The sequence below is a fragment of the Nonomuraea composti genome (assembly GCF_012034275.1).
GTDB classification, from domain to species: domain Bacteria; phylum Actinomycetota; class Actinomycetes; order Streptosporangiales; family Streptosporangiaceae; genus Nonomuraea; species Nonomuraea composti.
The window spans coordinates 55511-168352 of record NZ_JAATEP010000017.1 but is presented as its reverse complement, the minus strand read 5'-3'; the positions used below and the strand labels follow the sequence as shown (position 1 = coordinate 168352).

Genomic DNA, 112842 nt, shown 5'->3' with positions numbered 1-112842 from the left:
TGCACTCCTCGGGGTCCTCGGCGCAGTCCCCCGCCTGGATGACCAGGGACTGGCCCGCCGCGACCGCGGCGAGCAGCGTGCGCAGGACGTGCACGTCGCTGGGCCGTACGAGTGGCGGGCGGGCGGCCAGCACCTCTCGTACGCGCTGCACCTGCGACAGGTCTTCCCAGGCCGGCTGCTGCAGCGCGGCGCTGAGCCGGATGTCGGGCATCGCGTGGTCCACGGCTCTCCCTCGGTTGTCTGCGGGATTCCTAGGTCGGAATCCCCTCGCGTTTGATCTCGGGGACGGGGATGCCGAGCGCGCGCAGCTGCTCGTTGGGGTTCATGAACTCCCGCTGCCGGCGGATCAGGCCGTCCTCCAGCTGGAAGGAGTGCAGGAAGTGGTTGCGGTAGTGGCCCTCGGGGTAGCCGGGGAAGCGGATGGCGCCCTCCCCGTCGCACTCGACCCAGAAGAAGCCGGGGTCGCCGGTCTCGAAGATCTGGACGTTGTACCAGACCCAGTCGGGGAAGCAGCGCAGCGACCAGACCGCGTGCTCGGCGAGGCGGTCGCGGCCCCGGATGACGATCGGCTGGCCGGTGTCGTTGGTCCACAGGCCGCCGGTGCCGTCCTCGGTGAACAGCAGATGGCGGCGCAGCCGTTCCTCGCCCCGAGTGTTCATGTACTTTTCGACGGTCGCCCGGTTCTTCTTCCTCAGGGCTATGTCGGCGCTGTTTCCCGGATAGTGGCCGTTTTCGGGCATGGCGAATTCTCCGCATTTCTGAAAGGCGAATGAATAAGGAAGTCCCGGCTAGGAGATGTGCTGCGGAACGCGGTCCGCGAGCCGCTTCCAGTCGTCACAGAATTTCAGCAGGACCGATCGCACGAGCGGCACGGAATGGGCCGGGACGGCCTCGGAGATGTGCTCCCAGCGCAGGGTGACGGCCTCGGCGGCGAGCAACATCCGCAGGAGCGTGCGGCCGGACTCGGTGGCCCGCAATGACGGGTCGCGGGTGAGCTTGCGCACCAGCGACAAGGTCTCGGACATGGCCTTGGCGACCTCTTTCCCCGAGGCTGCCCCTTTCCCCGAAGTGGCGCCTTTCCCCGGGGCCGCGCCGTCGGCGGACGGGCGGCGGTACTGGCCGCGCAGGCGGTCGGGCACGGGGTCCTGGCCGCGGTCGAGGCGGTCGCGCACGTCGCGCACGGTGCCCACCGACAGGCCGGTCTTGCGCGACAGCTCGCGCAGGGAGATCTGGGAGTCGCCCGCCAGCAGGACGGCCGCGCTGCGGCGCCCCTCGACGCTGCTGGCGGGCCGGAGTCTGCCGTCCCGGCCCAGCCGGGTGGCCAGGCAGGACGCGCCGGCCTCGCGGCGTACCTTGCCCACGGTTTTGGAGCTGAGCCCGACCCGCTCGGCGATCGCGCGGTCGGACCAGTCGGGGTGCGAGGCGATGATGCGCCGGGCGGCGGCCCTGCGCTCCTCGAGGGTCAGCGGCAGGCCGTGCCGCACGTTGAGCTGGACGGCCAGCACGAACGCGTCGGCCTCGCTGCCGTCGAAGAAGCGCACGGCGATGTGCGACCAGCCGCACATGGTGGCCGCGCGCAGCCGGTGCATGCCGTCGATGACGCGCATCGTGGGGCGGTGCACCAGGAGCGGCTCGGCGCCGCCGCCGGTCTCGGCCAGCCGGCGCACGTGCGCCGGGTCCTCGTGCCGCTCCCGGGGGGAGAAGGACGGCAGCAGGTCGCCGATGGGGACGACTTCCTCCGGTAATTGGCGCAGCAGATCCTCTCCCGGTGGCAGGGGAATCGCTTCATTTCGAACTGCTTCGGCTGTGGTGTGAAGGGTCACGGCTGGACCTTCCTAATGAAAGGAAACGGGACGGGAGCGCATTCTTCACGTCTGGCACGGCCATTCGTCAGCTTAAGGATCGACCCTCGGTATAGCCAGTGCTCCGATGTCTGCCCTGTTGACCGGGATTGGACAGTGCGGCGGAAAGCCGACGACTCCGTGAATGGATCGCGCCCGCACGAGCACGCGGGTTCCCGGATACGGGGGTCGCGTCGCGACGGGGGCACAGTGGCGGGAGGATGGAAGGATGAGAGGCATGTCGCACACTGCCCGCCGCCCTCCGGCAGCACGGTCCGCTGTCGTTCCACCGCCGCTGGTCAGATGACGCACCACCATCAGCACGACACCCCGTCCCCTGTCAAAACCACGCATATCGTGCGAGCGCTTTCCACCTGATACGACGCCCCGTCTCCAGGAAAGGTGACCGATGGACACTCAGGCCGAACTGGCCGCCCACTTCGATCACTCCCGCAAGCGGTTGCGCAACATCGCGTACCGGATGCTCGGCTCGGCCGACGAGGCCGACGACGCGACGCAGGAGGCGTGGCTGAGGGCCTCCTCGGCCTACACCTCCGCGGTCGGCAACGTGCAGGCCTGGCTCACGACGATCGTCGCCCGCATCTGCCTGGACATGCTGCGCTCGCGTCAGCGCCGCAGGGAGGACTACACCGACCTCGGCGAGCTCGACCAGCTCGCCCCGCCCAGCGACGTGGCCGACCCGGAGGACGAAGCGGTGCTCGCCGACTCGGTCGGGCTGGCGCTGCTCGTCGTCCTCGACACGCTCACGCCCGCCGAGCGGGTCGCGTTCGTGCTGCACGACCTGTTCGCCGTGCCGTTCGGCGAGATCGCCGGCATCGTCGAGCGCACCCCGTCGGCGGCCAAGAAGCTCGCCAGCCGGGCGCGGCAGCGCGTGCACGGCAACACCGGCGTGCCGCCGGCCGACTTCGCCCGCCGGCGCAAGGTGGTGGAGGCGTTCCTGGCCGCCTCCCGCGCCGGAGACCTGGAGGCCCTCATGGCCGTCCTGGCGCCCGACGTGGTGCGCAGGGGCGACCGGGTCGCGCTCCCGGCGCAGGAGGAGCTGGAGGTGCGCGGCGCGCGCCGCATCGCGGAGGAGACGCTCACCAACAGCGGCCGGGCCCACTTCGCCGAGCCCATCCTCGTCGGCGGGGAGCTCGGCATCGTGGTGGCGCCGCGCGGGCGGCTGCGCCTCGTGCTGCTGCTCGGCATCGACGACGACCGGATCACCTCGGTGGAGGTCATCGGCGAGCCGGACCGCCTGCGCGAGCTCGACCTCGCCCTGCCCGGCCACCCCGACTCCTGACCGGCCGGGCGCGTCCAGCGGGGTGTGCAACCATGCGCTTCCACAGTTGCACACCCCGCGGCTACCGCGGCGGCCGCACCTGGCCGCGGATCCTGAACCTGGCCTCGCCGTCGAGCCGGCGGACCTTCTCCTCCGGCTTGCGGGTCACCGCGGCGATGTCGGCGTAGGAGAACCCGAAGCCGTGGCGCAGCAGGAACACCAGCCGCTCGTCGGCGCGCAGCGCCCACATGGCGGTGCTGAGCGCCGCCGACACCGACTCGGCCAGGCTCAGCCCCGGCTCGTCCCGCAGCGGCTCGGGCAGCCACGGCCCGATGTGCTCCTCGCCGGCCTGCCGCGCGGCGCGCAGGCGGGCCAGCGCCAGCCTGGTGGCCAGGCGGGTCAGCTCGCTCTCCGGCCGCCCGGCGGGCTCGCCCACCGGGGCCAGCCAGCGGTCCCGGGTCTCGCTGACCACCTCCTCCGCCGCCTCGGCATCGCCGAGCATGCTGAGGACCACCGCCCGCAGCAGCGGCTCGTGCTGCTCGAACGCCCGCGCCGGCGCATCGCCTTCGTCGTCCGGCGGGCCTGGGGGATGCTCGGTCGCCATGGTCTGATGATCCGTTCTGTACGGGGCGGAGCGCCAGTACGACGGCGATGTCATGCTTGCCGGTGTTCCTCCTCCGGGGAAGGGTCCGGGCCGATAATGCCGGCATGCCGACGGCCGGCGGGGCGCGCTGCCGTCGCGCCCGCGCCGGACGTGAGAGCGGAACCACGGTGGAACCGCTGCGGGGCCGTTACGGGGCCGGACCGTTGCGGGACCGGACCCGTCCTCGCCCTCCGGCCCCGCAACGGCGTCAGTGGGGCGGGAGCACGCCCTGCTTCTTGGGCACGTGGCCGTTGCCCAGCGTCCCCGGCGCGTGGCCGTTGGCCAGCGGGACCTTCTCCCCGCCGTACGCCCTGGACATGCGGCCGCGCAGCCCGCCGAGCGGGCCCCGCAGGCGCTCGGGCAGCACGCCCGAGCCGTTCGCGCCCGCCGGGAGCATCGGCACCGGCTCCTTGCCGCGCAGGTGCGCCTCGCTCTCCTCGGACAGCGGCGCGTGCACCTCGACGAACTCGCCGTGCGGCAGCCGCTTGATCACGCCCGTCTCCACGCCGTGCGCGACGAGCGCCGCGTCGGACCGCTGCAGCCCCAGGCAGATGCGATAGGTGAGCACGTACGCCAGGACCGGCGCCGCGATGACGAGCACCCGGCCCGCGTAGGTGGTGGCGTTCAGGCTGATGTGGAACGTCGTGGACAGCTCGTCGTTCGCGCCGAACAACCACAGCACGCCGTAGAACGCGACGGCCGACATGCCGATCGCGGTGCGGTGCGGGTTGTTGCGCGGCCGGTCGGCGATGTGGTGCTCGCGGTGGTCGCCGGTGATCCAGCGCTCGGCGAACGGGTAGGCCGCCATCCCCACGACGATGATGCCCAGCGGCACCAGCGCCGGGATGATGACGCTCAGCGGCAGCGTGAAGCCCAGGACGTTGATCTCCCACGGCGGCATGATGCGCAGCGCGCCCTCGAGGAAGGCCAGGTAGAAGTCCGGCTGCGAGCCCGCCGACACGTCGGCCGGCGTGTAGGGGCCGTACAGCCAGATGGGGTTGATCTGCGCGAACGTCGCGAGCCCGGCCACCGTGCCCAGCGTGAACAGGAAGTACGCGCCCGACTTGGCCATGAACGCCGGGTAGAACGGCGCGCCCACCACGTTCCGGTTCGTGCGGCCCTTGCCCGGCATCTGCGTGTGCTTCTGCACCCACATCAGCACCAGGTGCGCCGTGACCAGCGCCAGGATGATGCCCGGGATGAGCAGGATGTGGATGGAGTAGAACCGCGAGATGACCTCATCGCCCGGATACTCCCCGCCGAACAGGAAGAACCGGATGTACGTCCCCACCAGCGGCAGCGAGATCACCACCCCCTCGGTCACCCGCAACCCCGCCCCGGACAGCAGGTCGTCGGGCAGCGAGTAGCCGGTCAGCCCCTCGAACAGGGCCAGCGTCAGCAGCGCCACGCCGATCAGCCAGTTGATCTCGCGCGGCTTGCGGTACGCGCCGGTGAAGAACACGCGCAGCGCGTGCACCATCATCCCGGCCACGAACAGCAGCGCCGCCCAATGGTGCATCTGCCGGATGAGCAGGCCGCCGCGCACGTCGAAGCTGATCTCCAGCGACGACGCGTACGCCTCGGACATCATGACGCCCTTGAGCGGCGCGTACGAGCCGTCGTAGACGACCTCCGTCATGCTGGGCTTGAACCAGAGCGTCAGGAACGTCCCGGTCAGCAGCAGGATGACGAACGAGTAGAGCGCGATCTCACCCAGCAGGAACGACCAGTGGTCGGGGAAGATCTTGCGCAGGTTCCGCTTGAGGAAGCCGGCTGCGCCCAGGCGATCGTCGAGAAAGCCCGACGGCCGGGCGACGGCCTTCGGAACGGTCCTCATCGCGCTGTCGCTCACGCCTTACCTCCCTTCTCGCGTACCAAGTGCCTCCTTCTAGGTAGACGACGGGGGCGCGGGAGAGGTGACGCGTCGAGCCGCGCCCGCTGCGACTTCGTCGCGTGCTGCCCGCCGAGGGTTCATCGCCGGTTCACCGTGCGCGCCTAACCTCACGGGCACGGCGGAACGGATGGGACATCCAGTCATGGAGCATGTGACGTTCCTGGTCGTCGTGGTGATCATCACGGCGCTGGCCTTCGACTTCACCAACGGATTCCACGACACGGCCAACGCGATGGCCACCTCCATCGCGACGGGCGCGCTGCGTCCCAGGACCGCGGTGGCGATCTCGGCCGTGCTGAACCTGGCCGGAGCCTTCCTGTCGGTGGAGGTGGCCAAGACGATCTCGGGCGGGATCGTGGACGACCGGCTGGTGACGCCGCCCATGGTGTTCGCCGGGCTGATCGGCGCGATCTTGTGGAACCTGCTCACCTGGCTGCTGGGGCTGCCGTCCAGCTCCTCGCACGCGCTGTTCGGCGGGCTGATCGGCGCGGTGTGGGTGGGCGCCGGCGTGCAGGGCGTGCACTTCGGCACGGTGCTGGAGAAGGTGCTCGTCCCGGCGCTGGCCTCACCGCTGATCGCCGGGTTCGTCGCGATGACCGCGACGTACCTGGCCTACACCATCACGGCCAGGGCCCGGCACGAGCCGGTGACGGCGACGTTCCGCTTCGGGCAGATCGTCTCGGCCTCGCTGGTGTCGCTGGCGCACGGCACCAACGACGCGCAGAAGACCATGGGCGTGATCACCTTGACGCTGATCTCGACGGGCACGCTGGCCTCCGGCTCCGCGCCGCCGTTCTGGGTGATCGGGGCCGCTGGGCTGGCCATCGCCCTGGGCACCTACCTGGGCGGCTGGCGGATCATCCGCACGATGGGCAAGGGCATCACCGAGATCGAGCCCCCTCAGGGCTTCGCCGCGGAGGCGAGCGCGACCACCGTCATCCTGGCCTCCTCGCACCTGGGCTTCGCGCTGTCGACCACGCAGGTCGTCTCCGGCGCGATCCTGGGCACCGGGCTGGGCCGGCGGCTGGCGCGGGTGCGCTGGGGAGTGGCGGGCCGGATGGCGCTGGCCTGGCTGCTGACCCTGCCCGCGGCCGCCGCCGTCGGAGGCGTCGCGGCGGCCGTGGCCACCACCGGCACGCTCGGCGTCACCGTCGCGGCCCTGGTCGCGGTCGCCGCCGCGGCCGGCCTGTACGCCGCCGGCCGCCGCGACCCGGTGCACGCCGGCAACGTCAACGAGCTGCCGGGCACCCCGCAGCCGGCCGCCGCCTGACCTGAGGAGGACGTCATGGATGTCAAGTGGGGCGCGCTGGGTCAGGTCTTCGTGGTCAGCCTGGCGGTCAGCGTCGCGGTGGTGGTCGTCTTCTCCCTCGGCGTGAGGGCTCTCTCCGCCCGCCGGTCCGTACGGGAACACCGCGGCGACGGCGGCTCCGGCGCCGTCGCCGCGGCCACGCTCTGCTTCACCGCCTGCGCGGCGGTGGTGCTCTACGGCCTGTACCTGATCGTGCCCCAGTTCCACTGACCACGCCCTCGTGGTCGCGCTCGATCTCGGGCAGGCCGCCCGCACCCTGACGGTCTGTGGCGTTCCCAGCGCGTGAGCCCGATCTGTCGAGCACTCTTATGCTCCCCGTCACGCCTTGTTACCCCGCTGTGCCGAATGGACGGCAATCCCTCCAGACGTGCGCATCGTCAGGATCGCCAACTTCGTCACTCCCGTCTCCGGTGGGCTGCGGACCGCGCTCGACGAGCTCGGTGCCGGCTACCTCGCCGCCGGTCACGAACCCGTTCTGATCGTGCCCGGGCCCGCTGCCCGCGACGAGCAGACCCGCACCGGACGCCGCATCACCCTGCCCGGCCCCGCAGTCCCCGGGATGGGCGGCTACCGCGTCCTCATCGCCAGGCGGCGGCTGCTCCACCTGCCCGGCCGCCGCCTGGCCGGCCCGCTCAACCGGGCCACCGCCGAGCGGTTCGACACGGTGATCTTCGCCCTGACCAACCTCGCCGTCTGCGGCGCCTGCTCCGCGGACCTGGCCCGCGAGCAGCTTCCCCGCGCGCTGACCCTGCGGCCCTCCGTGACCACGATCCTGATCGGCGTGAACGACACGCTGCGCGGCCGGTTCGCCCCCACGGCGATCGCCCGTGACCTGGAGCAGGCGATCGCCGGGCTCACCGGTGCCGGCAGCATCGTGGCGACCGCCACCCTGCCCGATCCCGGCCTGCTGCCGCGTGTTCCGGACGCGTTCCGCCGCCCGCCGGCCCGCCGCGTCCCCTGATCAACGGCATCGTGACCGGCCTGGCCGAACGGCACCGCACCGTGCACCTCGACCTCGCCCGGCACCCGGCGCTGTACGACCCGCGCATGTGGAGCATGGACCGCCTGCACCCCAGCGAGCGCGGCCACCGCCTGCTCGCCCGGCTCGCCGCCGAACGACTGCGCCTGCGCGGGCTCCCCGTACGGCTGCCCGGCCTCGAACCGGGCGCGCCCGAACCTCCCGCTTGGCGAAGCGCCCTGCGCGTGACCAGCGGATCTCCGATCAGGCCCGGCCTCGACGACCACCGCCACCCGGGCACCGTCGGCACAGCGCCGCACCCTGGTTGCAGTCGCGCGCCGAACGGCGCGGTGCGGGGTCACGTCCACGGTCGTCATCGCATGACACTCGACGCCTCATCTTCCCGTCCGCCACATCGGGCGGACAGCACCATGTCCGTGCGTGCTGCTGCTCTCCTCATGCTCGGTGCCAGCCTCCTCGCGGGCCGCAGCGGCGCCGGAACGGACCAGGCAAGCCATGTACAACAGCCCAGGGCACGGACATCGGCGGCCACAGGCGGGCGAGGCGTGACCTGTATTCCGCCGGCAACCTCACGCGGCGCGCACGCCCACGGATCTCACCGGGCGCTCCCTGAGCGATGTTGTAGCAACCGGCCCGCGCGGCTCAGGAGCGTCGCCTCAGGAGGGGTCGGTCGCACCTCGCGGGCCACGGAGGGCGCCGCCGTCGACGGCGCCGCTCGGTGTGGTCGCCGAGGCGGTGGCGATGGCGGCCAGGGCCAGTTGAGTGCTGGCGTGCAGGCGGAACCGTTCGTGCAGGCGGGTGAGCTGCAGCAGGCGGGCGGGCGCCCGCTGCACGGCGGCCAGATGCACCGCGCCGCCGTGCTGCTCGGCCGCGGTGTAGGCCTCCAGCAGCACGCGCAGCCCCATGCTGTCCATGAACGGGACCTCGGCCAGGTCGAGGACCAGGTGGGCGGCGGGCGTCTGGTGCGTCTCGGCGATGAACCGGTGCAGGGCGGGAGCGCTGGCCAGATCGATCTCCCCGGCCACCGTGATCACGGTCGCGTCGGCGTGGTGGCTGGTGTGCATGCGTAGTGCGGGCAAGCGGAACCCCTTTGAAGCGGAGCCTTGGCGGCATCGGCGGACACGTTCCCTCCCCTGCCAAGCCTAGAGACTGGAAAGCCCTCTTACCGGATACCGGCAATCCCGGTCTGGGGTCCCTGCTCATCGCGGCACCGGATGCGAGAGACCGTGCGGCGGGCTGAGGGAGTTCCCGTGCGCGGTTGCCCTACGCCTGGCCGGGCGGGTCCGGCTGGCGGAAGATGTCGATCAGCAGGCGGATGGGGACCCCGGCCTCGGTCGGGTAGCGGAAGTGCTCGTCCAGGTTGAGGCCGTAGTGGTTGCGCCGGCCGACCCGTTCGCGGGTCAGGTATCCGTCGCGGTGCAGGTCGGCGAGAATCTTCTGGACGCCGCGTTCGGTGATGCCGATACGCGCGGCCAGATCGCGCACCCGCACCTCGGGGTCGCGGGCGACCTCGATCAGCACCCGGGCATGGTGGGTGAGGAAGGTCCACGAGGGTGAAGATCTTCCCATGTGCTCACAACGGATCCGTCTTCTTCGCCGAAGTGTACGGAACGGATACACCTCGCTACCCCGAGACCATACGACGAACTGGCTTTCCTGCACCAGGGTTCGGCCATAAGCTCGACGGCGACGGCACGAGGCCGCCGCATCACTTCTGCCTACCTGACAAGACGGTGATGATCGCGATCGCTCCGCCTCCCATGCCTCCGCGCTCTGGCGACCCGGAGGCCGCCATCGGCCGGACGCGGCCGCCCGGCCGGCCCCCGGTGCTCGACCTGGGCGGGCTCACCGACATGGACGGCACCGGCCCGCACGTCCTGCTCCGCGTGCACGGCGACCTCCGCCGCCAAGGCGGCTCGCTGCATCTGGCCGCCGTCCGCGATCTGCCCGCCCGCCTGCCGCGGACCACCGAAGTGTGGGATGCCCTCGACACCCACCCCAGCGCGCAGGCCGCGATCACGGCCCTGCTGCGCCCCGCCGCACCGTCGCCGCACCCGCGGAGGCTGTCATGAAACTGACCCACCGTTACCAGTCCGGCGCATGCGTGCTCACGATCGACGGCGAGGTGGACGTCACCACCTCCCAGGAGCTGGAAACCTACCTCGACCTGGTACGCCGCAGCCTGGACGACCACCTCATCGTCGACGCCGGCCGCCTGTCCTTCCTGGACAGCTCCGGCCTGACCGTGCTGCTGGCCGCCGCGATCCTCGCCCAGGCGCGCGGCGCCGCCGTCCACCTCGTCGGGCTGCAACCCCGGGTGGCCCGGATCCTGGAGATCACCGGCGCCATGGTCGCCATCCGCACCCACGAGGACGTCGAGCAGGCGCTGACCGCGGTAGGCAGCATGAGCGGCACCGGAGTCGCCGAACCGGTCTGAAGCCTTGGTCAGGAGGAGAAGCGGTTCACCCGCTCCGGGTGGACGACGATGCGCACCACGCCCCCGGCCCGCCACTCGTCGAGGAACTTCTGGCTGTTCGGGTCGCTCATGTCCCAGTAGCGGGCGGCCAGACGGGCCGCGAGCTCGGCGCCGCCCTCCTCATGGAGGGTGACCGAACCCTCGACCGACACCCAGTGCTCGGGCTCGCCGGGCGGAGCCGCGACGACGACGGAAGCGCGGGGCTGCTCCCGGAGGCGGTCGAGCTTCGGCGCGCCCCGGACGGAGAACAGCTGCAGGTCGCCGTCGCCGGTCACCTCGAACCACACCGGGCGCGGCGCGGGCCAGCGATCGCCGCGCGGCGCGACGGTGAGGAAGGCGTAGAGCGGCCGGGCGAGCAGGTCGAGGTCCTCATCGCGGAACATGGGATCACCTTATGCCGACGGCCTCGGAGACGAGCGCGGAGCCCCGCCACCGGTGCGCGCGCGGGGTTCAGAGCTGCCATCCGCACACGACCAGGTATCCGTGGACGGCGGGACTGTGGGCCGTCACGCGCTCTGGCGGGCGGGGGCGCGGCCGGCCATGAGGACGCCCAGCGGGACGAGCGCGATCAGGGCCAGCACGGACAGCGCCGGGAAGCTGCCGGCGGCGAGCAGCGGGCCGGACGCGAACGCCGCCGCCGCGCCGCACAGGTTCGACAGCGCGTCGGCGCCGCCCTGGAACGAGGCGCGGGTCCCGGCCGGGACGACGGCGTTGAACAGCGCGGACCCGGCGACGTTGACGAAGGAGCAGCCGATGCCCGGCAGGATCAGCGAGATGGATCGCGGTCACCGCCACCCGGGCCCGCCGGTTGGTGCGCAGCTCGGCGAGCACCTGCCGGATGCGGCCCGGCCGCGTGCCGGGTGCCGGCGGCGCGGGCCGCCCGAGGGTCGTTCGGGCCGGGCACGGAGCCGAGCGTGCCCAGCGGCAGGCCGAGCAGCGCCGCGCCGAGCGTGCTCGCGGTGCGGGCCAGGCCCGCCCAGGCTTCGTTGTCGGTGATCGCGCCGGCCAGCAGGATCCCGATCGATGGGGCGCCCCCGACCCCCACGGTGCCGACGATCTGCGCGACGACCAGCACGGTCATCGTGCGCCGCTGGACGAGGTGGTCGGACTCGGGCACGGTGTTCCTTTCCCCGCGCGACGGGTGCTCGGCGAACGCGTCGCGCCGGCCCCGTGCCGCACCGGCGACCAGGTGCACTGCCGGCAACGCCGCGTCCTCGACCTGTCCTACCCGGAAGGCTGGGCCGACACGGTGACCGTTCCCGTGGGCGCGCTCGCCGAGTCCCCGACGAGCTGGACGACGCGGACGCGGCGCCGATGGGCTGCGCCGGCGTCACCACCTTCACCGCGATCCGCGCAGCCGGCCTGCGTCCGCACGGCCGGCTCACCCTGATCGGCGTGGACGGCGGCACCATCCGCCTGCCGGTCGCGCGCCTGGTGATGAACGCGCAGACGGTCACCGGCCACCTCACCGGCATCCCCGCCGACATCGGGGACACCATGCGCTTCGCCACCGCCCACGACGTGCGGCCCCGCCTCGAACGCCTGCCGCTCGATCAGGCCGGCCTCGCGGTACGCCGGCTGCGCGACGGGCAGGCCCGCTACCGGCTCGTGCTGGAGCCCCGATCCACGCTTAAGCAACCGGAGTTGACTACCTCCGAATTAGTCAACTACGGTTGCTCGCATGTCAGGAGAAGCCGCATCCGTAGCCTCAAGGTCCACAGGCGATCAGGACCTTCCGATCACCGGGAGGGGTGACGTCATGACGACAAGCAAGGGCCTCGTGCTCGACGTCGAGGGGCTGCGCATGCGGTACGGCGCGCACGACGTCCTGCACGACGTCACCTTCCAGGCCCGGCACGGCGAGGTGGTGGCGCTGCTGGGGCCGAACGGCGCGGGCAAGACCACCACGATCGAGATCCTGGAGGGCTTCCGCGTCCGCTCCCAGGGCCGGGTCTCGGTGCTCGGCACCGATCCCGCGCACGGCGACGAGCGGTGGCGGGCCAGGCTCGGGATCGTCCTGCAGTCGTGGCGCGACCACGGCAAGTGGCGGGTACGCGAGTTCCTCGCCCACCTCGGCACCTACTACGCCCCCTACGCCACCCCCGGGACCCCGCGCCCCTGGGACGCCGACGAGCTGATCGAGCGGGTCGGCCTGAGCGGGCACGCCGGCAAGAAGCTCAAGACACTGTCGGGCGGCCAGCGGCGCCGGCTGGACGTGGCGATCGGCCTGGTGGGCCGCCCCGAGCTGCTGTTCCTCGACGAGCCGACCACCGGCTTCGACCCGCAGGCCAGGTCCGGCTTCCACGAGCTCGTCCGCGACCTGGCCGCCGCCCGCCGGACCACCGTGCTGCTCACCACCCACGACCTGGACGAGGCCGAGAAGCTGGCCGACCGCATCCTGGTGCTGAACGGCGGCCGGATCGTCGCCGACGGCACCGCCGCCGAGCTGGCGCGGCGCATCGCCGGCGAGGACGAGGTGCGCTGGACGTACGACGGGCGCCGATACGTCAAAAGGACGCCCGACTCGACCGCGTTCGCCCGCGAGCTGTTCGCCCGCCACGGCGACGGTGTGCAGGAGCTGGAGGTGCACCGGGCTTCGCTGGAGCAGACGTACCTGGCGCTGGTGCGCGAGGCCGAGGGGGCGGCCCGGTGAAGGCGACGGTGCTGCGCGCGGGCTGGTCCCGGGGCGTGATCGAGCTGCGGCAGTCGTTCACCAACGGCGCCGAGCTGGTCTCCCACGTGCTGTGGCCCGCCCTGATGGTGGCCACGCTGTTCTTCGTCCGGGACCTGCCGGTCGGCGGCCTGCTGCTGGGCACCCTGGCCCTGCCGGGCATCCTCGGCATGAACGCCGCGACCGGCCTGATCAGCATGAGCCAGCAGCTCACCGCCGACCGCGAGGACGGCACCCTGCTGCGCGCGAAGGCGACGCCGCACGGGATGCCCGCCTACCTCATCGGCAAGGTGATCTCGGTGTCCGGCGGCCTGCTGGCCGACCTGATGATCTTCCTCGTGCCGGCCGCGCTCCTGGTCGAGGGCCTGCGGATCGGCCCGGGCTCCTGGCCCGGCCTGGCCTGGGTGCTGGCGCTCGGCCTGGTCGCGACCCTGCCGTTGGGCGCGGTGCTGGGGTCGGTGTTCACCACCGCCCGCGCCCAGGGGCTGGTCCAGCTGCCGTTCCTGGCGCTGGTCGGGATCTCCGGCATCTTCTACCCGATCACCTCGCTGCCGGAGTGGCTGCAGGGGATCGCCCAGCTCTTCCCCCTCTACTGGATGGGGCTCGGCATGCGCTCGGCCCTGCTGCCGGACGCGGCGGCCGCCGTCGAGATCGGCGCGTCGTGGCGGCACCTGGAGACCGCCGGGGTGCTGGCCGCCTGGGCGGTGCTCGGCCTGCTCCTGGCACCGGTCGTGCTGCGGCGGATGGCCCGCGGTGAGTCCGGCTCGACGGTGGCGGCCCGCCGCGAACGCGCCCTGCGGCGGGTCGGGTGAGGGGAGCTCACCGGTCGAGCTCACCAGTCGTGGACGGTGCCGTCCTGCAGCCGGTTGACCGGCAGGTACGCCGCCGCGTACGGATGCGCCGCCGCCAGCTCCTCGTCGAGCTCGACGCCCAGCCCTGGGGCCTCGCCCGGGTGCAGGTGGCCGTCGGTGAAGGTGAAGGCGTGCGGGAAGACCCGGTGGGTGAGGTCGGTGTACCCGGCGTACTCCTGGATGCCGAAGTTGTGCACGGCCAGGTCCAGGTGGATCGCGGAGGCCATGCCGACGGGCGAGATGTCCTCCGGCCCGTGGAGGGCGCTCTTGATCTGGTACTGCGCGGCGAAGTCGAACAGCCCGCGCAGCGGCGTCACGCCGCCGACGTGGGTGACGGCGGAGCGCACATAGTCGATGAGCTGCCGCGTCACCAGCGTCTAGCCGTAGACGGTGTTGAACACCTCGCCGATGGCCAGCGGGGTGGTCGTGTGCTCCCTGACGAACGACCCCCGCCCCGAGGGGCCACCTCGATGAGGCGCTGCGCCTCCCGCCGGCGCAGGACCTCGCGCACGACGTTCCTGCTGGCGCCGAACTGCACGGCCAGCTCACGCTAGGAGGGGAGCTTGACGCCGGGCTTGATGTCGCCGGAGCGGATGTCGTGCTCGAGCTGGCGGGCGATGTGCTCAGTCAGCAGGCCCCGGTAGGACCGCGACAGCTCCTGGCCCATCGGCGCTGGCGGTTCGGTGGGCATGCGTCGAGGAGACAGGAGCACCGGCTTTGTCCAGGCCCGCGCGTCGGCGGCCGGTCAGACTCTGCGTGAGATGACCATGATGTATTCGCAGGGCGCGTTGGTCCGGTTGGCGAAGCCGTGGTCCGCGTCGGCCTGGAAGAACAGGGAGTCGCCCGCGTCCAGGGTCTCGGTGATCCCGCCGAGCGCGACCGTGAGGGTGCCCTGGAGCACCACGAGTTGTTTCTCCGTGCCCGGCGGGTACGCGGGCAGCAGCCCGGTGGAGACCTGCGCGGGGAGGTAGTGGACGATCATCTCGGCCCCTCCCGCGCCCGGGGCCGCCGACACCATGTGCCGCTCGAAGCCGGTCTCCGGGTCGCGGAAGACGGGGCGGTCGTTCTTGCGCATGACGATGGCCACGCCGGACGCGGCGCCGGCCGGCGCGCCGATCAGGTCCGAGAGCGACGCGTCGAGCGCGTGGGCGATTCTCGACGCGACGCCGATCGTCGGGCTCTTCTCGCCGCGCTCGACCTTGGACAGCATCGCCCGGCTGACCGACGACCGGATGGACAGCTGCTCCAGCGTCAGGCCCGCCTCCTCGCGGCGCCGCCGCACGTTCACGCCGAACGCGCCGGCCAGGTCGTCACCCTCTTGTGTTCCGGTCGCGTTCGCGTCTTGCTCGACCACCATGCTCCTCGATCGACGGGTACCTCGCCGGCCATAGTGTACGGTTTCTCCTAAAGTAGAAATTGCTCTTCCATAGGAGATGCACTCATGCGTTTGATCTCGAGTGGCCGCCACCATGCCACGTTCGCGTTCGGCGAGCTGCGGGTGACCTCGTTGCGTGACGGGTACATCGACATGCCGCCGACCCGGCTGCGCGGCGAGGACGGGCGTCCGCTCGCCGAGCTGCCGGCCGCCGTCCCGCTGGCCGGCGACAACCTGCGGCTGTCGGTCAACGCCTTCTTCGTCACCGACGGCACCCGGTCGGTGCTCATCGACACCGGCGCGTCCGACGCCTGGCACGACCCCACCATGGGACTGATCTACGACGCGCTCGACGAGGCGGGGATCGACCGCGCGCAGGTCACCGACGTGGCCATCACCCACCGGCACGAGGACCACGTGAGCGGCCTCGTCATGCCCGGCGGCGCGGAGGCGTTCACCGAGCTGGAGCGGGTGTGGATCGGCGCGGGCGACGCCTCGGTGTTCACGGGGCGGCTCGCGCCGATCCGCGACCGGGTCGTACCCGTGACGGAGAACGTCGCGATCAACGACTGGACCACCGCGATCCCGACACCGGGCCACACCCCCGGCCACACCGTCTACGACGTCAGGAGCGGCACCGGCCACCTTCTCGTCTGGGGCGACACCGTTCACGTCCCCACCCTCCAGTTCGATCAGCCGAACGTGTCGTGGGAGCTCGACGGCGACCAGTCCCAGGCCCGCGCCGCCCGAGCGGCCCTCCTCGACCGGCTGACCCGGCCCCACCACTTCGTGGCCGGCGCCCACCTCGACTCCCCCGGCATCGCCCGCGTCACGCCCTCCGGGCAGGGGTATGCGCTGGAATACCTCGCACCACCGATCGGCTGATTCGAGCCTGCCGGCTCCCGGCCGCGCTCGCGAACGCGTTGCCGCCGGGAACGACCGAGGTGGACGCTCCGGCGGAACGGCTCCGTCAGGGAATCGGGACCCTGGCGGTGAAGATCTCCTCGTCGTTGGCGGGGTCGGCCTGCGGGGCCGGTGCGGTGCAGGTCCGCGGCGGGACGCCGGGCACACCTGTGCCGGGGCACCGGAACCGGGCCGCCGTGCGGGTGTCGGACCAGGCCGGATGGGCGTGCGTGGCGGTGGCGGTGACCTGGATGTAGTCGCCGTAGAACGTGCCGCCGAACCGGGTGGGCGGCGGCATCGCCGAGGAGGTCACCCGCCGCACCTGGAAGCCGGAGCCGGACCGGGTGGACAGCGAGATGTCGGAGAAGCCGCTGCGGCTGTCGTCGCCGTACTGCCGGTCGTAGTAGGCGACGACCAGCTTGCCGAGCGGCGAGTAGTCGGCGCCGTGCCAGAACTGGTCGGTGGTGCGCTGGCCGGGCCGGTCGGTGGCGGTGGCGAGGGTACGCACGTCGGCGGCGGTGCCGGTGAAGGACGCCCCCGCGTCGGTGGACTCCGACACGACGATGTCGTTGTTGCAGCCGCCGGTCTTGACGCCGTCGTAGAGCGCGTTGCCCAGCGGGCCGGTGAATCCGGCGGGGGTGCAGCCGCCGGCCTCGCGGGAGTTGCGGCTGATGTAGGAGCCGTAGGTGACGGTGACCTGGGCGGGGTCGCGCGGGTTGACGTTGACGTAGGGGTAGTTGGCGGCGCGGAAGATGGAGTTGAACGTGGGGCCCTTCTCCGGCACGCACGCCCGTCCCGGGTCGGCGCCGCCCTGGTAGGTGGCGCAGTCGGGCAGGTCGAAGAAGTCGCCCACCTTGACCGGCGCCGAGTAGGAGGCGCCGCCGTCGGTCGACTTGGCCAGCAGCATCTGCAGGTGGTTGTCGGCGGCGTTCGCGGGCGTGGTGTTGGAGTTGGCCCACACCACGTACAGGGCGCCGTCGGGGCCGACCGCCGGGTGGGAGAACTGGTTGACGTTGCACGAGCCGCGCGGCGTGGGGATGCCGAACGTGTTCGCGCACAGGGGCGAGTCCGAGCTGATCAGCACCGGGGCGCTGAAGCTCTCACCGTAGTCGGCCGAGTAGGCGCCGAAGATGTAGGCGGTGCCGTCGGCGTCGAACGTCGTCCACGTCACGTACACGCGGTCCCTGAACGGGCTGCCCGCGAAGCCGTCGACCGCCATGAGCTGCTTGTCCAGCAGGAAGTCGCCCGCCCCGGCCAGGTCGGCGTGCTCGGCGACCGGCCGCCCGGGGAAGGTGAACGAGGCGCCGCCCGTCCCGGTGGAGCGGAAGACGTAGAACGCGCTGGACTGGTCGGGATCGCCGGTGACCGTGGTGCCCCGCTTGAACACCTGGCACGACAGGTACACGTTGCCGCGGCTGTCCCAGTCCACCGAGGTGTCGCCGCCGGCCTGCCAGTACTCGCGCGGGACTCCGCCGAATGCGGTCCCTCGGGTGAAGCCGTTCGGGACGGTCGTGTCGGCCCAGCTCGCGCCGCCGTCGCGGGAGTAGGACACCCCGCAGGTGCCGTCGCCGCGCCGGTAGTCGTTGTAGGAGGCCACGAGCTGCCGGGGGTTGTCCGGGTCGGCGGCGATCCAGGTCTCGTTCTGCGCCTGCCCGCGTCCGGCCAGGTCGGGGTCGGTGAGGTTCAGGCAGTTCTGGTTCACCTTGACGTTGTCGCCGCGCCGCCCGTCGCAGTCGGGGGCCGCGGCGGGCCGGAACCCGGTCACGGCCTGGCGGGCCGCCGCGGGCCGCTCCCCGAGCGCGTCGCTGAGCGCGCCCGAGGCCAGGCGTCGCTGCCAGGGTTTGAGATCGTCGTACGAGAAGCCCTGCGCGCCGGTGGCCGGGATCATCACCAGGACGAGGGCGGCCGAGGCGACCAGGCCGAGGGCATGCCGGAATCGCATCCTGCCTCCATGGGACGACGGGGACTGAGCCGGGGGCTCCCGACCGGCCCCGCCCATGACGGGAGGACCCGAGAACGTGACGGTATGCCCGCCCTCACCGCTCGCCAAGACCCAAGGGATGGCCGCATCCGGACAACAGCCGATCACCCGCACCGGCGGCCCGGCCGGCGATGTCGGCCCCGGCCGTCGGGTACGGCGAGCGGCGGAGCTCGCCGTACCCGCACCGTGTCCTCGCTCAGCGTCCGCTGGAGGCCGCGCGGTAGTGCAGGCCCTGCACGTACGGCGTCGCGGTGACCGGGTACGGCGAGACGACCTTCGCGACCGTGGCCGCGTTCCTGGTCACGGTGGCCGACGCGGTGCCGGGTTCGAGCGGGAACGTCCTGGCGGACACTCCCGCGGGCGCGTCGTAGGTCTGTGTCGTGCCGCCGATCGTGACCGACACCTTGCCGGCCGCGGTGAGCATGCTCAGCACCTCGACCGTGTCGCGGGCGGCGGTGCCGCCGCCGCGCAGCTTCATGAGCTTGGTCTGCGCGTACGACGGGGCGGCGGCGACCGGCTGCACCCGGTGGGTCAGGTAGGCGACGTCATGGGTGATCTTCGGGCAGCCCAGCTTGTAGCAGGTGAGGCAGTAGGCGTTGATGTCCAGGTAGGTCCATCCGGCGTTCCTGGAGGGGGCGAACGGGGTGTTCTCGGAGTAGTCGTTCCAGGTGGTGAGCTGCACCCCGTCCGCCTTTCCGTCGATGGCGCCCTTCCATGTGGCCCGCAGGTTCTCGGTGTTGCCGGCTTCGTCGAAGATGCCCTGGTTGGGGCGCTCGTCCTGGACGGAGACCGGCTGCGTCCAGAGCTTGCCCATATTGTGCGCCGTGGTGATGGCGGTGGTGAGGGTCGCGTTGGCGGCGGGGTTGCGGCCGCCCCAGTTGGAGAAGCCGTGGCTGATGGGGGCGAAGGCGTCGCGGTTGAGGCCATTCCGAGCTAGGACGAAGCATGATCAACAGGGTGGCGCCGTTCTGCACGGCGCGGGTCATCGCGGCGGAGCTGCACGAGCCCATCGGGCGGCCGTTCGGGCTCGCGTCCGCCGAACGGCTGTCGTTCGGCGTGAAGACGCTCGTCGCCGTCAGGCGGCCTCGCGGGCAGGTGTGGGAGCTGTCCGGACGCGCCCCGCGCCGCGTGATGGACCTGCGTGACGACGACCTGGAGTCGGTCGAGGTCTCCGGCGACGGCCGCCTGGCCGTCCAGGTCTTCGGCGCGGCCCCGTACCGGCTGCTGACGAGCCGGGGAGCGGGCACGCCACCGGGCGGCGGCGCCCCCGCGCGGGGCCAGGCCGCCGCCTTCTCCCCGGACGGGAAGGTCCTCGCCGTCCGGGCCGGTGACGACGTCAGGCTGTGGGACGTCCCCGGCGTTCGGTGGGCGGGCACCCTGCCCGGCGAGCACGCCGGCGGCATCTCCTTCAGCGACGACGCCCGGTACCCGACGACCTACGACGGCCGGGCCGTCTCCCTGTGGCGCCGGGACGGCGTCCGGATCCTGCGGCACCCGGCGCGCGACGTCGTGGACGGTCCCCGTTTCGACTCCGCGGCCGGCACGCTCGCCTACCGGGTGGCCACCGGAGAGGTCACCCTCCTGGACGTCGCCGCGCTCACCCGCCCGGGCGCGGTGGTCTCGCCCGCTGCAGCTCCCTCCGGGCTGAGCGGGGAGCCGGCTTCGCCTCGTCGCTGGGCAAGGCCGGGGAGGGGATCCGCCCCAACCTGGACGGCTGGTACGTCATCTACACCCAGCACCATTCGGGGACAGATGGCGGGCACACCTCGTCAACACGCCCTCAGACTGGAGCGGCTGGACGGACGTCATTCCCTAGCCGGGCGCCTGCCGCTGGTTCGGGGCCGGTGCGCGGATCAGCAGCCGGTCGAAGCCCACGTGCCTGCCGTTCTCGTAGCGCCGTACGGCCGGCTCACGCAACGTCAGGGGAGGGTGGCGCAGCAGCTCCATCAGGACCGATTCCAGCTCCGCCCGCGCCAGGTGGGCGCCGATGCAGAAATGGATGCCGAAGCCGAAGGACAGATGGCGCTGGGGCCGGTCCCGGTCCAGCCGGAAGGCGCAGGGATCGTCGAACACCCGGGGGTCGTGGTTGGCGGCACCGGTGAGCAGGAGAACGCGTGAGCCGGCGGGGATCACCTCGCCTCCCATGACCGTGTCGCCCTGCGTCAGGCGCGAGCCGTGGTCGACGGGTGGCCACATCCGCAGGGTCTCCTCCACGGCATGCGGGACGAGGCGGGGCCGCGCGCGCAGCCGGTCGTACAGGTCCGGTTGCCGGGCCAGGTTCCACATGAGGTGCGACAGGGCGTTCATGGTCGTCTCGTGCCCCGCGATCGCGAAGGCGACGAGCATGACGTGCAGCTCCTCGTCCGTGACGGGTCGTCCCTGGAAGTCGGCGCGGACGAGCGCAGACAGGTAGTCGTCTCCGGGGTGCCGCCTGGCGCGGCGGATCTCCTGGTCGAAGAGCTCGGCGAACGCCGGCCAGAACCCGTCCGGGTGGGAGTCCTTGGGCATGCGCTCCCAGGTGTTGCGGGTCAGCGCGCGAATGCGGCTCTGAGCCTCTTCCGAGAACCCGACGGCCAGCGACAGAGCCGCCAGGGGCAGCGGGACCGCGATGTCCTTGACGAGATCTCCTTCGCCCGCTTCGGCGACCGGGCTGACCAGCTCGGCGACCAGGCGGTCCACCTTCGGGCGCAGGGCGCGTACGGCGGCCGCGGTGAACGGGGGCCGCATCAGGTCGCGGTACGCCGTGTGCAGGGGCGGGTCGTACTCGAGGGGCGCGAAGTAGGGGGTTCCGGGGGCTCGCGGGCAGAAGACGCCGGAACCGGAAGTGAACCGCCGGTGGTCCTTCAGCGCCTGCCGGACGTCGGCGTACCGGGACAGCAGCACGAGCCCGCCGTGGGCGTCGGTGCGGGCGATGGGCCGTTCGTCCTGGAGCCGGTGGTGGACGGCGTGCGCCAGGTCCGGGGTGAACTCCGGTGCGTGATGGTCGAAGGCGCCGGCCTGCCGCGCGACGGCGGCAGGGTCGGGCTCGGTGAGGAAGTCGCTGATGAGACGCTCCCAGGCGCCGAAGTGGGCGGGGCCGATGAGGTGCCCGCAGGGCAGCCGGGCCAGGCGGGCGCGGGGGATGGCGGCGGCCAGGTGCTCGGAGTGCCGGGGCTTGACGAGGTGGTCATGGGCCGTGGCGATCACCAGCGTGGGCACGTCGAGGTGCGGCAGGTCGCGGGACACGTCAGCGCGCAGCGCGAGCTCGGCCTGCGCCAGGATCCCGGGATTGACGGCCGCGGCCGTCCGGGCGACCTCCTCGTCCAGCTGAGCGTGGGTGTGGCGGGCGAGGTCGGCGGGGTCCGTGCCGAGCAGCAGGAACAGCCGGGCGAGAGCCGAGTGCTCGCCCTGCGCCGCCAGGTGCCGCCAGAGATCCAGGGTGAGTCGCAGGTGCGGGTCGGGCGCGGCGAAGCCCGCCGTCAGGACGAGGGAACGCACCCGGCCTGGATGGCGGATCGCGGTCCGCACGGCGACGGGCACGCCCAGCGAGTATCCGACGACGGAGAAGCGGTGGTGGCCGGCGGCGGTCGCGGCGGCCGCGAGCCGGTCGGCGAGGGCGTCCAGTTCGAGGGGGCCGTCGTCGAGAGGCGTCGTGCCCGATCCGGGATAGTCGGGCGTCAGCACGGTCCATGATGCGGCCAGCGCGGTGATGATCGGGCCGAAGTTGGCGGCGCAGCTGCCCGCGGCCCCATGAGCCAGCACGACGGCCGGCCGGGACCTTCCCGCCGAACCGGGATGAGACCGGCCCGTTCTCCCCGCTGCCTGGTCACGCATCCCCGCCCCCTTGAATACAGAGAGTGACTGATTCTTTACTCTAAGTTACCATGGGCTTGTCGCGGGGGCTTCGGATGGGCGATCGCCTCGGTCCAGACCCTCGCGCCTGCGTCACGAACGGGAGCCTCATGGGAGCAAGCGAGATGAGCCGCACCCCCACGTCCGCCGATCACCCCGTCGAAGCGATCGCGATCATCGGGATGGCTTTTCGCGCGGGCGGCGACATTCGTTCGCCGGCGGCGCTGTGGGAGTTCACCGAACAGGGCGGTGATGCCTGCGGCGACCTCCCGCCCGGCCGTTGGGACCCCTATCGGCGGGCGGGGCCACGGCAGGCGGCCGTGTTGCGCCGGACGACCAGCCGGGCGTCGTTCATGCGCGACGTCGCGGGGTTCGACGCGGCCTTCTTCGGCATCTCCGCCTCCGAGGCCCGGCAGCTGGATCCCCAGCAGCGCATCATGCTGGAGGTCGCGTGGGAGGCGCTGGAGCATGCCGGCATCCCGCCGCGTTCGCTGGAGGGAACGCGCGCCGGCGTCTACGCCGGGGTCGGGTCGGACGACTACGGGCGCCGGCTGCTGGAAGACCTCCCCGGGATCGACGCGTGGACGGGCATCGGGGCGTCCCCTTGTGCGGCGGCCAATCGCATCTCCTACACGCTCGACCTGCGCGGGCCCAGCCTGAGCGTCGACACCGCCTGCTCCTCCTCCCTGGTCGCGCTCCATCAGGCGTGCCAGGCGCTGCGGCTGGGCGAGATCCCGCTGGCGCTGGCCGGTGGGGTGCTGGTGATGTCCGGGCCCGGGCTCACCGTCGTGCTCGACGCGGCGGGCGCGATCTCCCCCGACGGGAGATCCAAGCCGTTCGACGCGGCGGCCGACGGTTACGGCCGGGGCGAGGGCTGCGGCGTGGTGGTGCTGAAGCGGCTGCGCGACGCCCGCCGTGACGGGGATCGGGTCCTGGCGGTCGTCCGCGGCAGCGCGGTGGGCCAGGACGGCCGTACCGAGGGCATCATGGCGCCGAGTTCCGCGGCCCAGGCCGACGTGATGCGCCGGGCCTACGCGCAGGCCGGGATCGCCCCTCAGGACGTGCACTACGTGGAGGCGCACGGCACCGGCACCCGGCTCGGAGATCCGGTGGAGATCGCGGCGCTGGCCGAGGTCGTCGGCGCCGGGCGGACGGACCGGCCGCCCTGCCTGATCGGCTCGGTGAAGGCGAACATCGGGCACCTGGAGGCGGCGGCCGGGATCGCGGGGCTGATCAGGACCGTCGAATCGATGCGGCGCAAGACGCTTCCCGCGCTGCCGATGACCACCGGCCCGGCCGCCTTCCTCCAGGGGCGGTCCTCGGGTCTGCGGCTGGTCACCGAGACCACCCCCTGGCCGGAAGGGCCGCGCCGCGCGGGCGTGTCGAGCTACGGGTACGGCGGCACCGTCGCGCACGTGGTGCTGGAGGAAGCGCCCGGCTCCGAACCCCCGGCGCCACCGGACGCCGGCGACCGCGGGGCTCCGCGGCTCTTCCCGGTGTCCGGTGCGTCCGCCGCCGCGGTACGGGAGCTGGCCGGGCGGCTGGCGGACGCGGCCCCGCGAAGCGCGCTGCGCGACGTGGGGCACACCCTCGCGCTGCGCCGCCAGCATCTCCCGTACCGGATCGCGGTCGTCGCGGCCGACCACGCGGAGCTGACGACCGCGCTACGCGCCGCCGCACGTCCGGACAGCCGGCCGACGCGCGCGCCGGACACCGCACGGGATGCCGTGTGGGTCTATTCGGGACACGGCTCCCAATGGGCCGGCATGTGCCAGGAACTGCTGGCCGCCGAGCCCGCGTTCGCCGCCGCGCTCGACGCGTTCGCCGACGTCTACGAGCAGGAGATGCGATTCTCCCCGATCGAGGCGCTCCGCGAGGGCAGGCTCGGCGGGACGGACCGGGTCCAGGCCCTGATCTTCGCCGTCCAGGTGGGGCTGACGGCCGTGTGGCGTGCCCACGGCCTGCGGCCGGCCGCCGTCATCGGCCACTCGGTGGGAGAGATCGCCGCGGCGGTCACCGCCGGAGCGATCACGGTGCGGGAGGGCGCCCGGCTGGTGTGCCGCCGCTCCGCACTGGTGGCACGGGTCGCCGGCCGCGGCGCCATGGCGCAGGTGGACCTGCCGTTCGACGAGGCCGCCCGGCGCATCGCGACGCTCGGCGGCGCCGTGAGCGCCGCCATCGACTCCTCGCCGCACACGTGCGTGGTGGCCGGCGACGCGCACGCGGTCGACGAGCTGTGCCGCGCCTGGAGCGCTGAGGGCGTCGCGGTCCGCCGGGTCGATTCCGACGTCGCCTTCCACAGCGAGCGGATGGAGCCGCTGAGTCCCCGGCTCGTCGAGGCGGCCGGCTTCCTTCGCCCCTCCCCCGCGCGGATCCCGCTCTACTCCACGGCGCTCGCGGACCCCCGGTCCGGCACCTCGCGCGACGGCGCCTACTGGGCGGCCAACCTCCGCGAGCCGGTGCGCCTGAGAGCCGCGGTCCAGGCGGCCGCGCACGACGGGCACACGCTGTTCCTGGAGATCTCGCCCCACCCGGTGGTGGCGCACTCCATCGAGGAGACCCTGACCGGGACGCAGGCGGGCTCGGCGGCGTGCGTGGCGCACACCTTGCGCCGCGCGAAACCGGAGCGCGTGACCCTGCTGGACAATCTCGGCCGGCTCTACGCCCACGGCGCGGCGGTGGACTGGCCGGCCCTGCATCCCGGCGGCCGGCTCACCGACCTGCCCACGACCTGCTGGCAGCACGTCCCGTACTGGGTCGACGGATCTCCCGCCGGCGCCGCGGCGGGCGGCCACGACCCCGACCGGCACACCCTGCTGGGGGCGGGGCAGGAGGTCGGCACCTCGCCCCCCATGCGGCTGTGGGCGACGCACCTGGACTTCGACAGCCGGCCCTATCCGCTGTCGCACCCGGTGCTCGGCGTCGAGATCGTCCCGGCGGCCGTGCTGCTCAACACCTTCTTCACCGCCGCACTCCCGGACACCGGCGAACCGTCCTCCCCCGTCGGGCTGCGGGACGTGCGGCTGCGCATCCCGGTGAGCGCCGACACCGCCAGGGACGTCCAGGTCGTACGGCAGGACGGCGTCATCCGGCTCGCGTCGCGGGCGCACGGCACCTCCGGCTGGCTCACGCACGCGACCGCGCAGGTCGCGCCCGGTCGCCCGCTGGAAGCGGACGGCGGCGGCGATCCGGCCACGGAGCCGGCCGAGCCGCTCGACCCCGGCCACGTGCGGGAGCGGCTGGCGGAGCTGGGGGTCGCGGCGATGGGGTTCCCCTGGAGTTTCGCCTGGATCCGGCGGCGTCCCGCCAGCCTGGAAGGGCTGGTGGCGGCGGCGCCGGAGCGGTCGCCCGCTCCGGCGAGCTGGGCGAGCGTGCTCGACGCGGCCACCTCGATGGCCTCGACGATCTTTCCCGGCCCGGCCGCCCTGCGCATGCCCGCGGCGATCGACGAGGCCGTGCTGCGCGGCCCGGCACCCGGCCGGGCGCGGATCCTGGTGCGGCTCACCGGGCCCGACACCGTCGACGTGTCCATCCGCGGCGATGACGGCGCCGGCTCGGCCCGGCTGTCGGGGCTCAGGTTCGGCCTGCTGGATCCGGCCACGGTCGAGGCCGAGCCCGCCGGCGCGCTGCTCCACCAGCCCGTCTGGCGGGCCGTGGCGCCCGCCGCCCCGGTCCCGCCTGTCGTGGGACAGGTCGTCCTGGTCGGCGGCGGGCAGACGCTTCGCGCGCTGCTCGCCGAGGAGCTCGGCACCCGGCTGCACCTGGTCGACGATCCCGGCCGGCTGCCGTCAGACGCGCCCCCGACCGTGCTGTTCGCGGCACCTGAGGGAGCCGGCGTGGAAGGAGCCGAGGCGGCTGCTCTGGGGATGCTGCAGGTGCTTCGCCGCATGACCGCCGGCCGGTTGTGGTGCCTCACCACCGGTGTGCGCGAGGCCGGCGACGGCTCCAGCCTCGCCCAGGCCCCGTTGTGGGGGCTGGCGCGCATCGCGGCAGAGGAGCGTCCAGGCATCTGGGGAGGCCTGGTGGACCTGCCCGCCCGGCCGGCCGCCGCCGACGTCGCCGCGTTGCTCGGCCTCCTGGGCACGTCGCACGACCGGGACGTCCAGTCCGTGCGGCAGGGAGTCGTCGAGACGCTGCGGTTGACCACCGCGGGCGCCGGCGACGCCCGGAGCGGGGAACGGCTGCGGTGCCACGCCGACGGCGCCTACCTCATCACCGGGGGCCTGGGCGCGCTCGGCCTGGAGATCGCCGCCCACCTGGCCGCCCGCGGCGCCCGCCGGCTGGTCCTGCTGGGGCGTACCGGGCTGCCGCCGCGGACGGCCTGGCCCGCCGTCGCCGAGCCGGTGGTGCGCCGGCGCGTCGATGCGGTGCGGTCGCTGGAGGCGCAGGGTGTCACCGTCCGCGTCGTGGCAGCCGACGTCGCCGACCACGCGACGCTGGAGCGGCTGCTCGATCCCGAGGTGCTGGGCATGCCGCCCGTGCGGGGAGTCGTGCACGCGGCCGGGACCGTCGTGAACCGCAGGCTGACCGAGCTCACCGACGACGACGTGCGCGCCACCCTCCGCGCGAAGGTCGCCGGCGCGCTCGCCCTGCACGCCCTGTATCCGCCCGGCGGCCTCGACTTCTTCGTCCTGTTCTCCTCCGCCGGGCACCTGTTCCGGCTGCCCGGCCAGGGCGCCTACGCCGCGGCCAACGCCTTCCTCGACGCCCTGGCCGTGCACCGGCGGGCCGTCGCGCCGGACGACACCTCGGTGTCGCTGGCCTGGACCAGCTGGCGGGGCCTCGGCATGTCCATGTCCTCCGACGTGATCGACGCCGAGCTCGCCGCCCGTGGCGTCGGCGACATCACCGCGCACCAGGCGCTGCGGGCCTGGGACGGCGCGGTGCAGGCGGCCGCCCCGCACCTGGCGGTCTTCCGCCTGACGGGGCGGGGCGGCGACGGGAGCCGGCCGCCGCTGCTGCGCGGCCTGAAAGCTCCCGCGCGGCCCGGCCGCACCGCGGCCGGCGCCCCCGACGCGGCCGCGGCGCGCCTGCTGGCCCTCCCCGGCGATCAGCTGCGCGCGGCCGTGTACGACGAGGTCCGCGCCGCGGTGGCCGGCGTGCTCGGCACCCAGGCCGACGCGATCGACGGTGAACGCGCCCTGCCGGACCTGGGGATCGACTCCCTGCTGGCGGTCCGGCTGCGGGTCGCCCTTGAGGAGCGCACGGACGTCGCCCTGCCGGCCAACGTCCTGTGGAACCGGCCCACCTCCGCCCAGATCGCCACCCACCTGACCGATCTGCTGTCCGGACGCCGGTGCAGGCAACCGACCACGACTGGAGCCACCGCATGACCAGCGAAGCCCCCTTCCCCGCCGACCCGATCGGCTTCTTCGGCACCCGGCAGGCCATGCACGAGCTGCCGTCGGAGGACCTCGCCCGGCTGCAGACCGACGCGTTGCGCGAGCGGTACGCGGCGCTGCGCGGCCGCCTGCCCGTGCTCGACACGCTGGCCGACGACGCGGGGATCCACGAGGTCCGTACGCTCGACGACATCGCCCCGCTGCTGCTGCCGCACACCGTGTACAAGTCCTACCCCGCCTCCCTGCTGACCTCCAACCGTTACGACCGGCTCACCGCCTGGCTCCAGCGGCTCACCACGGTGGACCTGTCCAGGGTCGGCACCGCCGGCTGCGACAGCATCGACTCCTGGCTGGAGCGGATCGACACCGAGACCGAGCTCCGCCTGGCTCATTCCTCGGGCACGTCGGGAACGATGTCCTTCCTGCCGCACACCCACCGGCAGTTCGACGAGCTGTTCCGGATCGTGGGCCACGACGCGCTCGCGGCAGGAGAGCCGCCCGTGGACGTCGTGTGGCCGTCCTACCGGTACGGGCGCAGCGGGATCGCCCGGTGCGGGCGGGCGATGGCCGAACGGTTCGCCCAGCGCGAGGACCGCTTCCACTGCCTGCATCCGGGCCTGATGAGCGCGGACGTGATGTTCCTGGCCGGCCGGCTGCACGCGGCGGACACGGCCCCGGCCGGACCCGGGCTGTCGGCCCGGTTGACGGAGTTCCAGGAGGCCCAGCGTCCCGGGGCGGCGATGGCGGCGTTCGCCCGGGAGCTCGCCGACACGTTGCGCGGGCGGCGGATCATCGCGATGAACACCTGGAACCTGCTGTACTCCGTCGCCCGCGCCGGCCTGGACCAAGGGCTGGAGGCGGTGTTCGACCCGGGCTCCGTCGTCATGCCCGGAGGCGGAGCCAAGAACCAGGCCGTGCCGGACGACTGGGAACGGACGGTCCGGGCGTTCTTCGGCGTGCCCGCGCTGCACCACATCTACGCGCTGTCCGAAGTCATGGCGCTCAACAACCTCTGCTCGCAGGGCCGCTTCCACATCGAGCCCTGGGTCGTGCTCTACGTCCTCGACCCCGACACCGGGCGGCCGCTTCCCCGCAGCGGCGTACAGACCGGACGGGCGGCCTTCTTCGACCTGATGGCGGAGGTCCACTGGGGAGGGTTCGCCTCGGGCGACCGCGTGACGGCCGGCTTCTCCGCGTGCCCGTGCGGACGCTCCACCCCCCACATCGACCGGCGCATCGAGCGTTACGACGCCGGCCAGGGCGGCGAGGACAAGATCACCTGCGCGGCGGCTCCCGACGCCCACGCCGACGCCCTTCGCTACCTGGAGGACACTCGTGCCTGAATCCGGCGACGTCCCCCACGCCGCGTCCGTGCTGCGGGGCAGGACCGTCACCGGCCCGCCCGTACGGTTCGCCGCCCGCGACGGCGTCGGCGGCTTCCAGGCTCCCGACCCGCACACGCTGCTGCGCGACCTGCCCCTGCGCGATCCGGCCGCGATGGCGGACGTCGGCGCGCTGCGCTACCAGGAGATCGAGGACTACCTCGTGGCACTCGGCCCCCGGCTGCGTCCGGAGGCCAATCCGCTCATCGCCGAGGCCGTCCAGCGCTCCTCCGCCTGGTCCGACCTCACCCCGCCGCTCCTGCTCAGCACCTACGCCCATCTGCCGAGCCTGTTCACGCCGGAGGCGATCCGTGCCGTCGCCCGGCAGGCCGGCGGCGCGGCGGCGCTCGACGGCTGGCAGCAGGTACGCCAGCCCGACGGCCGCACCGCGTCGGTGCGGGCCATGGGCGCGCGTGCGGTGCACGTCATCGCCGGCAACAGCCCGATGATCGCCGCGCTCACCGTCATCCGCAACGCCCTGACACGCGGCGACGCCATCATCAAGACCCCGTCGAACGATCCGCTGACGGCACCCGCCATCGCCCGCACCGCCGCCGCCATGGCTCCCGGCCACCCGCTCACCAAGCACCTGAGCGTGCTCCACTGGAAGGGCGGCGACGCCGCGCTGGAGCGGCAGCTCTACCATCCGGCGCACCTGGAGAAGGTCGTCGCGTGGGGTGGCCACGCCGCGATCCGGCACATCACCGGGTATCTGCGGCCGGGGCTGGAGCTGCTCACCTTCGACCCGAAGCTGAGCGCGTCCCTCGTCGGCCCCGAGGCTTTCGCCTCCGGCGAGGAGATGGCCGAGACCGCCCGGCGCGCCGCCGTGGACGTCGGCGCGCTCAACCAGCTCGGCTGCATGAACAGCAAGGTCATCTATGTCGCCACCGGTACCGGGGCGGAGGGCGTCGCCCGGGCCTGCGCGTGGGCCCGCCTGGTGTACGCGCAGATCCGGGCACTGCCCGAACAGGTCAGCACTCCCGCCCGGCGGTTCGACCCGGAGCTGCGCGCCCGGCTGCAGGCCCTGCGCGCGGTGCCCGACTGGTACAAGGTGCTCGGCGGCCACGACGGTGAGGGCGCCGTCGTGGTCTCGCTCACCGGCGAAGCGCTCGACTTCCCCGAGCAGCTGAGCGGCCGGGTGGTGAACGTCGTGCCGGTGGCGGACGCGCGCGACGCGGTGCCGGCCCTCACCTCCGCGACGCAGACGCTGGGCGTGTACCCGCCGTCCCTGCGCCGCGAGGTGCGCGACACGGCGCCCCTGTACGGGGTGCAGCGGATCGTGGACCTCGGCTACGCGGCCCACTACCGGCACGAGCTCCCTCAGGACTGCGTGGAGCCCGTCCGCCGGATGATCCGCTGGATCACCGATCAGGGAGCGGACCCGGCCCGGGTGGCGCCGGAAGAGTGCCTGGGACGGCTCCAGGACGGCCCCGGTGAACCCGCCCCGACCAGGGCCGCGCCATGAGGCTCCGCGCGCCGCTGGCGATCCGCGCCGCCGCCGTCCACCTGCCGCGCCGCTCGCTGCAGGTGTCGGAGGCGCTGGCCGGCGGGCTGCTGCGACCGCAGGACCATGCGGCCAGCGGCTACGAGGCACTGCCCGCCGCCGAGCCGGGAGACACCCCCGAGGCGTTCGCCGTGGAGGCGGCCCGGCTCGCCCTGGACCAGGCCGCCACGCGGCCCTCGGCGATCCGCCTCCTGATCCACACCTGGCTGCACCGGCCGGCGCATCCGTTCTGGTCGCCGGCCCACCACATCGCCGACCGGCTCGGCGCCGGCCGCGCCCTGCCGCTGTCGGTGCAGCAGATGAGCAACGGCTCCGCCGCCGCGCTGCACACCGCCGCGGCCTGGCTCACCGCCGACCCCGAGACGGGGCCCGTGCTGATCACGGCGGCGGACACGTTCGTCCCGCCCGGATTCGACCGCTGGCGCGGCGACATCATGCTGTACGGCGATGCCGGCTGCGCCGCCGTCATCGACCTGCCCGCGCCCGGCCGCGACGACCTGCAGCTCATGGCGCTCGCGTCCACCGCCGCCCCGCACCTCGAGGCCGTGCACCGCGCGGGCCGGCGTCCGGGCGACACCGGCGCCCCCCATCCGCGCGAGACCCGCCGGCGCTTCCTCACCGAGCACGATGCCGAGACCTTCCGGAGCGCGGCCCGGGCGGGCGCCGCCGAGGCGATCCGCACCGCCCTACGGCACGCCGGTCTCGATCACGGCGGCCCGGCACCGCGCATGGTCCTGCTGCCGCGGGTCGGTGCGCGGACGCTGGCCGCCCTCTACCGCCCGGTCCTGGAACGGTTGCTCCCCGGCGTGCCCTGCCTCGATCTCGGGCAGCACACCGGACACCTTGGAGCGGGAGACCTGCTGGCGAACCTCGCCGCCTTCCCCACCGCGGCCTGCCCGCTGCCGCCGGGAGAGCACGCGCTGATCCTCAACGGAGGCGGCGGATTCACCTGGACGTGCGCCGTCTTCCGCCGTCCCGCCCCGACCTGCCCGAGCCATCGGCCCACCGACACGAAAGCGCAGACATGACCACGACATCACCATCCCCCTCCTCCCTGGCCGGCCGATCCGTGGGCCGCGTCGGATTCGGGACGATGCAGCTGCCCGGGCCGGGGGTGTGGGGGCCGCCCGCCGACCGCGACCGCGCGATCGGCGTGCTACGCACCGCGGTGGACCACGGCGTCACCCACCTCGACACGGCCGACTTCTACGGGCCTGAGGTCGCCAACCACCTCGTCCGCGACGCCCTGTTCCCGTATCCGGACACGCTGCTCATCGCCACCAAGGTCGGTGTCCGGCGGGACGACACCCGCGCGTGGCTGCCCGCGGCCGCACCGGCCGAGCTCACCCACCAGGTGCACGACAACCTGCGTAACCTCCGTCGTGACCGCTTGGACCTCGTGTATCTGAGAGTCGGCGGTGACGGGCTGCTCGACCACGATCCCACCCCGTTCGAGGAATCCTGGGGCACGCTCGCCGAGCTGGTCACCAAGGGCGACATCGGCTGCCTGGGCCTCAGTGGCATCGTTCCCGGCCACCTGCCTCGCGCGGCCGCGATCGCGCCGGTCGCCGCGGTGCAGAACCGCTACAACCTCTTCGACCGCGGCAGCGAGGACGTGCTCCACGCCTGCACGAAGGCGGCCATCCCGTTCGTGCCCTACTTCCCGCTGGGCACCGCGGCGCAACGCCGCGCGTCCGTGCTGACGGAGGTGGCGGGCGGCCTCGCCGCATCACCCGCGCAGGTCGCGCTCGCGTGGCTGCTCAACCGGCACCCGGGGATCCTCCTCATCCCGGGAACCGGCGATCCGGGCCACCTCCTGGAGAACCTCGGGGCGGCCGAGGTCGCCGGCCGGATGAGCGAGGCCGACATGGCGCGGCTGACCGCCTTGAGCTCTTGACCACCGACGCCCCCGACAGGAGCGGCATGACGCACACCATCGACGCCGGGACCCAGGACCCGGCCGTTCTCCCCGAGACGATGACCGCCGCGCGGCTGGAGACCTCGACGGGCTCCTTCGGCCTGCACGAGGTGCCCGTTCCGCGGCCCGGCCCCGGCCAGGTGCTGATCCGGGTGGAGGCCGCAGGCGTCTGCCTGACGGACGTCCACGTCCTCGACGGCTCCTTGCGTGCCTTCACCCCCGACGGCGGGCCGGGGCACCACGTCACCCTCGGCCACGAGATCGCCGGGACGATCGCCGCGGTGGGCCCGGGCGTACCCGGCATTTGGCGGGCGGGGCAGCGCGTCATGCCCATGTCCCGGCAACGCTGCGGGCTGTGCGCGGCGTGCGGGTCGATGTCCGGGCCGTGCGCGTCGTTGCGCACCCTGGGCATGGACGTCGACGGCGGATGGGCGAACTACGCCCTTTCCGCCCATCACGCGCTGGTCAGGGTGCCGGACGAGCTTCCGCCCGAGGCCGCGTCGATCGTTCCGGACGCCGTCACCGTGCCCTACCGCGCGCTCATCCGGATCGGCGCCCTGCGCGCGGGCGAAAGCGTCGCGCTGTGGGGAGTCGGCGGCCTCGGCGCGCACGGCGTCCAGATCGCCCGGCTCGCCGGCGCGGCGCCGATCGTCGCCTTCGATCCCCTGCCGCAGGCCCGCCGGCGCGCTCTCGACCTGGGCGCCGACCTGGCCTGCGACCCGGCCGATCCGGAAGCTCCGGCCCGGGCCGACGCCCTGACCGGCGGTCGCGGTTTCGACGTGGCCGTGGACTTCGCCGGCCGTCCCGAAGCGCGCGATCAGGCCCAGTCGCTCCTGGGCATGCGGGGCCGCCTGGTCCTCGCCGGGGTGTGCACGGGAGCGATCGCCATCCAGGACTTCGGGCGCTTCTACGACCGCGAGCACACCGCCGCCGCGTTCCTCGGCTACCCCCTGGAGGACCTGCGACGGGTGGCCGGCCTGCTGGCGCACCACCGGCTCGACCTGTCGGCCTCGGTCACGCGGGTCTGCCCGCTGGCGGAGGTCGAGAGTGCCGTCGCACTCCTGTCCGGCCACGCTTCGGCGCAGGTGCGCGTCGTGCTCAGGCCGTAGCCGGACCGGCGGCGCCTCGCGGTGGCGCTCTGCGGCGGGAGGCCGGGCGGCACGCGGTGGGTCAGCTCGGCGGAGTCGCGGTGCACACGGCGATGTCGCGGTCGAAGCAGACGACGACGTGGCCGCGCGGGGTGGCGGCGACGGCGTGGCCGGTGAGCGGCGGGCAGACCTGGTCGCCGGTGTCCAGGTCCACACCCGCACCTCGGGGCCGCCGCCACGCTGCCGGCCCCCAGGTCCAGCGGCTCGCTCACGCCTGTCGCGGGGTCCCACACGCGTACGGTGTGGTCGTCGCCCCCGCTCACCACGACGGGGCGGCCGGCCGTCCTTCGTCAGCCGCAGGGGCTCGCGGACCACGTGATGTAGCCGGTGGTCCTGCCCCAGATCGAGACCTCGCCGTCGCAGAACTCCGTCTTGACGCCGACCAGGTTGGTGCGGGCGGCGTCGGAGAAGTACTGGGTGTTGCACATGTAGCCGGCCCGGCACAGGGGGGCGGCCTGCGCGGCGGCCGGTACGGTGGCGAGCACGGCACTCGTCAGGGCGGCGGCAGCCAGCACGCGACGGATCATGAATCGTCCTTTCCTGAGCGGGGGAAGCGGTGGGGTCCTTGCGTCAGAAGCAGGGGCTCTCGTGCCAGGTCCCGCTCGCCGGCTCGCCGTCGACGGCATGGGCGGGGGCGGCGAGGAGCGCGCGTCGGGTCACGGACGATCCTTCCTGAGCACCGAACAGCACCAAGGGGTTTCGCGGCTTGGTGGGCGCCCCAGCCGATGATCGAAATAATGCGTCGTAGGCGAAGAAAAGGCAAGAGGGGCTCATATTCGTCAGACGCACCTGGTTTTTGCATTGACATATCGGCCGAAAGCGCAGCCTGTTCCTCCCGCCGGCCGCGGCGGCCCTCCCGGCCATTCGGACCGTCATAAACTCATTTCCCGACTAACCGAACCCGCCTTTTCGGCTCAGCCCCCCGCACCCCGACATCGCCTATGACCTCATCCATGACGCTCCCCTCGCCCGCCGGGCCTTCCTCCAACGTCACGGGGACGCCTCCGCCTTCGCGAACGAGGACGGAGGCGTCCCCGTGACGGCGGAGGAGCGGCCGCTGCTCCACCCGGGCGGGCCGTACGCCGCCCCGCCCCGGCCCGCCCGCGCCGCCACGCGCTGGTGACGGCCGTGTTCGCGTCCGCGGCATTGTGTCTCCTGCCCGCCGCCGCCCACCGGCCCGCGCGCCTTCATCTGCGCCGTGCGCACCGGCAAGGCGCTCGGCCTCGCCGACAGCACGCCCGACCAGGTGCTGCTCGCCCACGGACACCGCCTGTGCGCCGTCTACACCCGCGACGACCCGGACGAGCTGGCCCGCGTGGACGCCGCGGAGGGGGTGGACGTGCGCGAGCTGTACGGCCTGCTCGCCCCGATCTGCCCGGCCGCCGGCGCCACCGTCGAGGCCGACATGGCCGCCGCGGACCGCGAGTTCGCCGAGTCCGACGCCAAGGAGCGACGCAAGTGCGCGGCCACCCCTCGCCACCGCCCTCTGATCGCGCCCGCCAAGGCGGTGCGGCTGGAGGATCCGCGCTGGCCGGGAACGGGAATGGAGCTGTACGCCTCCGGGACGGGCGCCGGCCCCGACGACGGCGTGCCCGGCCAGAGCGTCAAAGGCCGGCTACGACCATCGCGGCGGCCGGATGTTCTTCCGGGCGAGTACGGGCGGCATGGAGCTGCCCGACCTGTCGCTCGACGGCCGCACGGGGCACTACCGCATCCGCGTCCACTTCGCCTGGTTCCCCGGCAAAGGCGGGAAACGGGGCAGTCAGCGGCTGCTGATCATGGCGTACCCGGGACCGGGCGACGAGCTCGTCACCTACCGCAAGCCGCCGCCCGGACGCTGACCGAGACCCGGGGGGTTCGCGCTTCGTACGAACGTCCCCAAGCCGCCGGATATGATCACTGACCGTGACCGAACCGGACTTTCTTCGGGCCACGCGCGCGTCCTACGACACCATGGCCGTCCACTACGCGCGCTGGATCGAGGGCGAGCCGGCGGCCAAGCCGCTGGACCGGGCGATGCTCACCGGCTTCGCCGAACTGGTACGGGCCGCGGGTCCAGGACCTGTCGCCGACGCCGGATGCGGTCCTGGCCGCCTGGCGGCGCACCTGCACGGCCTGGGATCGCCGGTGTCCGGCGTCGACCTGTCGCCGCAGATGATCGCCGTTGCGCGGCAGGCGTACCCGGGCCTGCGGTTCGAGGTGGGTTCGATGACCGCCCTCGACCAGACCGGACTCATCGTGCGCGCCCGGCTGCTGCGCGAGCCTGACTGACGACGACGGTGACTATCCGGAGGACGAGCAGCAGTCCTTCCTGCCGGCTCGCAAAGCGGTTGCGGCGAGTGCGCGGTGACGGCGGCGCGCTGACCGCACGGCACGTCCTCACCGGGCGCGGAGGCTCCCTGACGTACCAAGGTGCCGGGCGAAGAATCGGATCGAGCTGTCAATTTCGAAGGACGGGACCCGGAAGTGGCTGCCGGGGTTGGCGTGCAGGGTCTTCTCGGCGGAGCCGAGCGCGTCGAACAGCTTCATGACCGACTCGCGCGGGTTGCCCTCGTCGTCCCACTGCAGCAGGAACTCGACCGGGATCGTGATCCGCGCCGCGGTGTCGATGAGCCACTCGCTTCCGATGAGGCCGAGGACCGCGGCTTTGATCCGGGGTTCGGCCGCGACGAGGCGGATGCCCATCTCACCGCCCTGCGACAGGCCGTAGTAGCCGACGGGCCGGCTGTCGCCGACGGAGTCCAGTTTCCGCAGCGCGTCCAGGGTGGTCTGCCAGTCGGGGATGAGCTGCGCCGCCACGGTCTCGTTGAGGGCGGGCCACTCCGGGCCGGACCAGAAGGGCTCGCCCGCGGCCTCGCGTTCCTGGATGAGCGCCACCAGCCGCCGGACCTCCGGGTGCTCCGGCCTGTCGCCGGTGCCCGGCGCGTCGATCGCGGCGACCGCGAAGCCGCAGGTGGTGACGTACGGGAAGGCCCGGGAGACGACCTCCCATCCCTTCTTGTGCGACCCGCCGCCATGCCCGATCAGGACCAGCGGGCGGTGACCGGAGCCCTCGGCCGGCGTCCACAGCACCCCGGGAATCTCTCCGATGGTGAAGAGCCGTTCGCGGATGCCGCCGGTGAACGTTTCCGAGGTGATGCGCATGGCGGTATTAGACCGGCATCCCCGCTGGCACGGCGAGTCAATTATCAGCGCGCGGCTCCGGCCGTTCCCACGAGTGTGGTGCAGGAGGGGCGGGCACCCAGCGGGCAGCGATCAAGGAGGCCGCGACGAGGGCGGTGAGCACGCTCCAGTACAGGAAGCCGCGGGCGCCGGTCACCGGCAGGTTCTCGGCCAGGTAGACCAGGCCGGGAAGCAGATGGACGGCGGCCGCCAGCGCCCAGCGGCCGTCCCTGGCGGCCAGTGTGGCGGCCAGCACCAGCAGCAGGACCAGCACCTCGAGGCCGGCCCGCGACACGACCCAGACGGGTTCCCACGTCGGCACCTGCGTCAGCTGCAACGCCCAGCTGGCCGGCGGGACGAGGAGCCACCACGGTGACCGGGCGGGCATCGCCGTACCCCGCCACGGCACCTTCCCGGACGCGCGGTCCCCCGCTCGCCGAAGGGCCAGGACCGCCGAGGCGGCCGCGACCACCCAGTAGGGCGCGACGGGCGCGACGTCGCCGTACAACGGGCCGAGGGCGAGCACCGGGCCGCCGAGCCCCGGGATCATGGGCTGGCTCGTCAGCACCGCGGCGACCGCCGCGAGAGGAGCCGCGACCCGCATCCGGCCCCGCACGAGCGCCACCACCAGGACGATCCCGAGCGCCGTCCACACCGGGTAGATGAGGTACGGCAGGACGGGAAGCCGCGCGAACGTGAGAACCGCCACGATCAGGGCGCCGAGGTGCAGGCCGTCAGTCCATGGCGGCACGCCGTGCGCGCGGGCGGCCCGGACGCGGACGGTGAACCCGCCGGCGAGGAGACGTAGCGTCTCGCGGAGCGACGGCCGGCGCTTTCCCGGCCGGGCGGCCTCCATCAGCGTGCCGATCAGCTCCTCGCCGTGCGAGGCCCGGTGGTTCTGGGGGTAGGCACGCAGGAGGCGGCGGTACCGCAGTTCAAGAACGTGGTTCATCCGCTGCTCACCCCGCTCGGCCGCAGGATGCGTGCGGCGGCGTGCTGCGAACGGGGCGCCTGAGCACGCACGGCGCGCACGCCGTCGTCGGTGATCCGATAGTAGCGTGCGCGGCGACGCATGGACGGGTACCGGCTGTACCAGCACCTCGAGGGGCGGGCGCCTCGCCCGGCGGCACGGGGACGCGGCGGGCACTCCGCCGCGTCCCGCGCCGCCCTTCCACGCTATATCCCCACACGAGGACTTAAAAGTCCCCAAGTGAGGATATAGCGTGGAAGGGCGGGAGGACGGCCCGCTCCTCACCGCTCCGTCCCACGATCATGAGAAAGGCCGGCCCCATGGTTGATCTCCCCAGCGGCCCGCTCGCCGCCGTAGACGCCGAGTTCGAGAAGATGGCGCTGGAGACCGGCGGGTTCACCTTCGGCCTTCCGGGCACCAGCGTGCGGGAGAAGCTGCTGCAGGTGACGGCGCACGACATCTGCCGCGCCAGCTTCGGCCTGCCCTTCAAGATGCACGTCCTCGCGATGAGCAGGCACGGCGTCCCGTACGCGGACATGCTGGCCCTGATCAGGTTCGTGGCCTCCCGCACCAGGCGGGCCTGGTCGGAGGAGCGGCTGAGCCCGCGCGAGCGCGCCTTCGTCGCGCTCACCGCGCACGTCACCCAGCGCGCGCTCGGCGAGTCGTTCCGCCGGCACGTCGAGCTCGCCCTCAAGGTGGCCAGTGCCGATGACATACGCGACGCCGTCCGCTTCACCGCCGAGATGGGCGTCATCGAGACGTGCGCCGCGCTGGAGGAGTTGGAGAAGATCCTGGCCACGTCATGACCCCACCGCCGCGCCGGTCCGCAGACCGATCTCGGACACGCACGACGACCGCCCGATCATTCGGTCCTCGGGAGCCGGGCGGTGCCCACCCAGCCGGGGCCCGAGCCTGCACGGGCGGGATCGAACGCGGCCGGCGCGGGGCGCCCGTACGCCGCGGCCACCTCGCGGACGTCCCGGGCCTGCGTCGCCCATCCGTGCCGTCCCCACCACCGGTCCGGTTCGCCCTCGGGGCCGCCGAGCCAGAGGTTCGCCATGTCGGCGGAGATCGCGGTCCTGGCCGTGCGCAGGGCGGGATTGTCCGGGAGGTGCTCGAAGGCCGCGACGCTGCCGGGCGCCGACAGGCTCGTCACGCGGTCGAGGAGGCCGTGGGCGGCCTCGGGCGTGAGGGCGTACAGGATGCCCTCCAGCAGCCAGGCCGTCGGGGCGCCGGGCGCGAACCCGGCCTCGCGCAGCGCTCGCGGCCAGTCCAGGCGCAGATCGGTCGGCACCTCCACGCGCTCGCACGCCGGCTCGGCGTTCCGCAGCACAGCGGCTTTGAACGCCAGCACCTCGGCGAGGTCGACCTCGAACACGCGCGTCCTGCCGGGCCAGTCCAGCCGGTACGCGCGCGCGTCCATGCCGGAGGCCAGCAGCACGACCTGCTCGCACCCCTCCGCCACGGCCCGAAGCAGCTCCTCGTCGAAGTACCGGGTGCGCACCGCGACCTGCTCCCCCATGAGCGCGGCGAAGGCCGCCCAGCCGGCGGGCGCCGTGTCCCAGTAGCCGTCGCCCGCCGGCCGCCCGCACGAAGCGCTCGGCGTACGGATCGTGGAAGAGCCGGTCCTCGCGACCGTCCTCCAGCGCGCGCAGGGCGGCCACCCCGATGCTCGTTCCAGCGATGCTCGTCAAGGGCGGAAGTGCGCTCATGCCTGCTCCTCGTGGTGTGAATGCGCGCCGTCCGCCTTCCGTCGCCGGGCACCCGGGCGGTCAGGCGGGACGGACGCGGTCCGCCGGCTATCGCTCCTGATCGGTATCGACCCTAGAAGGCGGTCGTGGCGGCGCGAATCTGTCACGTGACTGGTGAGCGGCGCCGCCGGTTCACGTGCCGGGGCAGGCCAGAGGGACTGTCAGCCGAGGTCTCCGGTGAGGTGGTGCTGCACGACGGGGGCCTGGATGGCGACCAGGCGCTCGCGGTCGAGCGAGGCGAGCGGTTCGACGCGCAGCACGTACCTGGCGGTGGCGACGCCCAGCAGGTGGGCGCCGGTGAGGTTGGCCCGCAGCTCGGCGTGGTCGGCCCCGATGGCGCGGGCGAGGGGCAGCATCACCTCCTCGGACATGAACGCGGCCACCATCGCCGACGCGCTGGGGGAGGCCGCCGATCCGCGTACCACCGCCAGGAGCCGCGCTCCCGTGCCGGGCGTCTCCCACAGCTCCAGGTAGCGGCGCAGCAGCCGCTCCCCGAGCACGTCGGCGTCGCTCTCGTGCACCAGCGTCAGCAGGGATCGGGTGGGCGGATCGACCCGCAGGGCGGCGTCGAACAGCCCGTCCTTGCTGCCGAAGAACTGCAGGACGAGCGCCGGGTCGACGTCGGCCGCGGTGGCGACCCCGCGGATGGTGGTCGCGGTGTAGCCGCGCTCGGCGAAGCTCTGCTGCGCCGCTCGCACGATGGCCTCACGGGTCCCCGAGGTCCCTGGACGGCGTCCGGGGCCTCGCTTCTGGCGGGTCTCAGTCACCCCAGCAGAATAACTCTTCAACGTTGAGTTATTGACGGGCGAGGGGTCCACCCTCGTCGAGGTCGAGCCTGGCCAGCTCCGCCCGCGAGGCCACCCCCAGCTTCGGATAAGCCTTGTACAAGTGGTAGCCGATCGTGCGCGGGCTCAGGAAGAGCTGGGCCGCGATCTCCCGGTTGCTCAGCCCCGTGGCCGCCAGCCGGACGATCTGCAGCTCCTGCGGCGTGAGCCGATCCACCACACCCTCCGACGCACGCCCATCGCCGGTCTGCCGCTCTCCCGCCGCACGCAGCTCCGCACGAGCCCGCTCGGCCCACGGCCGCGAGCCGAGCCGGTCGAAGATGTCCAGAGCCGAGCGGAGCTGGTGGCGGGCGTCGGCACGCCGGCGCAGCCGGCGCAGCCACTCGCCGTACAGCAGCTCGGTGCGGGCCCGCTCGAACGGCCGGCCGCCCCGCTGGTGCAGGTGCAGCGCCTGCTCGTAGTAGCGTTCGGCGTCCTCGTCGGGGGCCAGCAGCGCGCTGCAGCGCAGCGCCACCGCATCAGCCCAGGGTGACGGGGTCTGCGCCGCCCACATCTGCACCCGTTCGGACGCGGCGGCGGCGAAGCGCGGGCAGCCGGCCCGCACGGCCGCCTCCACCAGGTCCGGCATGCGGTGCATGATCATGACGGTACGGGCGGCGGGCCCGAACGCGCCGAACGCCTCGGCCCTGCGCAGGGCCATCTCGGGCCGGCCCAGCGCGAGGTCGAGCAGGTTCAGCGAGACGCAGCGCATGCCGCCCGTGGCGGCGTCGTGGACATCGGCGATCTGCTCGGCGAACTTCAGGCACCGCTCCTCGTCGCCCTCGATCGCGGCCAGGTACGTCAGGACGCCGACGAGCAGCGCCGCGTAGTACCCCTGATCGGTGTCGCGGGCGATGCGCAGCCCTTCCTCGGCGCTGGCCAGCGCCTCACGGTGCAGGCCGAGGAACATCTGCGAGCGGGCCACCAGGGCGAGCGCCAGCGGCAGCAGCCCGATCGCGCCCTGGTTCCGGCACTGGCGCTCGATGGCCACGGCACGTTCGTGGGCCTTCGTGTCGTCGCCGATCACCAGGTCCCAGATGGCGAGCTGCGCGCGTTCCCGCAGCTCGGCGGGCTCGGAGCGGTCCCGCAGGCCTTCGATCATGTCGCGCAGCCACGCCAGGCCGGCCGGCGGCTCCTCGCCGGCCAGCCCGCCCATGCCGGCCAGGACCCGCGTCATCGGCCGCAGCGGCCCGGTCTTCGTGCTGGGGAGCGTGGACACGCGGGTGGCCGTCTTCTCGAGTGCCGCGTAGTCGCTGCCGATCCAGGCGGGGGTGAGCGCGTCGAAGAACAGGGTGACGGCGACGTCCTCGGCCTGGCCGATGACGGCCTCAGCCGTTCCGGCGAGCAGGGCGTGCGCCCTTTCCGGCTCGCCGTGCGCCATCGCGATCATCGCCCGGGTGCGGGCGAGGTAGGCCAGCACCTGGGGGTCGGCCACGTCGGCGGCGGCCTGGTGGGCGAGCTCGCTCGCGCGCTCGTACAGCCCGGCCTCGGCGGCCGCGGCGGCGGCGAGGGTCAGGCGGCGGCCGCGCTCGCGCGGGTCGGGGCTGAGCCGGGCCGCACGCTCGCAGGCGGCGGCGACCGCCGCGTGCCCGCCCCGGGCGCGGGCGTGCTCGGCGCTGCGCTCCAGCGCCGCCGCGCTCTCCTCGTCGGGGCCGGTGGCGGCCGAGGCCAGGTGCCAGGCCCAGCGGTCCACGTCGCCGGGACGCCCGGCCAACGTCCCGGCCAGCGCGCGGTGGGCGGCCAGCCGCCGCATGAAGGAGGCCAGATGGTAGGCGGCACTGCGGACGAGGGGGTGGCGGAAGGTGACACGGCCGTCGCCGACATGCATCAAGCCGGCCGCCTCCGCGGTGTCGAGGCCGGCCAGGTCCGCGCCGAGCGTGCGGGCCGCCGTCAGGATGACGTCGAGCGAGCCGGTGTCGTCGGCGGCGGCCACCAGCAGTACGGTGCGCGCCGCCTCGGGCAGGCGCGCGATGCGGTCGCGGAACGCGCGGTGCACCCGGCCCGGGGCCGGGCGGGCGTCGATGCCGAAGGCGTGGATGGGGGCCGCGTCCGCCGCTTGTGCCTGGGTGAGCAGCGCGGGCAGCTCCAGCAGGGCCAGGGGGTTGCCGCGTGCCTCGCGCAGGAGGCGTTCGCGCGCCTGCGGGGCCAGGTCGCCGGCGTGCGCGGCGTTGGCGGCGTTGACGGCCAGCAGCTTCGCGGCGTCGGCCGGGGCGAGCCCGGTCAGGTGCAGGTCCGGTACGCCGGCGGTGGGGAAGGCGCGCTCGTCCTCGCGGGCGGCGAAGACGAGCACCACCCCTTCGGCCTCCAGCCGCCGGGCCGCGAACAGCAACGCCTCGGCAGAGGCGTGATCGAGCCATTGGGCGTCGTCCACCAGGCACAGCAGCGGGCGCCGCTCGGCGAGGTCGGCCAGCAGGGTGAGCACGGCCAGCCCGACCAGGAACCGGTCACCGCTGAAGCCGGGCTCCAGGCCGAGCGCGCCGCGCAGGGCCCTGGCCTGCGTGGCGGGCAGCAGGTCGATGGCGTCAACGGTGCCGCGCAGCAGCAGGTGCAGCCCGGCGAAGGGCAACTCCATCTCCGGCTCGAAGCCCGCCCCGCGCAGCACCCGCATCTCCTCGCCCGCCGCCGCGGCGGCGTGGTCGAGCAGCGCCGACTTGCCGATCCCGGCTTCACCGCGCAGCACCAGCGATCCGCTCTTCCCGGCTCTGGCCGCGGCGAGCAGCCGGTCGATCACCGCCTGCTCCTCGATCCGCCCTATGAGCATGAGCATCCCCATTCGCCCGCCGGTCACCCCGCACCGCCCTCCCCCAGCGGTCCCGTACCGGTGGCGACCGGGCGGTTCACACCGCTCAGGGTAGAGGCCCCCTCCTGCGTGCGAATCCGTCGAACGACTGGCGGCACCATCGTCACACCCCCGCGGAGGAGGCTCGGTCGAGGCCGAGCATGTGCCGGAACAGGGCGTCCATCGCGCGGTCCGGCAGCACGCGCCGCAGCCGGGTGAGCAGCCTGGCGTGCCCGCCGGCGGGGTAACGCGTGCGCGGCCTGGGCGCGGTCATCGCCTGCACCACGGCGCGGGCGATCACCTCCGGCGGGCTGCCCGTCCGTTCGTGGCCTGCGGCGATCTTCTCGATCACGTGCAGGAACGTGACCCCGTAGTCGGCCCGGCCGCGTGCGGAGAACAGCTCGGCGACGGCACGGCGGCCGTTGTCGGCCAGTTTGACCGGGGCCCTGCTCTGGGTGGCGCCCGGCTCCACGATGCTGACCTGCACCCCCCACGGGCGCAGCTCCATGCGCAGCGCGTCGGTCACCGAGACCAGCCCGTGCTTGGCGGCCGTGATGGGGCCGAGGAACGGCAGCGTGATGCGCCCGCCCTCGGAGCCCACGTTGACGATGCGCCCCCTGGCCCGCTTGATCAGCGGCAGGAACGCCTGGGTGACGGCGAGCTGCCCGGTGAGGTTGACCTCGAGATGCTCCCGGAACACCTGCAGCGGCACGAGCTCCATCGGCCACGGCGCGCCGCTCCCGGCGTTGTTGACCAGCCCGGCCAGCCCGGCCAGCCCTGCCGCCCCCATGGCCGCCCCCGTGGCCGCCCCCGTGGCCGCCCCCGTGGCCGCCGCCACCTGCGCCACGGCCGTGGCGATCGACTCCGCGTCGGTGACGTCGATGCGCACCGGGACGATGCCGCCACCGGACGTGGCACGCAGGTCCTCGGCGTCCGCGAGATCGCGGACGCCGGCGAACACGGTGAAGCCCCTGGCGCGCAGGGCCAGGGCGGACGCGCGGCCGATGCCCGACGACGTTCCGGTGATCACTACGGATGGCGGCATCGTCATCTCCTCCCGAGACAACTCAACGGTGGTGAGTTCACGATAAGTGCTGACCGACCAGAACTCAACGCTGATGAGTTATTCGGCAGGGTCGTGCCGACCTTCGCCCCGCAGGGCACGCGGCACGACGCCCACGTGTCCCTCAGCCGTCCTCGTCCAGCTCGCCGCCCATACCGTCGTAGTGATCAGGCGGCCTTGCCGCGGGCGACGTAGAGATTCATGTGCGTGAAGTCGACGGTGACGTTGTACGGCTTCCAGAAGCAGTGGGAGAACCAGCCCGGCGAGTCGAACCCGGTCCCGTAGGGCCAGGGCACGTTGAGCGGCTGGTTCGGGTTCGTGTAGCAGTAGACGTCCCTGGCGACGGCGTCACCGAGCCGGATCTCCTTCGGATAGCAGGGGTGGACGACGGCCGGATGGCTCTGCGCGAACGTGCCGATCTGGCGGTCGTGGTCGACGCGGATCCCCAGCCGCTCGGCCGTCTTCCCGCGCACGCCGGCGGCGATCTCGCCCACCCCGCCGAAGTTCACGCCCACCACCCCGGTGGCGGATCCGGCGGCGCCGGTGAAGCTGCCCACGCTGTGCAGGTACTGCTCGCGGGCCAGCCACACCGGCAAAGCCCGGACGCCCGCCCGCGCGGCGGCGGCGCGCACCGCCTGCGCCGTCTCGGCGGTGCGGCGGCGCAGGATCAGCTGCCGGCCCGCGTAGTCGAAGGTGGGCAGCAGGTGGTAGAAGACCCACATGCCGATCAGGCCGTCGCTGTCGGCGTCGACGTCCTCTCCCGACGTCGTTTCCGTCCAGCTCACGGGGATGTTGCGCAGCTCGATGCCGCCCAGCTTGAAGGAGTCCAGGATCCCCCAGTGCGCCCGGACGAGGCCCATCCCGAAGTCGGTCTCCTGGCTGAAGACGGGACTCAGCCCGGCCTCCCGGGCCACCGACGCGCGCATGCTCAGGTTCGGGGCGCCGGTGTAGAACATGAAGCGCTTCGCGGGTCCCCCGTTGACCGAGACTTCCACCAGCGGCATGGGGTCCATCTGCTCGAACGGCACCCGAGCCGTGTCGCCGTGCACCTGGTACGCCTCGCCGCGGACCGCCGCGAACCACTTGGCGTAGCTCTCCTCGCCGGCCGCCGCCCAGTGTGGTACCGACTGGGCGAACTTGTCCTGCCGGATGTAGCAGTCGCCCAGGAGCTGGTGGGCTTCCTTGTCGTCGGGCGCCAGGCCGAGGGCCATCTTCAGGTACTTCTCGGCGTCCGGGAACCGGTTGGCCAGCAGCCCGACATAGCCGCGCCGGCGGGCCGCGTGCAGGTTCCCGGGGTCCTTTTTGAGGATCTCCTCGTACGCGCGACCGGCCTGCTCGAACTTGCCGGCCTCGAACAGCGCGTCCGCGTCGCCGCCGCCGGCCAGGGCGGTGGCCGCCTCGCCCAGCAGCGGCACGGTCGCGGCGGCACCGGCCAGCACGGCGGCGCCCCGCAGCAGCGAACGCCGGTCCCATCGCCTGCCATCAGCCATGCCTTCTCCTTCACGTGATCATCGTCGCCATGACTTGGTGGCCGGCGGACGCCCACGACACCTCCGGCCGGCCTCGTCCACTGTCGGCCAGCGGTGTCCGCGCCTCGTCCGTGCCGTGTCATGGTCGTGTGACGGCTGCGCCGGCGCCGCCCGCAGGTCACGGTGAGGTGATCGGCGCTCCGGCCGGGGCGGCGGAGCCCGGCACCCCCGCGTAGTCGGGCAGCTCGACGCCGTTGATCGCGCGCCCGACCAGGTCGGCGAACCATTCGCCGGTGAAATCGGGGGCCGGCTCGGCGTCCGGCCCGGAGAGGTCGCGGCTGCGGGCGTTCAGCCGGCCGATCTCCTGGTTGGCCTCGACGTACGAGCGCATCCGCGCCTCGTAGCGGGCGAACCCGGCGGCGGGGTCCCATCCGGCGGCGGCCAGCTCTCCGGCCAGCACGTACGCGCCGACCAGCGCCAGCCCGGTGCCCTGCCCCGACATCGGCGAGGAGCTGAACGCCGCGTCCCCGAGCAGCGCCACCCGCCCATCCGACCAGCGCTCCATCACCACCTGGGCGACCTGGTCAAGGTAGAAGTCGGGGGTGTCGTCCAGGTGCGCGAGGATGTCCGGGGTCAGCCAGCCCAGGCCCGTCATCCGCTCACGCAGCAGCACCTTCTGGGCCGCGATGTCACGGTAGTCGACGTCGAAGTCAGGCGAGGTGAAGGAGAGCATGGCCATCGCCCGGGTGGCGTCCTGGATGGGCCGCAGCAGGGCGGAGCGCCCCGACGCCTGATCCTGGTACTCCAGCAGCCAGCGGTCCAGCCCGAACTCGTTGGGCACGCTGTAGAAGGCCAGCACGTGCCCGAGGTGGCGGATGAACCGCTCGTGCGGCCCGAAGACCATCGCCCGCAGCGCCGAGTGCAGCCCGTCGGCGCCGACCACCAGCTCGAAGCGCCGCCGGTCGCCGCCCGCGAAGACCACGTCGACCCCGTCCGCGTCCTGGGCGAGCTCCGCGATGCGGTCGCCGAAGACGTACTCGACGCCGTCGCGGGTGGCGTCGTAGAGCACCTGGGACAGGTCCCCGCGCAGGATCTCGATGTCGGCGATGTACCCGTCGCCACCGTCGTCCTCGGCGCTGAAGGTCTCCAGCACCTGCCCGTCGGCGTCCACGGTGTACGCGCCGGCGGTGTCGGTGCACGCCGCGCGTACCGCCGAGTCCAGCCCCATGCGGCTGATGACGTCCTTGGCGATGCCGCGCGCGTCCACCGCCTGCCCGCCGGGACGCAGCTCGGGCGCCCGCTCCACGACGGTCACCTCGGCCCCCCACCGGCGCAGCCAGTGGGCCAGCGCGGGTCCCGCGACGCTCGCCCCCACCACCAGCACCCTGGGACCGTTCATCCGTGTCCCCTGCTCCTGCTCGGAGTTGTCGGTGCTCATCACTGCCTCCATGTGCTCGCTCCCGCGCCGGGCGTTCCCCAGCGCGGGTTCACCGCTGTCGAGCCGTATCGACCACGGATCCGCACAAAACTCATCGGTACGACCGGCCGCCCTCGGGGCCGCCCCGTTCACGCTGTCGCACCGCACGCATGTTTCTCCTCAAGCTCCGGATCTGCCGGTCACCGTCAGGCGTGCAGGTCCGTGAGAAGCCGGGCCACCTCTCGCGGGTGGGTGCTCATCGCGTCGTGCGGGCCGTCCAGGGCCAGCGTGCGGTATCCGACCGCCTTCCCGAACTGCTCGAACGGGAAGGTCGGCGGGTGGCAGAAGATCGCCGTTCCGGGGATCCGGTCGACGGCGCCGCTCAGCCGGGTCGCCTCGGTGAAGGTGCGCAGCGGCTGGGGCCGCAGGCGCCGGGCCAGCACGCGGGCGTCCTCGGGATCGGTGACGCCGAAGCGCTCCGGCTTCGGGGCGGGCACGTGGCGGCCGCCGGCACTGGCGCGGGCGCTTCTGCTGATCGCGGTGACGAAGGCGTCGGGGGCCAGGCTGAACAGGCTCTCGCCGTCGCCCCCGGCCCAGCCGTCGATCATCATGACGTGGCTGACCAGGCCGGGCCGCTGATCGGCCGCCTGGCGGACGACGAGCCCCGCGTAACTGTGCCCGGCCAGCACCACTTCACCATCGCCGGCCGCCTCTTCCTCCAGGGTGGTGACCAGTTCCTGGACGTGCGTGTCCAGACCGGCGTCGCCCTCCAGGGTCAGGGTGGGGGTCACCGTCCGCACTCCGGCTTCGTGCAGGAACGGGGTGACGCGGTCCCAGGCCCAGGGTCCGTACCAGGCGCCGTGGACGAGGACGAAGGTGGTCATGCTTTTCCTTTCGCAGGCAAGAGCGGCAGAACGGTGCCGGCGAACTCCTCCAGGGCCGCACGATGGTCGTCGGCGGCCAGGCGGATCACCAGGTGGCGGGCGCCGGCTTCGATGTAGGACGTGAGCCAGTCCGCGGCCTGCTGGGCCGGGCCGGCGAACATGGCCTGGATGGCTTCGACGGCTTCCAGCGGAGCGTTGTAGTAGCGCTCGATGCTTCCGCGCAGGCGTTCGCGGGCCTGCCGGGGGTCCTCTCCCAGGCAGAGGGTCGCGTAGAGGGCGGGCGTGACGGGCCGCGTCGCGCTCCGCTCGATGAGGGCCCGCTCGTGCGCGTACGTCTGCGCGCGCGGCGGGTACGGCAGCCACCCGTCGGCCAGGCGGGCGACCCGCCGCAGCGCGGCTTCGCCGCCGCCCGCCAGCCAGATCGCCGGCCCTCCCGGGCGAACCGGTGGCGGAGCGAGGCTGGTGTCGCGGCCGGCGAGGGAGACCTCTTCGCCGCTCCACAGGCGCCGCATCGCGCCGATCGACTCCTCCATCAGGGCGATGCGGCGCTTGAACGGGACCCCGATCGCCGCGAACTGCGCCTCGGTGGCGGCGTTGGGGAACCCGCCGCCCATGCCGGCGATCAGCCGCCCGCCGCAGAGCCGGTCCAGGGTGGCGAGCTGGTGCGCCAGGAGGATCGGATGGCGCAGCGCCGGCAGCAGCACCGCCGTGCCGAGCGTGATCCGCGTGGTGGCGACGGCCACGCCTGCCAGAAGGAGCAGCGGGTCGGCGCGGGGCCTGGTCAATGGGCTGTCGCCGGCCCACACCGAGTCCAGGCCGAGGGCTTCGGCCTGGCGGGCCTGGTCGATGAGCTGCTTCAGATCGTGGTCACCGCGTATCGCGTGATCCCGGGTCGGCAACAGGTAACCGACCTTCAGTGGACTCATGGGCTGCCTCCTTGGGTCCCCCATCTTAAGCAAGTGCTTCCTGTTTTTGAAGTGGAAAGTCTTCATTTAGGAAGCGGCATCACTCATGGCCAGCTCGGCGGCCGCTCGTTCAGGCCGTCAGCCTGCGAGACCGGAGCGGTGCGTGACCTGCCACCCGACCCCGGCGGCCCGCGCCCGGCTGGCGGCCGATCCGGCGGCGGCGTTCCGCCGAGCCGCGCGGACCTGAGGCGGCCGGCTCACACCACTGCCCGCAAGTGCACCGGACGATCCCGTCGGCCGTCCGGGAAGCCGGCGCTGCGCCGAGCGCTTCCCCGGCCGCGTCCGGGCACTCGCACTGGACCGCAACGCGGGCCACGGCCCTGGACACCGCCGCGCTCCTCGGCACGGGGCCGCCGCCGGGAGGACTCGCACGCGCAGCGACGGGGACGGGAGGGGGTGAGCCAGGAGCCGAGCAGGTCGCGCACGTATCCGGGGATGCACAAGTGGAACGACCTACCCACTTCTGTTGCTAGGCTTCTCCCATGGAAACGGGTAGGCCGTTCCACTTCTTGAGAGGTGCTGCTCATGCGTGCCGTAACGCTGAACTCCGTCCCGGACTCCCCCGCCGTGGCCGACGTCCCCGCCCCTGAGCCCGAGGCCGGGGAGGTGCTGGTGAAGGTGGCGGCCTCCTCGATCAACGGTTTCGACGCGGCCACCGCGGCCGGCTACCTCCAAGGGGCGATGGAGCACCGCTTCCCGCTGGTGATGGGCAAGGACTTCGCCGGCACCGTCGAGGCGCTGGGTGAAGGCGCCCAGGGCTTCACCGTCGGGCAGGTGGTCTTCGGCGTGGTGATGAAGCCGTTCCTGGGCACCGGCTCGCTGGCCCAGTACGTCACGGTGCCCGCCGGCTACGGCATCGCCCCCGTCCCCGATGGCCTGTCCGTGCCGGAGGCGGGCGCGCTGGGCCTGGCCGGCACCGCCGCGCTGAACAGCCTCGACACCGTCGCCCCGGCCGCGGGCGAGACCGTGCTGATCTCGGGCGCCACCGGCGGAGTGGGCGCGCTCGCCGTGCAGCTCGCCGCCGCCCGCGGTGTCCGCGTGATCGCCACCGCCCGCCCCGGCGCCGAAGCCGGGTTCGTCACCGGCCTCACGGATGCCGAGATCCACCTCGTGGACCACAGCGGCGATCTACCGGCTCAGGTTCGCGCGCTCGCCCCCGACGGGGTGGACGCCGTGCTGCACCTGGCCGGGGACGGCGCCCGGCTCGCGGGCCTGCTGCGGCCGGGCGGCCGCCTCGCCTCCACCATCGGCCTGACCCAGGAGGCCGTCGAGAGGCCCGACGTCACCGTCCACGCGATCATGTCCGACCCGAACCCGCAGACTTTGACCGCCCTGGCCGCCCGGGCCGTCTCCGGCGCGCTGCGCGTCCCGGTCACCGCCACCTACCCGCTGGAGCAGGCCGCGCAGGCGTTCGCCGCCTTCGGCGCCGGCGCGCTCGGCAAGCTCGCCGTCACCTGCTCCTGAACGCTCCCAGCAAGGAATCAACGAGCGCTTCAGCGGCTGGGCCGGACGGCTCCGGGCCGTGGTCAGAAGGTGGCGATCGGGTTGACCGGGCTGCCGGAGGTGCCGGCGAAGCGGACCGGGGCGATCGCGAGCTGGAAGTCCCACTGGCCGAGCTCGGCGGCCGTGGCCGCGCACGCCTCCAGATCGCAGTTGTCGACCATCCACAGCCCCATGGCGACGAGGCCCACGGTGTGCACCGGCATCGCCAGCTCGTCGTAGCCCGACGGCTGCACGTCCTGGGGGCTGTCGGCGCAGATCAGCGCGACCTGCCGCTCGTGCAGCCACGGCAGGCAGGACGCGTGCCAGCCGGGCTGCGTGACCCCGCCGGTCTGGCCGCCTTCGTGCCGGACGCGGCCATGCCCGGTGCGCAGCAGCACCGCGTCGCCGGGCCGGACCCGCACCCCCTGGCGGCGCTCGGCCTCCTCCAGGTCCTCGGGGAACACCCCGTCACCGGGCTCCAGCCACGGCACCCCGCGCACCTGCGCGACGTCCAGCAGGACGCCGCGCGTGACGATGCCGTCCGCCGCCGCCGTGACGGCCGCCCACGCCGACCCGGTCTCGGCGTCGACCAGGGTGTGCGGCCGCCCGTTGTACATGGCGCCGTCCCAGAAGACGTGGCACGGCGCGTCCAGGTGGGTGATCGTGTTGCCGTGGAAGGTGAGGCCGAGCCGCTCCGACGAGTACCCCCAGTGCCGGTCGTTGCGGAAGCCGGGCAGCGGCATGCCGCCGGCGGCCGGCAGGTCGGCGAAGCACGGGCACGCCGTCGTCGACCGCTCCATCTCCTGCGGCACGGCCACCTCCCAAGCGCACGACACGCTCCTGCCGTGCCGCACCGCCCGCGCCGCCGCCAGCCGCACCCCGTCGGTGATGTGGTTCAGCGTGCCCAGCTCGTCGTCGTCGCCCCACCGCCCCCAGTTCGACAGCGACTCGGCGTATCCGAGCACGTCCTCCTGCGTCGGCATGGCCCGTCCAGCATTCGACTGCATGGTGATTCCTCTCATCGTTGTTCGGCCGGCGCAGCGGCCGGTTGTACCGGGAGCGGCGGGGTGCCGTTCGACGGCAGGCGCAGGGCGGGGCTGAGCAGCGCGGTGACGGCGAGCGAGGCCACCGCCATCACGGCCATCGTGGCACCCGCGGGCAGATACTGCGCGAGCAGCCCGGCCAGCGTGGCGCCGACCGCCTGCATCGCCTTCATGCCGGTGACGTGCAGGCCCAGCGCCTGGCCGCGGACGTCCTCGCCGATCAGCGCGATCAGCCGCTCCTGCAGCAGCAACGTGGAGGCGAAGCCGATCGACGCCACCGCGACGACGCCCGCCGCGATCGGCGTGCCGAGCGGCAGCACGAACAGCAGGTACGGCAGCGCGAGCAGGAAGCGCAGCGGGCTGACGAAGCGCCGGCGCGCCTGTGGCGGCAGGAACCGCCCGGCGGCCAGATCGCCGAACAGCATGCCCAGCGCCGCCGCGACGAACAACGCGGCGGCGGAACCCGGCGCGTAGGGCACGAACAGCGCCTCGCAGCCCACCACGAGGCCGTTCGGCACCCACATCGCCAGGTAGACGGCCCGGCGGGCCGGCGTGGCCAGCAGCTGCCGGTTGACCCGCCACGTGGCCGCGACGGACGGGCGGCCGGACGCCCGCGCCGGCCGGGCGCTGAGCCCCCGCCACAGCACCAGGGCCGCGGCGAGGGACAGCGCCGCGCTGATGGCCAGCGTCGCCCGCGGCGACACCACGGCCAGCAGGACGCCGCCGAGCGCGAAGCCGGCGATCTGCATCGCGCCGACCGAGACGTTGAGCACCGAACGGCCGAGCACGTACCCCTGCGGCGGCACGATCTCGTTGAGCAGGCCGTACCGGACGCCGCCGCCGATCGAGCCGGCCAGGCCCAGGGCCAGGATCACCGCGAACATCGCCCACAGCGGCATGCCGGGCAGGGCCAGCGCCAGGCCGGCCAGGCCGCCGGCGAGCGCGTTCAGCGTCAGCGCCGTACGCGGCCGCACCCGGTCGGCCAGCGACAGCAGCGTGGTCGCGCCGACGAGCTCGGCGAACGACGGCCCGAACATGCTCAGCGCGGCCAGCAGCGGCGAGTCCGTGTGGGCGTACACCAGCGTGGCCAGGGCCAGCCCGTTTAGCGTGGTCGAGGCGACCTGCGCGCACGAAGCGGCGAACAGCGGGGTGAACTCGGGCGTCCGGAACAGCTCCTGGTACGTACGCATCGCGGTGGGTTCCCTTGGTCTCGTCCGCCGCCGGGCGTGTCCAACGGCTCCCGGCTCATCGACGAGCCTGCACCCCCAAGGGCTTATGCGTCTAATGCCACCTTGGGCGGAAATCCATCGATAGGATTGATGAATGCTCGACATCGTCCGGCTGCGCGTCCTGGCGGCGGTCGCCGCCCACGGCTCGGTCACCGAGGCCGCCAAGGCGTTGCACTACTCCCAGCCGTCGATCAGCCACCATCTGGCCCGGCTGGAGGCGGCGACCGGAGCCAAGCTGATCCAGCGCGCCGGGCGCGGCATCCGGCTCACGCCCGAGGGCGAGCTGCTGGCCCGCCGCGCGGCGGAGATCGTCGCCCGGGTCGACGCGGCCGGCGCCGAGCTGGCCGCGCAGCTCGGGCTGCAGACCGGCCGGGTCCGCCTCACGGCCTTCAGCTCGGCCCTGAGCGTCCTGGTGCCGCCGGCGGCGATGGCGCTGTCCCGGTCGTACCCGAACATCGAGCTGCACCTGGCCGACGCGCATCCCACCGTCGCCCTGCGGCGGCTGCGCGACGGCTCGGCCGACCTGGCGATCGCGCACCGCTACGACGACGTCGTCCCGGACGACGGCGTCCGCTACTCCTACCTCCTCGACGACCCGATGTACCTGCTCAGCCGACACCCCGGGCAGACGCTCGCCGACCACCGGGACTCGGCGTGGATCGCGGGCTGCGAGAACTGCCGTGGCGAGCTGCTCCAGTTCTGCGAAGCGGCCGGGTTCAGCCCGCGCATCACCTACAGCAGCGACGACATCGTCGTCGAGCAGGCGTTCGTCGCCGCCGGGCTCGGGGTGACGACCATGCCCGGCCTCGCGCTGCGCTCGCACCACGCGGACGGGGTCGTCGCCAGCGAGCTGGCCGGGTTCCGGCGCCGCATCTACCTCGCCACGTTCGGCGAGCCACCCGACCCGCCGGCCACGGCCGCCTTCATCACCGCCCTGCGCACCACCGTCAGCGCCCTCGATTGAGGGGGGGCGGTATTTTTATACCGATATCGTGCTAGAGTCCCGGTATTAAAATACCACCCCTTGTGACGTGAGGTATTCGTGATCGAGCTCAAGACGCCTGCCGAGATCCAGCGCATGCACGTGGCCGGGCGATTCGTCGCCGAGGTGCTCTCCGAGGTGGGCCGCATCGCCGACGTGGGCGTCAACCTCCTCGACCTGGAGCAGCACGTCCGCGACATGATCAAACAGCGCGGCGCGGAGTCGTGCTACTGGGACTACTCGCCGTCGTTCGGACGCGGGCCCTTCCGCAACGTCATCTGCCTGTCGGTCAACGACGCCGTCCTGCACGGCCTGCCGCACGACTACACGCTGCGCGACGGCGACGTGCTCAGCGCGGACCTCGCGGTCGGCATCGACGGCTGGGTGGCCGACTCCGCCCGTACGGTCGTCGTCGGGACCGCCGCCGAGGAGGATCTGCGGATCATCCGCGCGACCGAGGAGGCGCTGGAGGCGGCGATCGCGGTGGCCCGCCCCGGCAACCGCGTGGGCGACCTGTCGGCGGCCATCTGGGCGGTGGCCCGCGACTACGGCTACCCGGTCAACACCGAGTTCGGCGGCCACGGCATCGGGCGCACCATGCACGAGAGCCCCCACGTGTCCAACATGGGCCGGCCGGGACGCGGCCTGACGCTCCGCCCGGGCCTGACCCTCGCCCTCGAGCCGTGGTTCGCCCGCACCACCGACCGCATCGTCTACGACCCCGACGGCTGGACCATCCGGTCGGCCGACGGCTCCCGGACGGCGCACTCCGAGCACACGGTGGCCATCACCGAGGACGGCCCCTTGGTGCTCACGCGGCGCGAAGAGGAGGTCCCGCCGCCGGTGCGCGCCTGAGCCCGGCCGCTCCCCGCAGAGCGGTCGGCGGTGAGCGTGATCTTGACGCAACGGCCGGTCACGGGGCAGGGCGCGGGCCGGCGCCACACCGAAGGCGGCAGCGGGCGCGCGCCAGCGCACTGGGGAGCGTGCCAGTCGCGACGGTGACCCCCTGGTAGCGGGTGCCGTCGACGGCCATCGCGCCCGTGCCCACCGGGTGCACCCGCCCGCCGGCGGCTCGGCGTTCATCCGATCAAAGGAACCCGTGGATCCCGCGCCACGCAGGCCTGCGAGCCGCCGATCCATGGCCAAGAGGACGCCGGAAAAATTGTCGGCCGGAGTTGTCGGATCCGGGCCGCGCCGTTCGTAGCCAGGATGAACGGGCGCCCACGAGGGCGCTGGGGACGATCGAGAGAGAAGCCGACCGATGCAGCAGCACCCGCAGGACAAGATCCACCGCATGTTCGAGCTCATCGAGCCGATCGCCACCGCCACCTTCTCCGAGGTGGCGAACGAGGCGTTCCTGGCCGTCGGCATGCGCAACTACTGGGACGGCTACTTCGCCGGCCGGGCCGCCCCGCTGGGCCAGGCGCCGGCCGAGGTCGTGCACGCCGTCTTCTACAACTTCGCCGACGGCGAGGTGGCCCGCCACATCCCCTGGGTGTGGGGCAAGATCACCCCGCAGGAGGCCATCGCCGTGCGCGAGCGAGGCAGCACCGCGGCCCTGCGCCAGATGATCGGGGAGCTCGCCGACTCCCCCTCCCTGGTCCGCGCCGCCGACCTCGCCACCCGAGCGGCGCTCAGCGCACCGACCGAGGGCCGGCCCCTGTACGCCGGGCTGCGGGCGCTCGACGTGCCCGAGGAGCCGCTGGCCAGGCTCTGGCACGCCACGACGCTGCTGCGCGAGCACCGCGGCGACGGCCACAACGCCGCCCTCGTCGCCCACGGCATCGGCGGCAGCGAGGCCCACGCCCTCATGGCGGTCTCGCTCGGCATGCGGGCGGAGGAGTTCGGCCGCATCCACCACCTGCCCAAGGCGCGGCTGGCCGCCGTCGTCGACGGGTTGCGCCGCCGCGGCCTCCTGGACGCCGCCGGCCGCTTCACCGACGCCGGCCGGCAGACCAAGCAGCGCATCGAGGCGCTCACGGACGAGCTGGCCGCGCCGGCGTACGACGTGCTCAGCGCGGACGAGCTCGACGAACTGGCCGCGGCGCTCGAACCGCTCGCCGCCGCGATCCAGGCCGCCGACCACTGAGCCGGGAGCGTCAAACCGCTGGAACGGCCACACCCCCCCGGCCCCCAGGTGAGCGGGGAAGCGCCGCCTAACGGGTAAAGCGCCGCCGAGCGGGTAAGGCGCCGCCGCCAAGCGGTGCCGGGCCCATGCCTGCGCCGGCCGTGTCAGCGGCCGTGTCAGGGCGGCACCGGCCCGGCATCAGAGCGGTCCGCGACCGTGACGGCCATGAACGGTTCAGTGACCGCGGCCGCGACGCCGCGCAAGGCCTACGAGGACCACATCGTCCTGGACTTCCGCCCCGCCATGCGGGGCCCGCTGGCCTGCTACGACGCCGTGCTGGGCCGCCTCGTGGCGATCGGGATCGCCGTCGGGCTCGTGCCGGCCGGCAAGAAGGGGCCGGAGGTGCGGCCGTTGGCCCGGCACCTGTCGTTCACCTCGCTCATCGACACCCTGCGCGGCCTGCTGACCGGCCCGCCGTCGGCGGGCCCGATCCTCATGGCGATCGCGTGGTGCGCCGGGCTCACGTTGCTCGGCTGCGTGTGGGTGCGCGCCCGCTCGACGAGCGGCCGGTAACGGGGGCGGCACCTCCCCGACCAGTTGACCAGCCGGGACGGCGGCGTCGTGCTCGGGTAGTCTCACCTGGTGATCGAGAAGGCGGACACGAGAGGACGGGCATGGCGCTGATCATGGTGACCGGGGCTGCCACCGGGCTCGGGCTCGACACGGCGGCCGCGCTGGCGGAGGAGGGGCACGACGTGGTCGTCCACGTCCGCAACCGCTCCCGCCTCGCCGACGCGGGCGGCACCGAGCGGTGGAAAGGCGTCGTCACCGGGGATCTCGCCGTCCTCGACGAGATGCGCGACGCCGCCCGGCAGGCCGCCGCGTTCGGCCGTTTCGACGCCGTCGTCCACAACGCCGGCACCATGCGCCAGGGCGAGGCGGGCGAGGTCAACACCGTCGCTCCGTACGTACTGACGGCCCTGATGGACAAGCCGGCCAGGCTCATCTACCTGAGCAGCGGCATGCACCGGGGCGGCTCCACCGACCTGCGCCGGCTCAGCGCCGGCACCGCCTCCTACAGCGACAGCAAGCTGTGGGTCACCGCCTTCGCACTCGCGATCGCCTCCCGCTGGCCGGGCACCTCCGCTCACGCGGTCGACCCCGGCTGGGTCCCCACCCGCATGGGCGGCCCCGGCGCGCCGGACGACCTGACCGCCGGCAGCCGCACCCAGATGTGGCTGGCCACCAGCGGCGACGTGACCCCGCCCACCGGCGGCTACTGGTACCACCAGCGGGTGCAGCAACCCCACCCCGCGGCGCGGGACGCCAGCTTCCAGGCCCAGCTTCTCGAAAGCCTGGAGCGCCACACCGGGATCCCCCTCGGCTGACCTCGGGCCCCGGCCGTCGCGGGCGGGGAGCCGCAGGTTGTACGGGCCGAGGTCGTGCGTCGTACCTTGCGTGAGATGCGGTCGGCTGGTCGGCGATCGGGCGTGCGGGAGCTCGGTCTGAGGTCACGAGCCGAGCTCCTCGGCGCGTAGCCCGAACAGTTCCAAGCAGTCGCGTACGCCGTCGGCCGTGATGCCGGGCATCCGGTGCTTCGCCCACGCGGCCGCGTCGAGCAGCATGCGATGCTCGACGACCCTTCGCCCGTCCTCGGCATAGGCGCGGCGCCCGTTGGCGGCGTAGCCGAGCTTGCGCGAGACCCGTTCGGAGGCCGTGTTGCCGTCCACGTAGGAGGTGTGCGCCTCCACCGCGCCCAGGTGGGCGAACGCCAGCTCCAGGACGGCGGCGCGGGCCTCGGTCCCGTACCCGTGGCCCTGGCGGGCCCGGGTGATCCACGAGCCGGTCTCGACCGTGCGGATGGTCGCGTAGTCGGCCGCCCACATGTTCTGCATGCCGACCGCGACGCCGTCGACGCGGATGGCGAGCTGGAGGTTCCAGCTTTCCGGCCGCCAGTGTGCGAGGGCCCTCCAGTGCCGTTGCAGCAGGTGCCGCTCCCGCTGTGGTGACGGCTCGTAGAGGTAGGCCTGCTGGTAACGGGGATGGTCAGCAGGCTGGAGGTCAGCGGAGGCGCGGGCCAAATCGAGCAGGTCGGGGGTGGTGGGGATCGCGAGTTCGAGGCGCGCCGTGGTGAGGCGCAGAGCGAGCAGCGGCCACAGGCCGGCCAGGCCGTCGCTCATGCGGTCGCGTCGCGGTCGCCGGCGGTCCTCGCGCTAACGGCAGCGGGCTCGGCGGTCGCCGCTTGCGCGACCACGCCGGCCGGCGCGCTGCTCGATGCGCCCGACAAGCCTCGGCGATCCACGACCCTCCCATCCATGACGTTGCCCCTCAGTGTGATGCTGCTGTGCACGGCCGCCGGCCACAAGGCGATGAGAAGCAACCCATCGGCAACCGAAAGCTGTCTTTACGGATCTTCGACACCGAGTCACGACTCCAGGAGCTTCGTCGACCCCGACGCCTGGGCCGGCAGATCAAGCTCCTCGTCCGCGATCACCCGTGGGACACGGTCATGGCCGAACGGTGCTTCGGCCAGGCGATCGCCTACCTCATCACTGCCCTGGAGAAGCACGGCCAGCACCTGGAGATCGGCTGCGGTCCGCTCATCGACCGCGCGGTGCACGGCTTCATCCTCGACACACGGAACTACGCCGCCTTCTGCGCCAAGTACGTCAACGGCGCGTTCCTGCATCACGTGCCCGAGATCGAGTTCAAGGTCGACGGGTCGGTGCAGAAGACCGCGCACGTCGTGGCCGGCAACGGGTTCGAGGTGGACTGGTCGCTGTGGGAGGCCGACATCGCCAAGTGCACGCCGTGCGCGCCCGGCACCGACGGCGACGAGCTGCTCGGCGAGCCCGCCACCGCGCTGGAGCTCGGCTTGGTGGCCGAGTTCGGTCATCAGCCGGGCGAACACCCGCGCGCACCGCACGGCCGTCTCGGGCGAGTCGTCGTGCAGCACCTCGCCGCCGGGCCGGAACTCCTCAGCGTGTACGGCCAGCGCGCCGGCGCCGATCACCGGCGTCAGCGGCCGGGCGCACGGGAACCCGCGCGCGGCGAGCCGGGCCTGCGCCGCGACGCAGGACGCCGCCCGGCCGTCGTCGGCGCGTGCCTTGACCACGACGTCCCGGCCGCCGGCCAGCCGCAGGCCGAACACCATCGAGACCTGCTGGGACCGGAACAGCACGCCGGCGGGTTCGCCGCCCAGGTGGTCCCGGCACCAAACCGGTAACCAGTGCGGTAGCTCGTCCAGGGGCACGCTCATCACTGTGCCGAAGAGGCCGGGCCCCCGGAAGTCAGTCGCGGTCGAGGACGAAGCCGGCCACGGTGGCGGCCACCGCTTCGGGCTGCTCGTCGGGGATGAAGTGGCCGGCGCCGGGCACGACGACCCCGGTGACGTGGTCGGCCCATGGGCGCAGGGAGGCCGCCATGTCGGGGATGGAGCCGTGGCTGCTGGAGATCCCGAGGACGGGCACGGTGAGGTGCTGCCGCTCGAGCGCCTCGTGGTTGCGGCGGGCGGACTCGGCGGCGTCCCGGTAGTAGGCGAGGCTGGCGCGCAGGCCGCCGTCGGCGGCGATGGCCGCCGCGTAGTGGTCGATCTCGGCGTCGTCGAACGTGCCGGGAGACAGGGCCTTCATTCTCAGGAACCAGCCGACGTAGTCCCGTTCGCGGCCGGCGAGCAGCGTCTCGGGCAGGTCGGGGACGAGGTGGAACGCGAAGTGCCAGGTCTTCCACGCCCGGTCCGGGTCGGTGGGGATCGCGTCCGGCAGGGTGATGCCGGGGATTCCGGCGTCGAGCAGCGCGACCCCGCGCAGGTGGCGCTCGAAGCGGAGTGCGAGGGAGAAGGCGACCCAGGCGCCGATGTCGTGGGCGGCCAGCCAGTACGCCGGCACGCCGAGAGCCCGCACCGCGGCGTGGACGTGGGCGGCGACGGTGTGCGTGTCGTAGCCGCGTTCCGGGCGCTCGGAGTGGCCCTGGCCCGGCAGGTCGATCGCGATGACGCGGAACCGGGCAGCGAGGCCGGGCATCACCTTCCGCCAGGCCCACCAGGTTTGCGGGAATCCGGCGAGCAGGACGACGGCCGGGCCGGCCGGCTGTCCGCCTTCGACGGCATGAAGGCGGACGCCGTCCGCGTCGACCCAGCGGTGCGTGAATCCGGCCAGGTCGTGCAGGGGCAGGCCGGGGACCGGGTCGCCGTCGCGGACGTGCCGGGCGCTGGTCGCAGGGTCGGTCATGGGGTCCTCCAGAGGAAGGTGGGCGTCGACGCCGCAGGTCAGCGTCCTGCCGGAGGCTAGCACATCTTGAACTGTTTAGTTCAAGATAGGATGGCGTGCAGCGCAGCCCCCGACAATCCGCACACCGGCGAGGAAGTGCCACGTGGCAGGCAAGAAGCAGTTCGACATGGACACGGCGCTCGACGCCGCGATGATCCAGTTCTGGCGCGCCGGCTACGCCGGCACCTCGCTGGACGACCTGTCCCGGGCGACCGGCCTGAACCGCAGCTCCATCTACTCCTCGCTCGGCGACAAGGACACGCTCTTCCTGCGCTGCCTGGACCGCTACGCCGCGCGCTACGGCGACAAGTACGACGCCGCCCTGTCCCGTGCGGCCACGGAGCCGCTCGAAGCCGTTCGCGCGTTCTTCGACGTCACCCTCGACCGCATCGCCGATCCCGAGCTGCCGGACGGATGCCTGATCGCCCAGACGGCCATGGCGATCCCGGTGCTGAGCCCGGGCATCGCGGCGCACGCGAGGGAGGCGCTGGGCCGGCAGCGCTCGCGCCTGCGCGCCGCGCTGAAGGCGGGCTCACTGCCCGACCAGGACGCCGAGGCTTTCGCCGAGCACGTGGCGGCCGTGAACCAGTCTCTCGCCGTCATGAGCAGAGCCGGGGCGAGCCCGGCGCAGCTCGTGGCCGTCGTGGGGGTGACCGTCGACGCGCTCTCACAGGCGTTGCGCGCGCGACGTACCGGACCAGCGTGATCTCAGCCGTTGGTGAGCTCGTTCCTGATCCAGTCCAGGACGGAGGCGTGGCGAGGCCGCCAGCCGAGCTCGGTGCGGGCGCGCTCGCCCCGGACGCGGCTGTTGGAGCCGAGGGCGAAGACAGCGGCCTCATAGCCCCACTCGTGGATGGCCGCGTCGACGTCCCAGGCTTCGACGGGGCCCAGGCCCAGTGTCTCGGCGATGGCGGCGGTCATGTCGCCGAACGACGCCTCGCCGTTCTCCACGAAGAAGAACGAGCCGGCGGGGGCCGCGTCGAGCGCGAGCAGGTAGAGGTCGGCCACGTCGTCGATGTGCACGTTCGACCAGATGTTGCGGCCGGCGCCGATCCTGCGGACCGTCCCGCTTCTGCGCGCCTGCCGGACCAGGGCGGGGATCTGGACGCTGTCGCGGCTGAGCCCGCGGCCATGGCCGTAGATGAGGGTGTTGCACAGGACCACCGACCGGACGTTCCGGCTGGAGGCGGCCAGGACGTAGCGGTCGATCGCCACCCGGGCCTCCTTGTCGGCGGCCGGCCGCCAGGGCGATCCCGCATCGAGAATGTCCTCCCCGAAGATCTCCCCGGACGGCTCGCCGCGGGAGTCGGTGCCCACGATGCTCGACCCGCTGGTGTGCAGCAGCGGCTTGCCCGATCCCGCGAGCGCCTCCACCAGCGCTTCCACGGCTCCTCGGTGGTCGCTGTCGGCGGCGTTGACGACGGCGTCGGCGGCCCGCGCCTGCTCGGCGAGCAGCGCCCGGTCGTCCAGGGTGCCCACGACCGGGGTCACGCCCCGGCGTTCGAGCAGGCGCGCCTTCTCCGGGCTGCGGGCCAGGCCGGTGACCTGGTGGCCGGCCCGTAGCAACCGGTCGGCGACGGAGCCGCCGATGTATCCCGTGGCGCCAGTGACGAAAGCACGCATGAGCACTCCCATGTACGTACAACATTTGCTTATGCATAGGTTGTCCATGCATGGAATCCGTGTCAAACTGGTCACCCGAAGGGAGGGCCATTGGGACGCGTCCCGCGCATCGAGCTGCCGTCGGGCCTCGAAAGACGCTGGCAGGCGCTCAGGCACCTGGAGGCCGCCGTCCAGGAGGCACTCGACCGCGCCCTGCAGAACGAGCACGGCCTGTCCGTCTCCGAGTACACCGCCCTCGCGGCGCTGGCGTACTCCGACGACGACGGTCATCTGCGCCAGCAGGTCCTCGCCGAGGCGATCCCGCTCCGGCAGAGCTCGGTCAGCCGCCTGGTCGCCCGGCTCGAGCGGATGGGCCTGACCGAACGCTTCCACTGCCCGACCGACCGGCGCGGCGTCTACACGCAGATCACCGATCGCGGCCGCGACGTCGTCACCGCCGCGCGCGCCACCTATGTCGGCGTCCTCCAGCAGGCTCTTGGCGAGCTCAGCGGCGATCGGCGACTGGCCGCCCTGATCGAGCAACTCCACCGGGACACGGACCCGGCCAACCCTCCGCAGGGCTGACGTGGCCGCCGGGCGGCCGGCCGCGTCCCGGCGATCATTCGTGATCGTTTCCCCGCAACTTTTCCCGGGGTTGCGCCGTCGAAGCAGACATGACGAAGACGATGATCGGGGCCTCGCTCCTCGCCGGCGCGCTGATGGTGTCCGGCGCCAACGCCGCTGTGGCGCAGGCGAAGCCGACCCTGGGGCCGTACGGATACGGTGCGGTGAAGCTCGGCATGACGGCCAAGCAGGCCAAGGCGACGGGGGCCGTGGTGAGCAAGCTGCCGGGCGGGGGCGGCTGCTCCGGGTGGGACTTGAAGGAGTTCCCGACGCCCAAGGACCAGATCGGCGTCTACATCTCACCGCGCGTGGGAGTGGCCGCGATCTTCGCCGCGAAGGGGATGAAGACGCCGGAAGGCATCAAGATCGGCGCCACCCTCCAGCAGCTGAAGACGGCCTACCCGAAGATCAAGAAGGACTTCCACGGCTACTACGTGATCACCGTCCCTGGCAACAAGAAGGCCTACTACAGCTTCGGCGTCAACCGCGGCAAGATCACCGAGTACGGCATCGCGCTGAACAAGCAGGACTGCTTCAACTGAGGCCTTTTCGGCGTTGGCGGGCCTTCGCCCGCCAACGCCGGCGCGGCCCACTGAAACGCCCGGGCTGTCACGCCGCTGAGCCGATCTGGACGTCATGGGCCGCTTGCCCCAATAATCGGGGCTGTCATCCCAAGGACCGACCGGGGGCCTGCCGTGAGACTGCTGCTCCGCACGGCCTTACTGCTTGCCCTCGTGGCGTCGCCGCTGGCGGTGGCGCATCCGGCCGGCGCGATCAGCACGAAGAAGGTCTTCGTGCGTTACGTCGTCGACCGCTGCCCCATGGAAGAGGGCGAGCCCTGTACCGTTTGGCGGCTGAGGCTGAGCGACGGGCGGATGATCCGCCTGCCGGACGCGGTGGCCCCGGTCGCCACGCCGCACGGCAGCCAGGTGGCCTACTACCGCAGGAGCGACGGCGCCCTGGTCGTCCATGACGTGACCACGGGGAAGATCCGCGCCGTACCGGGCAGGTGGTCGCCCTCCGCGAGCCCGCTCGAATATCTCTCCCCGGCCGGCCGGTTCGCCGTCGTCGGGGCGTCGTACCAGGTGGTGGACACCTCTACCGGGCAGGTCCACACGCTGCCCTTCACGCCCGACCGGGCGATCTCCTTCAGCCCCGACAACGCCTACCTCATCGCCCGCCGCCCGCCGGTGGCCGGCCGGCCGGAGGTGGCCGAGGTCTTCTCCACCACGACGTGGACGGTGGTGCGTCGCGGTTCGAAGTTCGGCGCCCTGCGGACGGGCGGCGCGGCCGTCGCCTACATCGATGCGGAGACCAGCGGCAAGCCCGCGTACATCCGATTCTGGGACCTGACCACCGACAGGCCCGCCGGCACCCCCGTAACGGTCCCCGCCAGCGAATCCCCCCAAGGGCTGTTCTGGGACCGGGCCGACCATCTCGATGTCGTGAGCTACCTGCCCAGGAAGTTCCACCACGGAATGATCGTGCGCGGCAGCGGCTACCGCTGGCGCCGCGCGAACGACCACCTGCGCATCCTCGACACCGTCATCCCCAAGGAACGCCGGACCAGCGCCGTCAAGGGCAGCGTCACCTACTGACGGTGACCGGGCTCGGCGATCCCGGCCCTCGGGGTGGGGGTCAGCCGAGCGGCTGCACGGCGGACGACGGTGCGACGGATTCACGGATGCGGACGGGCATCGCCACCCGGTGCACCTCGCCCACCCGGTCGCCGTCCGTACGATCGCGGTCGATCTCGGCGAACAGCACGTCAACGGCCTTGCGCCCCAGCTCGTAGTGCGGCAGTGCCACGGTGGTCAGCCGGGGCCGCATCCACGAGGCGATGGGGTGGTCGTCGAAGGAGACGATGGAGACGTCCGCGGGCACCTTGAGCCCGAAGTCGTCCAGCGCCTGGTAGGCGCCCATCGCGATCCGGTCGTTGAAGCAGATCAGCGCGCGCGGCTCGGCGGTGTGCAGGAGGTCGCGGGTCGCGGCCAGGCCGTACTCCGGCAGCCAGTCGGGGCAGGCGCGGGCGCCGGCCACCTTGACGCCCGCCGCGCCGAACGCTTCGCGGATGCCGACGAGCCGTTCCACCGCCGCGAGGCTCTCGGAGGGGCGGTCGCGCAGGCTCGGGCCGGCGCCGATCAGGTGGATGCCGTCGCGGTGGCCGGCGTCGAGCAGGACGCGGGCGGCGCGGCGGCCGGCCTCGACCTCGTCGGGCAGGACGGCGGGCAGGGGCGCGGGCTTCTTCGGCAGGGCGTTGAGCAGCACGGCGGGCATGGCGGTGACGGCCTTGGGCACCTTGATGGTGCGGGTGAACATCGAGGCCAGGATGAGCCCGTCGACCTGGCGGTCCTGCATGGCCTGGAGGAGGAGGTGTTCGAGCTCGGCGTCGCCCTCGGTCTCGCCGATGAACAGCATGAAGCCGCGGTCGCGGGCGGCCTCGAGCGCGCCCTTGATCATGTCGCCGGCCAGCCGGGAGGTGGCGACGGTGTCGGAGACGAAGCCGATGGTCCGGGTGGTGCCCGTGCGCAGGCCCCTGGAGACGATGTTGGGCCGGTACTGCAGCTCCTCGGCGGTTCTCAGCACCCGCCGCTCGACATCCTGGGAGATCCGCAGCTCGCGACCGCGGCCCGAGAGCACGAGCGAGGCGGTCGTGCGGGAGACGCCCGCGGCCTTGGCCACATCGGCCAGTGTGACCCGTCGTGGGCTCACCGAATCTCCGATCGTCGCGGGTGTGTTACGGGGGGTTGACATCGTACGACGCGCGTGGTGAGACTATCGGGCGCTAATCCGATTTAGCAATGGAGTTGGGGCATCTGCCGCGGGCCGATCGTCCCCGGCAGCAGAGGAGATGCACATGGCTCGTCGAGTCCGTCCCGGCAGGTCCGGGGCCGCGCTGGTGATCGCCATGGGGACGCTGGCCGCCGCCTGCGCGGCCCCCGGCAGCAACAGCCCGCAACCCCAGGCCACCGGCACGTCCGCGGTGTCCGAGGCGCCCGCCTGCGGCTCGGCGCCGATCACGATGAACGGCTACTTCGAGACCGGCTTCCCGCTGCCCAAGGCGCTGACCACCGAGTTCACCAAGCAGCACCCGAACGTGACGTGGAACGTCCGCGAGGACCAGTTCGCGGTCATCACCCAGAACGCGCCGCGCGTGCTGGCCGACAACCCACCCGACCTGATGCGCCTGCCCCAGGTCTCCGAGCTGGTCAAGGACAACCTGCTGAAGAACCTCGACGGCTACGCGACGGCGTTCGGCTGGGACAAGTGGCCGGCCTCCCAGCTCGAACAGCTGCGCCTGGGCCAGGGCGGCCGGCCGCGCGGCGAGGGCTCCCTGTACGCCCTGGGCCTCAACATGAGCATGACCGGCGTCTTCTACAACAAGAAGCTCGCCGCGCAGATCGGGATGACCACGCCGCCCGCCACGCTGGCGGAGCTGGACGAGGTGCTGGCCAAGGCCAAGAACGCGGGCATCACCCCGATCGTGCAGTTCAACGGCGGCGCGACCGGCGGGCTGGCGTTCCCGCTGCAGAACCTCATGGCCTCCTACGGCCCCACCGGGCCCATCAACGACTGGATCTTCCAGAAGCCGGGCGCCACCATCGACACCCCGTCGAACCAGCAGGCCGTCCAGCACCTGGAGAAGTGGATCAAGGCGGGCTACTTCCAGAAGGACGTCAACGCGGTCGACTACGCGACCATGATGAGCCGCTTCATCGACGGCCAGGGCCTGATCATGTTCAACGGCGACTGGGAGTCCGGCAACCTCGACAAGCAGATGCCGGGCAACGTCGGCTTCACCCTGATGCCGCCCGCCCAGCAGGGCGGCAAGCGCGCCGCCATGTCGGCGCCGCTCACCTTCGGCATCGCCGCGAACGCCAAGAACGCCGACTGCGCCGCCTTCTTCCTCAACTGGGTGGCCACCGACAAGCGGGCCCGCGAGATCGGCGTCGAGATCGGCGGATCGCGGCCGATGGGCCCGGCGGACGCGTACATGCCGGAGGTGGCCGCGGACAAGGTCACCGCGAGCACCCTGGAGGCCGGGGCGGACATCGCCAAGGACAACGGCGCGATGGACTTCATCGCCAACGCCACCGGCGCCATCTACGCCAAGAGCTGGACCCCCAACCTGCAGAAGCTGGTGGCCGGGAAGCAGACGGCGCAAGGGCTGCTGACGGCGGTCCAGGCCGACTACGCCCGCCAGCTCGAAGGGAACTGATCAGGTGCCCCGGTCCGCGCATCGGCGGCCGGCCGCCGGCAGGCTACGCGGCGCGCGCGGCCTGGCCGGCTGGCTGTTCGTCCTGCCCGCGCTCGCCTTCTACGCGGTGTTCGTCCTGCGCCCGATCGCCCTGACGTTGCAGTACTCGCTCTACGACTGGGACGGCATCGGCCCGTCCACCTGGGTGGGCGCGGCCAACTACGGCAAGGTGTTCACCGATCCCGACCTGTTCGACTCGCTGGTCAACGCGTTCAAGCTGATCGTGTTCTTCAGCGCGATCCCTGTGGTGCTGGGCCTGGCCATCGCCGCGACGATCCGGCGCATCGCCGCCAGCCGGCTCGCCCTCGTGGCGCGCACCGTGCTGTTCCTGCCGCAGGTCATCCCGCTGGTGGCGGCCGGCATCGCGTGGAGCTGGCTGCTGGCCTCCACCGGAGTGATCAACCAGCTGCTCTCGCTCGTCGGCCTCGGCGGGGTGACCCGCGCCTGGCTGGGCGACTTCGCCACCGCCCTGCCGGCGGTCGGCATGATCGGCGCGTGGGTGCTGCTCGGCCTGTGCACGCTGCTGCTCCTGGCCGGCATGAGCAAGATCGACCCGGCGTTGTACGAGGCCGCCCGGCTCGACGGCGCCGGCCCGTGGCGGGAGTTCGTCTCCATCACCGTGCCGAGCCTGCGCCAGGAGATCGCGGTCTGCGTCACCGTGACCGTCATCGCGGCCCTGGCCAGCTTCGACATCATCTACATCGCCACCCAGGGCGGCCCCGGCAACACCACCATGGTGCCCGGCCTGCAGATCTTCTACCTGGCCTTCTCCGAGCGCGAGGTGGGCACCGCCTCGGCCCTGGCCGTGGTGCTCATGGTCCTGGTGATCGCCTGTGCCCTGCCCATCCAGTGGTTCGCGAAGGACGGCAACAAATGATCACCGCTCGGCGGGAGGCCTGGACCGGCCGGCTGCTGCTCATCGTCCTGATGGCGGTCACGCTCCTGCCGTTCCTCAGCCTGTTCGTCACCGCCCTGCACCCCTCGGGCACCTACCCGGCGGGGCTGGCCTGGCCCGGCGACCCGCAGTGGGGCAACTTCCTGCGCGCCTTCGAGGCCGCGAACATGGGCGCGCTGCTGTGGTCGAGCGTCCTCATCGTGCTGGGCGTGGTGCCGATCTCGATCCTCCTGGGGACGATGGCCGGCTTCGCCATCGGCCACCTGCGCGTCATCGGGGCGCGCGTCGTCTTCCTGCTGTTCGTGCTCGGCCTCACGCTGCCGTTCGAAGGCGTCATCACGCCGCTGTACTACCAGGTGCGCGACATGGGGCTGCTGAACACGCGCTGGGCCATCATCCTGCCGCTCATCGGCCTGTTCATGCCGTTCAGCGTCTTCTGGATGCGCGCCCACTTCGTCAACATGCCCGCGGAGCTGTCGGAGAGCGCCCGGATGGACGGCGCGAACGTGTGGCAGCTGTTCCGGCGCATCCACGTCCCCCTGGCCATGCCGGCGATCTCGTCCCTGGGCATCCTGCTGTTCCTGTGGACGTGGAACCAGTTCCTGCTGGCGATCGTGCTCGTGGACGATCCGGCGAAGCGCACGATGTCCGGCGCTCTGGGCGCCTTCCAGGGCCAGTGGGGCACCGACATCCCGCTGCTGTGCGCCGGATCGCTGCTCATCCTCACCCCCACGCTGGTGATCTTCCTCATCTTCCAGCGGCACTTCGTCAAGGCCCTGCTCCAGGGCTCCCTGAAGGGCTGACGGCGATGACCCACGACCCGGCTCCACGGCGGGATCAGCCCGGCCACCACTATCGGCGGCGTGTCACGTGAGCGGTGACCGGCCGGCGCGCTGGACCCGCCGCCACCTCGACCTGCTCGCCGAGAGCGGCGCGACCACGGCGCCCGCCTTCGACCCGGCGGCCGCACCGCGGATCCTGCCCGGCCACGACGTGTGGGACCTGTGGCCGGTCCAGGAGGAGGACGGCTCGACCAGCGTGTCCGGCGGCCACGAGCTGTGGATGGCGCTGTCGGCCCCCGCCCTCGGCCACCCCGAAGGGCGCCACGACCGGGCCAGGATCCGTCTGCTCGGCAGGAACGGCGACACGTGGCACGACCTGGGCAACGCCTTCGCCGACGGCGCCTCGCCCGGCAGCCGCGAATGGTCAGGCTCGGCGGTGCGCCGCCCGGACGGCACCGTGTCGGTGTACTACACGGCCGCCGGGCGGCGCGGCGAGGCACGCCCGACCTACCGGCAGAGCGTCGTCGAGGCCCGCCCCGCCCTGCTCGCCGACGGCGACCGGATCACGCTGCGCCAGGACGCCGGGCATCGGGAGATCCTGCGCTCCGACGGCCGCACGTACCTGCCGGCCGACGAGGCCGACGGGGCGCCGGGCCGGATCAGGGCCTTCCGCGACCCCGGCTGGTTCCGCGACCCCGCCGACGGGCGGGACCGTCTCCTCATCGCCGCCTCCACCGCCTGGGACGACACCTTCACCGGCGCGATCGCCCTGGCCGAGCCGGGTGCCGGCGGCTGGAGGCTGCTCCCGCCGCTGCTGGTCGCCGAAGGCGTCAACCACGAGCTCGAACGACCGCACGTCGTCGTCCACGACTCCCGCTACTACCTCTTCTTCTCCACCCAGCGCCACTCCTTCCACCCGCCCGGCAGCGCGCCCACCGGGCTCTACGGCTTCGTCGCCCCCACCCTGACCGGACCGTACGAGCCTCTCAACGGCTCCGGCCTCGTCATCCAAAACCCTGCCGCCGCACCGGACCAGGCCTACGCGTGGCTGGTGCTGCCCGGCCTCGACGTGGTCGGCTTCGCCAACTACCGATCACCACAGGGCGCGGACCTGCGGCACGCGGACGCCGGGCAGGCACGGGCGAACTTCGGCGGGACCATCGCGCCGGCGCTCAGGCTCGTCCTGGAGGGGACGGCCACGTCCGTCGTGCCCGCTCGGGATCCGCGCGGAGCCCGGTGAGGTGCAAGCGGACGAAACGACGCCACGGTGCGTCGTCCCCGTCGGGTGAAGCGGCGACCACTGCTCGGATCGCGATGATGAGCGCCTTGATGTCGTCCGCGGTCACGTCCCGCGCGAGATATCCCGCCTCGACCGCCTTCCGCGTGAGCTGCCGGATCCGGTCGGCCGTCCGCGTGCTCACCTCGTCGTCGCTGGGAACCCGATCGGCCAGGGACGCCGCGTAACGACGCTCCTCCGCGTTGAAGGAGCCGACGAAATCGAGGAACCGCTCAAGACCGGCCGCCGGGTCGGGGTCCGCGAGCGCGGCCGCGGCGGCCTGGTCCATCTCCTCGGCGATGAGCCGCGCGATGGCGTCGAGGAGGGCGTCCTTGCCCGTGAAGCGCCGGTAGATCGTGCCGACGCCGAGGCCGGCGCGCGCGGCGATGGTCTCCATGCTCGCCTGCGGCCCCTGCTCGGCGAACACCGCGCGGGCGGCCTTGATGACGATGACGTCGTTGCGCAGGGCGTCCCGGCGCGGCGCGCGCGAGGCGCCCGGAGGACTGGGTCGTGAGCTCATCGGCACCAGTGTATCCAAAACGGAATCCTCATTCCGAAATGTGTTAAGGTGAATTTAGATTCCGTTTTGATGAGGGAGACCTGCTATGAGGAGCACGACCGGCTGGCAGAGCCTCGACCCGACCGGCAACACGCTGACGCGCGTGACCTTCGAACGGCGTGATCTGCGGCCTGACGACATCGCCGTGCGGATCGACTACTGCGGTGTCTGCCACAGCGACCTGCACCGCATCCACGGAATGCTCGGCGAGAAGGACCTCGTCCCCGGGCACGAAGCGACCGGCGTGGTCGTCGCCACCGGCCAGGCGGTCACCGGCTTCGCCGTGGGCGAGCGGGTCGCCATCGGCACGATCGTCGACTCGTGCGGCGAGTGCGCCATGTGCCTGGCCGGGCAGGAGAACTACTGCTACCACCGCCCGACCACCACCTACGGCGGCACCGACCGCATCGACGGCACCCCGACCAAGGGCGCCTACAGCCGCGAGTACGTCCTGCGCGAGAAGTTCGCCTTCCACCTGCCTGACGGGCTCGACCCGGCCGCCGCGGCCCCGCTCATGTGCGCCGGCGTCAGCGTCTGGGAGCCCCTGCGGGCCGCCGGCGCCGGCCCCGGCAGCCGCGTGGCCGTCGCCGGCCTCGGAGGGCTCGGCCACCTCGCGGTGAAGCTCGCCGCCGCGCTCGGGGCCGAGGTCACCGTTCTCAGCCGCACCGCGGCCAAGGAGCAGGACGCCCTGAGGCTGGGGGCGGCCGCGTTGCTCGTGACCACCGACGAGGCCCAGGTCGCCGCCGCGCGGGGCCGCTTCGACCTCGTCCTCGACACCATCGCGGCCGACCACGAGCTCACGCCGCTCATCGGCATGCTGGGCCTCGACGGGACCCTGTGCGTCCTCGGGAACCCCCTGCTGGCCGGCCCGCGGCTCTGGAAGCTCGGAGCCGGACGCAAGAAGCTCACCTCCTCCGGCACGGGAGGGCTGCGGCAGACCGTGGAGATGCTGGAATTCTGCGCCGAGCACGGCATCACGGCGGACGTCGAGATCCTGCCCTCCAGCGAGGTCGAAACCGCCCTGAACCGCCTGGCCGCGGGCGACGTTCGCTACCGGTTCGTGCTCGACCTGTCCGACCTCGACAAGTAGACGACCGTCCCCCGTAGCGGTGCCGGGCACCGGCGGAAGGACTCACCGGCCGGGGTCGCCGGCCAGGGCGGTCAGGCAGAGGGTGCGCAGGTCGGCGAAGGCTTGCAGGAGGTGCGCGTCCAGGCTCTGGGAGGAGTCGTCGATCCATGCCTGGGCCGCCTGGTGGAAGGTGGCCCAGCCGATGTGCGCGGCCAGGCCGGCCGGCCGGGCGGGGACGCCGCGCCGCCGCAGCGCCTCCGCCGCGGCTTCGGCGATCGAGGCGGCCTTGGCCAGGTCCCGCTCGCGCAGTGCGGGCGTCGCCGCGATGACCTGCAGGCGCGGCTCGGCGAAGGGGCGGTTGTCCTCAAGGAGGTGCTCGACCTCGCGGAAGGCGTGGAGGAGCAGGTCGAGCGGCTGCAGGCCGTCGGGCGCCGCGGCGATCGCCTGGGTCAGGGCGGCGCGCAGGTCGGCTTCGCCGTCGAAGAGGACCTCGCGCTTGTCGGGGAAGTGCCGGAAGAACGTGCGCTCGGTGAGACCGGCCCGGGCGGCGATCTCGGCCGTGGTGGTGCGGTCGAAACCGCGTTCCCGGTACAGCTCCAGAGCCGCCTGCTGAAGGCGGCGGCGCGCTTCTGCTCCGCTGCGTGGCACGCTCCGCAGAATACCCCATATGTCAGTGACTGGCGCTACTTGACGCCAGTCACTGACGCTACCTACAGTCGGCAACTGGCGCTACGTAGCGCCAGTCACTGACGTTATGGGGAGAGTTCCATGCATGTCTTCGTCACCGGGGGAACCGGCCAGACCGGGCCGGCGGTCGTGGCCGAGCTCATCGCGGCCGGTCACACCGTCACCGGCCTGGCGCGCTCGGACGCCGCCGCCGCCCGGCTGCGATCGCTGGGCGCCACGCCACACCCCGGCTCCCTGGACGACCTCGACAGCCTGCGCAGCGGCGCCGAGGCCGCCGACGCGGTCCTGCACCTGGCGTACGGCGGCGACTTCTCCGATCCCGACGACATGATGCGGCGCGACCGGACCGCGATCGAGACGCTCGGCCGGCCGCTGGAGCACTCGGGCAAGCCGCTCGTCGTCACCTCGGGCACGCTGGTCATGCCCGCCGGCCGGGAGAGCACCGAGCACGACGAGCCCGACCCCACCGGCATCGCGGCCTTCCGCGTCGCCGGCGAGCGGGCCTGCCTGGGCTTCGCCGTCCGGGGCGTGCGCGCCGGCGTGGTGCGCCTGGCGCCCACCGTGCACGGCCCCGAGGACCACGGGTTCATCCCCATGCTCATCGCCACCGCGCGGAAGACCGGCGTGTCGGCCTACGTGGGAGACGGGAGCAACCGGTGGCCCGCGGTGCACCGGCTCGACGCGGCCGTCCTGTTCCGCCTGGCCTTGGAGAAGGCGCCCGCGGGCAGCGTCCTGCACGGAGTGGCCGAAAGCGGCGTCACCTTCAGGAGCATCGCGGAGACGATCGCCCGGCGCCTGGGTCTGCCCACCGTCTCGCTGACCCCGGACGAGGCCGCCACGCACTTCGTCAGCCCGTTCATGGCCGTCGTCTACGGCTTCGACGGGCCCGTCTCCAGCTCTCACACCCGGGAGCTGCTCGGCTGGTCACCCGTTCATCCGACCCTGCTCGAAGATCTGGAGCACGGCGACTACCTGACAGAAAGAGGCCCGGCAGGCCTTTCCTAGAGGTCGATGACGACCTTCCCGTGCACGTGCCGGCCCGCCTGGAGCTCGACCGCAGCGCGGATCTCCTCGATCGGGAAGCGGGCCGCGATCGGCACGCGGAGCCGGCCGGCCGCGACCAGGCCGGCGATCTCCTCGATGGCGCCCGGGGCCGCGTGGGCGCCGTTGGCCGGCGTGATGCCGTCGATCTGGGCGGCGATGGTGGTGATGCGCTCGTCGGGCACGCCCAGCTCGCGTGCCGCCTGCGCGGTGTCCGTCCCGTGCAGGTCCATGGCGGCGGTGACGCCGGCGGGAGCCAGCGCGCGGACGCGGCCGGCCAGGCCGTCGCCGTAGGTGACCGGCTCGGCCCCCAGGGCTCGCAGGGCATCGGCCGAGGCCGCCGACCCCGTGCCGATCACCCGCGCGCCCGCGAGGCGCGCGAGCTGGACGGCGAACACGCCCACCCCGCCTCCGGCGCCGCCGATGAGCACCGTGTCGCCCGGGCCCGGCTTGACCACGGCCAGCGCCGCGGCGGCCGTGCAGCCCGCGATCGTCAGGGTGGCGGCGGTGCGGTCGTCGACGCCGTCAGGGGTGTGGTGGGCCTGGCCGCCTGCCGCGATGGTCCCCGTCTCGTCCACGACGACGTGGTCGGCGACCGCGCGGGACAGGGCGCCGCCGAACACCCGGTCACCGGCCGCGAACGTGCGCACGCCGTCTCCGACCTCGTCCACCACGCCGGCGTAGTCGGTGCCGAACCCGCACGGCAGGCTCAGTCCGAAGCGCGCGGCGGTCTCGGCGTCGGAGGTCATGAACCAGTCCATCGGGTTCAGGCCGGCCGCGGTGACCCGTACGCGGATCTGCCCCGGGCCGGCGTGCGGCACGGGCACCTCGCGGAGGTGCAGGGCCTCCGGTCCGCCGAACGATGTGAACTGGACCGCCCGGCTCGTGGTCGCCGGCGTGTCGAGGTTCGGTTCTTTCATGCTCACCTGTCCCCTGTCGCGGCTCGCGAAGCAGCGTAAACGAACTATGCTCCGCTTTCAGGAACCCAAGCTAGCACAAGTGGAGCGTGATCCGTTTTGGCCGCCGCAGAGATCCGCAGACCACGGGCGGACGCGACCCGCAACCGCGAGCAGCTGCTGGCCGTGGCGACCCGCCTGTTCGCCTCGGCCGAGACCGAGCCGTCGATGCGGGCGATCGCCAACGCGGCCGGGGTCGGCATCGCCACGCTCTACCGGCACTTCCCCACCCGCGAGGCGCTGGTCGACGCGGTCTACCGCGACCAGGTCTCGCGGCTCACCACCGGCGCCCGCGAGCTGCTCGCCCAGCTCGACCCGCCCGCGGCGCTGCGGCGCTGGATGGACCTGTTCGGGGAGTGGATCGCCACCAAGAACGGGATGCTCGGCACGCTGCTCGCGATGATCGAATCAGGCGAGATCGCCCATGCCCACACCCGGACCGAGCTGCTGGGAGCGATCGACGACCTCCTCGAAGCCGGCCGCGCGAGCGCGCAACTGCGCACCGACGTGCCGGCGGAGGACATCGCCGCCGCTCTCATCGGCATCTTCACCGTGGCCGGCTCGCCCGAGCACGAGGCGATGGCGGCTCGCCTGCTGGACCTCCTGTTGGACGGCCTGCGCCCCTGCGGCCACCCCCATCCGGGCTGACCGCGCTCACCGCCGCACCGGCGCCGACGACGCCCGGTCATTGACGCGGTCGATCACCTGCCGGCTCCACGCGTGGATGGCCTCGGCCTGCTCGGGCGTGAGCGTGTCGAAGAAGTAGCGGCGGATGTTGTCGGCGTGCCCCAGGATGGCGCCCTCCACGACGCCGCGCCCCTTGGCGGTCAGCCCGATGCCCACCCGGCGGCCGGAGCGGTCCTCGGTGCGGTCCACCAGTTCGCGGCTCTCCATCCGCGTCAGCTGGTGCGCCACGCGGCTTTTCTCCCAGGCGAGTGACTCGGCGAGCTCGCTGACGCGCATCCGCCCCTCGGCCGCCCGGTGCAGCGTCACGAGCACGCTGAACTCGGCCTTGGAGATGCCGTGGTCGCGCTGCAGCTCACGGTCGAGCTCGCGGGCCAGGAGGCGCTGCGCCTCCATCCAGTCGCTCCACAGCTCCCACTGCTCAGGCTCCAGGGTGCGGGGCTCGGCCATGGCCCGATCGTAATGCCTCAGAGTTGACGTGACAACTCGCCTCGTGCTTAGAGTTGTCACGTCAACTTCGACGCTGTCGCATGACGGCGAGCCGCTGAGGAGCGAGCATGAATCACGTGGTGATCGTCGGGGGAGGTTACGGCGGGTCGCTGGTCGCCAAGGAGCTGGACGCCGAGGCGGACGTCACGCTCATCGACCCCCGGGAGGCGTTCGTCAACGCGGCCGCGTCGCTGCGGGCATTGACCCGCCCGGACTGGGCGCCCAACGCGTTCTTCCCGTTCGCGACCCTGCTCCGGCGGGGCCGGGTGATCCGCGACAGGGCCGTCTCCGTGGACCCGAAGGGCGTCACGCTCGCCTCGGGCGAGCGGGTCGAGGCCGATCACCTGGTGCTGGCCACCGGCTCCGGCTACCCGTATCCGGCCAAACCGCACCCTGCGGCGACGAGCGTCGCCCGGCAACTGGACGATCTGCGCGCGACCCACCGGGAGCTGGCCGCCGCCGGGCGGGTGCTGATCCTCGGCGCCGGCCCGGTCGGCCTGGAGCTCGCCGGGGAGATCAAGGACGTCTGGCCGCACAAGCACGTCGTCATCCTCGACAGGGCCGATCAGCTGCTGCCCGGCTTCCTGCCCGAGGTGCGCAACGAGCTGCGCCGCCGGCTGGACGACCTCGGCATCGACGCGCGCCCGGGCACCGGCCTGACCGCCTTACCACCGGTCGAGGCCGGCCGGGCCGGCCGTTTCGAGGTCACCACCGACAGGGGCGAGCGGATCGTGGCGGACATCTGGTTCCAGGCGTTCGGCGTCGAGATCAACACCGGATACCTGGCCGACGGAGCCCTGTCGCCGCTGACCGAGCGGGGAGAGGTCCCGGTCACCGAGCACCTGAACGTCCAGGGTTACGAGCACGCCTACGCGATCGGCGACATCGCCGCTCTCCCCGACCCCAAGATGGCCTCCTACGCGATGACCCATGCCGCCGTCGTGGTGCGCAACATCAGAGCGCGGCTGGCCGGCGGCCGGCCGGACACCGTTCACGCACCGGCGTCCGAACGCAGGATCCTGCTTCCGCTGGGCACGCGCGCGGGCGTCGGCCAGCTGCCCACCCCGGACGGCGTCGCCGCGGCCACGGCGGAGACGGTCCACGAACGCAAGGGCGCCGACCTGTTCACCGCCCGTTTCGCCGCCCGCTTCGGCCGCGCCTGAGAGGCCGTCCCGGTGGCGGCGGCTCACCGCTCAGTCGTGCTGCTGATCACCGCCGATGCCCAGCTCATGCGCGATGTCCTCCACGTTGGTGAAGGTGCGGTCCGGCAGGGAACGCAGCGCGGACAGCACCCCCTGGGGGGCCGACTGCGACTGCGCGCGCTCCACCAGCGTCGCCCGGTCGGCGGGGAAGGCGTGCACCCCGCTGATCCAGCGCGCCAGGTCGCTGCGCCGCTCCACGTCCTGCGCGCTCATCCCCTCCGGGGAGCCCGGCTCGCGCCCATGGTCGTCACGGTCTTGAGTCATCTTTACGTCCTTTCAGCCGAGCGGATGCGGTTGGGGGCGGCGCACGTCCGCCGCCGCCGGGTCCGGCGGCGCCAGGTCCTGGTCGGGCAGGACGGCGCGCAGCACCAGGGCCGCCGGAGCGCTGGGGCCGACCAGCGTCAGGTTCCCGCCGAGCGAGCGGGCCAGCCGGCGCGCCCGCAGCATGGCGGTGGCTCCTCGGGAGTCCATGAACGTCACGCGCCGCAGGTCCACGCTCAGCCGCGGGCCGCGCTGCCGGATCACGGTGGCGAGGAATTCGTACAGGTCGTCGGCGGTGAGCAGATCGACCTCTCCGTCCACGCCGACGACGGGTGCGCCTGCGGACAGGCTGACACTGAAGTCCAGTCTCATGAAGGGTTCCTAGCTGGTGCACGCCCAGCGCTCTGGTGCGCCGGGTCCCCTCCCGTACCCTCAGCAAGTCACCTCAAGCGCATTCTCACCTCTCCCCCGCTTTCGCGGTGAGGCCCGGCCGCCGCTTCACCTCCTGGACCGGCCGCCTGCTCCAGGCACTGGGCCAGGGTCGCGCCCGCCGTCGCCGGCGGGCGGCGCCGGGCGCCGGCCCGGCCGCCGCGCGCGTACGTCTGCCCGCAGGGTCACCATCCGGACACGTCAAGGGTCCGTATTGATGCGGACGGTATTCATCCTGGGCGTCGGCGTGTCCCTTCCTTTTCCGGGGCGATCGGCGACCCGCGCGCGCCGAAGCTTGATCGCCAATCGCCTGACCGGGAGCGATCTTCGGCGCTACTGTTCGCTGTCAACAACGTCGCCGTGGAAGCGGGGAAATCGATGCGACATTCGGTTGCCGTGGTCGCGCTACTCACCGTAGCGACCTTTCTCAACGTAGTGACGGGTCAGGCGGCCGGCGCCGACGCCCGGCAAGAAAGTGCGGCCGGCTGGTACACCGAGTTACCGGCCCAGTTGAAGGTCTGCGACAGCGAGGCGTGGAAGGGCGGCCCGGCCAGCGCGCCGGCGGGCGCCGTCGTGGTGCCGGAGGGCGACAACAAGGGCTTCGACTTCGACCAGCCCGACACCACCTACTGGTTCGCGCCGGGCACGCACACCCTCGGCGACGGGCGGTACAGCCAGATCGTCACGGGCGCGAACAGCGTCTACATCGGGGCCCCCGGCGCCGTCCTCGACGGCAAGAACATCAATGTCTACGCCTTCTCCGGCGAGGCCACGAATGTGCGCATCGCCTATCTCGAGATCCGCAACTTCGGCTCGGGCGCGGACAACGGCGACGAAGGCGTCATCAACCACTCCGCCGGTGACGGCTGGGTGATGGAATACCTGTACGCGCACCACAACGACGGCGCGGCGGTGTTCCTCGGCAGCGAGAACACGCTGCGCCACAGTTGCCTGAAGGACAACGGCCAGTACGGCGCCAGCGCGTACAAGAAGCAGGTCGCGGACGACTCCGCGATCAAGAACCTCGTCGTGCACAACAACGAGATCGCCGGCAACAACCAGGACGACTGGGAGACCCGCATCCCGGGGTGCGGCTGCACCGGCGGCCTGAAGTTCTGGGACGTCAAGGGCGCCACCGTCACCGAGAACTACGTGCACGACAACCTGAGCGTCGGCCTCTGGGCCGACACCAACAACATCGACTTCCTGTTCGACCGCAACTGGATCGAGCACAACGAGAGCGTCGGCCTCTGGTACGAGATCAGCTACAACGCCACCATCACCCGCAACGTCTTCAAGCGCAACGCCTGGGCCGGCGGCGTGAAGAACCAGGGCTCACCGGCGCCGGCGATCTACATCTCGGAATCGGGCGGCGACGCCCGGCTGGCGAGCGCCACCAGCGGCAGCACGAACCTCACCATCAACGACAACTACTTCGAGGACAACTTCTCCGGCGTCTCGATCTTCGAGAACGCCAACCGCTTCTGCAACTCCAACGCGAACACCAGCAGGTCCTACTGCACGCCGCTGGTCGACCCGAAACTGATCCCGCCGCCCTACGACGAGGACTACGTCGACCCGGTCAACGCCACCCATCCCTGCTACACCTCCGTCAAGGACGAGCCCTACCGCAGCGACTGCCGCTGGCACTCGCGCAACGTCAAGGTGTTCGGCAACGAGTTCCGCTTCGACAGGGCGAACGTGCCCTGCGCCGGCCCCTACTGCGGCGCCCAGGCCCTGTACGCGCAGGGCGCCGACAACCTGCCCTGGTCGCCGTACACGGTCGCCGGGATCCAGCAGGACGTGATGTTCAACGGCGGCAACAGCTTCCACGACAACACCTACATCGGTGACTGGAAGTTCGCCAAGGGATGGGGTGAGACCGTCTCCTGGGACACCTGGCGCTCCGCCCCCTACAACCAGGAGGCCGGCAGCACCCTCAACGGCTCGTCGGAAGAGCCGCCCGTGCCCAACGCGCTCGACGCCGACACCGCGACGCTGGAGAACTCGGCCGGCAAGTGGACCGCCTGGTACGGCAGCACCGTGCAACGAGCCGCCGAGGCGGCCCACGCGGGCTCCTACGGGCTGCGCATCGAGGCCACCGGCGGCAGCGGCTGGGGCGTGACGCTCAGCAACTGGCCCGGCTTCACGACCACCCCGGGCGCGAAGCGGTTCAGCCTGTGGGCCAGGCAGGGCAGCGCCGGGATCACCTCCGCGACCGTCAGCGTGCAGTGGTTCGACGACACCCAGCAGCTGCTGCGGACCGATCCGGTCGCGGTGGGCGAGCTGAGCGGGAGCTGGCAGGAGTTCGCGGCGCAGCTCACCGCCCCCGCCGGGACCGCGAGCGTCAACCTGGAGGTGCGCAGCGCGGGCGGCAGCGCCGGCAGCTCGCTCCACCTGGACGACGTCGTGCTCGCCGACCTGGAGTGACGGCGGGCCGGGCATGACGTGATGGTCGTGCGTGCCGGCGCACGGCCATCACCCCGGCCACGAGGACGGTCTGTCAGCCCAGGGCGGCGACGAAGCGGTCCATGGCCGTGGTGGCGTCCACCAGCATCCGGGCCGACTCCACCGCGTCCTCGCCCTCCAGGCCGTGATCGGCGCCGGGGATCTCGACGTACTCGTGGCCGGTCGCCACCGCCGTCTTGCCGTCCCACGACCGGTCCGCCCCTCCCCCGACCAGCAGCGCGGGCTCGCGGCTGCGGCGCAGCGCGTCCGCGACGAGCGTGTAGCGCAGGAGCGGGGTCAGCCAGATCGCGGGCAGCCCCCGCTCGGCGACGAGCGGCGCCGCGAACGAGCCGAGCGACTTGGCCACGAGCAGCACCCGCGGGACGTCCCCTTCGGCGTCGAGCGCCGCCCGCGCCTGCTCCAGCACCCAGGCGGCCATCTCGTCCTGGTCCCGCGTCTCCGGCGTCTCCCACCAGATCTCCTGGACCGACCAGCCGCGCCGGACGAGCACCGTCCGGGCGAAGTGAAGCAGCGGCCGGGCGGGCACGTACGCCGCTCCGGGCAGCAGCACGGCCACCTTGTCAGAGTCGCGTTCCCATCGGGTCGGCACCCCGAACACCGTTTCAGGAGCCATGCCTGGAGTATAGGGTCGCGCCTGCTTGATCTCGTGGACGTTTTCCCGAGTCTCCGCGCAGGTCTTGCCGCCGGCCCGGCGCGCACCCAGCCGCCGACGCCCCGCGGCCACGGACCCGGCGCCAAGGGTGCATGACCGGCCCCGGAGCGTCAGCCGTAGAGCTTGACGTTGTCACCGGAGGGGTGCACGCATTGGCCGTGGGGCTTGGTGTCCTGAGCCCGCTGCACCGTCATGCACTCCCACGGAGCTCCGTCCACCTGCACGGTGAAGCTCACCAGATCGTCCGGCAGCGCCTCCCTGGAGGACGGGAACCCGTTCTGATAGGCCACCGCCACGTCCATGGCGATCTCGCACGCCTGCGCCCGGTCGCCCTCCATCTCCGCCACCACCGCCGCGCCGTCCGGTGACCGGCCGCACGCGTGGTCGGCCGCAGTCGCCGGAGCCGTGGCGAACGTTCCCGCCGCGGCCAGTGCCGCGGCGCAAGACCCGATGATCGCGAACATGCGGTATCCCCCTATGTCCTGCTTGATCCGGACACCTCCAGGGTCCCCCGGCACGTCCTCATGCAGGGTCACGGCACGGTGAGGACTGCACCCGGCGCCGTTCACGCCCCACCCCGCAACGGCGATCCAAACCTGCCGATGTGCCAGCGGTCCACCGGAACGAGCCGGCGGGCCGGCCCGGCAAAGACGTCTGACCCTGGTGGCGATGGCCCTCGCCGGGCCACTCCCGGCCACGCCCGCCCAGGCCGCGCCGGACCGGCAGATCCCGTGCGGGGCCGGCTTCAACGGCCAGGAACTGTCCATCGCGAGCGCCAGGAGCAGGAGCGCGGCCTGCGCCACGACGGCGAAGGTGTCGGACGCCTACGGCCAGGCCGTCGGCGTGGGCAGCACGGTGCCGTTCACTGCCACCGGACCGGCTCCGTCACGCACTGAACGGCGCGCGGGCGGCACTGAAGGACGCGCTCACGCCCCTACCGTGAACGCGCGAGAACCGACTTTTTTGAACGTGCGATCCAGATAGGCCAGGGTGCGGCCATGGCGAGGACCCGGGAGTTCGCCACCGAGGCGGCGGTGAGCCGCGCGATGGAGCTGTTCTGGACGCGCGGCTACGAGGCGACCACCGTGCGCGACCTGACCCGGCACCTGGGGCTCGGGCAGGGCTCCTTGTACGCCGCGTTCGGCGACAAGGACGGCCTCTACCGGGCCGCGCTGGAGCACTACCGCAGCACGCTCGCCGCGGATGCCCTGCGCCGCCTGGAGGAGGGGGCCGATGCCCGCTCGGCGATCCGCGCGATGCTGGCCGCGCGGCGCGGCACGACCCGCACACGCTCGCCGCGTTCCTGGTCACCTTTCTCAACGGCCTGCTGGTGTCCGCCAAGATCACGCCGGACGCCCGTGCCCTCGAATCACTCGTGGAGGTGGCGCTCGCCGCCCTCGAGAGTTTTTTTCATGCCCCAAATCTGTATCAAGCGATCCACAATAAGGAGTACCCGTGTTCGGCCACGACGGAACCCCCGTCCGCACCAGCCGCGCCGCCGTCAACGGCACGAGCCTGCACGACCGCACGGCCGGCTCCGGGCCGGCGGTGGTGCTGCTGCACGGCGTGCCGAAGACCGGTTGCCACTGGCGCCACCTCGTCCCGAAGCTGACGCCGCACTACACCGTCATCGTCCCCGACCTGCGCGGGCTCGGCGACTCCGCGCGGCCCGCGGGCGGATACGACTCCGCGACGATGAGCGACGACATCGCCGCGTTGATGAGCGCGCTCGGCCACGAGCGCTACGCCGTGATCGGCGAGGACTGGGGAGCGGTGATCCGCTACCAGCTCGCCGCCCGGCACCGCGAGCACGTCACCGCCCTCGTGTTCGCCGAGGCGCTGTTCCCCGGGTTCGGCGCGGCGGAAGCTGGACATCCCCGTGCTGGCGCTCGGCGGTTCGGCGTTCATCGGCGAGCGCAACGAGTCACAGATGCGGCTCATGACCCACGACGTCACCGGTCACGTCTTCGACGCCGGCCACGACCTCGCCGAGGAGGTGCCCGACGAGATGGCCGGCGTCGTCCTGCCGTTCCTGGCGGCGCAGTCGGCAGCCGCCGCCTGAGCGCGACGCCCCACGGGCCGCCGTCATGAGGCCTCCAGCTCGATGGTGGTGCCGGCGGGGCCGGAGTACAGCGTGAGCCGGGCGACGTTCTGCCGGGCCAGCCAGAGGCCCCGCCCCTCCGGGCTGCCGGGATCCGGAAGCCGCTCGGGGTCCGCGGCGCCTCCTGGCCCGCTATCGTCGATCCGGCAGTAGAGCCGCCGGCCGACGTGCCACAGGCGCAGCCGCCCGCTGCCGCCGCCGTGCCGGACGGCGTTGGTGGTGATCTCGTTGACCGCCACGACGAAGCGGTACAGGCCGAGGCCGGTCAGGCCCCACAGCCCGCACAGGCGTTCCACCTCGTGCCGGATGGCGACGAGCGTGCCGAGGTCGAAGTCGCGCAGCAGCAGGACGCGGGCGGCCTGCGCCGGCGGTGCGGCGGGTCCGCGCGGTCGCTGCGGCCCGGGCTGCCGGTCGGTGGGATGGGATGCGCTCATCACGGCTCGCCCGCCGGGCTCGGGCCGCCGAGCGGGCGGGCGGCCAGGATGCAGGTGTCGTCGTCGGGGTTGGCGTGATCGAGCTGGTTGACCAGATCGGCCACGGGGTGCGGGGCCGGCCCTGCCGTGATGCGGTTCAGCACGGCGAGCACGGGGGCCAGGCCCTGCTCCGGGCCCTGGTGACGCTGCTCGACGAGTCCGTCGGTGTAGAGCAGCAGCACGTCACCGGGCCACAGGGACGTGACGGTGGTCGGGTATTCGGCGGCCGGGAAGGCGCCGAGCAGCGGCCCGTCGGGCTGCTCCAGCTCGACGGTGACGCCCGCGCGGGCCAGCAGCGGCGCCGGGTGGCCCGCGCGCGCCCACACCAGGCGGTTGCGGCCGGGCTCGTAGCGGGCCACCACCGCCGTGGCGGTCACGGGCAGCAGGTTCGGCTGCGCCGCGACGTGGCCGTCGGCGAACAGCAGCCGGTTGAGGGCGGTCAGCAGCCGGCCGGGGTCGTCGGTGGTGGTGACGGCGAGCGCGGCCAGGCCGTGGCGGAGCTGGGCCATGGCGGCGGCCGCCTCCATGCCGTGCCCCGCCACGTCCCCGACAGACAGCAGGACGTTGCCGTTGCCGGTCGGGGTGGCGTGATACCAGTCGCCGCCGACGCGGCTGGCCTTCTCCGCGGGCAGGTAGCGGACCGCGACCCGCAGGCCCGGCAGGTCGATCGGTTCCTGCGGCATCGGCAGGACGATCTGCTGCAGCCTGCTCACGACCCGGTGCTCGGCGGCCAGGCTCTGCTGCTGGGCGCGCAGCTGCCGCTCGGCCTCGGTCAGCCGCAGGCGGCTGACCTCTCCGGCGGTCACGTCCTGGACGATGCCGTACACCTTGACCGGCCGGCCTTCGGTGTCACGCACCGCGTCGACGACGGTCCGGATGTGCTTGATCCGGCCGCCCAGACGGATGCGGTACGTCACATCGACGGCCTCGCCGCGGCCGAACGCCTCGGCGGCCCGGCCACGTACGGGCAGGTCATCGGGGACGATGAGGGCTTCGGTCTCCTCCCGGGACAGGGGGCCTTCGGAGGGGGCGCGCTCATAGACGCGGTACAGCCCGTCCGACCAGAGGACCTGCCCCGTGATGAGGTCCCACTCGCCCCAGCCGAGATCGCCCAGGCGCTCGGTCTGGGCGATGCGCTCGGCCAGGCGCGTCTCCTCGTCGTGGCGGATCCAGCTGTTGAGCAGTCCGGCGCCGACCGGCCACATCTTGACCGTGATCAGGATCTCCGCGGGCGCGCGCTCGGCCAGGCTGAGGTAGGGAAGCGGACCGATCCGCCGGGGCAGGCCGTCGCGCAGCGTCTGATGCCAGGCGTGCCAGATCGGGCCGTCCACGATCGTGGGATAGATCTCGCTCATCTTGCGCCCGACCAGCTGGGCGCCGCTGCGTCCGGACAGGTCCAGCACGGCCGGGCTCGCGGCGGCGAAGGTGTAGTCGTCGACCTGCCCCGTCGCCGTGTACCGCGGGATGAGCAGGACATGCCGGCCGGCGAGCCCGTCGAGGATCTGCTGCACCGCCCGGATCCAGGCTTCACCTGAGGGTGACCGGGGCGGGGCCGGCGCGGGATCGGCCTGCTCCTGAGCAGGTCTCAGGGCGGCCTCCATCGTCGCGGAGATGAAGGGATGCCCGCGCGTGGGTTCCCGCTCCAGCGCCGCGAGCAGTTCGGCGGCCAGCTCGTGGGCCGGCCGCTGCTGCTCGGCCGCCAGGCGCACCAGGTAGGCGTGGGCCTCGCCCAGCCGGCAGCCGGCCCGGCCGGCCAGCAGCCCGCCGGCCTGCCCCAGCACGACGTCCGGAGGCGGCTGTGCCTTGCCGATGCGGGCGTCGAGATCGGCCAGCCGGCTGCGATAACCCTCCGGATTCATCGGCCGCTGCCATCAGGCACATAGCCGCAGGTCGCCATCACCCTCGCCCTTCTCGCGCGCTCAGGCCAGGCCGAAGGCGGCCAGCAGCCCCATGGTCCTCAGCTGATCCGAGATGCGGCGGTTCGGGCCCACCACGCGGAACTCCGAGCGGGCCGCGTTCGCCATGCGCATCGCGTTGACCAGCACACCGACCCCGGTGGAGTCGATGAACGTCACGGCGGACAGATCCACCCGCACGGCCGCCGGCCGGTACTCGGTCACGGCTTCCTTGATCCTCTTGTTGATCTCGGTGGAGTTGGTGAAGTCGATCTCGCCTCGCAGCGTGACCTGCAGAACCTCGTCGGTCCTCATCTCCATCGACGCCTCCTGCATGCGTTCCCCCTTCTCCGGTGCCGAGCGATGGGGCGACAGCATGAACGTGGCGATGCGATCGGACGCTCATCCTGCTCACATGGGGCGCACTAGCGGCATTGTCCCGCAACCCGCCCGTCCTGTCATGGGACCGGCTCACCCGCTCGGCCTCTCCTCTTGCTCGGCCGAGCGAGGTCCGGTCGCGGCCGGGGGCCGGCGCCGCGTCGTTGTGCGGCTTGACGGTGCTCGCCCCGGCCCGCAACGGGAGATTGCAGGGCGCGACGATGTGGTCGCCGTCGGCACACCGGCGCGGCGGGCCGCTCCACGGTGAGCGTGACCCGGGCGTAAGGCCGTCAGCTCACCACCTGCCCGGACAGGGCCGGTGAGCCCCTGGACGGCAGGGCGGCGCGGGCGATGGCGGCGCGTTCGGCCGCCTCGCGTTCGGCGGCCTCCCGCTCCGCCGCGGCCCGCCGGTCGTAGGCGGCGCGGGCCGCGGCGATGGCGTTCTGGTGCTCCTCGGTCCAGACGACCAGGGCGCGGATGGTGGCGTGCAGGGTCGCGCCCATCGGCGTCAGCGCGTAGTCCACGCGCGGCGGGACGGTCGGGTGCACGGTGCGGCTCACCAGCCCGTCGCGTTCCAGATGCCGCAGGGTACGGGCCAGCATCCGCTGGCTGACCCCGTCGATCGCGCGGCGCAGCTCGGTGAAACGCAGGCTGTGCTTGTCCAGCAGCGCGATCACCAGCAGCGACCACTTGTCGGCGATGCGGTCGAGGATCTGCCGCACCTCGCAGTCGGCGCGCTGGTCCCACTGGAGAACGTCGTCGTCGACGCCGGTATCCGCGCAGTAACCGAGGGACTCGAAAGTGCCGTCTTCCATGGTCACCGATGGTGCCCGACGATGCTGTCGGTTACAAGAGGGAACCGGCAGGCATTCGGGGAACCGCCCCGGAACCGGTTCCCGCGTCATGAGGAAGTCGGGTTCCGATGTCCAATTCCGTCACTGGATCCGCCGGTGGGCCGGGCCGCCTGACAGGGCGGGCGTGGGGCGTGCTGCTGGTGCTGTGCGGCGCGATCTTCCTGGAGGGGATCGACGTGGCGATGCTGAACGTGGCGCTGCCGTCGATCCGCGCCGACCTGGGCCTGTCCACCGGGATGCTCAGCGGGGTCGTCAGCGCCTACGTGCTGGGCTACGGCGGGTTCATGCTGCTGGGCGGGCGCGCCGCCGACCTGCTGGGCCACCGCCGGATGTTCGTGCTGTGGCTGGCGGTCTTCCTGGTCTTCTCGGGGATCGGCGGGCTCGCCACGGAGGGCTGGATGCTGCTGGTCGCCCGGTTCGTCACGGGGGTCGCGGCCGCGTTCATGGCCCCCGCCGGGCTGGCACTGGTCACGTCCCACTTCCCGGAGGGGCCCGCGCGCACCAAGGCGCTCGGCGTGTACGCGGGGACGGCGGCGGGCGGCTTCTCGCTCGGCGTGGTCGCGGGCGGCGCGCTCGCCTCGTTCGGCTGGCGGTGGGTGTTCTTCGCGCCGGTCATCCTGTCGGCGCTGATCCTCGTGGCGGCCCTGGCCCTCGTCCATGACAGGGTCGGCGACACCGGCGGCGAGCGCCCTGCGGGCGGCTTCGACCTGGCGGGCGCGTTCACCATCACGGGGGCGATGCTGCTGCTGGTGTACGGGGTGGTCCGGCTGGAGCGCGCCGGCGACGGCCCCGCTGTGACCGCCGGCGTGTTCGCCGCGGGCCTGGCGCTGCTGGTGCTGTTCACCGCGATCGAGCGGCGCTCGTCGTCCCCGCTGCTGCGGCTGGGCGTCCTGCGGTCCGCGCCGCTGGTGCGGGTGAACGTGGCCGCGTTGCTGTTCCTGGCCGCGTTCGCGGGCTTCCAGTTCCTGGTCACCCTGTACCTTCAGGAGCTGCGCGGCTGGAGCACGATGCAGACCGGCCTGGCCATGCTGGTGATCGGCATCGACACCGTCCTCGCGCCCGTGCTGACGCCGCGCCTGGTGAACCGGTTCGGCAACACCCGCGTGCTGTTCGGCGGCATCGTGCTCGCGGCGGTGGCGTACGCGCTGTTCCTTCCCGTCGGGACGGACTGGACCTACACCGCCATGCTGCCGGCGCTGGTCCTGCTCGGGCTGGCCTTCTCCCTGGCGTACGGCCCGCTGACCATGGCCGCCACCGACGGCGTCGCCGAGGACGAGCACGGCCTGGCGGGCGGCCTGCTCTACACCTCCATCCAGTTCGGCACGGCACTGGGGCTGTCGGCCGTCACCGCCGTCAGCGTCGCCGCCGGCTCCGGCCTGGACGCCCTGCGCACCGCGCTGGTCGTGCCCGTGGCGGCGGCGGCGCTCGGCGCGGCCGTCATCGCCTTCGGCCTCCGCACGCCCGCCCCGCAGGGCACCCCGTCACCGGCCGAGCCCACCTCGACCACCGCCTGAAAAGAGGAGACGAAACCGATGGCCACTCGAGTGACGTCGTTCGCCGAGATCGCCGACCAGTTCGACGCCTACATCGGCGACATCGTGTACGCGACCATGACCACCGTCGACGCCAAGGGACGGCCGCGCGCCCGGGTGCTGATCCCGGTCTGGGAGACCGTCGAGGGTGCCCCGCTGGGCTGGCTGGCCACGTACCGGACGCCGGTCAAGGCCGCCCACCTGGCGGGCAACCCGCACACCACCTTCTCCTACTGGACGCCACGGCAGAATGCCGTGAGCGTCGACGCCGTCGCCGCCTGGGTCGACGACCTGGAGACCAAGCGGCACGTGTGGGACCTGTACCGGCGAACGAGCCCGAAGGGCGCCGGGTACGACCTGGGCAACTTCTGGCGCGGCGGGCCCGCTGACCCGCAGCTGCACGTCCTCCGCCTGGAGCCCTGGCGCGTCCAGGTGATCAGGGGGACGGACCTGCACAGCGGGATCTGGTACGCCCCGGGAAAACGCTGACACGTCGCACCCGCCGACTGTCCGGCAGGTCAGTCTCCGAAGGCTGCCTGATGGGCGGCGGCGCAGGTGTGCGGGAGGTCGAGCGGGACGACGACGCCGCCGGTGATCGTGGTCTGAGGGGTGAACGGGATCGCCCGCACCCGGGTGGAGCGGATCTCCGCGACCTGGCCGGCCGGCAGCGCGGTCCAGCTACGCGGGTTGAAGCCGACCTCGACGATCGTGTCCTGGGCCGTGACCCGGCGCGGTGAACGGTCCAGCAGCCGGGCTCCGAGCTCCCGTTCGAGCTGGGCGATCCGCCTGCTGACCGCGGGCTGGGCGATGTGCAGCCGCTCGGCGGCCCGCCCGAAGTGCAGTTCGTCGGCCTCCGGCCTCCCGCAGGGCGGGGACGGCGGCCCTGATGCCGAGCATCGGCCCGCGCAGGTGGACGGCGAAGGTCCGGTCGGCCGCCGCGATCGCGCGCGGGTCCTCCCAGGGCAGCGTGCCGCCGGTCCCGGCGTTGAGCACGGCTCCGTCCAGCCGGCCGTACGTCCGGACGGCCAGCTCCACGGCGGTCTGGTTGACCTCCTCCTCCGCCGCGTCGCCCGCGAGCGTCACCACCTCCGGGAGGTGGCGCAACGCGGCCAGGGCGTCGGCGTCGAGGTCGACCGCCACGACGCGAGCCCCCTGTCAACATTACCTACTTGATTTACATGAAATTTGCTTGCGACCCAGCGTCAGCCTGGCCTAGATTTCCTACTATGCCTACGGGGAACATCGCTAATGCCGGACGTTCCCCGGCCCGGCTCTCGCGGGAGGGGAGGGACCGGACCGGCGGCATCGCCCTCAACGGCGCGGGCGGGAGCACCGGACCGGATGGCTGATCGGGGCCGGGCCGACCGGACGACCGGCAGGATCGTCACGGGGCCGGAACAGGCCACGGGCGGCGCGGTGCCCACCGTTCGCGGCACCGCGCAGAACGCGCCAGGCTGGGGCGCCCGCCCTGCCCGGCCCCGACTCCCCCGCCTCCGGCGGGACGGGCATGGGCCTCGGGGTGACCTCAGCCGGAGGGGCGGAGCCGGCGCCCGGCATGGCCGACGCCGCTGCCGGGCGGGCCGCCGTGGCCGCCGGCGGCTCGCAGGCCGGTACGGCTACGGCTTGACCTCGCTGAGCCGCCCGGTCGTGACGTCGTAGACGAACCCTCTGATCGCGTCCTTGTGCGGGATGAACGGGTCCTCCCTGATGCGCCGGATGGACTGGATCACGTCCTCCTCCGGGTCGGTGAAGGCTTCGGCGGCCCAGTCGGGCTTGATGCCGACGTCGCGGTAGACGTCCTGTTTGAAGCCGTCGTCGGTGAAGGTGAGCATGCCGCAGTCGGTGTGGTGGATCAGGATGATCTCGCGCGTGCCCAGCAGCCGCTGGCTGATGGCCAGGCTGCGCCGCTCGCCCGCCGTGATGACGCCGCCCGCGTTGCGGATGACGTGCGCGTCGCCCTCCCGCAGGCCGAGCAGGCCGTAGACGTTGAGCCTGGCGTCCATGCAGGCCACCACGGCCACGCGTTTGGCGGGCGGCAGGGCGAGAGCGCCGTGCTGGAAGGACTCGGCGTAGCGTTCGGCGTTGGCGATCAGCTCGTCGGTGATGCTCATCGAACCTCCCCTTGACCGGTCCTCCCACCATTACCCCTAATCCCGGCATGGTCAACCGGGATAATGCGGCCCTGATTTCCACGTCCCGACGGAGGACACGCGCCCGGCCGGCACGACGGTGGCGAGCCAGGCGACGCCTTCGAGGCCCTGGACCGCCTCGCCGGAAGGCTGGGCACGGCCCTGCCGGCCGTGGCGGCTGTGGCCGGGTGGGCGGCGCGTGGGAACGCGACGGGTCGGGCCTGACCGGCATCCGCCGCCGGGTGGAGGCACACGACGGCACGCTCACCCTGACCAGCCCCCCGGGCGGCCCGACGAGGATGAAGGTGGAACTACCGTGCGCATCGTGCTCGCCGAGGACGGCGCCCTGCTGCGCGAGGGCCTGGCCATGCTGCTCGGCGGAGAGGGCTTCGAGGTCGTCGCGGCCGTTGCGAACCCGCGGGAGCTCCTGGCCGCGGTCGCCCGGCACTCCCCCGACGTGGCGGTGGCGGACGTCCGCATGCCGCCCACCCACACCGACGAAGGCATCCGCGCCGCGGTGGAGGCCAGGCGCTCACCGCCGGGGCTGGCCGTGCTGGTGCTGTCGGCGTATGTCGAGCAGGCGTTCGCCGCCGAACTGCTGGCCGACGGCGCCCGCAGCGTGGGCTACCTGCTGAAGGCGCGCGTGGGGACGTTCAAGGAGTTCCTGGACGCGCTGGAGCGGGTGGCCGCCGGCGGCGTGGCCATCGACCCTGAGGTGGTCGCGCGGCTCTTCTCCCGCCGGCGCGGCCCGCTGGACCGGCTCACTCCCCGTGAGCGGGAGGTGCTCGCGCCGATGGCCGAAGGGCTCGGCAACGTCGTCATCGCCGAGCGCCTGCTGATCACCGAGGGCCGGTGCACAAGCACATCAGCAGCATCTTCGGCAAGCTCGGCCTGGCCCTGACCGACCGTGTGAGCCGCCGGGTCACGGCGGTCCTGCGCTGTCTAGAGGAGTGACCGGCTTCTCGGGCGGGATCGAGGGCCGCCGGGTCAACTCCCGGCCTACGCACGCCCGGCCGCGCTACTGCGAAAGGCCGACGCGATTTCACACCCCGGATTGACGAAGGCGCTCGCCCCGGCTGCCTAGCATGCCGCTGCAGACGATCTGTTCGTGCCGGTCGGAAAAGGGTGCGTGGGATGAGTCGCTGGCTTCGGCAGTCGATGGTGCGCATGGTCCGGCTGAACCGGTACGTCCTCGTGCGCTGGGGTGCGCTGGCGCTGACGCTCGTGCTGATGAGCACGGCCGACTACGGCGCCGCCGGGATGGTCGCGCAGTGGCAGGCGTGGCGGCATCGCGAGGTCCACGGGCTGGAGCAGGTCTGGGGTGCGGCCGGCGAGGCCGGCGGCCACGTCGTGGGGGGCACGCGGAACGACCACCGGCCGGCGACCTTACGGGCGCGCTATCCGCTGACGGCGATCCGGCAGGGGACGCCGCCGCCGGACAACCCGGTCGAGGTGGGCGACGCGCCGGTCACCGAACCGGCGGCGGGCGCGGGGTTCGATCCGGCGACCAGCCGGGAGATCCCGGAGCGGCGTGACGCCTACGTCCGGACGTTCGCCAACGCCGACGGCACCGAGTCCACCGAGGTGTCGGCCCGGCCGGTCAACTACCGCCGCCCGGACGGCACGTGGGCGCCGATCGACACCAGGCTCGTCGGGGTGGGCCGGCGGGGCGGCGATGGGGCCCCGGACGGGGGATGGCGGAACGCGGCCGACGCGGTGGACATCCGGCTCGCGCCGCGCGCCGACGCCCGGCCGCTCGTGCGCGTCGGCCTGGACGACGCCCACCAGGTCGGCTACGGCGTTGACGACGGTGCGGCGGTGCCCGGACGGGCGACCGGAAAGCGCGCGGTCACCTATGAGGGGGTGTGGCCGGACACCGACCTGAAGATCGAGGCGGGCCCCGGCGGGGTGAAGGAGACGATCGTGCTGCGATCGGCCGCGGCGCCCCGCACCTTCGTGTTCCCGCTGAGCCTGCGGGGCCTGACCGCCAGGATCACCGCCGGCCAGGTGGAGTTCGTGGACGAGGCCGGGCAGGTGCGGGCGGGCGTCCCGGCGGGGTTCATGACGGACGCGGCGGCCACCCCGGCCGTCTCGACCGCCGTCGCCTACAGCCTGGTCGAGGCGGGCGGCGGCCCGGCGTTGCGGGTGAGCGTGGACCCCGCCTGGCTGGCGGACCCCGGCCGCCGTTTCCCCGTGCTGGTGGACCCGTCGGTGGAGACCGGCAAGGCCGGCAACAGCGTGTCGGTCGGCGACGGCGGCACCACGGGCGGCGGGCAGACGCTGAGCATCGGTTCGCGGTCGGCGGCGTACGTGACGTTCCCGAGCCTGGTGAACGAGCTCAGGTACCACCGGATCTTCGGGGCGTACCTGTGGATGGTGAACTACGAGGCGGTGACCTGCCAGGCGCGTCCCGTGACCGTGCATCCGGTGACGGCGGCGTGGTCGAGCAGGACCACGTATCCGGGTCCGAGCGTGGGCAGGGCGCTGGTGCGCAAGTCCTTCAGCCATGGGTACATCGCGTTCGGATCGAGCACCTCGCGCTGCCCGCCGAAGAAGGGCGAGCTGTTCGATCTCGGCAAGCGGGGGCGTGACCTGGTGCAGCGGTGGGTGGACGACCCGTCCGCGAACTTCGGGCTGTCCATCCGCGACGCCTCCTCCGACGCCAAGGGGTTCAAGAAGTTCACCGGCCACGACACCGCGAACCCGCCGCGGCTGTACGTGACGCACAGCCCGTACAACGCCTCGTACGCGATCACCAGCCCCGTGCCCGACCCGCCCGTCACCCAGGCGCAGCCGGGCAGGATCAAGATGACGGTGACCAACACCGGCGCCGCCGCCTGGGCGCAGGGCGACTACTACCTGGCTTACCGGGCCTACGACGGCAAGGGCAAGCTGGTCACGCAGCAGCGCTCGGCGAACCTGACGGCGAGCGTGCCGCGCGGCGGGAAGGCGCGGCTGGACGCCGAGATCAAGCCGCTGAAGCCGGGCACGTACAAGCTGGACTTCACGATGGTGCGCGCCGGCGGCAAGGTCTTCACCGACGAGTACGTGCCGCCCGCCCGCCTCATCATCAAGATCATCGACATCGCGCCGGTGCTGCAGGAGTTGTACCCGTTCAACGGCTACCAGGCTCCGACGCTGACGCCGCAGCTGTGGGCCAGGGCCGTGGACCTGGACGCGCCGCCGTCCTCGTCGCTGAGCTACAAGTTCGAGGTCTGCGAGAAGGCGGCGGACGGCTCGGCGGCGGGCTGCTTCGACTCCGGCTATCTGCCCAGGCACGCCTGGACGGTGCCCGCCGGCCGGCTGTCGTGGACGAGGACGTACCTGTGGCGGGTGTTCGTCAAGGACACCGGCAACGAGGTGCCCTCGCCGCGCGTGATGATGCAGACGTCGGTGCCGCAACCCGAGATCACCTCGAAGCTGGCCGAGGCCAGGGAGCGCGGGTTCGACCCGATGGCCGGCAACTACTCGACCTCCGCCGTGGACGCCTCGGTCGCCACCGTCGGCCCGAGCCTGAGCGTGGAGCGCGTCTACAACAGCCTGGACCCGCGGCGGGACTCCCCGTTCGGCGCCGGCTGGTCCACGCCGTTCGACATGAAGCTCACCGAGGACGGTGACGGCTCCGGCAACGTGGTGGTCGGCTACCCCGACGGGCAGCAGGTCCGCTTCGGCCGCAACCCGGACGGCAGCTACGGCTCCCCCCAGGGCCGGCAGGCCACGCTCACCCTGGGCGCGGGCCAGGGCAGGCTGACCGACAAGGCGGGGTCGGTCTTCGAGTTCGTCAACGGCCGGCTGACCAGGATGTCCGACGCGGCCGGGCACGCGATCACGCTGACGTACGACGCCGCGACCGGCAGGCTGGCCAAGGCCACCGGGCCGGGCGGCCGGGCGCTCACCTTCGCCTGGTCGGGCGGGCACGTGGCCTCCGTCTCGGCCGGCCCGGTGGACGGCAGGACGCTGACGTGGGCCTACACCTACGACGGCGACAAGCTCACCAGGGTGTGCGGGCCCGGCGAGCGCTGCACCGGCTACGAGTACACGCCCGGCTCGCACTACCGGACCACGGTCATGGACAGCCGGCCCGAGTCGTACTGGCGGCTGGGCGAGGACGAGGGCGACGCGGCGGCCAGCCAGGTCGCGGTCAACCTCGGCGCGGACGCGGGCACGTACCGGAACGTCACGCTGGGCGAGCCCGGCGCGGCGGCCGGGAGCGGCGACACGGCGGCGGTGTTCGACGGCACCGCCGCCCAGGTCGTGCTGCCGAACGGCACGCTGAAGAAGAGCCGCGACCTCGCGGTGGAGGTCTGGTTCAGGAACCAGGCGACCGGGCCGGGCGGGCCGCTGCTCGGCTACCAGGACAAGGCCCTGGACGGCACGCCGGGTGTGGGCGTCCCGGTGCTGTACACGGGCGCCGACGGCAGGCTGCGCGGCCAGTTCTGGAGCGGCGGGACGATCGCGCCGATGACGTCGCCGGTCGCGGTGAACGACGGCAGGTGGCACCACGCGGTGCTGTCGGCGATGGGCTCGGCGCAGACCCTGTACCTGGACGGCAAGGCGGTCGCGACACTGTCGAACCAGACGCCCGACCACCTCGGGCTGACCTTCAACCAGATCGGCGCCGCGTACGCGACCACGCCCGGCTCCTGGCCCGGCTGGGGCACCACGCCGCGCCGCTTCTACTCCGGCACCATCGACGAGGTCGCCCTCTACCAGCACCCGCTCGGCCCCGAGCAGGTCGCCGCGCACCACCGGGCCGGCCTCGCCGCCGCCGACCAGCTCGCCGTGGTGACGCTGCCCAGCGGGAAGGTCGCCGCGGAGGTCGAGTACGACACCGCCGCCGACCGCGTGAGCGCCTACACCGACTCCCAGGGCGGCACCTGGAAGCTCGGCACGCCGGTCGTCTACGGCGGCGACGACGACCTGCGCCGCGCGGTGGAGCTGCGCGACCCCGCCGACCGCCACCACCTGTACGAGCAGGACGCCATCACCGGTCAGATCGTCCGCGTCGGCATCCCGCTGGGCCTGGCCACGCGCGAGGAGGACCGGCCGGACTGGCCGCAGTCGCCGTCCCCGGCGCCGTCGCCCACCGTGACGTGCACCAGCCCCGATCCGGGCGACCCGCGGTTCTGCACGACGCTGCCCGGCTCGCCCGGACAGGAGCCCGACTTCATCGGGCGCGACGCCGACGGCATGGGCATCCGCACCTTCGACTACGACGACCGCGGCTTCCCCACGAGGATCGTCGACGAGAACGGCGACGCCGTCCAGCTCGCCTACGACAGCCGGGGGAACCTGACCAGGCGCGTCTCCTGCCGGGCCAAGGACTCCTGCCAGAGCGCCTACTACACGTATCCGGCGTTCACCGACCCGGCCGACCCCCGCAACGACCGGCCCGTCGAGTATCGCGACGGCCGCTCGTCCGGCCCGGCCGACGACCGGTACAAGACCACCTACGCCTACACCGCCCCGGGCAACCTGCTGACGCAGACCAACCCCAGTGGCGGCGGGCAGCTCAGGTACACCTACACCAACGGCTCCGAGGCCGCGATCGGCGGCGGCGCCACGCCCGCCCACCTGGTCGCCACCATGACCGACCCGCGCGGGGCGGTCACCAGGTACGCCTACACCGCCGCGGGCGACCTGGCGCAGGTCACCGAGCAGTCCGGGCTGATCACCAAGTACACCTACGACGCGATCGGCCGCCTCAAGAGCACCGTGGAGGTCTCCGACAGCTTCCCGGCGGGCGTCACCACCGGTTACGGCTACGACGACTGGTCGAACCTGACCAGCGTCACCGACCCGGCCACCACCGACGCCGTCACCGGGGCGCAGCAGCAACGGCGCACGGACCTCGGCTACGACGCGGACGGCAACCTCGTCAGGACCCAGGTCGTCGACAAGCTCGCCGGCGGGGAGCCGCGCACCACCACCTACGGCTACGACGACCACAACCGGCTGGACGAGGTCGTCGACGCCTACGGCCACGAGACCGCCTACGGCTACGATCGCTTCGGCAACGTCGTGGAGATGACCGACGCCGGCGACAACGAGTACGCGTTCGCCTACACCGCCCGCAACATGCTCGCCTCGGTCACGCTGCGCGACTTCGACGGGGATCCCGACGGCGCGCCGGGCGCGGGTGACGACCTCGTCCTGGCCTCCTACGCCTATGACTACGCGGGCCGCCTCGTCCGGGGCACCGACGCGATGGGCCGCCGCACCGTCTACGACTACTACACCGACGACCTGCTCAAGTCCGCCACCCTCAAGGACTTCCGCGACGCCGGCGGCACCGAGCGCGACCTCGTGCTGTCGGCCACCGAGTACGACGGCGCGGGCCGGCCCACGAAGCAGACCACCGGCAACGGCCTGCGCGTCACCGAGAACACCTACGACGCCGCCGGGCGGCTCGCCACCGCCACCCTCGACCCCGGCAGGCTGAACCGGCGCACCACCTACACCTACGACCTCGGCGGGAACGTCACCCGCGTCGCCCGCACCGGCAACCCCTCCAACCTTCCCTGGCCCGTCCCGACGGCCGCCGAGACCGTCGACTACGCCTACGACCTGGCCGGCCGGCTCGTCCGCGAAACCGTCACCGACGGCACCAGGTCGCTGGTCACCGGCTACGGCTACGACCAGCGCGACCTGCTCACCTCGGCCGTCGATCCGCGGGGCAACGTGACCGGCGCCGACAAGGCCGCCTACACCACCACGTACACCAACGACGAGCTGGGCCGCCCGGTCAGGACCGTGCTGCCGCCCGTGCGGGCCGAGGAGGGCGGGGCCCCGCCGGTCACCGTCCGGCCCGAGACCGTCACCGGGTACAACGCCTTCGACGAGGAGACGGCGACCAGGGACGCGCGCGGCGCCGTCACCAGAACCGAGTACGACCTGCTCGGGCAGCCGGTCAAGCGGATCGCGCCGGCGTACACCCCGCCGGGCGGGAGCACCGCGCTGACCCCCACCACGGTGCTGCACTACGACCCGCTGGGCCGGCCGGTCAAGGTCGTGGACCCGCGGCAGAACGAGACGCTCTACACCTACGATCGGCTGGGCCGCGTCCAGGTCGTCGACGCCCCCGCCGGGACCGGCGACGACCGGGCCCAGTGGCACTACGACTACACGCGTACCGGCAGGACGCTGTCGGTGGTGGACCCGAACGGCGCCCGCACCGAGGCCACCTACGACGACCTGGACCGCCAGGTCACCGGCACCCAGATCGAGCGGGTGCCCGAGCCCGCGGCCCACACGACCCGCTACACCTACGACGACGCCGGCTCCCCCCTCACCGCCACCACCCCGAGCGGCGCCGTGACCCGCAATGCCTACGACGGCACGGGCGCCCTGACCAAGGTCACGGATCCGGCGGGCGTCGTCGTCCAGTACGGCTACGACGGCCAGGGCCGCCAGGCTCGCCTCAGCGACGGCATGGACCGCACCACCAAGCTGACCTACGACCCGGCCGGCCGGCTGACCACCGTGGCCGATCTCAAGCCCGACGGCACCGAGCTGCGCAGCCGCGGCTTCGCCTACGACCCGGCGGGCAACCTCACCGAGGCCGTGGACGCGCTCCAGCACCGGACGACGTTCGAGTACGACGCGCTCGACCAGCTCGTCAAGCAGGTCGAGCCGGTGAGCGGCGGCTCGTCGATCACCACGGCCTTCGGCCACGACGCCGCGGGCGACCTCACCCGTCTCACCGACGGCCGCGGCAACAGCACGATCTACACCTACAACAGCCTCGGCCTGCCCGAGTCCACCATCGAACCCGCCACCACGGCCCATCCAGGGGCGGCCGAGCGCACGTTCATCACCGGCTACGACGCGACGGGCAACCCCGTCAGCGTCACCGAGCCGGGCGGCGTCGTCCGCAGGCGCACCTTCGACGCGGGCCGGCGCCTGCTCGCCGAGACCGGCACCGGCGCCGCCAGGGCCACCCCCGACAGGACGTTCGGCTACGACGCGGCCGGCCGCCTGACCCGGGCCGGCTCCGACGTCTACGGCTACGACGACCGCGGCGAGCTGGTCTCGGCCGACGGGCCGTCGGGCGAGGCGGCCTGGGCCTACGACGGCGACGGCCGGCCCACCACCCGCACCGACGCCGCCGGCACCGCCACCTTCTCCTATGCCAAGGGCCGGCTGACCGGCGTGCGCGACGCGATCACCGGGGTCGCGCAGACCCTGCGCTACGACGCCTCCGGCCAGGTGGACGAGGTGGACTACGGTGACGGCCGCGTGCGCGCGCTCGGGTACGACGACCTGGCCCGCATCACGTCCGACACCCTGAAGAACGGTGGCGGCCAGGTCGTCGCCTCCACCGCCTACGGCTACGACGACAACGACCGGACCACCTCCAAGACCACCACCGGCCTGGCGGGCGCGGGCACGAGCACCTACGGCTACGACCACGCGGGCCGGCTCACCTCCTGGTCGGACGGCACGACGACCACCGCCTACGAGTGGGACGCCGCCGGCAACCGCATGAGGAGCGGCGCCGACGCCGCCACCTTCGACCAGCGCAACCGCCGGCTCACCGACGGGGACGACACCTACACCTACACCGCCAGGGGCACCCTGGCCACCAAGACGTCCTCCGGCACCGTCACCGCGTACGACTTCGACGCCTTCAACCGCCTGACCAGCGTGGGCGCCACCACCTACACCTACGACTCGCTCGACCGCCTGTCCGCGCGCGGCACCAGCACCTTCACCTACGCGGGCCCCGGCGGCGAGCCCGTCGGCGACGGCACCACGACCTTCGGCCGCGGCCCGGGCGGCGAGCTGCTCTCGGCCGGGCAGGGCGGCGCCGAGCTGATCTCCCTGCTCGACAAGCACGGGGACGTCGTCGGCGGCTTCGACCCGGACGGCGCCCTGTCGGCGCTGACCGGCTCCACCGCCTACGACCCCTTCGGCACCCCCACGGCCGGCGCCGGCTCCAGGATCGGTCTCGGCTACCAGGGCGACTGGGCCGACCCCGGCACCGGTCACGTCAACATGGGCGCCCGCTGGTACGACCCGGCCACGGCCGCGTTCACCACCCGCGACGACTGGAACCTCAGCCCCGTCCCCGACTCGGCGGAGGCCAACCGCTACACCTACGCGGGCGCCAGCCCGCTGGACCACGTGGACCCCACCGGCCACGACCCCTGCTCCCCCGGCGGCGGGGGCGGCTCCCAGCTGGCCAGTTACGGTGGCGGCTGCTGGTACGGCTGGTGCTTCGACAACGAGACCGGCATGTACTACCCCTGCGGCGGCCCCAAGCCGCCGTGCGTCGCCCCGCTGTCGATGCCGTCCGGCACCACCATGGCCGCGGGCCGCTGCGACGGCGGCGGCGGCAGCCCCGGCGGGGGCGGCGGCAGCCCGGGCGGAGGCGGCGGCGCCAGGCCGGGCGGCGGAGGCGGAGGCGGGATCTCGCCGGAGGAGCAGCGGCGCCGCGAGAGGGAGCGCCAGCGCAGGAGGACGGAGGCGGGCAAGAAGCGCCAGGAGCGGCACGCCCGCCGCGACCCGGTCGCGCCTCCGCCGTCGGCCGGCCGGCCGCACTACCCGGACCCGCGCGACAAGTTCCCCGGCGCCCGCCAGCCGGCGCCCATCACGCAGCAGAACAAGAACGTCGTCAAGGACACCACGCAGTCGCTGAAGGACATGAGGGACAAGGCGGTCAGGGAGGCCGGGCCGATCGTCGGGCAGACGGGGCTGCCCGGGATGTCCGCGCCGGAGATCTCCCCGGCCGGCGGCGGTCAGGGACCGGGCGGCTCAGGAGGCGGCACGGCGCCTCAGGCCGGCGGGGAACGGGGTGAGGGCGGCGAGCCCGGTCTGGGCGCGCCGGAGCTGAAGATGCCGGAACTGGCGGCCCCCGAGCTCGGTTGCAAGCCGATGCAGCCGCAGTGGATGTGCGGCTTCAGCAAGTGGTGGGAGAAGACCAAGCAATCGGCCCGCTGGCTGGGCGGTGCCATCGGCAAGGGCATCGACTACCTGGGCACGCACATCGGTGCGTCGATCTCGGCGTGCGCTCTCGTCTGCGGGACCGTGACCGTCCAGGACGGCGAGATCTGGTTCGCCTGGGGCGGGCCCGGCCGCAACGTCACGAAGCCGGGGGTCCTCGATCCCTTCCGTCTGAAGAACAACTTCGGCCTTTCCCTCGGAGGGCAGTGGACGAGCAAGTCGCCCGGCGACCAAGGCCCGCAATACCAGCAGTACTGCCTCTACTACCGGGTCGGCGGCTGCTACATGAACGACCCGGACAGCGACTGGTGGGGGCTCGGCGTCGGCGGCGGCTTCGGAGCACAGGCCGGCCCGATGCGTCAGTACAAGATCTGGGACATGTGGGACCGCCGATGGCCGTGGAACTACTAGCGGGCGGCGGGTTTGACCAGGCCGCAGTCGTAGGACAGCACGACCGCCTGCGCCCGGCTGGTCAGCCCCAGCTTGGCCATCAGCCGGTTGAGGTGCGTCTTGATGGTGCCCTCGCTCACCGACAGCCGCAGCGCGATCTCCTTGTTCGACAGCGCCTGGCCCACCAGGCGCAGCACCTCGGTCTCGCGGACGGTCAGCCCGTCGAGCGAGGGGGCCGGCGCGGGCGGAGCGATGAACGCCTCGATCAGGCGCTTGGTGATGCCCGGCGCGAGCAGCACGTCTCCCGCGGCGACGGTGCGGATGGCCGCGATGATGCGTTCGGGAGGGGTGTCCTTGAGCAGGAAGCCGGAGGCGCCCAGGCGCAGGGCGTTGTAGACGTACTCGTCGAGGTCGAAGGTGGTCAGGATGAGGACCTTGGGCGGCATGCCCTTGGCGGCGGCCAGGATGCGCTCCATGGCGGTGATGCCGTCGAGGCGCGGCATGCTGATGTCCATGAGGATCACCTCGGGCGCGCGCTCGGCGGCCAGGCGCACGGCCTCCTCGCCGTCAACAGCCTCGCCCACGACGTCGAGCCCCGCCGCGCGCAGCAGCGCTGCCAGACCGGCGCGGATGAGCACCTGGTCGTCCACCACGAGGACTTTGATCATCACCCCGCCTCAGGCTCACCCTGCGTCTGCGGGAGGCTCACGGGCAAGGTCACCAGAACCTCGAACCCGCCCTCGGAGCGTCCTCCCGCGGTGATCGTTCCCTGGTAGAGCCTGACACGTTCGGTCATGCCGATCAACCCGTGGCCGCCAGGGCGGGGCCCGGCCGCGGCACCGGTGTCAGGGCCGGCGCCGTCGTCGGTGACGCGCAGGGTCAGCGTGCCGGGAACGTAGGCCAGACGGACCTCCGCGCGGGAGGCCGCGGCGTGCTTGAGCACGTTGGTCAGCGACTCCTGGACGATCCGGTAGGCGCACTGGTCCAGCCCGGGAGGCAGCTCCACGGGCCGCCCCTCGACGCTCAGGCTGACGTTCAGCCCGGCCGCCCGCACGCGCTTGACCAGGCCCTCCAGCTCGCTCAGCCGCGACATCGTCAGGTAGCGGCCCTCGTCCTCCTCGTGGGCCTCGATGCGCAGGATCGACAGCAGGCGCCGCATCTCGGTCAGCGCCTCGTGGCTGGTGTCCGCGATGACGCCGAGCGTGGTGTGCGCGGTGGCGGGGTCGGACAGCGCGACGTAGCGCCCGAACCCGGCTTGTACGGAGATGACCGACATGTGGTGGGCGACGACGTCGTGCAGCTCCCGGGCGATGCGCACCCGTTCCCGGGTCACGGCCCGCAACGCGGCCGCGTCGCGCTCCTCCGCGAGCTGCCCGGCCAGCGCGGCGAGCTGCCTCTGGCGCGCGCCGAGCAGGCGCACGATCGTTCCCGTGGTGAACGCCCAGGCGGCCACGATGAGCGACTGGCCCAGCGCCGACCACAGCGCGACGCCGGGTTGCATGGCCGAGGCGTGCGTCCACTCGGCCACCACCGGCACCGCCCCCGCCACGCCGGCCTGCCAGGAGGCGTGCGCCGCGACCGAGTACAGCGCCAGCAGCGGGCCGATGTCGTTGAGCCCCGGATGGTGACCCGCCAGATGGAAGATCGCCGCCGCGCCCACGGAGACCAGCAGGACGGTGAACGGCGCCCGCCTGCGCCACGCGAGAGGGCCGTTCACCAGCACGGTCAGCCCGAACGACAGGGCGTCGGCCGGCCGGCCCTTGCCCGGCTCCAGCACCTCCCACAGCCAGGTGCCCCCGGTCAGGGCGAGCGCCAGGGCGCCGTCGAGCAGCCGCGCGTCCAGTGCGGACCACCGCCGGGCGAACATCGGGAGCCTCACGCGCACCCTTCACCCCCGTACCGTCTCGACGCCGCGCGCTCGCCGCGGCCGCCGCACCGCTTCCACGGTGCCCGGCCGCGGCGAGCGGCGCAACAGGTGCCCGCCGCTACTTCGGCGGCTCGGGCACCTCCTCGCGGCTGAACGTCACCGCGGCGCCCTCCTGCCGCTCCAGAGCGGACAGCTGGGTGCTCACCTGGTAGACGCGGGTCTGGTGGTCGGCGTTACGGTACAGGAACGCCCATGAGGAGCCGCCCGCGTTGCTGAAAGCGAAGGCGGTCGGATCGGTGGCGCTCTCGTCACCGGCGAACGTGACCTGCTGCCACGGACGCCACGTGCCCGAGCCCTGAACGGTCTCGCCGGTGCTGTGGATCATGCCGTCCGCGGTGCGGGCGACGATCTCCGTCTTGCCGCTCAGCGGGCTCAGCAGGGCCGACGGCCGGCCTGCCGCCGTGAGCCCGGGCACCTGCTCCCAGGCGTCGGGGAAGGCCCCCGTGTCGTCCTGCCGCTTGGTGAGCACCGTGCCGTCCGCGCCCCGGACGAACAGGCGGATCCGGCTGCCGGGGTAGACGACGGCGGCGGGCGTCGCCGTGAGGCCGGGGTCGCTGATGCTCGTGCAGCCGGTGACGGCGCCGTTCGCGTACACCATGGTGCGCAGCACCCCGGCGCTGTCGAGGACGAACAGCCTGATCCCGCCGCTCACCGTCGCGGCCACCGGCGTGGCGCCCGAGAGCCCGGCCACGCCGAGGCTGATCCACGAGGTGTACGGGCCGGCCGCCGCCGTCTGGGGCAGCGCCCACAGCAGGCCCGCGGTGTCCACCGCGAAGGCGACGGGCCGGCCGTCCTCCAGCTTCCCGATCACCGGGGGCGAGGCCATCGCGATGTCGCCGGGCCGCCACGCCTCCCACGCGGGCGTGTTCTTCGTGGCCTGCGTGACCGTCCACACCGGGCCGGCGCTGTCGTGCGCGGCGATCTGCAGCCGCCCGTCGGCCTGCTCGCCGAGCGCGGGCCCGCCCGCGTAGGCTTCCGTGCCGGAGATCACCGTCCACTGGACGGAGCCGAAGTTGTCCGGGTCGGGCTGGTGGCCGTGCAGCAGCCGGCCGATGTTGTCGGTGTAGGCGTACTCGAGCGGGCCGAGCGTGGCGCCCTGCACCGGCGTGGCCTGGAGGGCGGCCGTGGGCGTGTACGGTTCGAGCGGCACCGGCGCGGCCGCCGTGCGGACGAGCCCCGACAGCACCACGGCGGTGCCCGAGGCGGGCCCGCCGCCGGGGCCTTCGCCCGGCGACCCGACGACGGCCTCGGCCTTGCCGTCCTTGTTCAGGTCGCCGAGCGCGGCGGCCGAGCCGAAGTTGTCGCCGCCCTCCGCGACGTCACCCGCGTCCGTCTGCGTGACGCGGCGCCCTGTGGTGAGGCCGGCGGTCGAACCCGCCGCCGGCGCGCCGCCACGGAACAGGAAGGCCGCGCCGGCTCCGGCCGCGCCGTACGCCTTGCCGGGCGCGCCGATGACCAGGTCGGAGTGCCCGTTGCCGTCGGCGTCGCCCGTGGCCAGCGCGGCACCGAACCGGTCGCCCGAGGCCGCCTGCTCGGCCGCGCCGCTCTCCTGCAACCAGAACGCCGTGCCCAGCTTCGTCGCGGCCCCGGGGAGGATCACGACCGAGCCGCTCTTGACGTCGGCGCCCTGCACCTCTCCCGGCACGCCGACGGCCACGTCGGTGTAGCCGTCCCTGTCGAAGTTGCCGGTGGCGAGCGTGGCGCCGAAGTTGTCGCCGGCTTCGTTGCCCCCGCCGTTGCCCTCCTGCGTCAGCCCGAACCCGGCGGCCTTGCCCGCCGCCGCGCCCGGGATGACATAGACGCCCCCGCTGCCGGCCGGATCCGCGCCCGGCGCCTCGGCCGGGGCGCCCACCACGAGGTCGGCGTGGGCGCTGCCGGTCACGTTGCCGGCCGCCAGCGCGGCGCCGAACCGGTCGCCCGCCTCCGTGGCGCCGCCGGCGTCCTCCTGCTTGGCGTCCCAGCCCTTGACGACGCCACCGGCCGACCCCTTGTACACGTAGATCGAGCCGCCCTTGGCGGTCTCCTGGTACGGGACCTCGCCCGGCACGCCGATGGCCAGGTCGGCGTAGCCGTCGCCGTTCATGTCACCGGCGGCCAGCGCCGCGCCGAAGTTGTCGCCCGCCTCATCGCCACCGCCGCCGGTGGTCTGGTCGTACCCCCTGCCGCCGGACAGCCCGCCCGACCCACCGGGAAAGACGGCGATCGCACCGGCCCCCGCCGCCGTCCCGATCGCCTCACCGGGCGCGCCGACGGCGAGGTCGGCATAGCCATCCTTGTTGAAGTCGCCCGCGGCCAGCGCGGCACCGAACCGGTCGCCCGCCTCGATGCCGCCGCCGACGTTGCTCTCGGTGAGCCGGGTGCCCGGCGTGACCAGGCCGCCGGCCGACCCCTTGAACACCGTCACGCTGCCGCCTGCCACTCCTCCCACGGTGTCGCCGGGCGCGCCGACGGCCACGTCGGCGTAACCGTCCTTGTTGAAGTCACCGCTCACCGCCGCCGCCCCGAACCTGGCCCCCGCGACGGCGGCGGACGGCGCCACCACGCGGTGGGCGTACGGGTCGGCGGCGGCGCACGCGGTCGCGGCGTGCGCGCCGGCGGGCGCCACGCCGGTCACCGCTCCTGCGACGATCACTGTGAGAGCGCATGACCACGCGAGCCGATGAGCACGTGCCATGGATTCGACCTCCCCCTGGACAGGACGGACTTCCGGCGAACGTATCCAGCCGGCGGCCTCCGGGGCGTCAGCCGTGGGGCTGAACCTCGCTTCAGCCGATCCGCGTAGCCGCCCTGTCCTGTGTCAACCAGCGGCATAGGCGGCGGTCTCCCCACGGTGCGGAAGGCGCTGCCGCCGCTCGACGACGGCGGGTCGGTGATCCTCAACGGCCCGGTGCAGACCTCACCGGGTGCGGGTCAGGCCGGCCTCGGGACGCCGCAGCCCTTCTGGAGCAGGTAGAAGTGCTGCAGGTACGCCCTGTGGTAGTCGGCGCTCGTGATGCGGACGAATGCCTCGTCGGCCACGCGCACCGAGTCGCCGATGAGGTTGGCGCTGCCGGTGTAGACGCGCGGCGTGATGTCGCCGCCGTAGTCGCCGTCGATCAGCAGGTACTTGTTGTGCGGGTACGGCCCGGCGGTGTCGTCGCCCTGGCACTCGCGGAACCGGATGCCGGCCTGGGTCAGCCTGGAGGCGATGTCGCTGTCGATGTGGCGCGCGACGACGTCGACCCAGCAGCCCTTGCGGCGCAGGTCGGCCAGCTTGTCGGCCACCTGCGCGCGGGTGTTGTAGAAGAAGGTGTGAGCGATGCGCACGTCGGTCTGGTGCCTGGCGCCGTCGGTCCCGACGTAGGAGCAGGACACCTCGTTCAGGGCGTTCACCAGGGGGTCGCTGGCCGGGTTCGTGGGGTTCGGGTCGGGGCGGGGGGTGAAGTACGCGCGGTACGTCGAGCCGGTGCGGGTGGAGAAGTACGGGTTGGCCGTGACGTCGGCCCTGTGCCGGGTCGTGTACTCCAGGTCGTGGTAGCTCAGGTAGCCGTCGTAGACGGCGTCGTCGGCGAACGTCACCGAGTCCTGGAAGGCGCTGTCGGCGTCCCAGGCCGTGATGTTCGAGGAGGACTGGAAGACGACCTTGGAGCGGGTGGTGCCGTCCGCGAACGGGCCCGTCCGGGAGAAGATGAAGTACTTGTTGTGGTTGTAGGACCCGCGCTTGGAGCTGAGGCAGCCGCGGTCGGCGTCGTCCACGCCGTCGGCGTCCTCGAACTGGTCGTCGCAGACGACGGCCCAGGAGCGCTGGGTGTCGTCGGTGCCGAGGCCGGCCTTGAGCGCGTCGTAGGCGGGGTTGGCGTACTCCTGGTGGGTGGCGGCCACCACGTAGGTGGAGTCGTCGAGGATCACCTTGACCGACACGCCGCGCCGGTGCGCGGCCAGCAGGGCGTCCACGACCTCCTGGTCACCGATCGCGAACACGGAGCCGCGGATCTGCTCGCCCGCCGGAGTGCCGTCGATGAGCCCGACGAGCTGGCTGAAGATCGCCCTGCGCTCCTGCACCGTGCCCGAAGGGTTGTTGAACACGGGCCGGTCGATGACCGGCGGCGCGCCCGCCGTGACGCTCACGGCCGCGCCCGCCGCTGCGGGCGTGGCGCCGCCCAGGACCAGTGCTCCGGCGAGGGCGGCGAGGGATCTTCCTAACCTTTTGATCATGACCGGCCATCGTACGGCCGCGAGCGCCCGATCGGGACCGCGAAGCGCCGGTCAGCTCCTCGTGGCCTCCGCGCCGCCGGAGGTGCGGGCCCTGGCGTACTCGGCGGCGCCGCCGGCGAAGTCGTAGAGGACCACCTGCTCGTCGCCCGCCACCCAGGCGTCGTGTCCCGGCGGGCAGACGAACACCTCCCCGGGGCCGACCTCGGCCTCGGTGCCGTCGTTCATCCGGATGCGCAGCCGGCCCTGGACGACGAACCCGTTGTGGTGCACCTCGCACGAGTCTGTGCCGGCGATCGGCTTGACCGACTCCGACCAGCGCCAGCCGGGCTCGAACGTGGCCACGCCGAAGCTCAGCCCGGACAGGGCGCACACTTCCAGGTGCCCTCTGGGGAAGTCGCGGCGCTCGTCCGGCTTGTCGATGCTCTTGACCTCGATCATGACGTCCCCCTTCCGTCAGCTCCAGTCTTCCACCGCGCAAACGTCCTCACAAGGCGTCTACCTGCGCGAATGTCCCTGATCGACGTCGGGGGTGGGGCGGCGCGGGTGCGGCCGCCCCTGTCCGGCCGCGTGTCTCAGTCGCAGTGTTCGAAGTCGCTGGTGTAGGAGGCGCTGCCGATCGTGCCGCCCCACTTGACGCACACTCCCGGCGCCTTGGCCTTCACCGGGCCGGCGTAGTAGCCGTAGTTGCCCTTGTCGGTCACCCGGCTCTTGCCCTTGGGCTCGAGGAAGGCCGACACCGGGGTCGACTTGCCCACGTTGGAGCTCTTGAGGGTGACGACGCAGTTGTTGCCGTTGCCCGCGTTGTAGAGCAGGTAGGCGCGCCCGCCGGTGAGGGGGGCCGAGTCGATGACGGCGAAGCCGGCGCCGCAGACCTGCTGCGGGGTGTAGCGGTTGCCGGAGCCGGAGCCGCCGCCGCCGTTGTCGGTGGGGGCCGGGGCGGCGCCGCCGCAGGCGTTGGTGCTCTTGATGGCCTTCTTCTGGCCCAGGGACACGGTCACGCCGTTCACGGTCGGGCTGGTGTCCATCGCGCCGCTCGGGGTGCGCTGCTCGTAGTGCAGGTGGGGAGCCTGCGAGCCGCCCGTCGAGCCGACGGTGCCGATCACGGTGCCCTGGCCGACGCTCAGGGTGGCGCCGACGCCCCGCACCATGCTGGACAGGTGGGCGTAGCGGGTCCTGCTGCCGTCGGCGTGCCGGATCTCGACCCACTTGCCGTAGCTGGTGTTGCCTTCGTTGTGGAAGGTGGCGGTGCCGGCGGCGGTGGCCCGTACGGTCTTGCCGTTGATGCTCTCACCCCCGTAGTTCTGCCAGTCGATGGCGCCCGAGGGGTTGTGGCCGCCCTTCCAGTTGTTGGCGTAGAAGGTCTTGCCACAGTCGAAGGGGCTCTGGTGGGACACGGCCGAGACGCTGACGTTCTGGGCCGAGGCGGCCTCAGGGACCAGGGTCGCGGCGAGGGCCAGCAACAGAGCGGTGCCGGCGGCCTTGCGGGAGTTCGGCCAGGCCGGTCTGCTGATCGTGGGCATGCTTACCTTTCTGGGCAGGCGCTTGAAGGGGTACTGCGCAGCGCCCGGCTACGTGATGTCGACGCGGCCCGCGGTCCTGGGACGTGCGGGCCGATCTTGTAACGTAGCCGCTCTTGATCTCGTCATCAATCCGGGTCAGAAGAACTTTCGGTGTCATTTGTCGCGGCCAGAATCCTAGATGTAACCGGCCCGCATATGGGGTGAATCCGGCGAATCGGCCGGCCGGGTCCCCTCCCCCGGCCGGCCGACGCACTGCGCTCAGCGCACCCCGTACGCCTCGTGCACGGTCTGGGTGACGGTGTTGCCCGCCGCGTCGGACGCCCGCACCCGCAGGCTGACCGGCACGCCGCCGGCGGGCGCGGCCGGGACGAGGGCGCTCACCGTGCCGCCGGACGGAGGCGAGGCCGGCGCGGCCCGCCAGGTCCTCTCACCGTCGAAGCTCACCCACGCCCTGATCGAGGTGATCCTGGGCGCCTTGCCCGCCGCCGCCTCGTGGTAGGCGTGCAGCCTGATCCGGTGGGCGCCCCGGCCGGTCGTGTTGGCGAGGTCCAGGCCGAGGTCGTAGCGCAGGTACACCAGCGGCTGCACCGCGCACGGCTCCGTGGAGCCCGCCACCAGGGTGCCGACGCAGTCCAGCCGGCTCTTGTCGTCCTTCGTCGCCCGCGCGGAGGTGAACTCCCACTCGCTGCTGACCCGCCGGTCGTAGAACCTGTCCGCCAGCTCGGCGGGCACGGTGTCCAGCTCGTGGGTGAGCCGGTAACGGGCCCTGCCGGCGGGCAGCGTGAAGCCCGTGTACACGCCGGCCACCGGGGTCGGCGGCACCTCGGCCCCGTCCTTGTAGAGGTGCAGCCGCCCGGTCTGCACGGCCTCGGTGTAGAACGACTCCGTCTTCGCCTCGGGGAAGGTCAGCGGGAGCAGCGGGCTGAACACGTCACCCTGCCGGCACGCGCCGCACGCCAGCATCTCCGAGTACAGCGGCTCCTCCTCGAAGGCGCCGGGCACCGACGGCCCGCCGTACCACTCCTCATCGCTCCTCGACCCGGCCTTGAGGCGCTGGACGACGCCCGCGAGCGGCAGCTCGGCCTCCAGGGCCGCGCCGTCGAGGGTGTTGCGCTGGATGAAGCTCTTCACCGCCTGCTCGGGGTCGACGACCGGGCCGACGTACTCCTCGCGTCGCGACGGCCCGCGGTACTGGAAGCCCTGCGCGAAGCTGACCGTCTCGCGGCCGGGGATCCACTGGTGCCAGGCCGCGGTCAGGTCGAGGGGCTGCTCGGCGTGGTAGTCGCGGTCGACTCGGGCCAGCTGCCGGGTGCCCGGCTCGTAGTGCTGGTCGGCGCCCACCTGGTCGAGCTGGTAGAACTTCAGGTGATAGAGGTACGGGCTGACCGCCTGCCCCTTCACCCGTACCTGCGCCTTGCCCTTGCTCTTGACCAGCTCACGCAGCGCCAGCCCTTGTGCGGGCGGCACGGTGACGGCCGGCAGCCGGGGCCGCAGCACCCCCTCCAGCGGCGTGTCGGCCGTGCACATGTGGCCCTTCAGGAAGAGGATCACGCCGGCCGCGCCGGCGGCGTGCAGGGCGTCGAGGTACTCCTGGGGCGTGGTGCAGTCCCACTGGTTGTCGTGGAGATCGTCGTCGTGCTCCACCAGCGCCAGCTTGCCCTTGACCCGGCCGAGGTCGGCGGGGATCTGGGAGGCCGGGTCGGCCAGGCCGTGGATCGTGCCGAGGTCGACCACCTCCAGGCTCCGGACGCCGTCGAACTTCGGGACGGCCTCCCCGTAGAACTTGTACCGGGGAGTCAGCCGCAGCGCCCCGTTCACCTCCATCGTCAGCAGCGGGGCGACGGCGTCGCGGGCGTGCTGGAAGACCAGGGAGCCCTTGGCGACCTTGGGCGTGGGGGTGACCCAGAAGTCGTCGAGCCCGTACGCGAACAGGCTGGCCCAGCCCGAGGAGGAGCCGTTGCCGTCGTCGCGCATGACGCCGATCTCGTTGGTGGTGCCCTCGCTCGGCTTCGGCGTCTCGACGGTGATCCGGCGCGCCTTGGAGGCGTCGAGCGTGACCGTGACGGGCCCGCGCACGTCCACGTTCTCGGCGAGCACCACGGCCGTCTGCTGGCGCCGGTCGGCGTCGATCCACGTGACCGAGCTCTGGAACGCGTACTGGCCGGCCGTGAGCCGCACGGTCTGCGAGCCGGAGCCGAGCCGGAAGGCGCTGCGGCCGTCGTCGAGGTTCAGGTAGGACAGGGCGCCGACGGACCAGCAGCCGTACGCGTCCGTGGCGCCGCACGGCTTGCCGTCGTGGCCGATGACGTCGATGCGCACGGGATAGGACTGGGGCTCGATCAGGAAGCCGATCGGGATGCGCGCGACTGCCTGCCCTGCGGGATCGGAGGCGGTGACGGCGCCGGTGTACTCGCCCTTGGCCAGCGCCGGCACGTTCACCGAGACGGTGGCGGAGGCGGTGCCGCCGGCCGGGACGGTGAGCGAGGTGTCGCCCATGATCGCCCCGTCCGGCACCTCGCCGCCCGAGCCGGGCGCCAGCGTGGGCTTCAGCGACAGGGTGACCGGCTGCGGCCCGGTGTTGCCGAAGGTGACGGTGCGGGTGAGCGGCGCCTGGTCGAAAGCGAGGGTGCCCAGGTCGAGTGCCGGGGTCACCGCGTGCACCTGCTGCTTGACCGCTCTGGCCACGTCCAGGCGCCCGGCGCCCTGCTCGTACGCGGTCAGGCCGACGTCGGTGGCCGCGCCCATCAGCGCGGCCTTGAGCCGGGCCGCCGTCCAGTCGGGGTGCTGCTGCGCGAGCAGCGCCGCCGCCCCCGACACGTGCGGGGTCGCCATGGACGTGCCCGACATGCTGGTGTAAAGGTCACCGGGCAGGCTGCTGGCCGACGACCGGGCCGCCATGATCGCCGCGCCCGGCGCGGCGATGTCCGGCTTGAGCGCGCGCTCGGGGTACCACAGCGGGCCCCGGCTGGAGAACGGTGCCGGCTGGTCGCGCTTGTCGGTCGCCGCGACGGTCAGCGCCGACGCGGCCACCCCGGGCGACTGGATGCTCTCCTTGGCGCCCTCGTTGCCCGCCGCGACCACGAACAGGGTGCCGGTCGAGGCGGTCAGCTCGTCGATCGTCCGCGACAGCAGGTCCGGGTACTCCAGCGGGGCGTCGCCGCCGATGCTGATGCTCACCACCGGGGCGTCCTGCTCGGCCGCCCACTGCATGCCGGCGATGAGCGCGGAGTCGAAGCAGGTGCCGTCGTTGCCGCAGACCTTGCCCACCAGCAGCGACGCGCCGGGGGCCACGCCCCGGTACTTGCCGGCCGACCCGGCGCCCGTGCCGGCGATGGTGGAGGCCACGTGCGTGCCGTGGCCGTGCCCGTCCACCGCCTCCGGGGAGGTGCCGGTGAAGTCGGCCGTGGCGGCGACCCGGCCGGCCAGGTCGGGGTGCGTGCGGTCCACCCCCGTGTCGAGGACCGCGACCTTCACGCCGGCGCCGTCGTAGCCGGCCGCCCAGACCTGCGGCGCGCCGACCAGCGGGACGCTCTCGCTGAGCGAGACGTGCTTGACCCGGTCCAGCCACAGCCGGCCCACCCCGCCGGCCAGCCGCAGCTCGTCGCGGCGCGTCGCCTCGGCGGGCGGCACCTCGGCGCTCTGCAGGGCCTTCCAGAACGGGGAGCTGTCCTTCTTGGCGATCGCCAGGGCCGCGCCGTTCACGCTCGGCAGTTGCCGGCGCACCTTGGCCCCGGCCACCGCGGCCGCGCGCCGGTTCCGGTCCGCGTACTGGGCGATCAGCGGGACGTCCGCGCGCTCGGCGTCGCCGTAGCCGTTTCCTGCCAGGTACGTGACGTTGAACAGGCCCTCGTCCAGCACGCCCGAGCGGAGGTAGGGCCGGACGTCGTCCGGCACCACGTAGGTGTCGCCCCCACGGGTGTAGGTGGTGAAGTCGCTCCTGCTGCCGTCGCTGCGGGTGGCGGGGCTGACGGTCACGTCCGCCACGCCGCCGGCGTTCCTGCCGTACGTCACCGTGTCGCCGGTCACCAGCGTGATCGTGACGCGTCCGCCCGGGTCGGCGGGCCTCGCGGCGCCGGCGGCCGGAGGGACGGCAGCCGTCGCTTGAGGGACGGGGGCGGTGGCCGCGATCGCGGCCAGCAGGGCCGCGCCGGCGAGCAGCCGCCGTCCGGGCGATAACGGGAAGGTCATGGGCGCTCCCAGGGGGGTGAGGGGACGGGATGACCTGGCCCGGCAAAGGGTCCGCCGGGCAGATTCGGCCACAGGGTGACACGCGCCCGCGCCGACCGAAAAGGGTGACGGCTGGCCGGTTCCGGCGGTGACCGCCACCGGCCACGCGCGCCGAGCTCAAGTGTTGCGGGCATCGTCTGTAACCGGGCGGCGATGCCGTCGGACCGCGATCGCGCCCCGCCGCGCTGTCCCCGGGTCGGCTGAATGGCCGATCCGGGCCTGGTCCGCAAGGCGGAGATCGCCCCAGGGAAGATCAGGGTTTTCGTGGGTGGCTGCTCCGATGCCTGACCGGCCTGCCAAGGCCGATCTTGATGCGGGCGGAGGCCGAGAGCCGGGCTCCGCGCGTATCGGAGGAGGAGCGACATGAACGTGAAGCGGACCGTAGCGGCCGCCGGGGCGGGCCTGACCGTGACGATGGCGGCGGCCGTACCCGCCGGGGCCGCCACGACCGGACCCGGCGAGCCCCTGCTGCGCCCCGCCCAGCAGAAGGAGATGACGGACCTCGGCACGATCAAGGAGTACGGGCTGGGCCTGGAGGCGGGGCCCTTGCCGTGCGGCACCGCACGGGGCCACGGCGGCGGCACCCATGGCTACTCGACGGTGGCGTTCAGCTCGGCCGACGGCTCACGACAGCTCGCCCTGTCGATGACCCCGTACTCCGGCGACCCCGAGAAGGCCGCCATGACGATGCTGGTCACGCCCGACAACCGGATGACCGCCTACGCCGACCGGGAGATCACCCTGCGCGACGGCGCCGTGCTGGCAGGGGTGAACCCATGAACGCCTCTTTGATCGGGAGCGCGCCGGTGATCACCGTGCTGCGGATGCTGAACCGGGGGCGCTCGCGTCCGGAACGCGTGCGGGCCTGGCTGGTCGGCGCGGGGGCCGGGGTGGCGGCGTTCCTGGTGTGCACCGCCGTCAGCCTGGCCGACTTCCGCGACGAGGGCGGCTCGCTGACCGGGCTGGCGCTGGCGTTGCTCGCGTTGCCGGTCGCCGGGCTGGTGCATCAGGCCAACCGGCTGGCCACGGCCACGCGGGAGCGGCGGCTGGCGGCGTTGCGGCTGGCCGGGGCGGCGCCGGGCGACGCGCGGCGGCTGGGCGCGCTGGAGGGCGGCTGGCTGGCGCTGACCGGATCGCTGGCCGGCGGGCTCGTCTACGCACTCACACACCTGCCGGGGCCGCTGGCGCCGGTGCCGTTCGTGGTGGTGCTGCTGACGGCGGGCGGGGTGGTGTCCGGGGCGCGGGCGGGCCGGGACGTCATCGCCTCGCCGCTGGGCGTGACCCGCCGCCCGCGCGTACGGGGGCCGCGCGTGCGCGACCTGCTGGCCGCCGCGACGGGCGTCGCCCTGCTGGTGGCCGGCCTCACGCTGAAAGGCGGCTTCCCGATCGGCGGCAAGTACGGCACCGCGGTCGCGATGGCCGCCGGGATGGTGCTGCTGCTGTTCGGCCTGACCATGGCCGCGACCTGGCTGATCCGCGCCTGCGCCGCCCGCACCGGCCGGCGGGCCCGCTCGCCGGAGACGCTGCTGGCGGCCCGGCTGGTCGAGTCGGACCCGCGGGCGTGGGCCAGGGCGCTGTCCGTGGTGGGCCTGACGGTCTTCTTCGGCGCGGGCGCCGGCGCCCAGCAGGCCGTCACCGGCTACGGGCACGCGCACG

99 protein-coding genes and 4 pseudogenes (2 of these 103 only partly in view) are annotated in these 112842 nt (G+C 72.8%); 47 read left to right on the top strand and 56 right to left on the bottom strand.

Annotation, left to right across the window (positions count from 1 at the left end):
* The 3 genes in view from HCN51_RS24650 to HCN51_RS24640 are tightly spaced (at most 48 nt apart) and all read right to left on the bottom strand, a layout consistent with a single transcriptional unit that may run on beyond the window.
* Nucleotides 1–223 carry the 5' end (the start) of a 3-deoxy-7-phosphoheptulonate synthase gene (locus HCN51_RS24650; RefSeq protein WP_168011915.1) on the bottom strand. The gene continues 950 nt to the left of window position 1, outside the view, so only the first 223 of its 1173 coding nucleotides appear in the window; its start codon is at nt 221–223; the stop codon falls past the left edge of the window.
* Between the two features lie 28 nt (nt 224–251).
* On the bottom strand, nt 252–740 hold the full coding sequence (locus HCN51_RS24645) for a PhzA/PhzB family protein (protein WP_168011913.1): 489 nt from the start codon (nt 738–740) through the stop codon (nt 252–254).
* A gap of 48 nt (nt 741–788) precedes the next feature.
* On the bottom strand, nt 789–1823 hold the full coding sequence (locus HCN51_RS24640) for a ParB N-terminal domain-containing protein (protein ID WP_346433770.1): 1035 nt from the start codon (nt 1821–1823) through the stop codon (nt 789–791).
* Nucleotides 1824–2250: 427 nt separating this feature from the next.
* Here HCN51_RS24640 and HCN51_RS24635 point away from each other — a divergent pair, with 427 nt between their 5' ends.
* Nucleotides 2251–3144: a sigma-70 family RNA polymerase sigma factor gene (locus HCN51_RS24635; protein ID WP_168011911.1), complete on the top strand. Its 894-nt coding sequence runs from the start codon at nt 2251–2253 to the stop codon at nt 3142–3144.
* A 61-nt stretch (nt 3145–3205) separates the two neighbouring features.
* Here HCN51_RS24635 and HCN51_RS24630 read toward each other — a convergent pair whose 3' ends face one another.
* Entirely contained in the window at nt 3206–3727 is a 522-nt protein-coding gene (locus HCN51_RS24630) for a sigma factor-like helix-turn-helix DNA-binding protein (RefSeq protein WP_168011909.1), read from the bottom strand.
* 247 nt (nt 3728–3974) lie between these two features.
* Nucleotides 3975–5603 (bottom strand): cytochrome bc1 complex cytochrome b subunit, encoded by a 1629-nt coding sequence (gene qcrB / locus HCN51_RS24625; protein ID WP_168012005.1) that lies wholly within the window; start codon nt 5601–5603, stop codon nt 3975–3977.
* Between the two features lie 199 nt (nt 5604–5802).
* Between qcrB and HCN51_RS24620 the strand changes: the two genes are divergently transcribed.
* The 3 genes from HCN51_RS24620 to HCN51_RS58190 all read left to right on the top strand — a co-directional run bounded on the left by HCN51_RS24620 (nt 5803) and on the right by HCN51_RS58190 (nt 7930).
* On the top strand, nt 5803–6930 hold the full coding sequence (locus HCN51_RS24620) for an inorganic phosphate transporter (RefSeq protein ID WP_168011907.1): 1128 nt from the start codon (nt 5803–5805) through the stop codon (nt 6928–6930).
* A 15-nt stretch (nt 6931–6945) separates the two neighbouring features.
* Nucleotides 6946–7179, top strand: a complete 234-nt coding sequence (locus HCN51_RS24615; RefSeq protein WP_168011905.1) for a hypothetical protein — start codon at nt 6946–6948, stop codon at nt 7177–7179.
* 157 nt (nt 7180–7336) lie between these two features.
* The gene (locus HCN51_RS58190) at nt 7337–7930 is read left to right on the top strand and encodes a GDSL-type esterase/lipase family protein (RefSeq protein ID WP_206067689.1); all 594 of its coding nucleotides are present in this window, start codon (nt 7337–7339) and stop codon (nt 7928–7930) included.
* A gap of 674 nt (nt 7931–8604) precedes the next feature.
* Here the strand turns inward: HCN51_RS58190 and HCN51_RS24605 are convergent.
* Nucleotides 8605–9027: an STAS domain-containing protein gene (locus HCN51_RS24605; RefSeq protein WP_168011903.1), complete on the bottom strand. Its 423-nt coding sequence runs from the start codon at nt 9025–9027 to the stop codon at nt 8605–8607.
* Between the two features lie 184 nt (nt 9028–9211).
* Complete coding sequence (locus HCN51_RS24600) at nt 9212–9517, bottom strand: helix-turn-helix transcriptional regulator (RefSeq protein ID WP_168011901.1); 306 nt, start codon at nt 9515–9517, stop codon at nt 9212–9214.
* A 191-nt stretch (nt 9518–9708) separates the two neighbouring features.
* Between HCN51_RS24600 and HCN51_RS24595 the strand changes: the two genes are divergently transcribed.
* Together HCN51_RS24595 and HCN51_RS24590 are read left to right on the top strand one after the other, a co-directional pair.
* Nucleotides 9709–10020: an STAS domain-containing protein gene (locus HCN51_RS24595; protein WP_168011899.1), complete on the top strand. Its 312-nt coding sequence runs from the start codon at nt 9709–9711 to the stop codon at nt 10018–10020.
* Nucleotides 10017–10385: an STAS domain-containing protein gene (locus HCN51_RS24590; protein ID WP_168011897.1), complete on the top strand. Its 369-nt coding sequence runs from the start codon at nt 10017–10019 to the stop codon at nt 10383–10385. The genes HCN51_RS24595 and HCN51_RS24590 overlap by 4 nt, the downstream gene beginning before the upstream one ends.
* Nucleotides 10386–10393: 8 nt before the next feature.
* Here the strand turns inward: HCN51_RS24590 and HCN51_RS24585 are convergent, their stop codons facing one another.
* Both HCN51_RS24585 and HCN51_RS58185 read right to left on the bottom strand, forming a co-directional pair.
* A complete protein-coding gene (locus HCN51_RS24585) occupies nt 10394–10807 on the bottom strand; it encodes a pyridoxamine 5'-phosphate oxidase family protein (protein ID WP_168011895.1) in 414 nt (137 codons plus the stop codon).
* A 383-nt stretch (nt 10808–11190) separates the two neighbouring features.
* Complete coding sequence (locus HCN51_RS58185) at nt 11191–11628, bottom strand: hypothetical protein (RefSeq protein WP_206067687.1); 438 nt, start codon at nt 11626–11628, stop codon at nt 11191–11193.
* Nucleotides 11629–11819: 191 nt separating this feature from the next.
* Between HCN51_RS58185 and HCN51_RS24575 the strand changes: the two genes are divergently transcribed.
* Genes HCN51_RS24575 through HCN51_RS24565 form a run of 3 tightly spaced genes read left to right on the top strand, consistent with a single transcriptional unit; the run spans nt 11820 to nt 13907 of the window.
* Complete coding sequence (locus HCN51_RS24575) at nt 11820–12179, top strand: MDR/zinc-dependent alcohol dehydrogenase-like family protein (RefSeq protein ID WP_168011893.1); 360 nt, start codon at nt 11820–11822, stop codon at nt 12177–12179.
* A 4-nt stretch (nt 12180–12183) separates the two neighbouring features.
* Nucleotides 12184–13077: an ABC transporter ATP-binding protein gene (locus HCN51_RS24570; protein ID WP_168011891.1), complete on the top strand. Its 894-nt coding sequence runs from the start codon at nt 12184–12186 to the stop codon at nt 13075–13077.
* On the top strand, nt 13074–13907 hold the full coding sequence (locus HCN51_RS24565) for an ABC transporter permease (RefSeq protein ID WP_168011889.1): 834 nt from the start codon (nt 13074–13076) through the stop codon (nt 13905–13907). Before HCN51_RS24570 ends, HCN51_RS24565 begins: the two co-directional genes overlap by 4 nt.
* A gap of 20 nt (nt 13908–13927) precedes the next feature.
* On the opposite strand, the gene HCN51_RS24560 is transcribed toward HCN51_RS24565, so the two are convergent.
* The 4 genes from HCN51_RS24560 to HCN51_RS24550 are packed head-to-tail and all read right to left on the bottom strand — an operon-like array spanning nt 13928 to nt 15303.
* Nucleotides 13928–14317, bottom strand: a complete 390-nt coding sequence (locus HCN51_RS24560) for an enolase C-terminal domain-like protein (RefSeq protein WP_168011686.1) — start codon at nt 14315–14317, stop codon at nt 13928–13930.
* The gene (locus HCN51_RS63045; protein ID WP_428981547.1) at nt 14314–14484 is read right to left on the bottom strand and encodes a hypothetical protein; all 171 of its coding nucleotides are present in this window, start codon (nt 14482–14484) and stop codon (nt 14314–14316) included. Before HCN51_RS63045 ends, HCN51_RS24560 begins: the two co-directional genes overlap by 4 nt.
* Before the next feature lie 12 nt (nt 14485–14496).
* Nucleotides 14497–14637: a hypothetical protein gene (locus tag HCN51_RS62360; RefSeq protein WP_346433769.1), complete on the bottom strand. Its 141-nt coding sequence runs from the start codon at nt 14635–14637 to the stop codon at nt 14497–14499.
* A gap of 54 nt (nt 14638–14691) precedes the next feature.
* Nucleotides 14692–15303 carry a helix-turn-helix domain-containing protein gene (locus HCN51_RS24550; RefSeq protein ID WP_168011887.1) on the bottom strand — a complete coding sequence of 204 codons (612 nt, stop codon included), beginning with the start codon at nt 15301–15303 and terminating at the stop codon, nt 14692–14694.
* 84 nt (nt 15304–15387) lie between these two features.
* Here HCN51_RS24550 and HCN51_RS24545 point away from each other — a divergent pair, with 84 nt between their 5' ends.
* Nucleotides 15388–16206: an MBL fold metallo-hydrolase gene (locus tag HCN51_RS24545; RefSeq protein WP_168011885.1), complete on the top strand. Its 819-nt coding sequence runs from the start codon at nt 15388–15390 to the stop codon at nt 16204–16206.
* An 85-nt stretch (nt 16207–16291) separates the two neighbouring features.
* On the opposite strand, the gene HCN51_RS24540 is transcribed toward HCN51_RS24545, so the two are convergent.
* The 3 genes from HCN51_RS24540 to HCN51_RS24530 form a co-directional block, all read right to left on the bottom strand.
* Complete coding sequence (locus HCN51_RS24540) at nt 16292–18166, bottom strand: sialidase family protein (RefSeq protein ID WP_168011876.1); 1875 nt, start codon at nt 18164–18166, stop codon at nt 16292–16294.
* Between the two features lie 235 nt (nt 18167–18401).
* Nucleotides 18402–19019: an endo-1,3-alpha-glucanase family glycosylhydrolase gene (locus HCN51_RS24535; protein WP_240973195.1), complete on the bottom strand. Its 618-nt coding sequence runs from the start codon at nt 19017–19019 to the stop codon at nt 18402–18404.
* A 998-nt stretch (nt 19020–20017) separates the two neighbouring features.
* Nucleotides 20018–22018 carry a cytochrome P450 gene (locus HCN51_RS24530; protein ID WP_168011874.1) on the bottom strand — a complete coding sequence of 667 codons (2001 nt, stop codon included), beginning with the start codon at nt 22016–22018 and terminating at the stop codon, nt 20018–20020.
* A gap of 143 nt (nt 22019–22161) precedes the next feature.
* Between HCN51_RS24530 and HCN51_RS24525 the strand changes: the two genes are divergently transcribed.
* From HCN51_RS24525 to HCN51_RS24500, 6 genes are read left to right on the top strand one after another with little or no spacing between them, the layout of a single operon-like run.
* Complete coding sequence (locus HCN51_RS24525; RefSeq protein ID WP_168011862.1) at nt 22162–27369, top strand: type I polyketide synthase; 5208 nt, start codon at nt 22162–22164, stop codon at nt 27367–27369.
* On the top strand, nt 27366–28721 hold the full coding sequence (locus HCN51_RS24520) for a long-chain-fatty-acid--protein ligase (protein ID WP_168011853.1): 1356 nt from the start codon (nt 27366–27368) through the stop codon (nt 28719–28721). The genes HCN51_RS24525 and HCN51_RS24520 overlap by 4 nt, the downstream gene beginning before the upstream one ends.
* The gene (locus tag HCN51_RS24515) at nt 28714–30225 is read left to right on the top strand and encodes an acyl-CoA reductase (RefSeq protein ID WP_168011851.1); all 1512 of its coding nucleotides are present in this window, start codon (nt 28714–28716) and stop codon (nt 30223–30225) included. Before HCN51_RS24520 ends, HCN51_RS24515 begins: the two co-directional genes overlap by 8 nt.
* Nucleotides 30222–31292: a beta-ketoacyl-[acyl-carrier-protein] synthase family protein gene (locus HCN51_RS24510; RefSeq protein WP_168011849.1), complete on the top strand. Its 1071-nt coding sequence runs from the start codon at nt 30222–30224 to the stop codon at nt 31290–31292. Before HCN51_RS24515 ends, HCN51_RS24510 begins: the two co-directional genes overlap by 4 nt.
* Nucleotides 31289–32161 (top strand): oxidoreductase, encoded by an 873-nt coding sequence (locus HCN51_RS24505; RefSeq protein ID WP_168011847.1) that lies wholly within the window; start codon nt 31289–31291, stop codon nt 32159–32161. Before HCN51_RS24510 ends, HCN51_RS24505 begins: the two co-directional genes overlap by 4 nt.
* Before the next feature lie 26 nt (nt 32162–32187).
* Nucleotides 32188–33291: a zinc-binding dehydrogenase gene (locus HCN51_RS24500; RefSeq protein ID WP_168011845.1), complete on the top strand. Its 1104-nt coding sequence runs from the start codon at nt 32188–32190 to the stop codon at nt 33289–33291.
* A gap of 61 nt (nt 33292–33352) precedes the next feature.
* Here HCN51_RS24500 and HCN51_RS61460 read toward each other — a convergent pair whose 3' ends face one another.
* Together HCN51_RS61460 and HCN51_RS24495 are read right to left on the bottom strand one after the other, a co-directional pair.
* Nucleotides 33353–33484 carry a hypothetical protein gene (locus HCN51_RS61460; RefSeq protein ID WP_277350075.1) on the bottom strand — a complete coding sequence of 44 codons (132 nt, stop codon included), beginning with the start codon at nt 33482–33484 and terminating at the stop codon, nt 33353–33355.
* A 136-nt stretch (nt 33485–33620) separates the two neighbouring features.
* Entirely contained in the window at nt 33621–33857 is a 237-nt protein-coding gene (locus tag HCN51_RS24495) for a DUF6289 family protein (protein WP_080039601.1), read from the bottom strand.
* Between the two features lie 671 nt (nt 33858–34528).
* Here HCN51_RS24495 and HCN51_RS24490 point away from each other — a divergent pair.
* Entirely contained in the window at nt 34529–35233 is a 705-nt protein-coding gene (locus HCN51_RS24490; protein WP_168011843.1) for a hypothetical protein, read from the top strand.
* Nucleotides 35234–35235: 2 nt separating this feature from the next.
* Nucleotides 35236–35601 (top strand): methyltransferase domain-containing protein, encoded by a 366-nt coding sequence (locus HCN51_RS24485; protein ID WP_168011841.1) that lies wholly within the window; start codon nt 35236–35238, stop codon nt 35599–35601.
* 108 nt (nt 35602–35709) lie between these two features.
* Here the strand turns inward: HCN51_RS24485 and HCN51_RS24480 are convergent, their stop codons facing one another.
* Complete coding sequence (locus HCN51_RS24480) at nt 35710–36474, bottom strand: dienelactone hydrolase family protein (RefSeq protein ID WP_168011839.1); 765 nt, start codon at nt 36472–36474, stop codon at nt 35710–35712.
* Between the two features lie 37 nt (nt 36475–36511).
* Nucleotides 36512–37444, bottom strand: a complete 933-nt coding sequence (locus HCN51_RS24475) for a hypothetical protein (protein WP_168011837.1) — start codon at nt 37442–37444, stop codon at nt 36512–36514.
* A 338-nt stretch (nt 37445–37782) separates the two neighbouring features.
* Here HCN51_RS24475 and HCN51_RS24470 point away from each other — a divergent pair, with 338 nt between their 5' ends.
* The gene (locus tag HCN51_RS24470; RefSeq protein WP_168011835.1) at nt 37783–38268 is read left to right on the top strand and encodes a carboxymuconolactone decarboxylase family protein; all 486 of its coding nucleotides are present in this window, start codon (nt 37783–37785) and stop codon (nt 38266–38268) included.
* 56 nt (nt 38269–38324) lie between these two features.
* Here the strand turns inward: HCN51_RS24470 and HCN51_RS24465 are convergent, their stop codons facing one another.
* From HCN51_RS24465 to HCN51_RS24430, 9 genes and pseudogenes are all read right to left on the bottom strand, one after another.
* Nucleotides 38325–38984 (bottom strand): SAM-dependent methyltransferase, encoded by a 660-nt coding sequence (locus tag HCN51_RS24465; protein ID WP_206067684.1) that lies wholly within the window; start codon nt 38982–38984, stop codon nt 38325–38327.
* A gap of 91 nt (nt 38985–39075) precedes the next feature.
* Nucleotides 39076–39174: pseudogene (locus tag HCN51_RS63040) on the bottom strand (hypothetical protein); the annotation flags it as partial.
* Between the two features lie 200 nt (nt 39175–39374).
* The gene (locus HCN51_RS24460; RefSeq protein WP_168011833.1) at nt 39375–39911 is read right to left on the bottom strand and encodes a TetR/AcrR family transcriptional regulator; all 537 of its coding nucleotides are present in this window, start codon (nt 39909–39911) and stop codon (nt 39375–39377) included.
* Between the two features lie 97 nt (nt 39912–40008).
* Entirely contained in the window at nt 40009–42798 is a 2790-nt protein-coding gene (locus tag HCN51_RS24455) for a helix-turn-helix transcriptional regulator (protein WP_168011831.1), read from the bottom strand.
* Nucleotides 42799–42940: 142 nt separating this feature from the next.
* Nucleotides 42941–43861, bottom strand: coding sequence for an SDR family NAD(P)-dependent oxidoreductase (locus tag HCN51_RS24450; protein WP_168011829.1), 921 nt, complete (start codon nt 43859–43861; stop codon nt 42941–42943).
* 185 nt (nt 43862–44046) lie between these two features.
* Nucleotides 44047–45369 (bottom strand): aspartyl protease family protein, encoded by a 1323-nt coding sequence (locus tag HCN51_RS24445; protein WP_168011820.1) that lies wholly within the window; start codon nt 45367–45369, stop codon nt 44047–44049.
* 157 nt (nt 45370–45526) lie between these two features.
* Nucleotides 45527–46786, bottom strand: a complete 1260-nt coding sequence (locus HCN51_RS24440; protein ID WP_206067683.1) for an FAD-dependent monooxygenase — start codon at nt 46784–46786, stop codon at nt 45527–45529.
* 185 nt (nt 46787–46971) lie between these two features.
* On the bottom strand, nt 46972–47649 hold the full coding sequence (locus HCN51_RS24435; RefSeq protein ID WP_168011818.1) for an alpha/beta fold hydrolase: 678 nt from the start codon (nt 47647–47649) through the stop codon (nt 46972–46974).
* Nucleotides 47646–48575 (bottom strand): LLM class flavin-dependent oxidoreductase, encoded by a 930-nt coding sequence (locus HCN51_RS24430; protein WP_168011816.1) that lies wholly within the window; start codon nt 48573–48575, stop codon nt 47646–47648. The genes HCN51_RS24435 and HCN51_RS24430 overlap by 4 nt, the downstream gene beginning before the upstream one ends.
* Nucleotides 48576–49139: 564 nt before the next feature.
* Here HCN51_RS24430 and HCN51_RS24425 point away from each other — a divergent pair.
* Nucleotides 49140–50078: an NADP-dependent oxidoreductase gene (locus HCN51_RS24425; protein ID WP_168011814.1), complete on the top strand. Its 939-nt coding sequence runs from the start codon at nt 49140–49142 to the stop codon at nt 50076–50078.
* Between the two features lie 62 nt (nt 50079–50140).
* Here HCN51_RS24425 and HCN51_RS24420 read toward each other — a convergent pair whose 3' ends face one another.
* Both HCN51_RS24420 and HCN51_RS24415 read right to left on the bottom strand, forming a co-directional pair.
* Nucleotides 50141–51079 (bottom strand): cyclase family protein, encoded by a 939-nt coding sequence (locus HCN51_RS24420; RefSeq protein WP_168011812.1) that lies wholly within the window; start codon nt 51077–51079, stop codon nt 50141–50143.
* 35 nt (nt 51080–51114) lie between these two features.
* Nucleotides 51115–52329, bottom strand: coding sequence for an MFS transporter (locus HCN51_RS24415; protein WP_206067682.1), 1215 nt, complete (start codon nt 52327–52329; stop codon nt 51115–51117).
* 133 nt (nt 52330–52462) lie between these two features.
* Here HCN51_RS24415 and HCN51_RS24410 point away from each other — a divergent pair, with 133 nt between their 5' ends.
* The 5 genes from HCN51_RS24410 (at nt 52463) to HCN51_RS24390 (ending at nt 56806) form a co-directional block, all read left to right on the top strand.
* Complete coding sequence (locus tag HCN51_RS24410) at nt 52463–53332, top strand: LysR family transcriptional regulator (RefSeq protein ID WP_168011810.1); 870 nt, start codon at nt 52463–52465, stop codon at nt 53330–53332.
* A 78-nt stretch (nt 53333–53410) separates the two neighbouring features.
* Nucleotides 53411–54205 (top strand): type I methionyl aminopeptidase, encoded by a 795-nt coding sequence (map, locus tag HCN51_RS24405; protein WP_168011808.1) that lies wholly within the window; start codon nt 53411–53413, stop codon nt 54203–54205.
* Nucleotides 54206–54611: 406 nt separating this feature from the next.
* Nucleotides 54612–55439 carry an SCO6745 family protein gene (locus HCN51_RS24400; protein ID WP_206067681.1) on the top strand — a complete coding sequence of 276 codons (828 nt, stop codon included), beginning with the start codon at nt 54612–54614 and terminating at the stop codon, nt 55437–55439.
* A gap of 204 nt (nt 55440–55643) precedes the next feature.
* Nucleotides 55644–55991, top strand: a complete 348-nt coding sequence (locus tag HCN51_RS24395) for a hypothetical protein (RefSeq protein ID WP_168011806.1) — start codon at nt 55644–55646, stop codon at nt 55989–55991.
* A gap of 101 nt (nt 55992–56092) precedes the next feature.
* Complete coding sequence (locus tag HCN51_RS24390; protein WP_168011804.1) at nt 56093–56806, top strand: SDR family NAD(P)-dependent oxidoreductase; 714 nt, start codon at nt 56093–56095, stop codon at nt 56804–56806.
* Nucleotides 56807–56929: 123 nt separating this feature from the next.
* Here the strand turns inward: HCN51_RS24390 and HCN51_RS24385 are convergent, their stop codons facing one another.
* Nucleotides 56930–57598 (bottom strand): GNAT family N-acetyltransferase, encoded by a 669-nt coding sequence (locus tag HCN51_RS24385; protein WP_168011802.1) that lies wholly within the window; start codon nt 57596–57598, stop codon nt 56930–56932.
* Nucleotides 57599–57762: 164 nt separating this feature from the next.
* On the opposite strand from HCN51_RS24385, the gene HCN51_RS59695 reads away from it, so the two are divergent.
* Entirely contained in the window at nt 57763–58644 is an 882-nt protein-coding gene (locus tag HCN51_RS59695) for a glycine-rich domain-containing protein (RefSeq protein ID WP_240973192.1), read from the top strand.
* Nucleotides 58645–58708: 64 nt separating this feature from the next.
* Here HCN51_RS59695 and HCN51_RS24375 read toward each other — a convergent pair whose 3' ends face one another.
* Nucleotides 58709–59647 (bottom strand): alpha/beta fold hydrolase, encoded by a 939-nt coding sequence (locus tag HCN51_RS24375; RefSeq protein ID WP_168011800.1) that lies wholly within the window; start codon nt 59645–59647, stop codon nt 58709–58711.
* Nucleotides 59648–59789: 142 nt separating this feature from the next.
* Between HCN51_RS24375 and HCN51_RS24370 the strand changes: the two genes are divergently transcribed.
* A complete protein-coding gene (locus HCN51_RS24370; RefSeq protein ID WP_168011798.1) occupies nt 59790–60392 on the top strand; it encodes a TetR family transcriptional regulator C-terminal domain-containing protein in 603 nt (200 codons plus the stop codon).
* A gap of 2 nt (nt 60393–60394) precedes the next feature.
* Here the strand turns inward: HCN51_RS24370 and HCN51_RS24365 are convergent, their stop codons facing one another.
* Nucleotides 60395–61309, bottom strand: coding sequence for an NAD-dependent epimerase/dehydratase family protein (locus tag HCN51_RS24365; protein ID WP_168011796.1), 915 nt, complete (start codon nt 61307–61309; stop codon nt 60395–60397).
* Nucleotides 61310–61399: 90 nt separating this feature from the next.
* On the opposite strand from HCN51_RS24365, the gene HCN51_RS24360 reads away from it, so the two are divergent.
* The 3 genes from HCN51_RS24360 (at nt 61400) to HCN51_RS24350 (ending at nt 63510) form a co-directional block, all read left to right on the top strand.
* Nucleotides 61400–61873, top strand: coding sequence for a MarR family winged helix-turn-helix transcriptional regulator (locus HCN51_RS24360; RefSeq protein ID WP_168011794.1), 474 nt, complete (start codon nt 61400–61402; stop codon nt 61871–61873).
* Nucleotides 61874–61962: 89 nt separating this feature from the next.
* Complete coding sequence (locus tag HCN51_RS24355) at nt 61963–62454, top strand: hypothetical protein (protein WP_240973191.1); 492 nt, start codon at nt 61963–61965, stop codon at nt 62452–62454.
* Nucleotides 62455–62607: 153 nt separating this feature from the next.
* The gene (locus HCN51_RS24350) at nt 62608–63510 is read left to right on the top strand and encodes a WD40 repeat domain-containing protein (RefSeq protein WP_168011792.1); all 903 of its coding nucleotides are present in this window, start codon (nt 62608–62610) and stop codon (nt 63508–63510) included.
* Between the two features lie 40 nt (nt 63511–63550).
* Here HCN51_RS24350 and HCN51_RS24345 read toward each other — a convergent pair whose 3' ends face one another.
* The gene (locus HCN51_RS24345; RefSeq protein ID WP_206067679.1) at nt 63551–64624 is read right to left on the bottom strand and encodes a substrate-binding domain-containing protein; all 1074 of its coding nucleotides are present in this window, start codon (nt 64622–64624) and stop codon (nt 63551–63553) included.
* A gap of 145 nt (nt 64625–64769) precedes the next feature.
* Here HCN51_RS24345 and HCN51_RS24340 point away from each other — a divergent pair, with 145 nt between their 5' ends.
* From HCN51_RS24340 to HCN51_RS24325, 4 genes are all read left to right on the top strand, one after another.
* Nucleotides 64770–66131, top strand: coding sequence for an ABC transporter substrate-binding protein (locus HCN51_RS24340; protein WP_168011781.1), 1362 nt, complete (start codon nt 64770–64772; stop codon nt 66129–66131).
* 4 nt (nt 66132–66135) lie between these two features.
* Nucleotides 66136–67047 (top strand): carbohydrate ABC transporter permease, encoded by a 912-nt coding sequence (locus tag HCN51_RS24335; RefSeq protein WP_080039633.1) that lies wholly within the window; start codon nt 66136–66138, stop codon nt 67045–67047.
* Nucleotides 67044–67868, top strand: a complete 825-nt coding sequence (locus HCN51_RS24330) for a carbohydrate ABC transporter permease (protein WP_080039634.1) — start codon at nt 67044–67046, stop codon at nt 67866–67868. Before HCN51_RS24335 ends, HCN51_RS24330 begins: the two co-directional genes overlap by 4 nt.
* A 67-nt stretch (nt 67869–67935) precedes the next feature.
* Nucleotides 67936–69087 (top strand): glycoside hydrolase family 68 protein, encoded by a 1152-nt coding sequence (locus HCN51_RS24325; RefSeq protein WP_168011771.1) that lies wholly within the window; start codon nt 67936–67938, stop codon nt 69085–69087.
* On the opposite strand, the gene HCN51_RS24320 is transcribed toward HCN51_RS24325, so the two are convergent.
* Complete coding sequence (locus HCN51_RS24320) at nt 69020–69643, bottom strand: TetR/AcrR family transcriptional regulator (protein ID WP_168011769.1); 624 nt, start codon at nt 69641–69643, stop codon at nt 69020–69022. The genes HCN51_RS24325 and HCN51_RS24320 overlap by 68 nt on opposite strands.
* Nucleotides 69644–69728: 85 nt before the next feature.
* Here HCN51_RS24320 and HCN51_RS24315 point away from each other — a divergent pair, with 85 nt between their 5' ends.
* A complete protein-coding gene (locus HCN51_RS24315) occupies nt 69729–70772 on the top strand; it encodes an NAD(P)-dependent alcohol dehydrogenase (RefSeq protein ID WP_168011767.1) in 1044 nt (347 codons plus the stop codon).
* 42 nt (nt 70773–70814) lie between these two features.
* On the opposite strand, the gene HCN51_RS24310 is transcribed toward HCN51_RS24315, so the two are convergent.
* Nucleotides 70815–71399 carry a TetR family transcriptional regulator gene (locus tag HCN51_RS24310; protein ID WP_168011765.1) on the bottom strand — a complete coding sequence of 195 codons (585 nt, stop codon included), beginning with the start codon at nt 71397–71399 and terminating at the stop codon, nt 70815–70817.
* 120 nt (nt 71400–71519) lie between these two features.
* On the opposite strand from HCN51_RS24310, the gene HCN51_RS24305 reads away from it, so the two are divergent.
* Complete coding sequence (locus HCN51_RS24305) at nt 71520–72443, top strand: SDR family oxidoreductase (RefSeq protein WP_168011763.1); 924 nt, start codon at nt 71520–71522, stop codon at nt 72441–72443.
* Here the strand turns inward: HCN51_RS24305 and HCN51_RS24300 are convergent.
* On the bottom strand, nt 72440–73399 hold the full coding sequence (locus HCN51_RS24300; RefSeq protein ID WP_168011761.1) for an NADP-dependent oxidoreductase: 960 nt from the start codon (nt 73397–73399) through the stop codon (nt 72440–72442). The genes HCN51_RS24305 and HCN51_RS24300 overlap by 4 nt on opposite strands.
* Nucleotides 73400–73495: 96 nt before the next feature.
* Between HCN51_RS24300 and HCN51_RS24295 the strand changes: the two genes are divergently transcribed.
* A complete protein-coding gene (locus HCN51_RS24295) occupies nt 73496–74083 on the top strand; it encodes a TetR/AcrR family transcriptional regulator (protein ID WP_168011759.1) in 588 nt (195 codons plus the stop codon).
* Between the two features lie 6 nt (nt 74084–74089).
* On the opposite strand, the gene HCN51_RS24290 is transcribed toward HCN51_RS24295, so the two are convergent.
* Entirely contained in the window at nt 74090–74569 is a 480-nt protein-coding gene (locus tag HCN51_RS24290; protein ID WP_168011757.1) for a MarR family winged helix-turn-helix transcriptional regulator, read from the bottom strand.
* Between the two features lie 107 nt (nt 74570–74676).
* Between HCN51_RS24290 and HCN51_RS24285 the strand changes: the two genes are divergently transcribed.
* The gene (locus tag HCN51_RS24285) at nt 74677–75771 is read left to right on the top strand and encodes an NAD(P)/FAD-dependent oxidoreductase (protein ID WP_168011755.1); all 1095 of its coding nucleotides are present in this window, start codon (nt 74677–74679) and stop codon (nt 75769–75771) included.
* A gap of 30 nt (nt 75772–75801) precedes the next feature.
* On the opposite strand, the gene HCN51_RS24280 is transcribed toward HCN51_RS24285, so the two are convergent.
* Nucleotides 75802–76074, bottom strand: coding sequence for a DUF2795 domain-containing protein (locus tag HCN51_RS24280; protein WP_168011753.1), 273 nt, complete (start codon nt 76072–76074; stop codon nt 75802–75804).
* Nucleotides 76075–76086: 12 nt separating this feature from the next.
* On the bottom strand, nt 76087–76443 hold the full coding sequence (locus HCN51_RS24275) for an STAS domain-containing protein (RefSeq protein ID WP_168011751.1): 357 nt from the start codon (nt 76441–76443) through the stop codon (nt 76087–76089).
* A 492-nt stretch (nt 76444–76935) separates the two neighbouring features.
* Here HCN51_RS24275 and HCN51_RS24270 point away from each other — a divergent pair, with 492 nt between their 5' ends.
* Complete coding sequence (locus HCN51_RS24270) at nt 76936–78930, top strand: right-handed parallel beta-helix repeat-containing protein (RefSeq protein ID WP_168011750.1); 1995 nt, start codon at nt 76936–76938, stop codon at nt 78928–78930.
* 73 nt (nt 78931–79003) lie between these two features.
* On the opposite strand, the gene HCN51_RS24265 is transcribed toward HCN51_RS24270, so the two are convergent.
* Both HCN51_RS24265 and HCN51_RS24260 read right to left on the bottom strand, forming a co-directional pair.
* Complete coding sequence (locus HCN51_RS24265) at nt 79004–79582, bottom strand: alpha/beta fold hydrolase (protein ID WP_168011749.1); 579 nt, start codon at nt 79580–79582, stop codon at nt 79004–79006.
* Between the two features lie 149 nt (nt 79583–79731).
* Nucleotides 79732–80085, bottom strand: coding sequence for a hypothetical protein (locus tag HCN51_RS24260; RefSeq protein ID WP_206067678.1), 354 nt, complete (start codon nt 80083–80085; stop codon nt 79732–79734).
* 534 nt (nt 80086–80619) lie between these two features.
* On the opposite strand from HCN51_RS24260, the pseudogene HCN51_RS63035 reads away from it, so the two are divergent.
* Together HCN51_RS63035 and HCN51_RS63030 are read left to right on the top strand one after the other, a co-directional pair.
* Nucleotides 80620–80733 (top strand): annotated as a pseudogene (locus tag HCN51_RS63035) (TetR family transcriptional regulator); the annotation flags it as partial.
* A 343-nt stretch (nt 80734–81076) separates the two neighbouring features.
* The gene (locus HCN51_RS63030; protein ID WP_206067677.1) at nt 81077–81712 is read left to right on the top strand and encodes an alpha/beta fold hydrolase; all 636 of its coding nucleotides are present in this window, start codon (nt 81077–81079) and stop codon (nt 81710–81712) included.
* On the opposite strand, the gene HCN51_RS24245 is transcribed toward HCN51_RS63030, so the two are convergent.
* From HCN51_RS24245 to HCN51_RS24230, 4 genes are all read right to left on the bottom strand, one after another.
* Nucleotides 81707–82156 (bottom strand): ATP-binding protein, encoded by a 450-nt coding sequence (locus tag HCN51_RS24245; protein WP_168011747.1) that lies wholly within the window; start codon nt 82154–82156, stop codon nt 81707–81709. The genes HCN51_RS63030 and HCN51_RS24245 overlap by 6 nt on opposite strands.
* On the bottom strand, nt 82156–84054 hold the full coding sequence (locus tag HCN51_RS24240) for a PP2C family protein-serine/threonine phosphatase (protein ID WP_168011746.1): 1899 nt from the start codon (nt 84052–84054) through the stop codon (nt 82156–82158). Before HCN51_RS24240 ends, HCN51_RS24245 begins: the two co-directional genes overlap by 1 nt.
* Nucleotides 84055–84114: 60 nt before the next feature.
* Nucleotides 84115–84411 (bottom strand): STAS domain-containing protein, encoded by a 297-nt coding sequence (locus tag HCN51_RS24235; RefSeq protein WP_168011745.1) that lies wholly within the window; start codon nt 84409–84411, stop codon nt 84115–84117.
* Between the two features lie 347 nt (nt 84412–84758).
* The gene (locus HCN51_RS24230; protein ID WP_206067676.1) at nt 84759–85283 is read right to left on the bottom strand and encodes a winged helix-turn-helix transcriptional regulator; all 525 of its coding nucleotides are present in this window, start codon (nt 85281–85283) and stop codon (nt 84759–84761) included.
* 107 nt (nt 85284–85390) lie between these two features.
* Here HCN51_RS24230 and HCN51_RS24225 point away from each other — a divergent pair, with 107 nt between their 5' ends.
* Nucleotides 85391–86836 carry an MFS transporter gene (locus HCN51_RS24225; RefSeq protein ID WP_168011743.1) on the top strand — a complete coding sequence of 482 codons (1446 nt, stop codon included), beginning with the start codon at nt 85391–85393 and terminating at the stop codon, nt 86834–86836.
* Nucleotides 86837–86854: 18 nt separating this feature from the next.
* Nucleotides 86855–87343: a pyridoxamine 5'-phosphate oxidase family protein gene (locus HCN51_RS24220; protein WP_168011742.1), complete on the top strand. Its 489-nt coding sequence runs from the start codon at nt 86855–86857 to the stop codon at nt 87341–87343.
* 375 nt (nt 87344–87718) lie between these two features.
* On the opposite strand, the pseudogene HCN51_RS59675 reads toward HCN51_RS24220, so the two are convergent.
* Nucleotides 87719–87997, bottom strand: a pseudogene (locus HCN51_RS59675) (SDR family NAD(P)-dependent oxidoreductase); the annotation flags it as partial.
* A gap of 473 nt (nt 87998–88470) precedes the next feature.
* Complete coding sequence (locus tag HCN51_RS24205) at nt 88471–88965, bottom strand: beta-class carbonic anhydrase (protein ID WP_168011741.1); 495 nt, start codon at nt 88963–88965, stop codon at nt 88471–88473.
* 334 nt (nt 88966–89299) lie between these two features.
* Between HCN51_RS24205 and HCN51_RS24195 the strand changes: the two are divergent.
* Nucleotides 89300–89937 (top strand): annotated as a pseudogene (locus tag HCN51_RS24195) (response regulator transcription factor).
* A 180-nt stretch (nt 89938–90117) separates the two neighbouring features.
* Nucleotides 90118–99339, top strand: coding sequence for a LamG-like jellyroll fold domain-containing protein (locus HCN51_RS58175; RefSeq protein WP_206067675.1), 9222 nt, complete (start codon nt 90118–90120; stop codon nt 99337–99339).
* On the opposite strand, the gene HCN51_RS24135 is transcribed toward HCN51_RS58175, so the two are convergent.
* The 7 genes from HCN51_RS24135 to HCN51_RS24105 all read right to left on the bottom strand — a co-directional run bounded on the left by HCN51_RS24135 (nt 99336) and on the right by HCN51_RS24105 (nt 111147).
* Nucleotides 99336–99986 (bottom strand): response regulator, encoded by a 651-nt coding sequence (locus HCN51_RS24135; protein WP_168011739.1) that lies wholly within the window; start codon nt 99984–99986, stop codon nt 99336–99338. The two genes, HCN51_RS58175 and HCN51_RS24135, sit on opposite strands and share 4 nt — an antisense overlap.
* Nucleotides 99986–101197, bottom strand: coding sequence for a histidine kinase (locus HCN51_RS59665; protein ID WP_168011738.1), 1212 nt, complete (start codon nt 101195–101197; stop codon nt 99986–99988). The genes HCN51_RS24135 and HCN51_RS59665 overlap by 1 nt, the downstream gene beginning before the upstream one ends.
* A 106-nt stretch (nt 101198–101303) precedes the next feature.
* A complete protein-coding gene (locus tag HCN51_RS24125; RefSeq protein ID WP_168011737.1) occupies nt 101304–103877 on the bottom strand; it encodes a DUF8189 domain-containing protein in 2574 nt (857 codons plus the stop codon).
* A gap of 278 nt (nt 103878–104155) precedes the next feature.
* On the bottom strand, nt 104156–105439 hold the full coding sequence (locus tag HCN51_RS24120; RefSeq protein WP_168011736.1) for a phospholipase D-like domain-containing protein: 1284 nt from the start codon (nt 105437–105439) through the stop codon (nt 104156–104158).
* 51 nt (nt 105440–105490) lie between these two features.
* Complete coding sequence (locus HCN51_RS24115) at nt 105491–105877, bottom strand: cupin domain-containing protein (protein ID WP_168011735.1); 387 nt, start codon at nt 105875–105877, stop codon at nt 105491–105493.
* Nucleotides 105878–106011: 134 nt separating this feature from the next.
* On the bottom strand, nt 106012–106959 hold the full coding sequence (locus HCN51_RS24110) for a M23 family metallopeptidase (protein ID WP_168011734.1): 948 nt from the start codon (nt 106957–106959) through the stop codon (nt 106012–106014).
* 258 nt (nt 106960–107217) lie between these two features.
* Nucleotides 107218–111147 (bottom strand): S8 family peptidase, encoded by a 3930-nt coding sequence (locus HCN51_RS24105; protein WP_168011733.1) that lies wholly within the window; start codon nt 111145–111147, stop codon nt 107218–107220.
* Nucleotides 111148–111549: 402 nt separating this feature from the next.
* Between HCN51_RS24105 and HCN51_RS24100 the strand changes: the two genes are divergently transcribed.
* A complete protein-coding gene (locus HCN51_RS24100; protein WP_168011732.1) occupies nt 111550–111966 on the top strand; it encodes a hypothetical protein in 417 nt (138 codons plus the stop codon).
* On the top strand, nt 111963–112842 hold the 5' portion of the coding sequence (locus HCN51_RS24095; RefSeq protein ID WP_168011731.1) for a hypothetical protein. 386 nt of this gene lie beyond the right edge of the window; 880 of the gene's 1266 nt are visible here — the first part of the coding sequence; the start codon lies at nt 111963–111965; its stop codon lies beyond the right edge, outside the window. Before HCN51_RS24100 ends, HCN51_RS24095 begins: the two co-directional genes overlap by 4 nt.

What these genes read in the sequence shown, in the direction of transcription:
- HCN51_RS24645 (WP_168011913.1), bottom strand. Translation starts at nt 740, where the DNA reads ATGCCCGAAAACGGCCACTATCCGGGAAACAGCGCCGACATAGCCCTG.
- HCN51_RS24635 (WP_168011911.1), top strand. Translation starts at nt 2,251, where the DNA reads ATGGACACTCAGGCCGAACTGGCCGCCCACTTCGATCACTCCCGCAAG.
- HCN51_RS24630 (WP_168011909.1), bottom strand. Translation starts at nt 3,727, where the DNA reads ATGGCGACCGAGCATCCCCCAGGCCCGCCGGACGACGAAGGCGATGCG.
- qcrB (WP_168012005.1), bottom strand. Translation starts at nt 5,603, where the DNA reads ATGAGGACCGTTCCGAAGGCCGTCGCCCGGCCGTCGGGCTTTCTCGAC.
- HCN51_RS24620 (WP_168011907.1), top strand. Translation starts at nt 5,803, where the DNA reads ATGGAGCATGTGACGTTCCTGGTCGTCGTGGTGATCATCACGGCGCTG.
- HCN51_RS24615 (WP_168011905.1), top strand. Translation starts at nt 6,946, where the DNA reads ATGGATGTCAAGTGGGGCGCGCTGGGTCAGGTCTTCGTGGTCAGCCTG.
- HCN51_RS24600 (WP_168011901.1), bottom strand. Translation starts at nt 9,517, where the DNA reads ATGGGAAGATCTTCACCCTCGTGGACCTTCCTCACCCACCATGCCCGG.
- HCN51_RS24595 (WP_168011899.1), top strand. Translation starts at nt 9,709, where the DNA reads ATGCCTCCGCGCTCTGGCGACCCGGAGGCCGCCATCGGCCGGACGCGG.
- HCN51_RS24590 (WP_168011897.1), top strand. Translation starts at nt 10,017, where the DNA reads ATGAAACTGACCCACCGTTACCAGTCCGGCGCATGCGTGCTCACGATC.
- HCN51_RS24585 (WP_168011895.1), bottom strand. Translation starts at nt 10,807, where the DNA reads ATGTTCCGCGATGAGGACCTCGACCTGCTCGCCCGGCCGCTCTACGCC.
- HCN51_RS24570 (WP_168011891.1), top strand. Translation starts at nt 12,184, where the DNA reads ATGACGACAAGCAAGGGCCTCGTGCTCGACGTCGAGGGGCTGCGCATG.
- HCN51_RS62360 (WP_346433769.1), bottom strand. Translation starts at nt 14,637, where the DNA reads ATGCCCACCGAACCGCCAGCGCCGATGGGCCAGGAGCTGTCGCGGTCC.
- HCN51_RS24550 (WP_168011887.1), bottom strand. Translation starts at nt 15,303, where the DNA reads ATGGTGGTCGAGCAAGACGCGAACGCGACCGGAACACAAGAGGGTGAC.
- HCN51_RS24545 (WP_168011885.1), top strand. Translation starts at nt 15,388, where the DNA reads ATGCGTTTGATCTCGAGTGGCCGCCACCATGCCACGTTCGCGTTCGGC.
- HCN51_RS24540 (WP_168011876.1), bottom strand. Translation starts at nt 18,166, where the DNA reads ATGCGATTCCGGCATGCCCTCGGCCTGGTCGCCTCGGCCGCCCTCGTC.
- HCN51_RS24535 (WP_240973195.1), bottom strand. Translation starts at nt 19,019, where the DNA reads ATGGGCAAGCTCTGGACGCAGCCGGTCTCCGTCCAGGACGAGCGCCCC.
- HCN51_RS24530 (WP_168011874.1), bottom strand. Translation starts at nt 22,018, where the DNA reads ATGCGTGACCAGGCAGCGGGGAGAACGGGCCGGTCTCATCCCGGTTCG.
- HCN51_RS24525 (WP_168011862.1), top strand. Translation starts at nt 22,162, where the DNA reads ATGAGCCGCACCCCCACGTCCGCCGATCACCCCGTCGAAGCGATCGCG.
- HCN51_RS24520 (WP_168011853.1), top strand. Translation starts at nt 27,366, where the DNA reads ATGACCAGCGAAGCCCCCTTCCCCGCCGACCCGATCGGCTTCTTCGGC.
- HCN51_RS24510 (WP_168011849.1), top strand. Translation starts at nt 30,222, where the DNA reads ATGAGGCTCCGCGCGCCGCTGGCGATCCGCGCCGCCGCCGTCCACCTG.
- HCN51_RS24505 (WP_168011847.1), top strand. Translation starts at nt 31,289, where the DNA reads ATGACCACGACATCACCATCCCCCTCCTCCCTGGCCGGCCGATCCGTG.
- HCN51_RS24500 (WP_168011845.1), top strand. Translation starts at nt 32,188, where the DNA reads ATGACGCACACCATCGACGCCGGGACCCAGGACCCGGCCGTTCTCCCC.
- HCN51_RS24495 (WP_080039601.1), bottom strand. Translation starts at nt 33,857, where the DNA reads ATGATCCGTCGCGTGCTGGCTGCCGCCGCCCTGACGAGTGCCGTGCTC.
- HCN51_RS24480 (WP_168011839.1), bottom strand. Translation starts at nt 36,474, where the DNA reads ATGCGCATCACCTCGGAAACGTTCACCGGCGGCATCCGCGAACGGCTC.
- HCN51_RS24475 (WP_168011837.1), bottom strand. Translation starts at nt 37,444, where the DNA reads ATGAACCACGTTCTTGAACTGCGGTACCGCCGCCTCCTGCGTGCCTAC.
- HCN51_RS24470 (WP_168011835.1), top strand. Translation starts at nt 37,783, where the DNA reads ATGGTTGATCTCCCCAGCGGCCCGCTCGCCGCCGTAGACGCCGAGTTC.
- HCN51_RS24465 (WP_206067684.1), bottom strand. Translation starts at nt 38,984, where the DNA reads ATGGGGGAGCAGGTCGCGGTGCGCACCCGGTACTTCGACGAGGAGCTG.
- HCN51_RS24455 (WP_168011831.1), bottom strand. Translation starts at nt 42,798, where the DNA reads ATGCTCATAGGGCGGATCGAGGAGCAGGCGGTGATCGACCGGCTGCTC.
- HCN51_RS24450 (WP_168011829.1), bottom strand. Translation starts at nt 43,861, where the DNA reads ATGCCGCCATCCGTAGTGATCACCGGAACGTCGTCGGGCATCGGCCGC.
- HCN51_RS24445 (WP_168011820.1), bottom strand. Translation starts at nt 45,369, where the DNA reads ATGGCTGATGGCAGGCGATGGGACCGGCGTTCGCTGCTGCGGGGCGCC.
- HCN51_RS24440 (WP_206067683.1), bottom strand. Translation starts at nt 46,786, where the DNA reads ATGAGCACCGACAACTCCGAGCAGGAGCAGGGGACACGGATGAACGGT.
- HCN51_RS24435 (WP_168011818.1), bottom strand. Translation starts at nt 47,649, where the DNA reads ATGACCACCTTCGTCCTCGTCCACGGCGCCTGGTACGGACCCTGGGCC.
- HCN51_RS24430 (WP_168011816.1), bottom strand. Translation starts at nt 48,575, where the DNA reads ATGAGTCCACTGAAGGTCGGTTACCTGTTGCCGACCCGGGATCACGCG.
- HCN51_RS24425 (WP_168011814.1), top strand. Translation starts at nt 49,140, where the DNA reads ATGCGTGCCGTAACGCTGAACTCCGTCCCGGACTCCCCCGCCGTGGCC.
- HCN51_RS24420 (WP_168011812.1), bottom strand. Translation starts at nt 51,079, where the DNA reads ATGCCGACGCAGGAGGACGTGCTCGGATACGCCGAGTCGCTGTCGAAC.
- HCN51_RS24415 (WP_206067682.1), bottom strand. Translation starts at nt 52,329, where the DNA reads ATGCGTACGTACCAGGAGCTGTTCCGGACGCCCGAGTTCACCCCGCTG.
- HCN51_RS24410 (WP_168011810.1), top strand. Translation starts at nt 52,463, where the DNA reads ATGCTCGACATCGTCCGGCTGCGCGTCCTGGCGGCGGTCGCCGCCCAC.
- HCN51_RS24400 (WP_206067681.1), top strand. Translation starts at nt 54,612, where the DNA reads ATGCAGCAGCACCCGCAGGACAAGATCCACCGCATGTTCGAGCTCATC.
- HCN51_RS24395 (WP_168011806.1), top strand. Translation starts at nt 55,644, where the DNA reads ATGAACGGTTCAGTGACCGCGGCCGCGACGCCGCGCAAGGCCTACGAG.
- HCN51_RS24390 (WP_168011804.1), top strand. Translation starts at nt 56,093, where the DNA reads ATGGCGCTGATCATGGTGACCGGGGCTGCCACCGGGCTCGGGCTCGAC.
- HCN51_RS24385 (WP_168011802.1), bottom strand. Translation starts at nt 57,598, where the DNA reads ATGAGCGACGGCCTGGCCGGCCTGTGGCCGCTGCTCGCTCTGCGCCTC.
- HCN51_RS24375 (WP_168011800.1), bottom strand. Translation starts at nt 59,647, where the DNA reads ATGACCGACCCTGCGACCAGCGCCCGGCACGTCCGCGACGGCGACCCG.
- HCN51_RS24365 (WP_168011796.1), bottom strand. Translation starts at nt 61,309, where the DNA reads ATGCGTGCTTTCGTCACTGGCGCCACGGGATACATCGGCGGCTCCGTC.
- HCN51_RS24355 (WP_240973191.1), top strand. Translation starts at nt 61,963, where the DNA reads ATGACGAAGACGATGATCGGGGCCTCGCTCCTCGCCGGCGCGCTGATG.
- HCN51_RS24340 (WP_168011781.1), top strand. Translation starts at nt 64,770, where the DNA reads ATGGCTCGTCGAGTCCGTCCCGGCAGGTCCGGGGCCGCGCTGGTGATC.
- HCN51_RS24330 (WP_080039634.1), top strand. Translation starts at nt 67,044, where the DNA reads ATGATCACCGCTCGGCGGGAGGCCTGGACCGGCCGGCTGCTGCTCATC.
- HCN51_RS24320 (WP_168011769.1), bottom strand. Translation starts at nt 69,643, where the DNA reads ATGAGCTCACGACCCAGTCCTCCGGGCGCCTCGCGCGCGCCGCGCCGG.
- HCN51_RS24315 (WP_168011767.1), top strand. Translation starts at nt 69,729, where the DNA reads ATGAGGAGCACGACCGGCTGGCAGAGCCTCGACCCGACCGGCAACACG.
- HCN51_RS24305 (WP_168011763.1), top strand. Translation starts at nt 71,520, where the DNA reads ATGCATGTCTTCGTCACCGGGGGAACCGGCCAGACCGGGCCGGCGGTC.
- HCN51_RS24300 (WP_168011761.1), bottom strand. Translation starts at nt 73,399, where the DNA reads ATGAAAGAACCGAACCTCGACACGCCGGCGACCACGAGCCGGGCGGTC.
- HCN51_RS24290 (WP_168011757.1), bottom strand. Translation starts at nt 74,569, where the DNA reads ATGGCCGAGCCCCGCACCCTGGAGCCTGAGCAGTGGGAGCTGTGGAGC.
- HCN51_RS24285 (WP_168011755.1), top strand. Translation starts at nt 74,677, where the DNA reads ATGAATCACGTGGTGATCGTCGGGGGAGGTTACGGCGGGTCGCTGGTC.
- HCN51_RS24280 (WP_168011753.1), bottom strand. Translation starts at nt 76,074, where the DNA reads ATGACTCAAGACCGTGACGACCATGGGCGCGAGCCGGGCTCCCCGGAG.
- HCN51_RS24275 (WP_168011751.1), bottom strand. Translation starts at nt 76,443, where the DNA reads ATGAGACTGGACTTCAGTGTCAGCCTGTCCGCAGGCGCACCCGTCGTC.
- HCN51_RS24265 (WP_168011749.1), bottom strand. Translation starts at nt 79,582, where the DNA reads ATGGCTCCTGAAACGGTGTTCGGGGTGCCGACCCGATGGGAACGCGAC.
- HCN51_RS24260 (WP_206067678.1), bottom strand. Translation starts at nt 80,085, where the DNA reads ATGTTCGCGATCATCGGGTCTTGCGCCGCGGCACTGGCCGCGGCGGGA.
- HCN51_RS24245 (WP_168011747.1), bottom strand. Translation starts at nt 82,156, where the DNA reads ATGAGCGCATCCCATCCCACCGACCGGCAGCCCGGGCCGCAGCGACCG.
- HCN51_RS24240 (WP_168011746.1), bottom strand. Translation starts at nt 84,054, where the DNA reads ATGAATCCGGAGGGTTATCGCAGCCGGCTGGCCGATCTCGACGCCCGC.
- HCN51_RS24235 (WP_168011745.1), bottom strand. Translation starts at nt 84,411, where the DNA reads ATGGAGATGAGGACCGACGAGGTTCTGCAGGTCACGCTGCGAGGCGAG.
- HCN51_RS24230 (WP_206067676.1), bottom strand. Translation starts at nt 85,283, where the DNA reads ATGGAAGACGGCACTTTCGAGTCCCTCGGTTACTGCGCGGATACCGGC.
- HCN51_RS24225 (WP_168011743.1), top strand. Translation starts at nt 85,391, where the DNA reads ATGTCCAATTCCGTCACTGGATCCGCCGGTGGGCCGGGCCGCCTGACA.
- HCN51_RS24220 (WP_168011742.1), top strand. Translation starts at nt 86,855, where the DNA reads ATGGCCACTCGAGTGACGTCGTTCGCCGAGATCGCCGACCAGTTCGAC.
- HCN51_RS24205 (WP_168011741.1), bottom strand. Translation starts at nt 88,965, where the DNA reads ATGAGCATCACCGACGAGCTGATCGCCAACGCCGAACGCTACGCCGAG.
- HCN51_RS58175 (WP_206067675.1), top strand. Translation starts at nt 90,118, where the DNA reads ATGAGTCGCTGGCTTCGGCAGTCGATGGTGCGCATGGTCCGGCTGAAC.
- HCN51_RS24135 (WP_168011739.1), bottom strand. Translation starts at nt 99,986, where the DNA reads ATGATCAAAGTCCTCGTGGTGGACGACCAGGTGCTCATCCGCGCCGGT.
- HCN51_RS24120 (WP_168011736.1), bottom strand. Translation starts at nt 105,439, where the DNA reads ATGATCAAAAGGTTAGGAAGATCCCTCGCCGCCCTCGCCGGAGCACTG.
- HCN51_RS24115 (WP_168011735.1), bottom strand. Translation starts at nt 105,877, where the DNA reads ATGATCGAGGTCAAGAGCATCGACAAGCCGGACGAGCGCCGCGACTTC.
- HCN51_RS24110 (WP_168011734.1), bottom strand. Translation starts at nt 106,959, where the DNA reads ATGCCCACGATCAGCAGACCGGCCTGGCCGAACTCCCGCAAGGCCGCC.
- HCN51_RS24105 (WP_168011733.1), bottom strand. Translation starts at nt 111,147, where the DNA reads ATGACCTTCCCGTTATCGCCCGGACGGCGGCTGCTCGCCGGCGCGGCC.
- HCN51_RS24100 (WP_168011732.1), top strand. Translation starts at nt 111,550, where the DNA reads ATGAACGTGAAGCGGACCGTAGCGGCCGCCGGGGCGGGCCTGACCGTG.